This window comes from Saccharothrix obliqua (assembly GCF_019375475.1).
Classification (GTDB): Bacteria; Actinomycetota; Actinomycetes; order Mycobacteriales; family Pseudonocardiaceae; genus Actinosynnema; species Actinosynnema obliqua.
The window spans coordinates 284,310-397,499 of the sequence record NZ_JAHXGQ010000005.1 but is presented as its reverse complement, the minus strand read 5'-3'; the positions used below and the strand labels follow the sequence as shown (position 1 = coordinate 397,499).

The window sequence follows — 113,190 nt, the reverse complement described above, 5'->3', positions numbered from 1 at the left end:
CTGGGTCTTCGGGATCACGTTCTTCGTGGGCGCGGTCGGCGCGGTGGTGTTCGTGGAGCGGCGGTCGATGTTCGGCCCGGTCGTCCAGCCGCCGCTGGTGCTGGCCATCGTGGTGCCGCTGGTCCTGATCGTCACGGCGGGCGTGCCCGAGGGCGGCCTGCCCGCCATCGGGTTGAACCTGGGCAAACCGCTGATCGACGGCTTCCCGGCGATGGCGCTGACCACGGCGTGCACGGTGGTCATCGGCATCCTGCGGGTGTCGCTCCAGAAGGACCCGAACCGCCCGACCAAGGACGAGGCCCGCGAGGCCAAGCGCGTGCCCGCCGAGGACAACCCGGAGGACCGCCCGAAGCGCCCCCGCGAGCGCGCCCCGCGCACCCCGGCCGCCGACCGCACGCCCAAGGAGCGGTCCGACCGCGCGCCCAAGGAGCGGTCCCGCGACCCGGAAGACCGCCCCCGCCGCCGCCCGGCCCCGGCGGAGGACGAGCAGCGCCCGAAGCGCCCCCGCCCCCAGGGCGAACGCCGCCGCCCCCAGGACCCGAACCGCGGCGGTCGCCCGCCCCAGCGCCGCCCCCGCCCGCGCGACGACGACTGACGCCCGGCGGCGAGTCCCCGGTCTCACACCACCGGCGCACCGCGCGGGAAACACCGGGCCACACCGCTCCCGGCCCCGCGCCCGCCGAGCCTCGCTCGGCGAACCGCCCACCGGCGCGCCACCCCGCCACCTCCGGCACCGCGCCGACCACCAGCCCCGCGGACCGGGCCAGGCCGCACCGCCAAACCGCCCACCGGCGCACCGCCCCCGCCGCCTCCGGCACCACGCTGACCACCAGCCCCGCGCGCCGGGCCAGGCCGCACCGCCGAACCACCCACCGCACCACCGGCCCGAGCCACCAACTCAGCCCATCACCGGCCCCGGACACGCGTCGACCCCGCCCGGCCACACGGCCGGGCGGGGTCGGCGGAAGCACTCAGCGCACCAGGTCCTTGCGCAGCTCGCGCGGCAGGGCGAACGCGATCTTCTCGTTGGCCGTGGTGATCTCCTCGACCTCGCCGTACCCGTGCCCCGCGAGGAATTCCAGCAGCTCCATCACCAGCACGTCCGGCACGGAAGCGCCCGACGTCACGCCGACCGTCCCCACGCCCTCCAGCCACGCCGGGTCGACCTCGCGGGCGTAGTCCACGAGGTGCGCGGCCCGCGCGCCCGCCTGGAGCGCCACCTCGACCAGCCGCACCGAGTTGGACGAGTTCTTCGAACCCACCACCAGCACGAGGTCGCACTCGGGCGCCATGGTCTTCACCGCGGTCTGCCGGTTGGACGTGGCGTAGCAGATGTCGTCCGACGGCGGCTCCTGGAGATCCGGGAAGCGCTCCTGCAACTGCCGCACGCGCACCATGGTCTCGTCCACGGACAACGTCGTCTGGGACAACCAGACCACCTTGGACGGATCGCGCACCACGACCTTGTCCACGTCCTCCGCCGTGTCCACGAGCTGGATGTGGTCCGGGGCCTCACCCGCGGTGCCCTCGACCTCCTCGTGACCCTCGTGACCGATCAGCAGGATGTCGTAGTCCTCACGCGCGAACCGCTTGGCCTCGTTGTGGACCTTGGTCACCAGCGGGCAGGTGGCGTCGATGGTGCGCAACTGCCGCGCCGCCGCCTCCTGGTGCACGACCGGTGACACACCGTGCGCGGAAAACACCACGAGCGCGCCTTCCGGCACTTCGTCCGTCTCGTTCACGAAAATCGCGCCACGCTTGGACAGCGTCTCCACGACGTGCTTGTTGTGGACGATCTCCTTGCGCACGTAGACCGGAGCACCGTACTGCTCAAGGGCCTTCTCGACGGTGACGACCGCACGGTCCACACCGGCGCAGTAGCCGCGCGGCTTGGCCAGGAGCACTCGCTTGTCCATGTCACCAGGGTACGGGCGTGGCGAAGGTAGGCATCGGCCGCCCGACTGCGGCAGGCTAGAGCCCATGAAGCCACTGCCGCTGCCGGTCCGCCTCGCCGCGGGTCTGGCGGCCACCGCCGTCGAGCAGGCCAGGAGGCTGCCGCAACAACTCGCGGGGCTGCCGGTGACCGTGGTCAGCGAGGCGCTGCAACTGTCGATGCGGGTCCAGCAGCGAGTGACGGAACTCGCCATCAAGGGCGACGACGTCCTGGCCGGGATGCGCCCCGTGGAGGACGAGCCCGAGTGGGCGACGTTCGACGAGGACGAGCCCGCCGAGCCCGACGAGGGCCCGTGGGAGGCGGAGGAGCACGCGTTGTCCGCCGAACCACCCGCCGCGCTGCCGAACTACGACGACCTGACGCTGCCGCAGTTGCGCGCGCGGCTGCGCGCGCTGTCCGCCGAAGACCTCCACCAGCTGTTGGAGTACGAGCGCGCGCACGGCGACCGCCCGGAGTTCACCGGGATGCTGATCCGCCGCATCGCCAACCTCGACGTGCAGAGTGAGCCCTGACAGCCGGTGAGCGTGGAGAGGTCCAACACCGAGAAGTCCAACACCGAGAAGTCCAGTCCGGAGAACCCCTGGCCGGTGCGCACGGTCGCCCGGAAGATCTTCGACTGGATCAACCGCCTCGGCGACGTGTGGGTCGAGGGACAGGTCACCCAGCTCAGCGCGCGTCCCGGCACGGCGACCGCGTTCCTCACCCTGCGCGACCCGTCGGTGGACATGTCCATGACGCTGACCGCGCCGGTGAACCTGGTCCGCGACCTCCAGCTCACCGAGGGCAGCCGGGTCGTCGTGCACGGCAGGCCGAACTTCTTCCCCAACCGGGGCACGCTGAGCCTGCGCGTGGACGAGATCCGCGCGGTCGGCGTCGGCGAGCTGCTGGCCCGCATCGAGCGGCTGAAGAAGCTGCTCGCCGCGGAGGGCCTGTTCGACCCGCGCCGCAAGCGCACGCCGCCGTTCCTGCCGACCAAGGTGGGCTTGATCACGGGCCGGGCGTCGGCGGCCGAGCGGGACGTCCTGACCAACGCGCGCGCCCGCTGGCCGGCGGCCCGGTTCCGGGTGGTCAACGTGGCCGTGCAGGGCGCGTTGGCGGTGCCGCAGATCCTCACCGCCCTGACCACCCTGGACCGCGACCCCGAGGTGGACGTGATCGTGCTCGCCCGCGGCGGCGGCAGCGTGGAGGACCTGCTGCCGTTCTCCGACGAGGCGTTGTGCCGGGCGGTGTCGCAGGCGCGCACGCCGGTGCTGTCGGCCATCGGCCACGAGCCGGACACGCCGCTGGTGGACTACGTCGCGGACGTGCGCTGCTCGACCCCGACCGACGCGGGCAAGCGCGTCGTGCCGGACGTGGCCGAGGAGACGGCACGCGTCCGGCAGATGCGCGACCGCGGTCGTCGCGCGCTGCGCGGCTGGGTGGAGCGGGAGGACCGGCTGCTCGCGGCGTTGCGCAGCCGGCCCGCGCTGGCCGACCCGCACGGGCCGCTGGACCGGCGCGCGCAGGACGTGGACCAGTGGCGCGAGCGGTCCCGGCGGGCGATCCGCAACCGGCTCGACGCCGAGCACGCGGGCCTGGTCGCGACGACGGCGCGCTTGACGACCCTCGGACCGGCCGCCACGCTGGCGCGTGGGTACGCCGTGGTGCAACTCGTGACACCCGACGGGGTGGACGGTGTGGTCCGATCGGTCGCCGACGCACCGGTCGGCGCGCACCTCCGGGTCCGGGTCGCGGACGGCGCGGTGCACGCGGTCGTCCGGGAACCCGAGGAAGGGGGCGGCGATGCCGAACCCGGCAGGTGAGCCCACGTTCCTGCCGCTGACCATGGCCGCCGCCGAGGGCGCCGAGGGCGCGCACGCCGTGCGCGACCGGGCCCGCGCCGCCGACCGGGCCGCCGCCGACTGCTGGCTGTCGCTGGTCGCGGGTTGCGCGTCCGGCGGCCAGGCGCTGGTGGGCAGGCTGCACGACCTGTCCGAGGCGACGTCCGGGTACGCCGGCACGCGCTGGTGGCACGGCTCCGTGCACCGCAGGCGGGTCGTGGAGGCCGAGTCCCGCATCGACGACGCGGTGCGGGAGGGTGACGGCGCGGAGTTCGCGGAGGCGTTCGCGGGTTACGACCAGGCGGTGGCGACCGTCGTGGTGCACGTCCAGAACCGATTGGGGAAGTTGTCCAGGTGAGTGAGCCGGGCTACGAGGAGGCCAGGGACGAACTGGTGGAGGTGGTCCGCAAGTTGGAGGCGGGCGGCCTGTCGCTGGAGGAGTCGCTGAAGTTGTGGGAGCGCGGCGAGGCGCTGGCCAAGACCTGCGAGCGGCAGCTCGCGGGCGCGCGCGAGCGGATCGATCAAGCGCTCGCGGTGGCGGAGGAGGACGTCGCCGAGGCGTGAGCGCGTGCGAGGATTGGTCTACCGGCCGGTAATCGCAGGAGGAGCGCCATGGTGTCCAGCAACAGCCCGTCCGAGCGTCGTCGCGAAGCACCAGACCGGAACCTCGCGCTCGAACTCGTCCGGGTCACCGAGGCGGCGGCGATGGCCGCCGGGCGGTGGGTCGGTCGTGGTGACAAGAACGGCGGTGACGGCGCGGCCGTGGACGCCATGCGCAAGCTGATCGGCACGGTGTCGATGCGTGGCGTGGTGGTGATCGGCGAGGGCGAGAAGGACGAGGCGCCCATGCTGTTCAACGGCGAGGAGGTCGGCAACGGCGACGGTCCGGACTGCGACGTCGCCGTGGACCCGATCGACGGCACCACCCTGATGGCGAAGGGGATGCCCAACGCGCTGGCCGTGCTGGCCGTGGCGGAGCGGGGCGCGATGTTCGACCCGTCGGCGGTCTTCTACATGGAGAAGCTGGCGGTCGGCCCGGAGGCGGCCGACGTCATCGACATCACCGCGCCGATCGCGGAGAACATCCGCCGCGTGGCGAAGGCCAAGCACAGCGACGTGTCCGACGTGACGGTCTGCATCCTCGACCGCCCGCGGCACGAGTCGATCGTCACGCAGGTCCGCGACGCGGGCGCGCGCATCCACTTCATCTCCGACGGCGACGTGGCGGGCGCGATCTCGGCGGCCCGCCCGAACACCGGCATCGACCTGCTGGTCGGCATCGGCGGCACGCCGGAGGGGATCATCGCGGCGGCGGCGCTGAAGTGCATGGGCGGCGCGATCCAGGGCAGGCTGTGGCCGAAGGACGACGACGAGCGGCAGAAGGCCCTCGACGCGGGCCACGACCTCGACCGCGTGCTGTCCACCAACGACCTCGTGCGTGGCGACAACGTGTTCTTCTGCGCGACCGGTGTCACGGACGGTGACCTGGTGCGGGGCGTGCACTACCGCGCCGGCGGCTGCACGACGCAGTCGATCGTGATGCGCTCCAAGTCCGGCACGGTGCGGATGATCGACGGCTTCCACCGGTTGACCAAGCTCCGCGAATACTCGTCGGTGGACTTCGACCCGCGACCGACCGACGAGCCGGTGCTGCCGCCCCTCCCGTAACGCGCTGTTAACAGTCAACGCATTGTTACCGGCCGAACGGCTGTAGTCACGCACTGCTATACGTCCCTAGTTTCCGTTTCGTGCCCGGCCCCCTGCGCCGGGTGCGGAGAGGAAATGATGAAGGTTCGTACCCTGTTGGCCGCGTTCGCGGTCGGTATCGGGGCGGCGCTCGCCACCGCGGGCGGGGCGGCGGCGGCCCCGGCGGCGGACGGCGGCGTGACGCCGTACATCGTCGGCGGCGGCAACGCCACCCAGACGTACTCGTTCATGGTGTCGCTCCAGAGCACCTCGGGCAGCCACTTCTGCGGTGGTTCCCTGATCAAGGCGAACTGGGTCGTGACGGCCAAGCACTGCGTGCAGGGTCGTTCCGCGACGTCGGTCCGCGTCCGGGTCGGCTCGACCAACCGCTCCAGCGGTGGTTCGACGGCGTCCGGTGCGCAGATCGTCACGCACCCGAGCTACGACATCGCCCTGCTGCGCCTGTCCACGAACGTGAGCCAGACGCCGATCGCCGTGTCCGCCTCGTCCGGTGCCAACGGCACCGCCACCCGCATCATCGGCTGGGGGCAGACGTGCGCCCCGCGCGGTTGCGGTGGTGCGCCGACGACGCTCCAGGAGCTGAACACGTCCATCGTGGCGGACAGCAGCTGCCAGGGCATCAGCGGTGCGTACGAGATCTGCACGAACAACCCCGGTGGTCGCGCGGGTGCCTGCTACGGCGACTCGGGTGGCCCGCAGATCAAGTCCGTCAACGGCCAGTGGGAGCTGATCGGCGCCACCAGCCGCGCGGGCAACAGCAGCTCCACCTGCGCCACCGGCCCGTCCATCTACATGGACGTCCCGGCGTTCCGCTCGTGGATCAGCCAGAACGCGGGTTCCGTCTGAGCCGCGCGCTGAGTCCGGTGTCCTGACCGGGGGGCCGTCCCGTTCGCGGGGCGGCCCTCCGCCGTTCACGGGGCAAGCGGGAGCCACGCGCCGGGCGCCCTGACCGGAGGTCGCCCTGTCCGTCCGGCACCCCGACCAGGGCCGGCCGTTCGCGCCGCGGCACCGGTCGCGAGGCACGCGTGAGCCGCCCCGTTCGCGGAGCGGCGCTCGGCCGTTCGGGGGGCTCGGGGTCACGACCGGTTGCCGCACTCCCCCGGCGGGTACCCGGCCGCCGAGGGAGTGATTCGAGATGAGGAAGCTCGGCACCGCGATCGCCGCGCTGGCCTTGACCTTCGGCTTCGCGGCACCCGCTCAAGCAGCGACCGGCACGCCCTGCTCCATCCAGGAAGGCGCGTGCCTCCGGCTGTCCACCAACGAGGCATGGCTGATCTACCACGGCCAGGCGAGTTACGGGCCCGTGCCGGTGACCCACGGCCGACCCGGTTTCGAAACGCCCACCGGCACGTTTTCCGTGCTGCGCAAGGTGAAGGACGAGTGGAGCAAGCCCTACAACGCCCCGATGCCGTACTCGGTGTACTTCACCGACAACGGCATCGCGTTCCACGAGGGCAGCCTGACCGAGCAGTCGCACGGCTGCGTGCACCTGTCGCACGAGGCGGCGGTGACGTTCTTCGACAACCTGTTCCCGGGCGAGCAGGTCCAGGTCGTGCGGTGAATCAGGCGTTGCTGGAGTGCCCCGGGAACAGGTGGGCTTCGGGGTTGAGCGCCACGGCGATGTTGTTGACCGCCGTGGCGGCCTCGCCGAAACCGGTCGCGATCAGCTTGACCTTCCCGGGGTACTGGGCCACGTCGCCCGCCGCGTAGACCCGTTCGCGCGCGGTGCGCATGGTGGAGTCCACGACGATGGCCCGGTGGTCCAGTTCCAGGCCCCACGACTCGATCGGCCCGAGGTCAGCGGTGAACCCGAGCGCGGCCACCACGGTCTGCGCGGGCAGCACCCGGCGGTCACCGGACTTCAGGCCCAGCTCGACCTCCGCCACGTGGCCGTCACCGCGCACCGCCAGCACCTCCGCGTCGGTGATGACCGGCACGCCGAGGTCGCGGACCTGCCGCACGGTCGGCGGGTGCGCGCGGAAGGTGGCCCGGCGGTGCACGACGGTGACGCTGGCCGCGATCGGGTGCAGGGCCAGCGCCCAGTCGAACGCCGAGTCGCCGCCGCCGACCACGACGACGTCCTGTCCGGTGTGGACGTCGAGCGCGGGCACGAAGTGCACCACGCCCCGGTCCAGCCACCCCGCGCCGGCCGGCAGCGGGCGCGGCTTGAACTCGCCGATGCCGGCCGTGACCAGCACCGCGCCCGCGCGCACCGCGCCGCCGTCGGCGAGCCCGACCACCAGCTTGTCGTCCACTGTGGACAGCGTGCGCGCCTGGCGGCCGAGCAGGTACGCCGGGTTCCACTGGCCCGCCTGCTCCACCAGGGCGGTCACCAGCTCCCGGCCGCGCACGGCGGGGAACCCGGCCACGTCGAAGATCATCTTTTCGGGGTACATCGCGGTGATCTGGCCGCCCGCCTCGGGCAGCGAGTCGACCAGCGCCACGGACAAGTCCCGGAATCCCGCGTAGTAAGCGGCGAACAGCCCCGTCGGTCCGGCTCCGACGACGAGCAGGTCGACCTCTAGGTCCATGTCCACGACCATAGGTGTTCGAGGCCACTGTGCCCAGTAAGGCAAGCCGGTCCAAACTCGGTGGTATGGGTGAACAGGAGTTCCGCGTCGAGCACGACACCATGGGCGAGGTCCGGGTGCCCGCCGACGCCTTGTGGCGGGCGCAGACACAACGCGCCGTGGAGAACTTCCCGGTGTCCGGGCGGGGCCTGGAGAGGTCCCAGATCCGTGCGCTCGGCCTGCTCAAGGCCGCTGCCGCGCGGGTGAACCGGGACCTGGGCGTGCTGCCCGCGGACCTGGCGGACGCGATCGCCGCCGCCGCCGACGAGGTGGCCGCGGGCGAGCACGACGCGCACTTCCCCGTGGACGTGTTCCAGACCGGTTCCGGAACGTCGTCGAACATGAACGCCAACGAGGTCATCGCCACCCTGGCGTCCCGTGCGCTCGGTCGGGACGTGCACCCGAACGACCACGTCAACGCCTCGCAGTCGTCCAACGACACGTTCCCGACGACCTTGCGCGTGGCCGCCGCGGAAGCCGTGGCGACGGACGTGGTCCCGGCGCTGGAACACCTCGCCGGCGTGTTGGAAACCCGGGCGGCGGAGTGGTCGGACCTCGTCAAGTCCGGGCGCACGCACCTGATGGACGCGGTGCCCGTGACCCTCGGCCAGGAGGCCGGCGCGTGGGCCGCGCAGGTGCGGTACGGGGTCGAACGGCTGACCGCGAGCCTGCCCCGGCTGGCGGAGCTGCCGATCGGCGGCACGGCCGTGGGCAGCGGTCTCAACGCGCCGGAGGGCTTCGGCGCGGCCGTCGCGGCGGAGCTGGCGCGGGTCACCGGCCTGCCGCTGACCGAGGCGCGCGACCACTTCGAGGCGCAGGCCACCCAGGACGGCGTGGTGGAGGCGTCCGGTCAGCTGCGGGCGACCGCCGTCGGCCTGTTCAAGATCGCGAACGACCTGCGCTGGTTGGGTTCGGGACCGCGCACGGGTCTCGGCGAGCTGGCGCTGCCGGACCTCCAGCCGGGTTCCTCGATCATGCCGGGCAAGGTGAACCCGGTGATCCCGGAGGCCACGATGATGGTGGTGGCCCAGGTGATCGGCAACGACGCCGCGGTGGCGTTCGCGGGCACGCAGGGCAACTTCCAGCTCAACGTGATGCTGCCGGTGATCGCGCGCAACGTGCTGGAGTCGGCGCGCCTGCTGGCCGCCGTGGCGCGGTTGCTGGCGGACAAGGTGCTCACCGGCGTTGAGCCGCAGGCGGACCGGATGCGTGAGTACGCCGAGTCCTCCCCGTCGATCGTGACGCCGCTCAACCGGTACCTCGGGTACGAGGAGGCGGCGTCGATCGCGAAGCAGTCGTTGCGGGAGCGCAAGACCATCCGCCAGGTCGTGCTGGAACGCGGCCACGTGCCGGGCAAGCTGACCGAGGAGCAGTTGGACGAAGCCCTCGACGTGCTGCGGATGGCACGCGGCGGTCGCTGACGCGGGTCAGGCGGGCACCGGTTCCGGTGCCCGCCGACGCAACCCGATCACGCAGCCCACGCCCACGGCGACCACGCCCAGCACGGCCGCCGCGGTGGGCCGCTGGGCGCCGAGCACCACCGACGCCGCCAGCCCGGCGACCGGCATCAGGCCGATCAACACCCCCGCGCGGTCCGCGCCGAGCCGCGCGACGGCGAAGTACCACAGCCCGAACGCGACCGCCGTGACGGCGACGCCCAGCACCACCAGCGCGCCCGCCTCCCGCGTGGTCGGGAGCTGCCACCCGCCCGCGAACGTGCCGACGAGCCCACCCGCCGCCGCCGCGAGGAAGCAGCACCACGTGGCCACCGCGACCCCGCCGAGCCGACGCACCACGCCCACCGCGAACAACGTGAACGACGCCTCGCCGAGCATGGTCAGCACGGCCAGCACGAGACCGGGCCCCCGCCACGCGCCGCCACCGGACAGCACGACGATCCCGACCACCACGACGACCGCGCCCAGCACCGGTGCGACGGCGGGCCGCCGTCCCGCGACCAGTGGCGCGACCACCGCCAGCACCAGCGGGCTCGCGCCCAGGACGGCGGCCACGAAGCCGGGTTCGGCGTACCGCTGCGCGTAGAGCACGCACGCGTTGAAGCCGAGCATCCCGGTGATCACCAGTGCGCCCAACGCCCACCAGTCGCGTCGTGCGGGCACCACGAGCTTCCCGCCGCGAGACAACGTCCACGCGAGCAGGACGACGCCGCCCAGCGCGTAACGCATGGCCTGGCCGGTGAGGAACGGGTAGCCCTGGAGCATCCCCGTGACGGGGACGGAAGCGCCCACGAGCACCGAGGTCACGGCGCCGGACGCGATGGCGGATCTCATGTGGATCACCCTCGCCGACAGGTGGTCCAGGTTTAAGCTCCACTTCGATGGTCGCCAATTGGACCACTTATCGCGAGCTGCTGCTGCCCGGCCTCACCGGTCGCCGGGCCGTGGAGTCCGCGCTGCGGCACGCCGTCCGCGACGGCAGGCTCAAACCGGGCACGCGGCTGCCGTCCAGCCGGGACCTGGCCGGGCAGCTCGGGGTGGCGCGCGGCACCGTGACGGCGGCGTACGCGCAACTCGTCGGCGAGGGTTACCTCGTGGCCAAGCGCGGGTCGGGCACCACCGTCGCGGCCACGTGGCCCGGCACGCCCGACGAGGAGCCGGAGCGCGCGCGGCGCTGGCGGATCGACCTGCGGCCGGGGCTGCCCGCGCTCAACGCGTTCCCGCGCGAGGAGTGGCTCCAGGCCCAGAAGAGCGCGTTGCGCGACCTGCCGGTGGAGGAGCTGGGTTACCCCGACCCGGCGGGTTTCCGCGCGTTGCGCGAAGAACTCGCCGACTACCTGGGTCGGGTCCGGGCGGTCGCGGCGCGGCCGGCGGACGTGGTGGTGGTGAACGGGGCGGCGGAAGGCATGTCCCTGCTGGGCCGGGTGTTGCGGGAGCGGGGGCACCGCGGCATCGCCGTCGAGGACCCGAGCCACGCCGGGGTGGCCGACATGTTCGCCTCGCACGGTCTCGCCGTGCACCCGATCCCCGTGGACGACAAGGGTTTGCGCGTCGACGCGCTGGCCGCGGCGGACTGCCGCGCGGTGCTGGTGACGGCCGCGCACCAGTTCCCGCTGGGCGTCGTGCTGCACCCCGAGCGGCGGCGGGCGCTGCTGGCCTGGGCGCGTGCCCGCGACGGCGTCGTGATCGAGGACGACTACGACGCCGAGCACCGCTACGACCGCCCGGCGCTGGGCGCGATGCAGGCGCTCGCCCCGGCCCACGTGGTCTACCAGGGCAGCGCCAGCAAGGTCCTCGCACCCGCGTTGCGGCTCGGCTGGCTGGTCCTGCCGCCTGCCCTGCGCGACACCGTCGTGGAGCACAAGCGGTTGGACGACCTCGGCTGCGGCACGCTGCACCAGGCGGCGTTCGCGCGGTTGCTGCGCACCGGCGGCTACGACCGCCACCTGCGCCGCACCCGGCAGCTCTACCGGGCGCGGCGGGACGCGTTGCTGGACGAGCTGGCCCGCGTGCTGCCGGCGTGGACGCCGATCGGGGTCGCGGCCGGGTTGCACGTCGTGCTGCGGATGCCGGCCGGCGTGGACGACGTGGCGGTGCAGGCCCGGTTGGCCGCGCGGGGCGTGCACGCGCCCGCGCTGGCGAACTACACCCGCCGGCCGGCGTTCCCCGGCCTGGTCGTGGGTTACGCGGCACTAACCCCGGACCGCCTCCGCCAGGCCGTCCACGACCTCCACGCCGCCGCCCCGCCCGGTCCGCGCGGAGCACCCCGCTAGGGCGTGTCCGCAAAGCCGGAGCGCGGCCCGCCCCTCCGGCAAGACGAAGACAGCGATCGGGACAGGCCCCTAATTATCAGGCAGGCTCCCTGGAAGTTTCGCGCGAGGACAGGCCCTAGGGTGCCGAAGGTGTCATCACCGAACCTGCGCCGCACCGCTCGCGCGATCGTCCTGGACCAGGACGACCGCGTGCTGCTCGGCCGCCTGGCGCTCCCCGGCACGACGGTGGTCTGGGCGGCCCCCGGTGGCGGCGTCGAAGCCGGCGAGACGCCGCTCACCACCCTGCGCCGCGAGCTGCACGAGGAGATCGGCCTCGACGCCTTCGACGTCGACCCGCGGCCGGTGTGGCGTCAGCAGGCCGTCGGGCCGGCGTACGCGCCGGGCTACGACGGCGTGGTGAGCGACTACTTCCTCCTCCGCACCCCGGCGTTCACACCCCGCGGCGCGCTGACCGACGAGGAGCTGGCGGCCGAGCACATCAGCGGCTGGCGCTGGTGGTCCCTGCCGGAGGTCGTCGGTCATCGCGGTCCCGACCTGTTCTCGCCCCGCGACCTCGCCACGCCCCTGGCGGCGCTGCTCACGCACGGCGCGCCCGCCACCCCGGTCGCGCTCGGGCTCTAAGCGGTCAGGTGACGAGACGCGGCCAGCACCTCGTCGGCCAGCTCGGCCGGCGTGAGCCGGTCCGAGCGCAACACGACCGTGCCCTCCGGCTGGCGGGCGGCGGCAGTCGGGTCCAGCCGGCTCAGGGCCCAGTCGAGGGCGTCACCGGCCGACTGGCCGGCGGGCGCCGGGCGGGCGCTGATCCGCTGCTCCAGCACGTCGACGTCCGCGTCCAGGAAGACGTGCAGGACCTCCTCACCCGCGGCGGCCAGGCCGTCCAGGACCTCCGCCCGGTAGGCGTCGCGGACCAGTGACATCGGCACGATGAGCGTGTGCGCGTGGTGCCTGCGCAACGACAGCGCCGTCGCGACGACCAGCTCCCGCCAGCTCGGCAGGTCCTGGAAGTCCTCGTTCGGCGGCAGCCACCTCCACAGCATGACGCCGACGTCCTCGGGGTCGTACACGACCGCGTCCGGGAGCCGCCGGTGCAGCTCGGCCGCCAGCGTCGTCTTGCCCGCGCCGAACCCGCCGTTGAGCCAGATGATCACCCTCACAAGGTAGCCGGTGCCACCGCTCCCCCCGGTGCACGATGTACCCATGCTGCTCGCCGAACTCGTCGCCACGTCCGCCGCCGTGGCGGCGACGCGCTCCCGCCTGGCCAAGGTCGACGCCCTGGCGGAGTCGGTGCGCCGGATGAGCACGCCCGCCGTCGTGTCGTTCCTGGTCGGCCTGCCCAGCCAGGGCCGGATCGGCGCGGGCTACCGCACCGTCCACGGGATCACGCCGCCGCCGGCCGCCGAGCCGGAGCTGACCGTGGCCGAGGTGGACGAGGCGTTGGGCGCGTACGCGGCCATCAGCGGGAAGGGTTCGGCGCAGCGGCGGCTCGACCTGCTCACCGGCCTGTTCACCCGCGCCACCGCGCCCGAGCAGGACTTCCTGCGCCGCCTGCTGACCGGCGAGCTGCGGCAGGGCGCGTTGGAGGGCGTGATGCTCGACGCCATCGCGCGGGCGGCCGAGGTGCCGGGCGAGGTGGTGCGGCGGGCGTTCATGCTCTCCGGCAGCCTGCCGCAGACGGCGGTCGCGGCGCGGGCGGGCGAGGCCGCGCTGGCGGCGTTCCGGCTGGAGGTGGGCCGCCCGGTGCGGCCGATGCTCGCGTCGCCCGCCGAGTCGCTGCCCGCCGCGCTGGCCGAGCTGGGCGAGTGCGTGGTGGAGCACAAGCTGGACGGCGCGCGCATCCAGGTGCACCGCGCCGGTGACGAGGTTCGTGTCTTCACGCGGACGCTGCGTGAGATCACCGCGACCGTGCCCGAGCTGGTCGACCTCGTCCGCGGCCTGCCGTGCACGTCCGTGGTGCTCGACGGGGAGACGCTGGCGCTGACCGACGAGGGCAAGCCCCGGCCGTTCCAGGAGACGATGAGCCGGTTCGGCGCGTTGCTGGGTTCGGCCGACCCGCGGTCCCTGCTGCTCAGCCCGTTCTTCTTCGACTGCCTGCACCTGAACGGGGCGGACCTGCTGGACGAGCCGTTGCGCGACCGCCTCGCCGCCCTGCGGGAGGTGGCGGGCGACCACGTCATCGCCGGCGTGGCGAACCCCGACGAGCCGCGCGCGGCGCGGGAGCTGGCCGACGCGCTCGCCGCGGGCCACGAGGGCGTGGTGGTCAAGGCCCTCGACGCGCCGTACGCGGCCGGCCGCCGGGGTCGGGCGTGGCAGAAGGTGAAACCGGTGCACACGCTCGACCTGGTGGTGCTGGGCGTCGAATGGGGCAGCGGTCGGCGGCGTGGCCTGCTGTCCAACCTGTGGCTGGGCGCGCGCGACCCGGACGGCGGTCCGCCGATCATGGTCGGCAAGACCTTCAAGGGGCTGACCGACGAACTGCTGGCGTGGCAGACCCGGGAACTGCTGGCGATCGCCACGGAGCGGACCGACTGGCTGGTCACCGTCCGACCGGAACTGGTGATCGAGATCGAGCTGGACGGCGTCCAGACCAGCACCCGGTACCCCGGCGGCGTGGCCCTGCGCTTCGCCCGGGTCCTCCGCTACCGCCCGGACAAGACGCCCGACGAGGCCGACACCATCACGGCGGTCCGGGCGCTGCTCCCCTGACGCATCGCGTCGTTTGGAGGATCACACGAAACCGGGGCCCGTTCCGCGGGTCGTGGTAGGACCGCGCGGCCAAAGGCGGCAGCGGGTGGACGCGGGTAGTGTCAAAGTCTCGTGCGATTCATCGAAGGGCATCGGCCCAGCTACGACTTGACCTACGACGACGTGTTCCTGGTACCCGGCCGGTCGGCCGTGGAGTCCCGGTTCGGCGTCGACCTGTCGACCTCCGACGGCACGGGGGCGACCATCCCGGTCGTGGTCGCGAACATGACCGCGGTCGCCGGGCGGCGGATGGCGGAGACGGTGGCGCGGCGCGGTGGGCTGGTGGTGCTGCCCCAGGACGTCGCGCCGGACGCCGTCGCCGAGATCGTGTCCTGGGTGAAGGACCGCCACGCGGTCTGGGACACGCCGCTGACCCTGGCACCCGACGACTCCGTGGCCGACGCCCACAACCTGCTGCACAAGCGGGCGCACGGTGCGATCGTCGTCGTGGACGAGGACGGGCGGCCCACCGGCGTGGTGGACGAGGCCGCGTGCACCGGCGTCGACCGCTTCACCCGGCTGCGGGACGTCGCGGACGAGCGCGTCGTCACGCTGCCGATCGACACCCCGCCGCGCGAGGTGTTCACGCGCCTGCACGGCGGCACGCAGCGGATCGCGCTGGGCGTCGACGTCGACGGCCGACTGCGTGGCGTCATGACGGAGCTGGGCGCGTTGCGCGCCGAGGTGTACCAGCCCGCGGTGGACGTCGAGGGCAGGCTCCGCGTCGCGGCGGCCATCGGCGTCAACGGCGACGTGCGCGCCAAGGCGGCCGAGCTGCTGAAGGCCGGTGTGGACACCCTCGTCGTGGACACCGCGCACGGCCACCAGGAAAAGATGATCACCGCGTTGCGCGCGGTGCGCGCGGCGTCGCCGACCGTGCCCGTGGTCGCGGGCAACGTGGTCACCGCCGAGGGCGTGCGCGACCTGGTCGAGGCGGGCGCGGACGTGGTGAAGGTCGGTGTCGGGCCCGGTGCCATGTGCACCACCCGCATGATGACCGGCGTGGGCCGGCCGCAGTTCTCGGCGGTCGCGGAGTGCGCCGCGCAGGCCCGCGCGCTGGGCAAGCACGTGTGGGCGGACGGCGGTGTGCGTCACCCGAGGGACGTGGCCCTCGCGCTCGCGGCCGGCGCCAGCGCGGCCATGGTGGGCTCGTGGTTCGCGGGCACCTACGAGTCGCCCGGCGACCTGCACAGCGACGAGTCGGGCCGGCTCTACAAGGAGTCGTTCGGCATGGCGTCGAAGCGCGCCGTCAGCGCGCGCACCCAGGGCGACGACGCGTTCGAGCGCGCCCGCAAGGGCCTGTTCGAGGAGGGCATCTCGACGTCCCGGATGCGCCTGGACCCCACCCGCCCCGGCGTGGAGGACCTGCTGGACTCGATCACCGCGGGCGTCCGCTCGGCCTGCACCTACGCCGGCGCGGGCACCCTGGAGGAGTTCCACGAGCGGGCCGTCCTGGGCGTCCAGTCGGCGGCCGGCTTCGCGGAGGGACGCCCCCGCCCCGCGGGCTGGTGACCGCACTGGCCGGGGGGAGCGGCCCGCGCTCCCCCCGGGTCAGAAGTTCGACAGCACGTCGGCCATGACCGACTCGATGCGCGCGGCGTCGGTGGAGTCGTAGAAACCGCCCCGCGCGGCCGTGGAGATCGCTTCCAGGGCGCGGCGGTCGGCTTCGTCGCCGTACGCGATGGAGAACACCCGCACCACGCGGTCCTTGTCGGCGGCGCGCAACGCGTTCTCCAGGCCGGTCAGCCCGTCGGGCCGGGGAGGCTCGTTGCGACCGTCGGAGAGCACCACCACGGCGTTGATCCGGCTCGCGTCGAAGCGGCCGCGCACGTCGTCCACGGCGGCCCGCGTCGACTCGTACAGCTCGGTCGCCCCGGTCGGCTGGAGGCCGTCCACGGCGCGGCCGAACGCGTCCCGCACCACGCCCACCGCCCCGGCCCCGACCCGTTCCCGCCACGGCCGGGCATCGGTGCCCAAGGGGCTGCTGAACTCCCACAACGCCAGCGTGTCGTCCTCGGTGAGCTGCTCCGGCACCAGGCGCGCGGCGTCCCTGGCCAGGTCCAGCCTGGTCCGCGCGACCGGGTCGACCAGCTTCTCCATCGACTTCGACACGTCCACCAGCAGCAGCACGTTGGCCCGCCGCCGGTTGCGCTGCCACAGCTCCCGCACCCCGTCGGACACCTCCAACGCGGGCGTGCGCACCAGTCGGAACGCGGGGTTCGCGATCGTGCCGTTGGCCTCGACGTGCCGCTCGCCGGGCTTGCCCTCGCCGTCCCGGAAACCGTCCTCGGCGAACATCTCCTTCTGCTCCTGCGCGTAGGCCAGGAAGCCCTCGGCGGCACGCTTCTCCTCGTCCGTCACCCACTCGCCGTCGACCACGATCGCCGGGTTGTCGGACACGGCGGTGCCGTCGGTCGGGAACACCGCGGCCAACTTCACCTGCGGCGGGGTCCGCGCCCGCGAGTCGCCGACCAGGACGCCCCGGTTGTAGTCCAGGACGACCTTCTCCTCCAGCGGCACGGCGCTGACGTAGTCCAGCGCCCGCCCCTCCTGGTCCGCCGCGTACAGGTTGTGCACGAACACCGACGAGCGCTTGCCGTAGTGCACGGCGGTGTTCTCCAGCGCACGCAGGCCGGCCGCGACGGCCGGGTCCTCCAACGCGGGCAGGGTGAGCGCGTCGCTGGTGCCGGACAGGGCGCCGGCGGTGGCGATGGTGGCGAGCAGGCCGGCGGTGGAGTGCACGGGGTTCGTCTTGCCGATCTTGAACGCGCCCCACGGCTTGCCGCGCGAGCCCCAGCCGTCCGGCTGCCGCGCCAGCGCGATCATGTCCCGCCAGCCGATCGCGCCCTCGGGCCAGCCGAGTTCGCGGGCCATCGGCTCGGGCATGGCGATCACGATCGGCGACGAGGCCAGCGACACCGGGTTGTCCGGCACGGACCGCACCCGGCCGGGCCGGGTGGCGATGGCCGAGCGCAGGCTGTCCACCCAGTACCGGGACGACGGGCTCCACAGCTCGGGCCGCGCGTCCGGGTCGGCGGTCAACGCGACCACCGTTTCCTGCGACGAGCGGGCCGTCACCTCGACGTCGACGCACCGCCCGTCGACCCGGTGGTCGGATTCCTTGTAGCGCTTGGCGATCTCGATTAACAGCGGCGTCTTCTCGTCCGACGACCACATGCTCAGCGGCAGGCAGTCGTCGTCGGCGGGCGCGTCGCCCGGACCGCTCAGCGCGAGGATCCCGCCCACCAGGATGAACACGACGGCGAGCGCGCCGAGCACGATCGGCAGTCGTCGGCGTCGCTGCACTGCGGCTGCGTTCACTGCGCCTCCGTTGTGGTGGGTTCGCCGACCGGCTCACCGCCGAGCAGCCAGCGCCCGATGTCCGCGAGGAACGCCTCGCGGGTGGTGGTGTCGGTGATGTCGGCCGCCACGGCGAGCGCGGCACGTGCCCGCACGACGCGGTCGGCCTCGGACTGGGCGCGGTCGAGCATGGCGGACGTGCGTGCGCGCGTGGCCTTGGTCTCGACGAAGAACAGGGCGGCCATCATTTCGCAGACGACGCCGCTGATCACGCCCGCCAGGGCGACGTCCCGGTCCACCGCGAGCAGCCACACCACGGAGCCGATGACCACCAGGAACCCGACGGCCGCGGCGGTCATGCCGACGCGGAAGCTGGTGGCGCTCTGCCGCAGCGCGGCCTCGGAGTTGCGCAGGTACAGGTCGAGCTGAGTGCGTGCGGTCTCCGTCGCGTGCTGCTCCCACTTGGCGACCTGCGGCGGCGCGGTGGCGCCCTGCGGCGCGGCGAGCAGCTCCTTGGTCGCCTGCACGTCCTCGGCCACGAGCTGCTGGCGGTCCTTGGAGCCGGTGACCTGCGACCGGACGGCCAGCACGGCGGCGGCGACCGCGGCGATCATGCCGACGGCCAGCACGCTGTAACCCAGGTACTGCGCGGTGTCCATCGCGACCGGCATGGTCGTCACAGTACCGGGGTCGGCGTGCCCGGTCCGCCATATTCGTCATTAATGGAATCCGGTGAACAACGGGGAAATGGAGGCTTTCCAGCCGGGAAAGCCTCCATTTCGTCACACCCGCGTCAGGACGCGTAGTCCTCCAGCATCTCGGTCACCAGCGCCGCGATCGGCGACCGCTCGGACCGGCTCAGCGTCACGTGCGCGAACAGCGGGTGCCCCTTCAGCTTCTCGATCACCGCGGCCACGCCGTCGTGCCGGCCGACCCGCAGGTTGTCCCGCTGCGCCACGTCGTGGGTCAGCACCACCCGCGAGTTGGCGCCCAGCCGGGACAGCACGGTCAGCAGCACGTTGCGCTCCAGCGACTGCGCCTCGTCCACGATCACGAACGAGTCGTGCAGCGAGCGGCCCCGGATGTGGGTCAGCGGCAGGACCTCCAGCATCCCGCGGTCCATGATCTCCTCGACCACGTCCTGGCTGACCAGCGCGCCGAGCGTGTCGAAGACCGCCTGCGCCCACGGCTGCATCTTCTCGCTCTCGGAACCGGGCAGGTAGCCCAGCTCCTGCCCGCCCACCGCGTACAGCGGGCGGAACACGACGACCTTGCGGTGCTGGCGGCGCTCCATGACCGCCTCCAGGCCCGCGCACAACGCCAACGCCGACTTGCCGGTGCCCGCGCGCCCGCCCAGCGAGACGATGCCGACATCGGTGTCCAGCAGCAGGTCCAGGGCGACGCGCTGCTCGGCGGACCGGCCGTGCAGCCCGAACGCCTCCCGGTCGCCGCGCACCAGGCGGACCTGCTTGTCCGGCGTGACCCGGCCCAGGGCGCTCGACGTGCCCGCGAGCAGCCGCAGGCCGCTGTGGCACGGCAGCTCCGCCACGTGGGCGAGGTCGAACGCGGCCGGGTCGACCACACCCTCCTTGTAGAGCGCGTCCACCGCGGACTGGTCCACGTCCACGTCGGACATGCCCGTGTAGCCGGACAGCGTCACATCGTGGGCGCGGTACTCCTCGGCCGCCAGGCCCACCGCGCCCGCCTTGACGCGCAGCGGCATGTCCTTGGTGACCAGGGTGACGGAGTTGCCCTCGGCGGCGAGGTTGAGGGCGCAGGCCAGGATCCGGGCGTCGTTGGAGTCCGTGCGGAAACCCGCGGGCAACACCTCCGGGTCGGAGTGGTTCAGCTCGACGCGCACCGTCCCGCCCTGGTCGCCGATGGGGACCGGGTGGTCCAGGCGACCGTGCTGTAGCCGCAGGTCGTCGAGCAGGCGCAGCGCTTCCCGCGCGAACCAGCCCAGCTCGGGGTGGTGGCGCTTGCCCTCCAGCTCGCTGATCACCACGAGCGGCAGCACGACCTCGTGCTCCGCGAACCGCGTGGTGGCCAGGGGGTCGGAGAGCAGCACGGAGGTGTCCACCACGTACGTCTGGTTGGTCGGCGCGCTCTTGCGCCGGGAAGTGCTGCGCGATGAGCCTGAGGAACGGCTCGCGGGTCGTCGTGCGTTCACGGCAACTCCTTCACGAACGCGGCACCCGCGTCCGCTCCTCGCTGGGCCAGGCACCACCCCGATCGACCGGCACGCCGTCAGGCGCGTCGGCCACGAGGGCCGGGTGCCGGCCCCCTCGCGCTCGCCTCCACCGGCGGAACCGGCGTTCGGACCACAGCCACGATCAGGGCCTCCCTGCGCGGTCCGCAGTGGACGCGGTCCGCCAAGTCGGAAGTTACCTCCGGATGCACCCGGTTTGCAGGCAGCCAGGCAGGTGATTCCCCAATTCGTCACGTGACCGCACATCGGCGGTCACTTACCACCCGATGTAGCGACTGGGCGTGACCAATAGGACGCTCAACGTGGTCCGTGCAGCTCAGTAGCGGTACTCCGGACGGCCGGCGGCGTCACGGGTGGTGACATGACGGCCCGTCGAGGCCGTTCCGGAGGTCGTCCTGGAGGGTCGCGGGCACCAGCGGTTCGTCCAGAAGTCTCAGGTAACGCTCAGCCGCCGTCCCAGCAAGTGGACGCCGGTCCAGCCACGCGCGGACCAGGCGCGCGCCCTCCACGTAGGTCGTCGTGTACGCCCGCCACAGCGGGTCGGCGAGGAACCGGACCATGTGCCGCGCCCGCCGCTCGGGCACCAGCAGCCAGCGGCACAGGTGCGCCACCACGTCGTCCTCCGCCGCACGCCGGTCGTGCAGCAGCAGCGCCGCGTCCTGCCGGACGCCGGCCAGCCCGGCGACCGCCGCCTCCACCCGCTCCGCCTGGTCGCCCTCCATGCGCAGGCCGACCTCGCCGAGCACCAGCTCGGTCCACCGGCCCCAGCCGGGCCCGACCACCGCGTGCAGGCCCAGCTCGGCCGCGCCCTCGGCCATCAGGCACTGCGGCGTGTTGATCAGGAACAGCGACTGCTCGGCGTGGCCGCGCGCGTCGACCAGCCCGGCGTCCTTGCGGCAGTGCTCGGTGTGGTGGCCGGGGTAGGACTCGTGCGCCACCAGGTGCGGCAGGTTGGACATCCGGTGGCCCAGGTCGGCGTTGATCGCCACCCGCGACCGGAAGCCGCCGAGGTAGTGGTTGAAGCCGCTCCACGGCCGGTCGGCGACGACCTCGTACTCCACGGCCTCGCCCGCGGGCAGCCCGAACCGCCGCCCGACCAGGTCGCGCAGGGCGGCGGACAGGGCGTGCACGGCCCGGCCCAGCTTGCGCGGCGGCACCACGTCGTAGGCGCGGTGGTCGGCCAGGCGCTCGGCCAGCGGACCCGGGCCGGGCAGCACCTCGTGCAGCCGGGCGTGCGCGGCCCGGTACTCGTCCGGCTCGCCCATCGCCACGTCCACCTGGAAGTACGCGCGCACCTCCGCCACGTACGGCACGTCCACACCGGCCAGCCGGCGTGCCGCGCACTCCACCGCGGTCAGGTGGGCGTCCAGGAAGCGCTCGCGCACCGGTGCCAGGCCGGCGGCGGGCAGCTCGCGGCGCAGCGACGCCGCCTGCCGGGCCAGCGCCACCGGGTGCGGGCGGGGTTCGCGGGCGACGGCGCGCCGCAGCTCCGGGTCGCCGGTGTAGGAGTCGACCAGGCCGGGGCGCAGCCGGTCGAGGCGCAGGCCGAGCGCCAGGTACTCGCGCACCAGCGCGTTGCCGTCCATGAGCAGGGGAGCTTACGAGCCGTTCGGTCGTATTACCACGGGAACTCCCGGCGCGATGAACTCCGACCCGGAAGAACAACCGAAGAGGGGATGCTGATCACCTCGCGCGTCACACAATGGGGTAATGGGGCTCCCGGCGGCTTTGTCCTTCGGTAACTTCTCCACCGCGAGGACCCCGCGCGCCCCGGAGATTTCCCCCAGTCCCCGGAAAGCGCGGGGATATCCGACACCGAGGAGAGGCAAGTGCTGAAGGAGGTTGGCGCCGGGACCGTCCCCGCGGCGGCAGGCGTGCCGCCGCTCGGACCCCCGGCGCACGTGGCGGGCACCGGAACCGGGAGCCGCAGGTCAGCGCACCCGACGGCGACGACCTGAACACCGTCCCGGACCGGTGCGGCGGCCACGTGCCCGCCTCCCTCCCGCCGCTCTCGCCGAACCAGGCGGAGAACCGCGCCGTGGGCGTCGCCGACGGTGTCGCCTCCGACTGAGCGCGGGTTCCCCCGAATTTGCCGATTTCCGCACCACGACACGCCGACATTCACACTATGGGGTCGTGACGCGGTGCGCCCCCCGCGGGTCGACTAATTTCCCACCCAAAGAAAGAACTACGCAAGGAGGCATGACGTGCTGAAGAAGGCTGGCGCGGTCGCCGCTCTCGCGGCAGGCGTGATGATGGTCGGCTCCCCGGCGTTCGCCGGTGAGCCCGAGCACGACTGGCACGGGCACCACGACGGGCACCACGGCAACCACCACTTCAACCAGGGCCACATCGTCTCGTTGTTGAACGGCAACAACGTGAACGCCGTCGTCGGCCTCTGCAACAACGACATCCCGATCATCGGCCTCATCGTGCCGATCGCGTCGCCCGAGACCACGGGCAACTGCGCCGCGGGCGGCATCTCCGATGGTCACGACAACAACGTCGGAGGCTGAGCACGGCCGGACCGGAGGGGCGCCTCAGCGGGGCGCCCCTTTGGCGCGTCCGGTGTCAGGAGCCGAAGCGGCGGTGGCGTACCGCGTAGTCGCGCAGGGCGCGGAGGAAGTCGGTGCGGCGGAACTCCGGCCAGTACGCCTCGCAGAACCAGAACTCCGAGTGCGCCGACTGCCACAGCATGAACCCGGACAGCCGCTGCTCGCCGGACGTGCGGATGAGCAGGTCCGGGTCGGGCTGGCCGGACGTGTACAGGTGCTCGGCGATGTGGTCGACGTCCAGCACCTCCGCCAGCTCCTCGATCGTGCCGCCCGACTCGGCGTGCTTGGTGAGCAGCTTGCGCACGGCGTCGGCGATCTCCTGCCGCCCGCCGTAGCCGACGGCGACGTTCACCTCCAGGCCGGTGCGGTCCCTGGTGCGCAGCGACGCGGCGGACAGCCGGGCGGCGGTCTCCGTGGGCAGCAGGTCCAGCGCGCCGACGTGCCGCACGCGCCACGGGTTACCCGGCTCGGCGATCTCGTCGACGATGTCGGCGATGATGCCCAGCAGCGGGTCCAGCTCCTCCGGCGGCCGATTCAGGTTGTCCGTGGAGAGCATCCACAGCGTGACCACCTCGACCTCGGCCTCGCGGCACCAGGTGAGCAGCTCCAGGATCTTCCGCGCACCCGCCCGGTGGCCGTGCGCGACGTCCGCGAACCCGGCCTCCTTCGCCCACCGCCGGTTGCCGTCCAGCACCACGCCGACGTGCCTGGGCCGTTGCTTGCCGTCGAGCCATCGGTTGAGCCGGTACTCGTAACCCTTGAGGAGGACGCTCTTGACTCGTTCGCGAAGACCCACGCTGGAAGAGCGTACGCCGGGTGGCCGCAGTCACGCCGACGCGTGCTGACCCCGCTACCTACGCTCCCGTAACCTCGCTCGGGTGACCACGTCCACGCTCCCCCAGCCGCCGGCACCAGCGCTGCGCCCCCGGATGCGCGGGTGGCTGCACTTCTGGTCGTTCGTCGTGTCCGTGGTGACCGGGGCGGCGTTGATCGCCCTGGCCGCGGCGACCGTGTCCGCGAAGGCGGCTCTCGCGACGTCCGTGTACGGGGCGACCGTCGTCGGCCTGTTCGGCGTGAGCGCGCTGTACCACCGGGTGAACTGGCGCAGCGTCCGGGCGCGGACGTGGATGAAGCGCATGGACCACTCGATGATCTTCGTGTTCATCGCCGGCACGTACACCCCGTTCACCCTGCTGGCGATGCCACCGGCGACCGGCAAGGTGGTGCTGGCGGTGGTGTGGCTGGGCGCGTTGGGCGGCGTGACCCTGAAGCTGGCGTGGCCCCACGCGCCGCGGTGGCTCGGGGTGCCGATCTACATCGCGCTGGGCTGGGTGGCCGTCTTCGTGCTGCCGGACCTGCTGCACAGCGCGGGCTGGGCGGCGTTGATCCTGCTCGTCGCCGGCGGCCTCCTGTACACGGCCGGGGCGATCTTCTACGCGTCCCGCTGGCCGAACCCCTGGCCCCAGGTCTTCGGCTACCACGAGTTCTTCCACGCGGCCACCGTCCTGGCCGCCCTCTGCCACTACATCGCCATCTGGCTGGCGATGTACGCCTGACCGGGGCGTGGCCGCGACGGCTTCGCCGCCCTGCCGACGGCTGCGGCGCCGGGGGTCAGGACGGCGAAGGCCGGAGGTCGGGCCGTGCCGACCGGCGATGTGCGCCCTACTCGCTCAGGCACGCCTTCAACTCCGCCCACCCCGCGTTGGTGTGCGCATAACGGCTCAGGAACGTCGATAACCCCGATAACAGCGTCTCCCGCCCCATGGTGTCCTCCACGGCCCGCACGTGCGCCAAGTGCGGCACGTAAGGCCGATCCGGCCAAGGGGTGTTCTCCGGTATCGCCCACGGGTCGACACCGGGCACGAACTGCTCCGTCGCCAACCTGCTCAGGTACGTCGCCAACGCCTCCACCAGCCACGGCTCGGCGTTCACCAGGTTCCCCGACCACGCGTGCGCGACCTCGTGGCTGAGCACCGTGGCGGCGTACTTCGGTTCACGCGTGGCCAACGCGTCGAACACCGCGTCGTCGAACATGATCAAGCCCGGGGACGAGAAGGCGAGGTGCGGGAATTCCGGCACGAACACCGCGTCGCACTTCTCGTACGGGTACGGCACGCCCAGCACCGATTCGAAGAACGCGACCGAGTCCTCGATCAGCCGCGACACCACCCGACCCCGGTCGCGCTCGCCCGCACGCGACCGCATCACGTGCACGCCCTCCCCGACCTCCACCCACGGCCCGACCGCGGCGGTGATCGTGTAGGGCGGGATCGGGGCGGCGGTGCTGTTGGTGAGCACCACGCCCGGCGCGTCGACGGTCAGGTTCACGCGGCTGCGCGTGGTCTGGTCGACGCACGGGAACGTCCACCCCGCCGAATCCGGGTAGTGCAACGCGTACAGGTACGTCGCGCCGTCGACCTCGACCCGGCGGAAGCCGCGGTCGCGGTGGTAGGCGAAATCGGCGTCGACCTCCAGCACGCCGTCCACGTCGAGCGCCAGCCGCGCGCCGTCCCACGGCACGTGCCACCCGTTCAGCAACGCCTCGCGCAACGACACCGCCGACAGCTCGGCGTAGGCACGCGTTCCCTTGAAGCGCACGGACGTCCGACCGCGGAACGTCGGCGCCGCCGGGTCGAGATCCCACGTGATGTCGTACGAGATGGTCATGATCTCCCGGCCCTCGAACACTACCGACCCAGCGCCTCTACCAGTTCGGCGGTCGTGGTGACCGGGCGGTCGCACACGTAGCCCCGGCACACGTAGGCCGCCGGTTCGCCGCCGACCAGCGGCCGGTCGGCGAGCAGCGGCGCGGCGCCCGGCTCACCCGCCACGACCACGCCGCCGCCGTGCACGCCGCGCCACGCCGTCGACACCAGTTCCGGCGCCACGCCGACCACCGCCACCTGCACGGGCCCGAGCGCCAACGCCTCGGCGACGGCCAGCCACTGCCCGGCGAACCGCGGCTCGCGGGCGGCCAGCAGGCCGGCCCTGGACACGGCCGCCTCGGCCGCCGCCCGGTACTCCGCCTGCCGCGGCGCGCCCAGCACGGACGCCGTCAGCAACGCCGACGCCAACGCCGACGCGCCCGCCGGGGTGGCGTTGTCGGACGGGTCGGCCGGCCGCTGCACCAACGCCTCCGCGTCGTCCGCGGTGTCGTAGTAGGCACCCGGCTCCTCGCCCGCGAACCGCGCCAGCGCCGTGTCCAGCAACCCGCACGCGGCGTCCAGCCACCGCGGCTCGCCGGTCGCCTGGTGCAGCGCCAGCAGGCCGTCCGCGAAGCAGCCGTAGTCCTCCAGCACGCCCGCCGCGGTACCCGCCACGCCGTCCCGCGACGTGCGCAACAACCGCTCGCCGACCAGGTGCACGTCCAGCAGCAGCTCCGCCGCCCGCACGGCCGCCGCCACCCAGCGCGGCTCGCCGAACACCGAACCGGCCTCGGCCAGGGCCGCGACGGCGAGCCCGTTCCACGCGGTCACCACCTTGTCGTCCCGGCCCGGCTGGGGCCGCCGCTCGCGGGCCGCCAGCAACGCGGCCTCCACCTCCGGCTCGGGCTCGCCGAGCAACCGCAGCGTGGACGCGCCTTGCTCGAACGTGCCCTCCGGCGTCACGCCGTACCGCACGGCCGCCCGCGCGCCCTCCACCGGGCCCAGCACCTCGGCGAGCTGCGCCGGCGTCCACACGTACGTCGCGCCCTCCACGCCGTCCGTGTCGGCGTCCAGCGACGCGGCGAACCCGCCCTCCGCCGTGCCCAGCGAGCGCAGCAGGAACTCGGCGGTCCCGCGCACCACCCGCCGGTACCGCGCCGACTCGTCACGCCGGCTCAGGTGCGCGTACACCCGCAGCAGCAAAGCGTTGTCGTACAACATCTTCTCGAAGTGCGGCACGACCCAGCCGGCATCCACGCTGTACCGCGCGAAACCGCCACCGAGCTGGTCGTAGAGCCCGCCGGTCGCCATGGCGTCGCACGTCGCACGCGCCATCGACAACGCCTGCACGGAACCGGTGCGCTCGTGGTGGCGCAGCAGGAACTCCAGCACCATCGACGGCGGGAACTTCGGCGCACCACCGAATCCGCCGTTGGCCCGGTCGTAGTGGCCGAGCAACGACACCACCGCGCCGTCCAGCACGTCTTCGTCCACAGTGGACTGCGGCAGCGGTTTGACCGCGAGCTGCCGCACGATGTCCGCCGCCGACGCGCGCACCTCGGCGCCCTGCTCGCGCCACGCGTGCTCGATCGCCTCCAGCACCTGCCGGAACGACGGGATGCCCGGGTGCGGCTCGGGCGGGTAGTAGGTGCCCGCGTAGAACGGCTCACCGTCGGGCGTCAGGAAGCACGTCATCGGCCACCCGCCCTGACCGCTCAACGCCTGCGTCACCGCCATGTACACCGCGTCCACGTCGGGGCGCTCCTCGCGGTCGACCTTGACGTTGACGAAGTGCTCGTTCATGTACGCCGCGGTCTCCGGGTCCTCGAACGACTCGTGCGCCATCACGTGGCACCAGTGGCAGGCCGCGTACCCCACCGACAGCAGCACCGGGACACCCCGTTCCCGCGCCTCGGCGAACGCCTCCGGCGACCACGGGTGCCAGTGCACCGGGTTGTCGGCGTGCTGGAGCAGGTACGGGCTGGTCGCGGACGCGAGCCGGTTCGTCATGGCTCCACAGTAAATCGGGTCCGGCGGCACTACCGGTCGGCCAGACTGGTGGTGTGCACCCAGCCGAACGCCCGCCCCACGACCTGCGCCACGAGACCGGACCGTTCGACGTGGTCGGCGACGTGCACGGGTGCCACACCGAACTGGTCCACCTGCTGCGTGAACTGGGTTGGCACGTCGAGCCGGACGGCGCGCACCACCCGGACGGCCGAACGGCGGTGTTCCTCGGCGACCTGGTGGACCGGGGTCCGGGCACGCCCGCCGTGCTGCGCCTGGTGATGGGCATGGTGGCGGCGGGCACGGCGCGGGTGGTGCGCGGCAACCACGAGGACAAGCTGGTGCGGGCGCTGCGCGGGCGGGAGGTGACCGTCCGGCACGGCCTGGAGAAGTCGTTGGCCCAACTGGCGGGCGAGTCGGACGGGTTCCGGCGGGACGTGCTGGAGTTCTGCGACGCCCTGGTGCCGCACTACGTGCTGGACGGCGGCCGGCTGGTGGTCGCGCACGCGGGCCTGCCCGAGCGCTACCACGGCGTGGAGTCCGCCCGGATGCGTGGCCTGGCCGTGTGGGGGCGCACCACGGGCGAGGTGGACGCGCGTGGCTTCCCCGTCCGGCACCCGTGGGCGGAGGAGTACCGCGGGGCAGCGACCGTCCTCTATGGACACACGCCGGTCGAGGAGGCCCGATGGCTCAACGGGACCCTGTGCCTGGACACGGGGTGCGTGTTCGGCGGACGGCTCAGCGCGCTGCGCTACCCCGAGCGCGAGGTGGTGTCGGTACCCGCCCGGCGCGCCTGGTACCCGCGCCAGGGCGCGCCTTCGTCTCACGGAACTTCCCGGGAGCCTGCCTGACAGTCAGCGGCCCCACCCGACCGCGGCCTGCCCCGCGCTCGAAGGACAGGCCCTAGGCGCCCGTCTTCTTCTTGCCCTCCTCCGGCTGCTCCGCCTGGTCGAACGAGGCGGGCAGCTTGCGCAGGTGCTTGTTCATCGAGCGGACCAGGAAGAAGACCGCCACGAAGAACAGCACCAGCAGCAGCAGGCCCACCGGGGAGGACTTGCCGAAGTCCTCCTGCTGACCACCGGGGTCCTTGGTGGTCGAGGGCTGCACCAGCACCATCGCGGTCGTCTGGTCCCACGGGACCGGGTTCACGCCGTCACCTTCTCCCGAACGCCCGCGAACAGGTCGTCCTCGGGCAACGTGCTGTCGACCAGGGACCGCGCGAGTTCGTACTCCTCGGTCGGCCACACCTCCCGCTGCATCTCCAGCGGCACGGCGAACCAGCGGCTCGTCGGGTCGATCTGGGTAGCATGCGCCTTGAGGGCCTCATCGCGCACGGGGAAGTAGTCGGCGCACTCGACGCGCGTGGTGACGCGCTCGATCACGTCGGGCTGGTCGGCGTCCCAGTTCTTCAGCCACTCGTCGTAGGGCGACTCCAGGCCGGCCTCGGTCAGCGCCTCGTGGAACGCCAGCAGCTTCGCGCGGGAGAACCCGTGCGAGTAGTACAGCTTCAGCGGCTGCCACGGCTCGCCCTCGGCCGGGTACCGCTCCGGGTCGCCCGCCGCGTCGAACGCCGCGACCGACACCTCGTGGCACCGGATGTGGTCCGGGTGCGGGTAGCCGCCGTTCTCGTCGTAGGTGACGACCACGTGCGGGCGGAACTCGCGGATCGCGCGGACCAGCGGCGGGACGGACTCCTCCAGCGGCACCAGCGCGAAGCAGCCCTCCGGCAGCGGCGGCAGCGGGTCGCCCTCGGGCAGCCCCGAGTCGACGAAACCCAGCCAGCGGTGCTGGATGCCGAGGATCTCGGCGGCACGCGCCATCTCGCCGCGGCGGATCTCCGCCATGTTCTCCAGCACGTCGGGTCGGTCCATCGCGGGGTTCAGGATGCTGCCCGCCTCGCCCCCCGTGCAGGTCACGACCATCACCTCGTGACCCTCGGCGATGTAGCGCGCCATCGTGGCGGCGCCCTTGCTCGACTCGTCGTCGGGGTGCGCGTGCACCGCCATCAGGCGCAACTGCTCAACCATGACGGACGTGGTCCTCCTTGGCCCCTGCCGGACAGGACCACCGCGGCCCCTGCGACACTCAACGTGGTTATCGAGCGCCATTGTTCCCCACGGGTGAAGAGGTGTTGGCAAGTGGCACTGCCGGAGGGTCGTTACGGCAAGCCGCGCCGCGCCCTGCCCCGGTGGACCCGGTGGTCACTGCCCGTGGTCGCGGTGCTCGTGGGCGCCGTGGTGGCGTGGGTCGGTTACCGCAACCTCGGCGCGCAACCCGTCGAGGCGAAGCAGACGGCGTTCGAAATCCTCGGCCCCGACTCGGTGGAGATCACGTTCGAGGTGGTCCGCGAGACACCCGATCAGCCGGTGGTGTGCATCGTGCGCGCGCGCTCGGACGACGGTGACGAGGCGGGCAGGCGCGAGGTGCTGGTGGCGCCCGGCGGTGGCGCCGTGCACGCGACGACCGTGGTCCGGACGTCGAAACCACCGACCACCGGTGAGGTGTTCGGCTGCTCTTACCAGGTCCCGGCCTACCTGTCCACGAGGTAGCGGCCAAGCGGGTGATCTGCGCGTTCAGCGGCCGTCGGCGGAACAAAACGCGATAGCTCAGCGTTGTACGCGTGTTACTCTGGCCTTTCAGCACGGCCCCGACGCGGGCCGTGTTTTTCCGTTCCGGGCGCGTGCGCCCGGGAACTACCAGCCCGCGCGCGGGCCTGGAGCAAGACGAGGAGTTGGTGACCGTGAGCGACACTGAGGTGACCTGGCTGACCCAGGAGGCCTACGACCGGCTCAAGGCGGAGCTGGACGAGATGATCGAGAATCGCCCGGTCATCGCCGCGGAGATCAACGCTCGCCGCGAGGAGGGCGACCTCCGCGAGAACGGCGGTTACCACGCCGCGCGCGAGGAGCAGGGCAAGCAGGAGGCCCGCATCCGCCAGCTCCAGGAGCTGCTGAGGGTCGCCAAGGTCGGCGAGGCGCCCACCGTCGCAGGTGTGGCCGCCCCCGGCATGGTGCTCACGGTGCGTTACGAAGGTGACGACGAGACCGAGGAGTTCCTGCTCGCCACCCGCGAGGAGGGCGCGCACGGCTCGCTGGAGGTCTACTCCCCCTCGTCCCCGCTGGGCAAGGCCCTCAACGGCGCGAAGGACGGCGAGACCCGCGAGTACGAGCTGCCCAGCGGCAGCACCATGAAGGTGACGCTGATCAAGGCGGTGCCCTACGCGGGCTGATCCCACGGACACCGGAGGGGCGGCCACCGCGGGTGGCCGCCCCTCCCACGTGTTCAGGGGATGCGCTCCAGCAGCGGGCGCACGCGTGGCGGCACGGGCGTGGACAGGGCGATCGAGGTGGACAGCCGCTGCACGCCCGGCACGTCCACGATGGAGTCGATCACCCGTTGGAGGTCGGCGTTCGAGCGGGCCACCACGCGCACGAACAGGTCGCCCTGGCCCGTCGTCGCGTGCACCTCGCACACCTCGTTGATGGCGGCCAGGCCGTCGGAGACCTCCTGCCGCCTGCCCTGCGCGATCTCCAGCACGGCGAACGCGGTCAGCCCGTAGCCCATCGCGGCGAGGTCGAGGGCGGGCGGGAAACCGGTGAGCACGCCCCGCGCCGTCAGGCGGTCGAGGCGGGCCTGCACGGTGCCGCGCGCCACGCCGAGCCGCCGCGAGCACTCCAGCACGCCCAGCCGCGGTTCGTCCGTCAGCAGCAGGAGCAGGCGGGCGTCCAACCCGTCCACGACCTGGTCAGAGTGTTCAGCTTGTCCGTCGTTGACCACGATCCACTGTACAACTTGACCAGCAGAAAACGAGACTGTTGCTCACCCTGCATAACGCCGCACATGCTGTGACGCATGACGCAGCAGCTTGACGACGTGAGCTACGACCAGCTCCGCCAGCTCGTGGGTCTGGTCGACTACGACGGGACGCGGGACCCGTTCCCGGTCCGCTCCATGGACGCCGTGGTCTTCGTGGTCGGCAACGCGACCCAGACCGCGTGGTTCTACCAGGTCGCCTTCGGGATGCAGCTCGTCGCCTACGCCGGTCCGGAAACCGGGCAGCGGGACCACAAGTCCTTCGTCCTGAAGTCGGGTTCGGCGCGGTTCGTGATCAACGGCGGCGTCCAGCCGGACAGCCCGCTGCTCGACCACCACCGCAGGCACGGCGACGGCGTCGTGGACCTCGCGCTGGAGGTCGCCGACGTCGACAAGTGCATCGAGCACGCCCGCGCGCAGGGCGCCACCGTGCTCGAAGAGCCGCACGACGTCGAGGACGAGCACGGCGTGGTCCGCCGCGCCGCGATCAAGACCTACGGCGAGACCCGCCACACGCTGATCGACCGCTCCCGCTACACCGGCCCCTACCTGCCGGGTTACGTGGCCAGGGAGAGCACCGTCGTCCGGCCCGAGGGCGCGCCGAAGCGGCTGTTCCAGGCGGTGGACCACTGCGTGGGCAACGTCGAACTCGGCAAGATGGACTACTGGGTCGAGTGGTACAACCGCGTCATGGGCTTCGTGAACATGGCGGAGTTCATCGGCGACGACATCGCCACCGACTACTCGGCGCTGATGAGCAAGGTGGTGTCCAACGGCAACCACCGGGTGAAGTTCCCGCTCAACGAGCCCGCGGTGGCCAAGCGCAAGTCGCAGATCGACGAGTACCTGGAGTTCTACGAGGGCGCGGGCGTGCAGCACATCGCGCTCGCCACCAACGACATCGTCGCCACCCTGACGGCGATGCGCGCGGCCGGCGTCGAGTTCCTGGAGACCCCGGACTCGTACTACGACGACCCGGAGCTGCGGGCCCGCATCGGCGAGGTGCGCGTGCCGATCGAGGTCCTGAAGGAGCACCGCATCCTGGTCGACCGCGACGAGGACGGCTACCTGCTCCAGATCTTCACCAAGCCGATCGGCGACCGCCCGACCGTGTTCTACGAGCTGATCGAGCGGCACGGTTCGCTGGGCTTCGGCAAGGGCAACTTCAAGGCCCTCTTCGAGGCGATCGAGCGCGAGCAGGAGCGTCGGGGCAACCTCTGACGCCGTGCGGCGCGCAGGCCGGTCCGGGTGCCCCGGGCCGGCCTTTCGCGCGTCCGAGGGGTCACCGCGCCGCGTCGGACCGGTACGCTCGGTGGGGGCGACGTTTCACGCAGCATTCACCCGGGGAGGTGGCATGGCGCTCGCGCGACGGGTCACCGGGGTGGTCCCGCTCGTCGGGGCGGTGGCCACGGCCGTGGTGCTGACCGGTGCGGCCTTCTTCACCGTGGCCCACGCGGGGTGCGCCGACGCGGGCCGGTTCGTCGAGCGCGACGGCGTGGTGGAGTTCGTCGGCGGCTGCGTCGACGACGTGCACCTGCCGACCGTGCCGAAGCGGGTGGAGAACTCCCGGTACGACGTCCAGCCCTGACTTCGGCGATAGTGGTGCCATGTGCCGAAACATCCGGGTGCTCCACAACTTCGAGCCGCCCGCCACCGAGGACGAGGTCCGGGCCGCGGCGGTCCAGTACGTGCGCAAGGTCAGCGGGTCGACGCACCCGTCCGCCGCGAACCAGGAGGCGTTCGACGCCGCCGTCGAGGCGGTCGCCGAGGCGACCCGCGTGCTGCTGGAATCCCTCGTGACGAAGGCGCCGCCGCGGGACCGCGAGGTCGAGGCCGCGAAGGCCAGGGAACGCGCCGCCGTCCGCTACGGCCGCTGACGCACCTGGCCCCGCCGCGCGGTTCAGTCCAGGGCCGCCAGCAGGTCGGCCACCAGGTCGTCGCCGGACTCGATGCCGACGGAGATCCGGATCAGGTCGTCCGGCACCTGGAGCAGCGACCCGGCCGTGCTGGCGTGCGTCATCCGGCCGGGGTGCTCGATCAGCGACTCGACGCCGCCCAGCGATTCGGCCAGCGTGAACAGCCGCGTGCGCGAGCAGACCCGCAGCGCCGCCTCCTCGCCGCCCTCGACGGTGAACGAGATCATGCCGCCGAACCGGCGCATCTGCTTGGCCGCCACCTCGTGACCGGGGTGCTCGGGCAGGCCCGGGTAGAGCACCGAGGTGACCTTCGGGTGCCGCTGGAGCGCCGCCGCGACCAGCTCGGCGTTGTCCGAGTGCTTCTCCATGCGCACCTGGAGGGTCTTGATGCCGCGCAGGGTGAGCCACGCGTCGAACGGGCCGGGCACCGCGCCCGCGCCGTTCTGGAGGAAGCCGAACTCGGCGTCCAGCTCGTCGTCGGAGGTGACCAGCGCGCCGCCGACCACGTCGGAGTGGCCGCCGACGTACTTGGTGGTGGAGTGCAGCACCACGTCCGCGCCGAGCGCCAACGGGCTCTGGAGGTAGGGCGAGGCGAACGTGTTGTCCACCACGAGCCGCGCGCCCGCCGAGTGCGCGACCTGCGCGAGCAGGGCGATGTCGGCGATGTTGAGCAGCGGGTTGGTCGGCGTCTCGACCCAGACGACCTTGGTGTTGGGCCGGATCGCGGCGCGGACCGCGTCCACGTCGGACAGCGGCACGGGCGTGTGCTCGACGCCCCAGTGGGCGAACACCTTGTCGATGAGCCGGAACGTGCCGCCGTAGGCGTCGTTGGGGATGACCACGTGGTCACCGGGACGGCACATCGCCCGCAGGGCCGCGTCGGTGGCGCCCATGCCCGAGGCGAACGCACGCCCGTGCCGACCGCCTTCGAGGGCCGCCAGGCACTCCTCCAGCGCGGTGCGGGTGGGGTTGCCGGTGCGCGAGTATTCGAAGCCGCCACGCAGCCCGCCCACGCCGTCCTGGGCGTAGGTCGAGGTCGCGTGGATGGGCACGATCACCGATCCCGTGGTGGGGTCGGGTTCCTGCCCGGCGTGGATAGCCCTGGTCGCGAAACCGTAGTGGCCGGTGTCCGTCATGGCGCAAGCCTAGAGCGGGCCCCGGGAACGCGCCGAGGCCGCCCGGACGCCCGGACGGCCTCGGTGGTTCACGTGCTCACCACTGCTGCGGCGGCTGCTGACCGTAGGGGTTGGGCTGCTGCTGCGGCTGACCGTACGGGTTGGACTGCGGCGCGCCGTAACCCTGCTGCGGCTGCGGGGCGTACGGGTTGGCCTGCCTGGTCACGCCGGGGTAGCCGCCGCCCGGCAGGCCGGTGTCGGGCGCGTTGACGACGACCGTGCCCATGATCTTGTCGGCCCAGGTCTGCTTCTTGACGTCCCACAGCGGCGCGAACCAGCCGACCAGGCACACCAGCGAGTCGACGAAGTGGCACAGGTACCGGACGAACGCGTTGCCGAAGCCGATCGGCTGCCCGGTCTCCTCCTTGATCAGCTTGATCTTGGCGATCTTCTTGCCGTACGACTGGCCCGTGGTGCCCGCGAGGTACCACGAGTTGTAGATGAGCCAGCCGAGCTGCGCGACGTAGCCGATACCGCTGAGCACGAGGGCGATCGTCGGGTCACCGGTGGCCGAGCCGACGATCACGAGGATCGCCACCACGACACCGGGCGCGATGTAGTCGACCAGCGCGCCCAGGGCGCGGGTGCCCCACTCGGCGTAGCCGCCGGCCGGAGGAGGCGTGGCGGGTCGGCCGTAAGCGGGCTGCTGCGCGCCCCAGGGCTGCTGCTGGGCGTACGGGTTCGCCACGTAGGGCTGTTGCTGCTGCTGCGCGTACGGGTTGGCCCCGTACGCCGGCGGCTGCGGCGGCTGCCCGAACTGCTGCGCCGGCTGGCCGAACTGCTGGGGCGGCTGCCCGTACGCGGGCGGCTGCTGGGCCGGGAAACCGCCGGAGACGGCCGGCTGCGCGGGGAAACCGCCCGACGCGGACGGCTGCCCGAACTGGCTCGGCTGCTGCGTGGCCGACGGCGGCACGACCTGCGTCGCGTCCGGGTTCACCGCCGGTTGCGACCCCGAGGACGGCACGACCTGGGTCGCTTCCGGCGGCGGGAACACGGGGTTCTGCCCGCCGCCGGGCACGACCTGCGTCGCGTCGGCGCTGGGAGGCTGGGCGCCCTGCCCCTGCTCCTGCTGGTTTGGGCCGCCGAACTGCTGGTTCTCTGGCGGCTGCGGGGCGTTCATCGGAGTTTCCAACCCCCTTGGCGTGGGCCGTAGGCGTGTGCGTCGGGGGCCAACGCTAGCGGATCAGACCCCGCCCGCCTGCGGCAACCGGGGAATCCGCCGTCACCGGCGACCGGCGAGGAAACCCAGGATGTCCTGCCGGGTCACCACACCCGCCGGCTTGCCGTCGTCGAGCACCAGCGCGCCGTCCGCGGCGGCCAGCGCCTGCATGGCCGCGCTGATCGACTCGCCGGAGCCGATGGTCGGCAGCTTCAACGACATGTGCGAGTCGAGCCGGTCGGTGAGCTTCGCCTTGCCGGTGAACAGGGCGTCCAGCAGGTCCCGCTCGTTGACCGCGCCCGCCACCTCGGCCGCCATCACCGGGGGTTCGGCGTTGACCACGGGCATCTGGGACACGCCGTACTCACGCATGATCGCCACCGCTTCGGCGACCGTCTCGTTGGGGTGGCCGTGCACCAGGTCCGGCATGGTGCCGTCCTTGCGGCGCAACACGTCGCCGACGGACGCGCCGGACGTGTCGGGCGACAGGAAGCCGTACTGCGCCATCCACTTGTCGTTGAACACGCTCGACAGGTAACCCCGGCCGCCGTCGGGCAGCAGCACCACGATCACGTCGTCCGGGCCGCAGTCCTCGGCGACCCGCAGCGCCGCCGCGACCGCCATCCCGCACGACCCGCCGACCAGCAGGCCCTCCTCGCGGGCGAGGCGGCGGGTGAGGTCGAAGGAGTCCTTGTCCGACACGGCCACGACCCGGTCGCAGACCTGGCGGTCGTACGCGTCCGGCCAGAAGTCCTCGCCGACGCCCTCCACCAGGTAGGGCCGGCCGGAGCCGCCGGAGTAGACGGAGCCCTCCGGGTCCGCGCCGACGATCTGCACGCGGCCCCCGGACACCTCCTTGAGGTAGCGGCCGGTGCCGGAGATCGTGCCGCCGGTGCCGACGCCCGCGACGAAGTGCGTGACGCGGCCCTCGGTCTGCCGCCACACCTCGGGGCCGGTGCCGTGGTAGTGGCTCGCCGGGTTCTCCTGGTTGGCGTACTGGTTGGGCTTCCACGCGCCGGGGATCTCGGCGACCAGCCGGTCCGACACGTTGTAGTAGGAGTCCGGGTGCTCCGGCGCCACCGCGGTCGGGCACACCACGACCTCGGCGCCGTACGCCTTGAGCACGTTGCGCTTGTCCACGCTGACCTTGTCCGGGCAGACGAAGACGCACTTGTAGCCCTTCAGCTGGGCCACCAGCGCGAGGCCGACGCCCGTGTTGCCGGACGTGGGCTCCACGATCGTCCCGCCGGGACGCAACTCGCCCGACCGCTCCGCCGCCTCCACCATGCGCAGCGCGATGCGGTCCTTCACGCTGCCGCCGGGGTTCAGGTACTCGACCTTGGCCAGGATGAGCGGCCGGAGCCCTTCGGCAACCTTGTTCAGCTTCACGAGCGGCGTGTTGCCGACCAGGTCCACGACGCTCTCGACGTACTCCACCGACGAGTTCCTTCCCACTGCGCGAGATGACTTGCAAAGCGTACTTGTTGCGGTCCCACGCGCGTATGGACGTAATCAACGCGTCCCACCGGACGATTGACCTCAGGGGAGGTGCACATGGGGAAGTGGAGTCCGGCAGTGCTCGCCGCGGCGGCCCTCGGTGGGCTGACCGGCGTGGCATACGGCCTGTTCACGACGCAGTCGAAACGCGCGCGGGTGGTGATCGGCGTGCCGGTGGCCCCGCCGCCGAACGGGGACGGCGTGCACGGCGGGGGCGACGGCCGACCGGTGCGGTTCGCCGTAGTGGGTGATTCCGTAGCGGCGGGTCTGGGCGTCGACGACCCCGCCGACCTGCCGGGCGTGCTGCTGGCCAGGGGGCTGGCGGAGGAGACCGGCCGCCCGGTCCGCCTGACGACCTGCGCCATCAGCGGTTCCACGACCCGCGACCTGGCGCCCCAGGTGTCCCGGGCGCTGCTGGACCCGCCGGACGTCGCCCTGATCGTCATCGGGGCGAACGACGTGACCACCCGAACACCGGTCCGCGTCGCCGCGGCCTTGCTGGGAGTAGAGGTGCAGCGGCTGCGCCGAGCGGGCGTGGGCGTCGTCGTCGGCACGTGCCCGGACCTCGGCTCGGTGCGCCCCATCGCCCAGCCGCTGCGCGCGGTAGCCCGTGCCTGGAGCCTGCGCCTGGCACGGGCACAACGGATCGCCGTGCGGAAGGCGGGTGGCACCCCCGTGGCCCTGGGCGACTTGCTGGGCGCCGAGTTCACCGCCCGCAACGAGGACTTCTTCAGCGGCGACCGCTTCCACCCCAGCGCGGCCGGCTACGAGGCGGCGACATCCATCCTCCTGGCCCCGCTACACGCGGCCCTGGAAGACACCCACAGCAACCGCTAGCCAGACACTCACAGCAACCACCCTCAACAACCGCACACAGCAAGCACCGCTCACCCGCTGAACAGGCGTTAACTAGGCTCAAGGCAACGTTGCGGCGATACAAAGGAGTTCCGTAATGCCTGAGGCCGTGATCGTCTCCGCTGCCAGGTCGCCGATCGGCCGGGCGGGCAAGGGCTCGCTCAAGGGCGTCCGCCCGGACGACCTGACCGTGCAGGTGCTCCGGGCGGCCCTGGCGAAGGTGCCGCAGCTCGACCCGAACGACATCGACGACCTCATGCTGGGCTGCGGTCTGCCCGGCGGCGAGCAGGGCTTCAACATGGCACGCGTAGTGGCGGTGCTCGCCGGCCACGACCGCCTGCCGGGCACCACCGTGACGCGGTACTGCGCGTCCAGCGTGCAGACGACCCGCATGGCCCTGCACGCGATCAAGGCCGGCGAGGGCGACGTCTTCATCAGCGCCGGCGTGGAAACCGTGTCCCGCTTCGGCCGCGGCAGTTCCGACAGCTGGCCGGACACCCACAACCCCCTGTTCGCGGAGGCGGAGGAGCGCACCCGGACCACGGCGGAGCAGGGCGCGGACACGTGGACCGACCCGCGTGACGCGGGCGTGCTGCCCGACATCTACATCGCCATGGGCCAGACCGCGGAGAACCTGGCCCTGGCCAAGGGCGTGTCCCGCGAGGAGATGGACCACTTCGGCGTCCGTTCGCAGAACCTGGCGGAGAAGGCCATCGCGAACGGCTTCTGGGCGCGCGAGATCACCCCGGTGACGTTGCCGGACGGCACCGTCGTGCAGGCCGATGACGGCCCCCGCCCCGGCGTGACCTACGAGGGCGTAGCCGGCCTCAAGCCCGTGTTCCGCCCCGACGGCCGCGTCACCGCGGGCAACTGCTGCCCGCTCAACGACGGCGCCGCGGCCCTGGTGATCATGAGCGACACGAAGGCGGAGGAACTCGGCATCACGCCGCTGGCGCGCATCGTCAGCACCGGCGTCTCGGCCCTGTCCCCGGAAATCATGGGGCTCGGCCCGGTGGAGGCGTCGAAGCAGGCCCTGTCCCGCGCCGGCATGACCATCGGGGACATCGACCTGGTCGAGATCAACGAGGCGTTCGCCGCCCAGGTCATCCCGTCCTACCAGGAGCTGGGCATCGACCTGGACAGGCTGAACGTCAACGGCGGTGCCATCGCCGTCGGCCACCCCTTCGGCATGACGGGCGCGCGCATCACCACCACGCTGATCAACTCCCTCCAGTTCCACGACAAGCAGTTCGGCCTGGAGACCATGTGCGTGGGCGGCGGTCAGGGCATGGCGATGGTGATCGAGCGGTTGAGCTGACCGACCCGCAGGAGGCAGGGAACGCACAACGGCCCAGTGGCCTCCCGTAACAGCAGGTCCGGCGGCACGTACCGCATACAGGCAGCCTCGTAGCGGTCCACCACGACCTGCTGGGTCGAAAAGGCGTGGCACAGCGAGTCGCACTCGCTGTGCCACCACACGTACGGCATCGGAAACGACCTCCCTACTCCACAAGTAAGGGACGTCCCACTCCCCCGAACTGTGACGCGCCGCCCCACTCACAGCACGCGCCGCCCCACTCACAGCACGCGCCAGCACACACCCGGCCCCGCTGCGTGTCATCCCCGTATGGCCTGCGCGCCAGCGAACCGCGCTCGTTCCCAGGGCGCAAACACGCACTTCGTTTGCGCCCTGGGAACGAGGGTGGTTGTCTTGACCAGGCCATACGGGGATGACACGCAGCCCGCCCTTGATCGTCATCCTTGGCGGTCTGCCAGTCCGGCGAGGACGCTTTTACCCCTTCGGGTACTCCCCCGGGAACCACCCCACCGCGCCCCCACCCCACCACTCTCCGCAACCAACACGCCGAAACAAAAACGGACGCCCGACCCAAAGGCCGGACGCCCGTCCGTGAACTCCCCCGCGTCAGTCCCGCTGCAAGTACGACAGCAGCCGCAGGATCTCCAGGTACAGCCACACCAGCGTCGTCATGAGGCCGAACGCGGCCCACCACGCCCACTTGGCCGGGACGCCGGAGCGGATCATCTCGTTGGCGGCCTCGAAGTCCAGCAGGAAGTTGAACGCCGCGATGCCGATCACGACCAGGCTGAACACGATGGCGAGCGTGCCGCCGTCACGCAGGCCCATGTTGACGCCGAACAACCCGAGCAGCAGGTTGCCGAGCATCAGCACGGCCACGCCGACCGTGGCGCCGATGATCCACTTGGTCAGGCGCGGCGTGACGCGGATCGCGCCCGTCTTGTACACCACGAGCATGGCGAGGAACACGCCGAACGTGCCCAGGATCGCCTGCCAGGCGATGCCCTTGAACGCTCCCTCGAACACGCCGGTGATCGCGCCGAGGAACACGCCCTCCGCGACCGCGTAGGTCATCACGAGCGGCGCGCTCGGGGTGCGCTTGAAGATGATGACCAACGACACGATCAGGCCGACGATGAGGCCCGGGATCATCAACGCGAACGGCTTGACCTGGCCGGACAGCACCAGCCACGCCGAGATGACACCGACGCCCAGGGTGGTGGCCAGGGTGATCGCGGTCTTGGTGACCACGTCGTCGATGGTGATGGGGCGCTCGCCGGTGGTCGGCGGCGCGGTCTGGTAGCCGCCGTACTGCTGCGCCTCGTACTGCTGGCCGAAGCCCGCGTAACTACCGTAACCGCCGCCGGTCGGCAGGTTGCGGAACGCGGGGTTGCTGGTGGTACGCACCTCGTCCTCCTGTGGCGTTTCGACGCCGTCACGGGGTTCAACGACCACACGAGTCGATCGGTTCCCGTCGGGTAAAACAGACTTTACTCGGGCCGTCGATCGCAAACCCACGGCCCCAGCTGCGGAGCGTAGTCGCAACTCCCACTCCGTCGGTGTCTTGCCCGTCGGCGTGCCGAACCGTAAGGCTCTCCCCCGGCAGCTCGTCCGGACGTGCCCGAGGGGTAATAAAACATGGGTTGGAGACGACTCGCCGGCGCGTTGCTCGCGACCGGTGCAGCTCTGCTCGCCGTTCCCGCGACATCCAGCGCCCAGGTCGAGGAAGGTATCGGCTACACCACAGAAGCCCAGGGCTACCTGGGCAAACGCACCAACACCGACTGGCTCGGGTCGTACAAGTGGCAGGGCAGGCACGTCTGGTGCGTCGAATACTCGCTGCTCGCGCCCGACAGCACCGAGGAATACCGGGACCGCGACGAGCTGAGGACCAAGGCGGGTGAGGCGCTGTCGCCCGAGGTCGCCGCGAACATCTCGTACCTCCTGCTGCGCTACACGACCAACCCGACGCGGGACGAGGCCGCCGCGCTGGCGCACCTCCTGCACTCGTGGACGGCGTACCCGCACGGCAGCGGCGCGTCGGCGATCTCGCTGGACCCGAGCAGCGACTTCCGCCACATCGCCTACAACGAGGAGTTCCACTACCAGCGGCTGGAGCAGTCGACCAAGGACGCCGTCGAGCGGCTGCGCAAGGACGCCGAGGCCAACCGCGGTCCGTGGACGGCGAAGGTCACCGCTCCGGAGAAGGAGCAGCTCATCGGCACGCCGGAAGCCTGGACGGTGGACGTCGCCAAGGTCGACGGCAAGCTGGTCGGCGACGTGCCGGTGACCGTCGAGCTGGAGCAGGCCACGCTGGAGGACGGCAAGACCACGGCCGAGCTGCGCACGCCCGCGGACGGCAGGGCGTTGTCGCTGAAGGTCGTGCCGACCGGTGCCAAGCCGACGTTCCGGGTGCGCCTGGACAGCCCGGCGGACCGGCCGGTGGTGCACGTGCCGGGCAACGCCGACATGCAGCGGATCGTCACCACCGGTGGTGAGAAGCGGCTCACGGCCGAGGCGTCGGCGGTGGCCCGGACCCAGCCGGGTGTGGTGAAGGTCGCGAAGACCGACACCGACACCGCCAAGGGGATCGCGGGCGTGGCGCTCCGGGTCACCGCGGCGGACGGCGCGGCACCGGCGTTGAAGCAGGACGACGCGCCGCTCACCGGCCCGGACGGCAAGCCGATCGTGCTCCAGACCGGTGACGACGGCACGGTCGTCGTGCCCGACCTGCGCACACCGCAGGAGATCTGCATCGTGGAAGTCGCCGCGGCACGCGGCTACGAGGAGAACTTCGACCCGAACACGCCGACCAAGGCGTGCGGGAAGGTCGAACCCGGGCAGACGCTCGCGCTGGCCCTGACCAACAAACCCAACAAGGTCATCGTGCCGATCACGGTGCCGGCGGGTGCCGAGGGCTCGGGCGTGGTGGCCCGCGCGTCGTTCGACACGAAGGTCGCGCCGGGCGCGTTGATCGGGTTCGGCGGCGTGGCGCTGCTGGGCGCGGCGCTGGTCGGCTTCGTGGCCCGGCGGCGGGCGGCAGCCCGCGCGTGACGGCCAGGGCGCTCGTGACGGGTGTGGCGGTGGCGGCGGTGCTCGCCGCCGCCACGCTCGCTTTCACCCCTTCTCCCGAGGTGGTCCCCGGCGCGCCGCGGCCCGGTGCGGCGGTGGTGCCGTTCCCGCTCGGCGACAGCATGTCGTCGGGTCGGGGCGTGGACCTGGCGGGCCTGCCTGCCGGGTCGAACCCGCCGGCCTCGCCCAGCTCTGAACCACCACCTCCTCCTCCCCCTCCTCCTCCCACCCAGGCCCCCGGCACGGTGAAGCTCCCCGAGGGCGGTCTGGCGACGCTCGTGCGTGCCGAGGTGACCGCGGACGGCGTGCTGCCCGTGCCGGACGGCGTCGGCGAGGCGACGTGGTGGGGTGTCGACCTGGCGGCGGCCGAGGGCGCGACCGTGCTCGCCGGGCACGTGAACTGGCGGGGCGTCACCGGGCCGTTCGACGAGTTGTGGCGCAGCGCGGCCGACCAGGAGGTGACGGTCGTGGACACCACCGGCAAGACGTTCCGGTTCCGGGTCGCTCAGGTCCTCACCATCCGCAAGGACGAGCTGCCGCAACGCGCCGTCGAGCTTTTCGGGCCGCGCGGGGGGCACCGGTTGGTTCTCGTGACCTGCGGCGGTCGGTGGGTCGGGGGTGCGACCGGGTACGAGGAGAACCGGGTCGTAGTGGCCACACCGCTCCAGTAACTCCCTCCTCGGCCACTCCAGCACCCGCGGCCCTCCAGCACCCACACCACTCCAACACCCACACCACTCCAACACCCACACCACTCCAACACCCACACCGCTCCAGCACCCGCGGCCTTCCAGTGTCCGCGGCCACTCCGGTCACTGAAACGCAACCCTTGAACACTCCGCGTCGTCTTGTAGGCGTGAAGCGCAGGGGTTGGGCCTCGACGGGCGTCGCGTTGGCTCTGGTGCTCGTGGTGTTGGCGGTGATGGGTGCGCAGGAGCCGGCGCCGGACAACACGCTGGGTGAACTGGCCTCACCGCTACCCATCGCGCCGCAGGTCTCGGCGAGCCCGAGCGGGCCCGCGCCGACCGTGCCCGCGCCCGCGTCGCCGCCGCGGTGGATGCGCAAGATGCAGCCCGGCGAGAAGCCGCCGCAGTTCGTCCTGTTCTCGTTCGACGGCGCGGCGTCCAAGGCGCACTGGGACCGCGTCCTGCCGCTGTCCAAGCAGGTCAACGCCCACGTCACCGGCCTGCTGTCGGGCGTGTACCTGCTGGCCGACAGCCAGGGCGGGCGGTACACCGGTCCCGGGCACACGCCCGGCTACTCGTCCATCGGGTTCGGCGGCACGACGCAGGACATCGCGTCCCGCATCAACTACCTGAACGACGTCCTCGACGCCGGGCACGAGATCGGCACCCACTACAACGGCCACTACTGCCAGGGCGACGAGCCCAGCGTCGGCCGGTGGAGCACCGCCGAGTGGGACCGGGAGCTGGACCAGTTCTTCGCCCTCGTGGACCGCGCCCGCGAGCAGGGCCTGCGACTGGACCCGGCGACCGTGCGCGGTGGTCGCACGCCCTGCCTGGAGGGCGACTGGGGCCAGGCGTTCCCGTCCATGCGGTCCCACAACCTGGTCTACGACACCAGCCACGTCACCCTCGGCGTCACGTGGCCGTACGTCCAGGACGGCTTGTGGGAGTTCCCCATGCCGGAGGTCCGGGTGCCCGCCCTGGGGCGCAACGTGGTGATGATGGACTTCAACCTCTGGTACGCCCTGAACGGGGCCAAGGAGGACCCCGGCCCTCCCGGCGAGTACACGCAGATCGTGCTCGACACCTACCGGTCGGTGTACCAGGCGGCGTTCAACGGCAACCGCGCGCCGATGGTCATCGGCAACCACTTCAACGAGTGGGCCGGTGGCGCGTTCAGCGCGGCCGTCGAGGCGTTCATGGGCGAGGTGTGCGTCCGCACGGACACCGTGTGCGCCACCTACACCGAGGTCATCCAGTGGATGCAGTTGCAGGACCCCGCCGTGCTCGACCAGCTCCGGCGGATGCCGTCGGCGATGAACTGACCGCGGGTGCCCGCCGGGCACCCGCGGTCACCGCGTCAGCCGTCCGTGCTGAGGATGCGGTCGTCCGTGGCCGCCGGTGTGCCGCGGCCGTCCTGGTTGGACGTGCCCAGCCACAGGGTGCCGTCGGGCGCCGCGCCGACCGAGCGGACCCGGCCGTAGCCGGTGAACAACGCCTGCGGCGTGCCGAGGTCGGTCCCGGTCACCGGGACCTTCCACACCCGCCGGCCGGTGACCGCCCCGATGTACAGCGCGCTCTTGTAGAACGCGATGCCGGTCGGGCCGGCTTCCCGGTTCGGCCACGACTTCACCGGGTTCACGAAGCGGGTGTCGTTGCACGGGCCTTCACACGTGGGCCAGCCGTAGTTCTTGCCGGACTCGATCGCGTTCAGCTCGTCGGTTCGGTTGTTGCCGAACTCGGTGGCGTAGGCGCGACCGTTGGCCCACGTGAGGCCCTGCGGGTTGCGGTGGCCGTACGAGTACACCCGGTTGTTGAACGGGTTGCCGGGTGCGGGTTCACCGGTCGTGGTGAACCGGAGCACCTTGCCGGCCAACGAGTTGGTGTTCTGCGCGTTGGCGGAGGTGCCCGCGTCGCCCGTGGTGGCCCAGAGGTGGCCGTCCGGGCCGAATTCGAGGCCGCCACCGTTGTGGAACCGGTTCTTGGGTATGCCGGTGACGATCGGCTCGACCGCGCCGTTGCCCAGGCGCACCCGGGAGACCCGGTTGTCGGAAGCGGCCGTGTAGTAGACGTAGACGGTGTTGTCCTGGGCGAAGGTCGGTGACACGGCTATGCCGAGCAGGCCGCCCTCGCCGCCCGGCACGGCATCGTTCACGGTGGCCACCGTGGTCACCGCGGTGCCGGTGATCTTCTTGATCTTCTTGGTGTCGCGTTCGGTGTAGATCCCGCTGCCGTCCGGCAGGAAGCCGAAGTCCCACGGGACGTCCTGGCCGGTCGCCAGGGTTCGCACCGCGAACGGCGCGGGGTCGGCCTGGGCCGGTGCGACCAGGGTCGCGCCGAGCGCGGTCAGGGCCAGGACCGCGCCAAGACGAGCACGCATGTGGTGCCTCCATCGTCCGCACTGTCACACGGCGGCGGAACGGCGGTCCTCTCAAGGCAACCACAACCACCCATAGCGGGCAACAGCCGACGGCGGCATCCCGTCCGCTTGATCTGGCGGGTCTCGGCTGGACGCTCTACGGTGGGGTTTCCGCCGCCGACCCACGGACCGACACGACGCATCCGAGGAGTCGCGCCATGACTGTCGACAAGCCCAAGCGCACCTGGGTGAAGCCGGACTTCCGGGACATCGACACCCCGATGGAAGTCACCGCGTACGCCGCTCGCGGCTGAACGCATGTGCGCTGTCGTGGCCCCGGCGACGGGGCCACGACACGAACCTTGGAGGCGCGTGCATGTCCACTCCGCCGCACCAGCACCAAGCGGAGTTCGCCGGGGCGAAACACCAGTCGAGCGCCCGAAAACACCAAGCACTTCTCCCTGAACACCAAGCACCCCCGCGCGAACACCAGGCACCCCCGCGCGAACACCAAGCGCCTCAGCAAGAACACCAACCACTCCAGCCGGATCACCAACCACTCCAGCCGGATCACCAACCGCTCCAGCCGGAACACCAAGCCACCCAAGAACACCAAGCCGCCCAAGAACACCAAGCCGACCCGGAGACCCTCCAGGAACACCCGGCCGCACCGCGAAATCACCCGCGTGCCGCCGACCCGCTGTCCCCGGAGGAGTTCACCGGCCGCCTCCGCGCCCTGTCCACGCGCTACTGGGACCGCCACCCGTTCCACCTGAGGCTGCACGCGGGCGAGCTGTCCAAGGACGAACTCCAGCTGTGGGCGGCGAACCGCTGGTACTACCAGCGGTGCATACCGCGCAAGGACGCGGCGATCCTGGCCAACTGCCCCGACCCGGACGTGCGGCGGCAGTGGCGTGAGCGGATCATCTGGCACGACGGTGAACGGGCCGGTGAGGGCGGCGCGGAGAACTGGCTGCGGATGGCCGAAGCACTCGGCCTGAGCCGCGAGGAGGTGCTCGACGAGCGGCACGTGCTGCCGGGCACCAGGTTCGCCGTCGACGCCTACGTGAACTTCGCGCGCAACCGGCCGTGGGTGGAGGGCGTGGCGTCCGGGCTGACCGAGATGTTCTCGCGCGGTCTGATGACGCGGCGCCTGGCGGACATGCGTGCCCGGTACCCGTGGATCGCGGAGGAGGGCTTCGCCTACTTCACGTCGCGGCTCAAGGTGGTCGAGGGCGAGGGGAAGTCTACTTTGGACGTGGTGGTGCGCAACTGCGCGACCAGGGAGCAGCAGGACGCCGCGGTGGCGGCGCTCGCGTTCAAGTGCGACGTGCTGCGGGCGATCCTCGACGCGGTCGACTACCACGCGCTGGGCAGGACCGACGACCGGACAGCGGGACGACGATGACCACACCCGGGACGAACCTGGATGCCGTGCCACGCCTGGGCAAGGGCGTGAAGACCTCCTACGACCGGACGAGGGACAGCCACGTCGTGCTGTTCCCGGAAGGCGTGCTGGTGTTGAACGAGACCGCCGCGGCGGTCGTGGAGCTGTGCGACGGGCACCGGTCCGTCACCGGTATCGCGGCGAAGCTCGCCGAGGACTTCGACGGGGTGCGGCCGGAGGACGTGGCCGACCTCGTCACGCGCCTGGCCGAGCGCAAGGTGGTGGAAACCGATGGCTGAAGCGCCGTTCGGGCTGCTCGCCGAACTCACCCACCGGTGCCCGTTGCGGTGCGGGTACTGCTCCAACCCGGTCGAGCTGGTGCGCCGGTCCGCCGAGCTGGACACCGCCGAGTGGTGCGCGGTGTTCGACCAGGCGCGCGAGCTGGGCGTGCTCCAGTACCACCTGTCCGGCGGGGAACCGCTGGCGCGCAAGGACTTGCCGGAACTGGTGAGCCACGCCGCCGGGCTGGGCGGTTACGTGAACCTGGTGACCAGCGGGCTCGGGCTGACCGCCGAGCGCTTGGCGGACCTGCACGGCCGCGGGGTGGACCACGTGCAGCTGTCCGTGCAGGACGCCGACCCGGCGACCGCCAACCGGATCGCGGGCGTGCGCGCGTTCACGCACAAGGAGGAAGCCGCCCGCCTGATCCGCCAAGCGGGGCTGCCGTTGACCGTGAACGTGGTGCTGCACCGGGTGAACCTGGACCACGTGGCCGACATCATCGCGCTGGCCGAGCGGATGGGCGCGGACCGGCTGGAGCTGGCCAACACCCAGTATTACGGCTGGGCGCTGCGCAACCGCGCCGCGCTGCTGCCCACGCGGGAGCAGTTGCGGCGGGCGGACGAGGCGGTCGCGCGGGCGCGGGAGACCACGCGGATGGAGATCGTCTACGTGATCGCGGACTACCACGAGGCGCACCCGAAACCGTGTATGCACGGTTGGGGCGCGCGGCAGCTCACCGTCGCGCCCAACGGCGACGTGCTGCCGTGCCCCGCGGCCGGGGTGATCGAGGGGTTGGGCGTGGAGAACGTGCGCGACCGGTCGCTGGCCGGTATCTGGCACGACTCGGGCGCGTTCAACGCGTTCCGCGGCTTCGACTGGATGCGCGAGCCGTGCCGGTCGTGCGTGCGGCGGGAGATCGACTTCGGCGGCTGCCGGTGCCAGGCGTTCCAGTTGACCGGCGACGCCGCGAACACCGACCCGGTGTGCTCGCTGTCGCCGCACCACGGCGAAGTGGATCTCATCCTGTCCCGGGAGGCGCGCCCCGAGCCGGTGGCGCTCACCATGCGTCAGGTGACCACCGGGGGACCTCGGAACACGAGCCGGGTGACGCGATGAAGGTCGTCCTGCTCGGCACGGCCGCCGGTGGTGGCGTGCCGCAGTGGAACTGCGCGTGCGAGGTGTGCGTGGGCGTGCGTGCGGGCAGGCTGCCCGCACGCACCCAGGACTGCCTGGCCGTGAGCGGGAACGGCGCGGACTGGTGGTTGCTCAACGCGTCACCGGACATCGGGACCCAGCTCGCCGCGACCGCGTGCCTGGACCCCGGCCCGGGGCCCCGGGACACCCCGCTGCGCGGCGTGCTGCTCACCGACGCCGAGCTGGACCACTCGCTGGGCCTGATGACGCTGCGCGGCGCACCCGGGCTGCGGGTGCACGCGCCCGCGACCGTGCTGCACGCGTTGGCCGACACGCGGGCCGTGCTGGACCGGTACGCCGAGTGGACGTGGCGGCAGGTGGAGCCGGAGCAGTCGGTCGTGCTGGCGGGCGGTCTGGAGGTGACCGCGTTCCCGGTGAGCGGGAAGCGGCCCAAGTACGCGGGCGAGTCTCCGGTGGCCGGGCACTGGGTGGTGGCGTACCGGCTGTTCGACCCGGCGACCGGCGGCATCGTGCTGTACGCACCGTGCCTCGCGGCGTGGCCGCCCGGTTTCGACGACCTGGTGGCGGAGGCGGACGTCGTGCTGCTGGACGGCACGTTCTACGCGCCCTCGGAGATGGGCACGGCCACCGGCCGGGCGGGCGGGCAGTCGGCCATGGGGCACCTGCCGATCACGCACACCCTGCCGGAGCTGCGGCGGCACCCCCGCGTGCGGCGGGTCTACACGCACCTCAACAACACCAACCCGGTGCTCGACCCGACCTCGGCGGAGCACGCGAAGCTGTGCGAGGCGGGCGTGGAGGTGTTGCCGGACGGGTCGGTGCTGGAGGTGTGAGATCGGGGGGTTAAGCCCACCGCTTTCCGGGGGGCGAGCCGGAAGAATCACCGGTCATGACGGACCACGACCTCCTGCGCGGCTTGCGGGGCCGCCTGACGACCGCGGCGCTGGGGCTGGCGCGGGTGCCGCTGGGTGTGCTCGGCCTGCTGCTGATCCCGGTGCAGCTCGTCGCCTACCCGCTGATCCTGGTGACGGTCGGGGTGCCGCTGCTGCTGCTGTTCACCGCGCTCACCCGCAAGTACCTGGGCGTCCACCGCCGCTGGGCGGGCGCGGTGCTGGGCGTGGAGGTCCCGGAGCCGTACCGCGTGCCCGCGAACCGGGGGCCGATGACGCGGGTGCGGACGATCGCCACCGACCCGGCGACGTGGAAGGAGCTGGCGTTCCTGCCGTTGAACGCCGTCATCGGCGTCCTGACCGGGGTGCTGCCGCTCGCGTTCTGGATCAACGGCGCGTACGGCCTGGTGGTGCCGGTGCTGTGGGCGCTCGGCGCGGACCACCTCGAGTACAGCGGTGTCGACGCGAGCACGCCGGGCAGCGCCGTGCTCGCGCCGCTGCTGGCCGTCGTGTACCTGGTCGCGGCGTGGTGGGGCACGCCGCGGTTGCGGCGGTGGCACGCGCGGTTCACCCGGTGGTTCCTGGCGCCGAGCGCGACCGAGGCGTTGACGCACCGGGTGCGCGAGCTGGCCGATTCGCGGGCGGACACGGTGGACGCCCAGGCGGCCGAGCTGCGCCGGATCGAGCGCGACCTGCACGACGGCGCGCAGGCGCGGCTGGTGGCGCTGGGCATGAGCCTGGGCATGGCGGAGGAGTTGCTGGCGCGGGACCCGGAGGCGGCGCGGGACCTGCTGTCGGAGGCGCGGCAGTCGTCGTCGCAGGCGTTGTCCGAGCTGCGCGACCTGGTGCGCGGCATCCACCCGCCGGTGCTGGCCGACCGGGGCCTGGACGGCGCGTTGCGCGCGTTGGCGCTGGCGAACCCGCTGCCGGTCGAGGTGGACGTGGTGTTGACCGGTCGGCCCGAGGCGCCGGTGGAGTCGGCGGCGTACTTCGCGGTCGCCGAGACGCTGACGAACGCCGCCAAGCACAGCGGCGCGAGCAGTGCGTGGATCCGGGTGCGTCACGAGAACGGCCGGTTGGCGATGATGATCGGCGACAACGGCCGCGGTGGTGCGCGGGCGACCGACGGCGGCGGGCTGCGGGGCATCGAGCGCAGGCTGGCCGCGTTCGACGGCACGCTCGGCATCGCCAGCCCGGTGGGCGGGCCGACGATCGTGACCATGGAGCTGCCGTGCGAGTTGTCCTCGGTGAAGACCTCGTCCTCCTCCGGGACGGCCTGATCAGGCTGCTGCGGGCGTACGACTTCGACGTCGTGGAGGCGGTCGACTCCGGTCCCGCCCTGCTGGAGGCGCTGCTCGCGCACCGCCCGGACGTGGCGGTGGTCGACGTGCGCCTGCCGCCGACGTTCACCGACGAGGGGTTGCGCGCGGCGACCGAGGCGCGCAAGCGCGTGCCGGGGCTGCCGGTGCTGGTGCTGTCGCAGTACGTGGAGCAGCTGTACGCGCGGGAGCTGCTGTCCGACCGCGGCGGTGGTGTCGGCTACCTGCTGAAGGACCGGGTGGCGGACGTGGCGCAGTTCGTGGACGCGGTGCGCCGGGTCGCGGCGGGCGGCACCGCCATGGACCCCGAGGTGATCACCCAGCTGCTCGCCCGCGGCAACCGCGACCAGCCGCTGGCGACCCTCACGCCGCGTGAGCGGGAGGTGCTGGCGCTGATGGCGGAGGGCCGGTCGAACGGCGCGATCGCCGCGCGGCTGTTCGTGACGGAGAAGGCGGTCGGCAAACACACCGCGAACATCTTCGGCAAGCTGGGGTTGGAGCTGTCGGAGGACGACAACCGGCGGGTGCTGGCGGTGCTCGCGTACCTGGACCGGGTCTGAGGGATCGGCCCCGCTCGGCCACCGCGTCCGGCGAGCCGACTCCACCCGGCCCGCAAAGCCCCGCCCGCCACAGAGCCCCGGCCCACCCGCACCCGGCAAAGCACCGTCCGCCGACGCCACCCGCCCCGGCAAAGCCCCGACCCCCACAGAGCCTCGGCGCACCCGCACCCGGCAAAGCACCACCCACCGACTCCACCCGCCCCGCAAAGCCCCGCCCCCCGCAGAGCCCCGGCCGGCAAAGCGCCGACCGCCGGGGACTCCACCCGGCCCGCATTGGCCGCTCACCTCTCAACCGGACAAAGCGCCGACCCACCCCACAAAGCCCTGATCCACTCCCCCTCGCATTGGGCCGCCGCCACCCCGCAATCCCCGCCCCACGACGTCCCGCCATTGCCCCACCCCCCGCCGCCCACAAATCGTTATTTAGGCTAAGCACCGTTCCCGCTTTCCACGACGCACGCACCGGGGGTTCCCATGGATACGACAGCGGCGATCGCCGAAGAACTGCTCGACCTGATGTCGAGGCTGTCCCCGCTCGGCGCGACCGTGTTCGGCCTGCCCGGCTACGACCACCTGCTCACCGACCACAGCCCGGAAGCGGAGGAATCGGCGAGAGCCGCCGCGGTCTCGATCGCCGAGCGGGCGCGGGCGCTGCCCGCCGACGACGACCCGGTGACCCGGGCGGTGATCGTCCAGCAGGCCGAGTCCGTGATCGACCAGATCGACTCGCACGCCGTCGAGTACACGATCACCGACTCCTTCTTCGCACCCGCCGGCGAGCTGCTGAACGTGCTGCCGATGACGGTCACCGCCACCGAGCGCCAGCAGCAGGACTACCTCGCGCGGCTGCGCGCGGTGCCCGCGTTCCTCGACGCGGTGGCCGCGCGGCACGTCGCCGGGTCCGCCGCCGGCCGCACGCCCGTGCAGCACCTCCTCGACGCCGCCATCGCCCACCTGGACCGCTACCTCGCCGCGACCGAGGACCCGCTCGCGCGCCCGTCCGGCGACGACGCGTTCAACGCCGAGCGCGACCGGCTGATCGCCACCGAGGTGCGGCCCGCGTTCGCCGCCTACCGGGAGGCGTTGACCGGCCTGACCGGACGGCCCGCGGACCAGGCCGGCCTGTGCCGGCTGCCCGACGGCGACCGGGTCTACGCGGGGCTGGCCCGCGTGCACACCTCCACCGACCGCACGCCGGAGGAGCTGCACCGCACCGGCCTGGAGGTGATGGCCGCGCTCGCCGAGGAGTACGCCGTGATCGGCGAGCGGGTGTTCGGCACCCGCGACACCGCCGAGGTGTTCGAGCGGATGCGCAACGACCCCGCGCTGCGCTGGAAGTCCGAGGACGAGCTGATCACCGCCGCGCGCGAGGCCGTGGTGCGCGCGGAGGAGGTCGCGCCGCGGTGGTTCGGCCGCCTGCCCGCGAAGCGCTGCGAGGTGGAGCCGGTGCCCGCCGTGGACGCGCCGGGCGCACCGACCGCCTTCTACGCGCCGCCCGCCATGGACGGCTCCCGGCCGGGCACCTACTACGCCAACACGCACCGCGTGGAGGAGCGCTTCCGGTACCAGGCGGAGGCGATCGCGTTCCACGAGGCGGTGCCGGGCCACCACTTCCAGATCACGCTGGCGCAGGAGGCGGACCTGCCGATGCTGCGCCGCGTCGCCTCGGTCACCGGCTACCTGGAGGGCTGGGGCCTGTACTGCGAGCGGCTGGCCGACGAGATGGGCCTGTACTCCGACGACGTCGCGCGCCTGGGGATGCTGGCGCTGGACTCGATGCGGGCCGGGCGGCTGGTCGTGGACACCGGGCTGCACCTGCACGGCTGGAGCCGCGAGCAGGCGGTGGCCTACCTGGTCGAGCACACGCCGCTGGCGCTGGTGGAGATCGAGTCCGAGGTGGACCGCTACCTGGCCGCGCCCGGCCAGGCGTTGGCGTACATGGTGGGCAGGCTGGAGATCCAGCGCGTGCGTGCCGAGGCGGAGGCGGCGCTGGGCGACCGGTTCGACATCCGCGAGTTCCACGACCTGGTGCTGGGCGGCGGACCGCTGCCGCTGGCCGTGCTGGCGGAGGTCGTGCGCGACTGGGTGACCTCTCACGCGTGACCCGACCGGCGGGGCGTCCGGACCCCCGGCGCCCCGCTGTTCGCGCCTCCACGGCGTTCTCAGCGCCTTTTTCCCGTGCCTTCCGCCGACCTGCGCCACCCCCGGAATCGCCCGGGTCGGCGAACAACACTTCGGAATACCGCAGTTGTCCGGACAAAGACCGCCCCTTCGGGCGGCCGGACGGGCGGGTCGCGCCGCCCTTTAGGACCTTTGCCCACGTGACGTGGAATGTGACAACGCTTCACGAGTAGGCGGTGAACTCCACCTTCGTGCTCACTCGTCGGTCGAGTGACTACCGAGGTCGCAAGTGCACGTGCCCCCGACGGGATTCGAACCCGTACTGTGACTCTTTTAAGGAGCCTGCCTCTACCGATTGGGCTACGGGGGCAGCGAGGAGCCTAAGCCGTTACCGAGCGTTCGTGGGGCCGGTTCGACACAAGTCCCCCGCACGGCTCAATGCGATCCGCTATTGCGCTCATTGAGGTAATGGACCTACGGCGCTCATCCCGAGTACCACTTCGTGATAAGCATCACAGCCGAGGGCCTCTTCAACGAGTTCGTCCCGCAATGCTGCGGTGAAGCCGATACCAAAACCCATTGCGGTCGCAACCAGATAAGCGGTTTGCGACAGATGCCCCACGTCCATTTGCACAACCCGATAAGCCCGTGACGTGTCGTAACGCCACCTGGTGCGTTCGAGCACGGCCGTGTACGCGAGGACGAGCGGGGCCTGCCCCACCCACTCCTGGTCACCGGCCGCCGCCACCAGCTCCGCCGGCGACCACACCACGCCCAGCGGCTCCAGCGCGTGCGCGAGCCCGTCGTAGTGGTGCCACCCGTCGGCCAAGCCGTCGACACCGCGCGTGTGCGCGTACAGCTCCACGGGGTGCCGCCCGCCGCCCGACGGGCTGGTCTTGAACACCGTGCCGGTCCGCCCGATCCGCGACCGCACCGGCGACGGCCCGCCCAGCACGGCCAGCAGCTCCCCCACCCGGCCCACGTCCACCGCGCCCGGCCCGAACTCGCGGGTCGTGCGCCGCGCCAGCAGCACGTCCAGCAGGCCGTTCGACGCCCAGTCCGGGTGCTCCGGCAACGCAGGCAACCGCACCGCCCGCCCGCCGAACGCGCGGAACGGCGCGGGCGGCGGCTCCCGGGTCAGCTTCGCGTCCAGCAACGCGTCGTGCTCGTCCGGTCCCTGGTACGGCGCGTCGGCCAGGGTGCGGCTGGCGAAGTGGAAGTGCCGCGCGGACGCGCCCCACGCGCCCCAGCCCGCGAGCATCCGGCGCTCGGCGTCGTGCTGCGGCGAGCCCTCGACCAGCAGCACGCCCGCGGTCACCAGCTCGTCCAGCACCTTGCGCAGCGCCGCCCGGTCCTCGTCGCCGAGCGGCGCGAGGAGCTGGTCCACGTCGGTGAACTCGGTGAACTTCCGGCACAGCAGCTCGGCGGTCTCGCTGATCGCGAACTGGCGGTGGTGCAGGTAGTCGTCCCACACCACCGCGCCGCCCTGGTAGAACAGCGCCGCGTGCTCAGCGACCTTTACCCGCACCCAGCAGCTCCTCGAAGCGCGCCGCGACCCACTCGTGCACGGCGTCGGACACCCGTTCGTCCTCCGCGCGGTGCTCGAACCAACGCCAGTCGCAATCGACGTTGACCTCCAGGAACACGTGGTCTCCGCCCGCGACCAGCAGGTCGAACGCCGCGACCTGCAAGCGCCAGTGCCGGGCTAAGGCGAGGAGCCGGTCGGACAGCCCGGCCGGCGTCTCCACCGGGGTCACCCGAACCGCTTCAGGATCCACCCACAACTGCGCGGGGTCCAGCTTGTCCACCTGGAACGCGAGGGTCCGCTCACCCACCACGAACACCCGCAGCTCGGTCTCGGCGGGCACGTACTCCTGCACGATGACCGGCGCGGACTCGGGCACGTCGCCCGAGCGGGAGGTCTCCAGCGGGCGCGGGAACAGGCCGTGCTGCATACCGGGGCGTGGTTCCAGCAGGTGCCTGCCGGAGGTCTTCACGATGCACCGCGCGCCGCCGGGCCGGGTGCGGCCGGGTCGGGTGGTGACGGTGGTGCGCGGCACCTTCAGCCCGAACGCCGCGGCGTCCGAGAGCTGCGTGAGCCGGTCCAGGTGGGCGGCGGAGCGGGCGGTGTTGACGTGCGCCCAGTCGCCGCGCGTGGACAGCCAGCCGGCGACCGCGCCCCACTGGTCCACGGCGTACGCGCCGGCCAGCGTGCCCGGTTCGACCGGGAGCGCGGCGAGTTCGAAGTGCCTGCGCCACACCAGCAGCGGGCGCAGCAGCCAGCGGTCGAGTTCCAGCAGGGGCGCGTCGGTGTAGACGGTGAGCGGGAGGTCCGCGCAGCGGTCGGCGTCGATGCGGGCCATCCGGATGCCGCGCTCGGCCAGGGCGATGGAGAGGGCGTTCATCTCCATGTCGGCGGCGCGGGCCAGGACCAGCACGCAGGGCACCGGGCCGCCGTCACCCTCGTCGACCATCCCGAGGCGGTGCACCCGGTCCTGGAAGTCGAGGTTCTTGGCGGGCGAGCGGAAGAGGTAGTCCTGGCCTTGCAGCAGCAGCGGGGTGGGGCGGACCGGGCGGGCGGCGGCCTCGGGTGGGGGAACCGGGTCGTCCCCCCACCCGGGAGCGGGCATCCTCAGTCGTCTTTCTTGCTGCGAAAAACCTTTCCGGCGGTGGCGTACTCGGCGGCGTACTCCGCCAGGGCACGGTCCTCGATCTCACCGCGGCGAAGCTGTGCGGCCAGCTCCTCAAGCGACATCGCGGTCACCTCTCTCCCCACTGGCGCGTCACACTTTTGGTGGCGCGCCAGTCGTAGTCTCGGGTTCACGTTACGCAATGTCAAGGTGACTCGCTGCCCATTACTCTGAACGGGGGCTCAAGTTACGGCCCTAAGCCAGACGGGTGCGTGCCCACCGCCACCGAACGGGGCAGCGGGCACGCCGCCGGTCAGCTCTTGGTCGCGCGGTCGAACTCCGCCTTCGGCTCGTGGATCTGGCCGAGCGCGACCACCTCGCGACCCGAGAACAGGGCCTGCGTCCAGTCCACGAACACCCGGAACTTCCGGTTCACCGTGGGCATGAACATCACGTGGTAGCTGCGGTGCATGAACCACGCGATCACACCGCGGAAACGCATCCCGTAGACGTCGGCGACGCCCTTGTAGAGGCCGAGACCGGCCACCGACCCGACGTACTTGTGGTAGTAGTCCTTGGTCTGCTTGCCGCGCAGCGACGCGATGATGTTCTTGGTGAGCAGCTTCGACTGGCGGATGGCGTGCTGCGCGTTCGGCACGCAGGTCGCGTTCGGGTCCTCCTCGGTGCGCGACAGGTCGGGCACGGCCGAGCAGTCGCCCGCCGCCCACACGCCCTCCAGGCCGACGACCTGCATCGAGGCCGTGCAGCGGACCCGGCCGCGCTCGTCGAGCGGCAGGTCGGTGTCGCGCAGCATCGGGTTGGCCTTCATGCCCGCCGTCCAGATGATGGTGTCCGAGTCGAACTCGGTGCCGTCGTCCAGCACGACGTGGCCGCCCTCCAGCGACTTCACGCGGGTGTCCAGGTAGCAGGTGATGCCGCGCTTCTCCAGCTGCTCGACGGTGTAGACGCCGAGCGTCGCGCTCACCTCGGGCATGATCCGGCCGGCCGCCTCGACCAGCACCCAGTTCATGTCCTCCTGCTTGAGGCCCTCGTAGTAGCGCAGGGCGTAGCGGGACATGTCCTCCAGCTCGGCGAGCGTCTCGATGCCCGCGAAGCCGCCGCCGATGACCACGAAGCTGAGCAGCCGCTTGCGCGTCTCCGGGTCGTTCGTACTGGCCGCCTGGTCGAGCCGCGACAACACGTGGTTGCGCAGGTAGATGGCCTCGCCGATGGTCTTCATGCCGATGCCGACCTCGGGCAGGCCGGGGATCGGCAGGGTCCGCGAGATCGCGCCCAGCGCCGAGACCAGGACGTCGTACTCGATCTCCTCGACGTGGCCGTCGGCGAGTTCGACCGTCACCGCCTTGCGGGCGTGCTCGATCCGGGTGGCGCGGCCGGTGACCACGTGGCAGCGCTTGAGGACCCGCCGCAGCGGCACGACGACGTGGCGGGGCTCGATGGAGCCGGCCGCCGCCTCGGGCAGGAACGGCTGGTAGGTCATGTGGGGCTGTGGGTCGATGACCGTGACCGACGCCTCACCGGAACGCAGCTTCTTCTGCAATCCCAGCGCGGTGTACATGCCGACGTACCCACCGCCGACAATCACGATCCGTGTGGGTTGCGACTTCACAGCAGCCATACGTCTATGGTCGCACCGCGCCCCCGATTCCGAAGGATCCGCGAGGCCCGTTGTGACCACAGTCGCCGGGTGATGCGGGACACGGAGCGCACTGACCTGCGGCGAAGTGGCCGGCGCCGGTGAACGTGCTGAGAGGAACGATCCAGACGCTCAGCTCGCGCTGAGTCCGCGGCCCCCGATCCTCAGCTCCGCCGGCCCATCAGCGCCACCGCGCCCGCCACCAGCCCCACCGCGCACGCGACGCCGATCAACTCCACCACCTCGTCCGTTCGGCCGCCCGGCAGGAGGACCACCAGCGCCGCCAAAGCGAGCACACCGGCTTGCACCGCGAGGAACCGCAACGCGGCGGGGCGTAGTGCTTTCGGGTGAATCCGGGACCGGACCGGCAGCAACGCCGCGTAAGCGGACAGCACGTGCAGCAGGTGCCCGAGCGCGACCAGCGCGAGCACCGCCGGCCGCACCGGCTCCCCGCCGACCACGACCAGCGCGACCGCCGGATAAGCCACCAGCAACGCCACCGCGGCGGACGCGGGGATACCGGCGGCCACGCCGACCAGCCCCAGGTAGAGCACCAACGGGACGAGCGACACGCCCTCGGCGTGGAGGATGGCGGCGACGACGAGCCCGACGACGCCGATGGCCGCACGCAGGACCCAACCCGGCAGCCCCGTCGCGAGCGGTTCCGGCCGCGTGCCCGGCCCGCTCACCGCCGCCTCCCCGGTCGGGCCGCCACGCGCAACGCGCCGGAGATGGCGGCGGCCCGCGCGTCCCACGTCACCACGGCCACGCCGTGCCTGCGCATGGCCTCCAGCCGCACCTCGTGCTCCAGTTCCAGCACCCGCAACGCCGCCGCGCCCCACGGGGTGTCGCGGTCCGGCCGCAGCCCCTCCGGCAGCACGTCCACCGCGAGCACCAGGTTCCCGCGCCGCGCGGCGTGCGCCGCCAGCTCGGCCACCTCCGCGTCCAGGAACGGCGACAGCACCACGACCAGCGCGCCGTGCGGCACCTGCTCGGGCCGCAGCACGGGCCGCTGCGCCCACCCGGCCGACCGCGCGCACACCACGAGCTGGTTGCGCAGCCGCAGGAGCTGCCGCCGCCCGGTGCCGGGCCGCGCGCCGAGCTGCGGCCGACCGAGGTCCACCAGGCCCACCCGGTCGCCCTGCCGCAGGTAGCCGGCGGCCAGCGACGCCGCCGCGCGCACCGCGAGGTCCAGGCTGCCGCCGGGCCGGGTGGTCGTGGCGTCCCGCGACACCGACCACTCGCCGAGGTCGCGCTCCACGTCGAACCGGGTGTCCAGGGCGAGCACGACGTCCGCGTCGGCTTCCGCGTGGTGCTCGCGGACGTGCAGGTTCCCGGTCCGCAACGACACCCGCCAGTCGATCCGCCGCAACCGGTCGCCCGGCTGGAACGCGCGGATGTCGCGCAGCTCCACCGAATCGCCCGGCCGGGCGGCCCGGTGCGCGCCGACCAGGCCGCGTGCCCGCGCGGGCAGCAGGCCCGCGGGCAGGTGCTCCACCGGCGGCAGCAGCACGCGGCCCCGCTCGGCCGCGGTCACCGGGCCGTGCACGACCAGCCCGTCCGGTCCCGCGACCAGGTGGTCGGGTCGCAGGTCCACGCCCTCGCCCCACGCGTCGCGGCGCAGCACCACCTCCACCGCGCGCACGCCACCGGGCAGCAGGTGCACCGGCCCGACGTCGCGGCCGTCGCCGGGCAGCCGGATGGCCACCACCTCCGCGCCCGTGCCGGGGTCGACGTCCACCACGGACCTGGCCGCACCCACCTCGCCCGTGCGCGGCAGCCCGCGCACGTCCACCACCGGCCGCCCGCCGACCGGTGCGACCAGCGCCACCAGCGTGGACAACAGCAGCGGCGCGCCGAAGAGCACCAGCTCGACGCGGTGGAACAGCCCGCCGAACACCACCAGGCCCACGCCCACCGCCAGGCCGCGCACCAGCGCGTCCGTGGGGTGCCAGCGCGCACCGCGCCCGCCGGTCAGCGCTTCCCGGAGGCGCTGCCCGCGGTTCACGACCGGCTGCCGGCCGGGCCGGGCACGCGGCCCAGCAGCTCGGTGACCACCTCCACGCCGGTGGTGCCCGACGTCCACGTCTCCGGGCGCAGCGTCAGCCGGTGCGCGAGCGCGGGCACCGCGCACTCCTTCACGTCCTCGGGCAGCACGAAGTCACGCCCGTCCAGCACCGCCAGCGCCCGGCCCACCAGCACCAGGGCCTGCGCGCCGCGCGGCGACGCGCCGACCTCCACCGCCGGGTGGTCGCGGGTCGCGGCGGCGAGGTCGACGCAGTACCGCAGCACGTCGTCGTCCACCGCCACCCGCTCGACGCCCTGCTGGAGCGCGAGCAGCCGGTCGGTGTCCAGCACCGGCTCGACGGTCGCCTCCTCCTGCCGGCGGGCGAGCCTGCGGCGCAGCACCTCGACCTCCTCCTCGGCGGGCGGGTAGCCGACGTCGACCCGCAGCAGGAACCGGTCGAGCTGCGCCTCCGGCAGCGGGTAGGTGCCCTCGTACTCCACCGGGTTCGCGGTGGCCAGCACGTGGAACGGGCGCGGCAGCGGGAACGTGCGCCCCTCCACGGTCACCTGCCGCTCCTGCATGGCCTCCAGGAGGGCGGACTGCGTCTTGGGCGGCGTGCGGTTGATCTCGTCGGCCAGCAGCAGGCCGGTGAACACCGGACCGGCGCGGAACGTGAAGTCGCGGTCGCCCGGGTCGTAGGTGAAGGAGCCGGTGACGTCCGCGGGCAGCAGGTCGGGCGTGCACTGGAGGCGCTTGAAGTCCAGCCGCAACGCCTGCGCGAGCGACCGCGCCATCAGCGTCTTGCCCAGGCCGGGCACGTCCTCCAGCAGCACGTGCCCGCCCGCGAGGATCGCGGCGAGGGCGAGGCGCAGCGACCGGCGGCGCCCGACGACGACGGCGCCGACCGCGTCCAGGACTGCGTTTCCCTCGGTGCCGATGTGGTTCGCGGTCGTCACAGGTTCTCCAGCAGTTCGGTGAGCGTGCGCGGGTCGGGTAGCGGTGCGGACGGGTCGGTGAGCAGGCGGTGCAGCCCGGGGCCCAGCAGCCCGGCGGCGCGGGGGTCGGCGAGGTCCGGCACGCCGTGCCGCTGCCGCAGGCGGGCCTCGGCGAGCCGGCGCAGCCGGGGTTGGACGCGGACGGCGAACCGGTCCTGGTCGATCGCGGCCTCGGCGAGGCGGCCGGCCAGGCTGCTCGCCTGCGGGGACGCGGCGGTGGACAGGTGGCTGACGGGCGGCGACCACACGACGTCCGTGGCTCGCGGCAGCCGGGCCACGAGGACCGCGAGCGCCAGCACGGGCACCGCCACCACGGCGGCCCAGTGCGGTGGCGCACCCGCCCGCCACACGCCGAAGGCCGTGCCGACGCCGGCCACGACACCGACCGCGACAGCGCCGCCCATGCCCAGCAGCGGCGTGATCCCACCGCGCTCGGGCTCGGTCACCGCACACCACCTCCCCGCCCGCGGGCGACGTCACCCGTCACCGCGCACCGCACCCAGATCACGCACCACCTGCTCCAACGCGTCCCCCGCCACGCGGGCATCCTCGTCCGTCACGTCCGCCGTGCCGAACCGCGCCCGCTGGTAGGTGGTCCGCAGCACGCCCGCCGCCGCCTCGTCCACCCGGTACCGCGCCAGCAGCGCCCCGGTGAACTCGGTCGGCGTCTCGTGCGGCTGCCGCGCCGCGCCGCTGTCCGCCGCCGCCCGCTCCAACCGCAGCCACGCCGCCACGACGGCGTCCCGCGGCGGCCCGCCGGTCCGCGCCCGGAACTCGCGCAACGCGTCGTGCGCGCCACGCACCAACGCGTCCGGCGCGTCCGGACCGCCCTCGTCCCCGGTCACCGCGACCGGACCCCGACCACGCCGCCGACGACGCGGCAGGCGCACGGTGAGCAGCAACCCGATCACCACCACCAGCGCGGCGCCGGCCAGCACCACCAGCACGGCCACCAGGGAACCGGCGGCGGCGGACGGGGGGACGTCGAGGTCGGCGGTCTTGCTCGTGGACTGGGTCATGGTCGGCACGGCCGCGGTGGGTGGTTCGCGGTCGCGGTAGGGCACCGGCGACGTCCCGTTCGCCGCGATCGCGATGACGACCACCGCCGCGCCGACGAGGAGCGCGAGCGCGAGCCGTGGTCTCATGCGCGCAAGGATGCCTGGTGACCGGGCCGGGGCGCGTGGAATTTCCCCGATCGGCATCAGGGTTCCGGCAAAGGGCGCAACCCGGCGGCGGTCGCGGCGCGGCGCAGGACGTCGCGCAGCATCTCCGGTGTCAGGCGGCGGGTGTAGGTGTTGTGCGGGCTCACGTGGTAGCAGCCGAACAGCTCCAGCGGCGGCCCGTCGTCGAGGGCGGGCAGGGAGCACGTCGTGCCGTGGCCGAACTTGGGCGCGGGCTTCGGCACCCGCCACCCGGCGGCCAGCACGGGCAGCAGCGCCTGCCAGCCGAACCCGCCGAGCACGACCACCGCGCGCAACGTCGGCCGCAGCAGCGCCAGCTCCTCCACCAGCCACGGCCGGCAGTTGTCCCGCTCGGCCGCGGTCGGCTTGTTCTCCGGCGGCGCGCACTTGACCGGCGCGGTGATCCGCGTGCCGATCAGCTCCAGGCCGTCGCCGCGGCGCACCGACGTCGGTTGGGAGGCCAGGCCGACCGCGTGCATCGCCGCGTACAGGAAGTCGCCGGACGGGTCGCCGGTGAACATCCGGCCGGTGCGGTTGCCGCCGTGCGCGGCGGGCGCCAGGCCGACCAGGGCGAGCCGCGCGTCCGGCGGGCCGAACCCCGGCACCGGGCGCGCCCAGTACGTCTCGTCGGCGTACGCGGCCCGCTTGACCCGCGCCGCCTCCTCCCGCCACGCCACCAGCCGCGGGCACCGCCGGCAACCCGCGACTTCTTCGTCCAGCTCGGATATCGAGCGCACGCTCCGCCGCTCCAACCGTAGAGTTCGACCATGACCGACAAGGACAACGGGACCGACAAAGCCCCCGAGGACAAGGCCGGCGACGTCGGCGCGACACCGACCGACGACCTCGTCAACACCCAGCACAGCATCACCGTAAAGCGGCGCAAGTTGAACTACACCGCGACCACCGGTCGGGTGGTGCTGCGCAAGGAGGTGCTGACCGACGGCAAGTTCGACGGCCACGTGGCCAAGGCCGAGGTCTTCCTCACGTCCTACACCCTCGACGGCGCCGACCCGACCAAGCGGCCCGTGACGTTCGCGTTCAACGGCGGACCCGGTTCGTCCAGCGTGTGGCTGCACCTGGGCCTGCTCGGGCCGCGCCGCGTGGTGTCCGGCGACGTGGGCGAACTCGCGCCGCCGCCGTACGACCTGGTGGACAACCCGGAAACCCTGCTCGCGCACAGCGACCTGGTGTTCATCGACCCCGTGTCGACCGGTTTCTCCCGTGCGGTGAAGGGCGAGAAGCCCGGTGACTTCCACGGTTTCCAGGGCGACCTGGAGTCCGTGGGCGAGGTGATCCGGCTGTGGACGTCGCGCAACGACCGGTGGCTGTCGCCGAAGTTCCTCGCCGGCGAGTCGTACGGCACCACCCGCGCCGCGGCCCTCGCCGAACACCTCCAGGTCCGGTACGGCATGTACCTCAACGGCCTGATGCTGATCTCGTCGGTGCTGGACTTCGGCACGCTGGACTTCAGCGAGGGCAACGACCTGCCGTACTCGCTGTTCCTGCCGACCTACGCGGCGATCGCGCACTACCACGGCCTGCACGGCGACCGGCCGCTGGCGGACGTGCTCGCCGAGGCCGAGGAGTTCGCGTCGCGCGACTACCCGTGGGCGCTGGCGCGCGGCCACCGGTTGACGGCGGAGGAGCGGGCCGACGCGGTGTCCCGGCTGGCGGCGCTCACCGGCCTCTCCGAGGACTACGTGGACCGGGTCAACCTGCGCGTCGAGCACGTGCGGTTCTTCACCGAGGTGCTCCGCGCGCAACGCAAGGTCGTCGGCCGGCTGGACTCCCGGTTCACCGGTGCGGACGCCGACTACGGCCGCGAGCTGTTCAGCGAGGACCCGTCGTACTCGGCGATCATGGGCCCCTACACGGCCGCGCTGAACCACTACCTGCGCGTGGACTTGGAGTACCGCAACGATCTGCCGTACGAGATCCTGACGCGCTCCGTGCACCCGTGGTCGTACAAGGAGTTCGAAGGCACGCACGTAACGGTGGCGAACAAGCTGGCGTCCGCGATGCGCGCCAACCCGGACCTCAAGGTGCACATCGCGTACGGCCACTACGACGGCGCCACGCCGTACTTCGCGGCGGAGCACGTGGTGGCGCACCTCCAGGTGCCGACCGAGTTGCTGGACAACATCGAGGCGGCCTACTACCCGGCCGGACACATGATGTATGTGCACGAACCGAGCCGCGTGCAGCAGTCGAAAGACCTTGCGGCGTTTGTGGATTCGGCAAAATAACGGCGTTTCGACAACCAGCCTTGTGGGGCAGATATGGGGCACGGCGAGCGCTCAAGCGCCGGCGGTCGAAGGCGTTCGCACAGCCCTCGGCGAACCGCTGGCAGCCCGGGGCAGGGGTGACCCGCGCTCGGGCGGCTGCCGACCCCGGACCGCTGTGCTGATGCCGCCGGGGCAGGGGTCGCGGCCCCTGCCCCGGCAAGCTCACCCCGTGAGGTGGTCGAGCGCCGCGAGGTTGCCGGCCGCGTGCGCGTCACCGCGCTCCGCGGCCATCCGGTACCAGCGCTTCGCCTCGTCCAAGTACCCGAGGAAGTCGTGCACGTCGCCGAGCAACGCCATCGCGTCCACCTCACCTGCCTCAGCGGCCCGCTGGAGCCACGGCAGGGCGGCCTCCTCGTCCTTCTCCACGTGCCACAGGAACGAGCCGTACTCGGCCGTCCCGCGCACGTGACCGGCCGCCGCCGCGCGGCCGAGCCAGCGGCCGACCTCCGACCGCAGCCCCTCCTCGCCCTCGTCCCCGGTCAGCCCCTCACCCAGCAGCAGGCCGAGCGACACCATCGCGTCGGCGTCACCGGCGGTCGCCGCGGCGAGCAGAGCCGCGAGACCGGTCTCACGGCACAACGGACCGCTCCTCCGCGAAGTGGCACGCGCTGAGGTGACCGCCGCGGTCCACCAACGCCGGCTCCTCTTCCGCGCACACGTCCCGCGCCTTCCAGCACCGCGTGCGGAACCGGCAACCCGACGGCGGGTCGATCGGCGACGGCACGTCACCGGTGAGCCGGATCACGTCGCGCTGCCCGCGCAGCGCGGGGTCGGCGACCGGCACGGCGGACAGCAACGCCTGCGTGTACGGGTGGGTCGGGTGCTGGTAGATCTCCTCCTCGGTGCCGATCTCCACGATCTTGCCCAGGTACATCACCGCGACCCGGTCGGACAGGTGGCGCACCACGGACAGGTCGTGCGCGATGAACACGTACGCCAGGCCGAACTCGCTCTGCAAGTCCCGCAACAGGTTCATCACCTGCGCCTGGATCGACACGTCCAGCGCCGACACCGGTTCGTCGCACACGATCACCTTGGGGCGCAACGCGAGCGCCCGCGCGATGCCGATGCGTTGCCGCTGCCCGCCGGAGAACTGGTGCGGGTAGCGGTTGATGTGCTCCGGGTTCAGGCCCACCACGTCGAGCAGTTCGCGGACCCGCGTGGTGCGGGAGCCCTTCGGCGCGGCCTCCGGGTGGATCTCGAACGGCTCGCCCACGATGTCGCCGACCGTCATGCGCGGGTTGAGCGACGTGTACGGGTCCTGGAGCACGATCTGCATGTTCCGCCGCAACGCTCGCAACGCGCTGCCGCGCATGGCGAACATCGGCTCGCCCTCGAACCGCGCCGAACCCGACGTGGGTGGTTCGAGCAGCATCAGCACCTGCGCCAGGGTCGACTTGCCGCACCCCGACTCGCCCACCACGCCCAGCGTTTCGCCCGCCGACAGGGTGAACGACACCCCGTCCACGGCACGCACCTGACCGATGGCGCGCTTGAACAACACACCCCGGGTCACCGGGAAGTGCTTCACCAGGTCCTGGACTTCCAGCAGCTCAGCCATTGAGCACCTCCGCGGCGAAGTGGCACGCGCTGGTCCGCCCGAGCCCGAGCCGGGCCGGTGCGGGGACCTCCGCCGAGCACACGTCCTCCGCGCGCGGGCAGCGCGGGTGGAACGGGCAGCCCGGCGGTATGCGCAGCAGGCTCGGCGGCAGGCCCTTGATGGTGTCCAGCGCCGCGCCCTTGTCGTCCAAGCGCGGCAACGACTTCATCAGCGCCGCCGTGTACGGGTGGCCGGGCGAGCGGAACAACGACAGCGCGTCGGACTGCTCCACGATCCGACCCGCGTACATGACGACGATCCGGTCCGCGACCTCCGCCACCACGCCGAGGTCGTGCGTGATGAGGACCAGCCCCATGTGCCGCTCGCGCTGGATCTCCGCCAGCAGGTCCATGATCTGCGCCTGCACGGTCACGTCCAGCGCCGTGGTCGGCTCGTCCGCGATCAGCACCTCGGGGTCCAGCGCCAACGACATCGCGATCATCGCGCGCTGCCGCATACCACCGGAGAACTGGTGCGGGTACTCACGGACCCGTTGCCGCGCATGGGGTATCCGCACCAGGTCGAGCAGTTCGACGGCACGTGCCCGCGCCTCGGACCGGCTCATGCCGCGCCGCAGCCGGAGCTGCTCCTCGATCTGGAACCCCACGGTGAACACGGGGTTCAGCGCGGACAGCGCGTCCTGGAAGATCATGGCGATGCCCTCGGCACGCACCTCCCGCCGCCGCTCCGGTTTCGCCGTCAGCAGGTCCTCGCCGCGGAAGCGCACCGAGCCCTTCGTCACGTGCGCGGGCGGCGTGTCCAGGATGCCCATCACGGTCTGCGCCGTCACGCTCTTGCCGGAGCCGGACTCGCCGAGCACGGCCAGGGTCTCCCCCGCGTCGACGTGGTAGCTCACGCCGTTGAGCACGCGCGCGACGCCGTCCCGCGTGCGGAACTCGACGTGCAGGTCCTCGACCTCCAACAGGGCCGTCACACTTGCCTCCTACCGGAGTTTCGGGTCGAGGGCTTCGCGCACCGCGTCACCCAGCATCACGAACGCGAGCACCGTGGCGGTCAGGAACCCGGCCGGGAACAGCAGGGCGTGCGGCGCGACCCGGAGGTAGTCCTTGGCGCTGTTGATCATCACGCCCCACGACACCACCGGCTGGCGCAGCCCGATGCCCAGGTACGACAGCGTGGCCTCCACGCCGATGAACGCGCCGAGCGCGATCGTCGAGTACACCAGCACGGGCGCGACGCAGTTGGGCAGCATGTGCTTGAAGATGATCCGCCGCGGCGACGCGCCCAGCGCCCGCGCCGCCTTCACGTAGTCCTGCTGCTTGGCCGCGATCGCCGTGGACCGCATGATGCGCATCGACACCGGCCACGACAGCACGACCAGCGACAACACCACCTGCGCCACGATCCGCACCGGCCCCGCGCCGCCGCTCGCGTTCAACGTCGTCAGGATCACGATCGCGCCCAGCACGAACGGCACGCCGACGAAGATGTCGGCGATGCGGGACACCACCGCGTCCAGCCACCGGCCGTAGAACCCGGCCAGGATGCCGATCGTGGAACCCAGCACCACCACGCCCGCGGTGGCGAGCACGCCCACCACGATGGACGCCCGCGCGCCGTGGATGACCCGCGCGTAGATGTCGTAACCCTGGTTGTCGAAGCCGAACCACGCGTCGGACGACGGTGGCTGCCGGCTGCGTGAGAGCTGCGCCAGGCCGGGGTCGGCGGCGGTGAACAACGACGGGAACACCGCCATCAGCACCACCAGCAGGATCAACGAGGTCGACACCCAGAACAGCGGGCGCGAGCGCAACGCGTGCCACGCGTCGCCGAACAGGCCGCGGGGTTTGTCCGGCGCCAGCACCGCGATTTGGTCAGTCATAGCGGATCCTCGGGTCGAGCACGGCGTAGAGCATGTCCACCAGCAGCGTCATCAGCAGGTAGACCAGGACCAGGACGGTGACCACGCCGGTCACCATCGCGCCGTCCTTGGTCAGGATCGAGCGGTACACCAGGCCGCCGACACCGGGCACGTTGAAGATGCCCTCGGTGACGATCGCGCCGCCCAGGAAGGCGCCGAGGTCGGTGCCCAGGAAGGTGATCACCGGGATCAGCGAGTTGCGCAGCATGTGCACGCCCACCACCCGCTTCTGCGGCAGGCCCTTGGCCAGCGCGGTGCGCACGTAGTCCGCGCGCCGGTTCTCCGCGATGCTGGCGCGGGAAAGCCGCGCCACGTAAGCCATCGACAGCGACGCCAGCACGAAGCCGGGCACTATGAGGTTGCCCCACGTCGGACTCGTCACGGTCGGCGAGATCAGCCCCAGCTGGAGGCCGAACACGAGCTGCACGACGTAGCCGGTGACGAACACCGGGATGGAGATCAGGAACAGCGTCGAGACCAGCACCAGGCTGTCCAGGAACCCGCGGTTCCGCAGCCCGCTCACCACACCGGCGGTGATGCCGATGACGGCCTCGATCAGCAGCGCGACCAGCGCGAGCCGCAGCGTCACCGGGAACGCGGTGGCGATCCGCTCGCCCACCGCGAGACCCGCCGAGGTCTCGCCGAAATCGCCCCGGGCCAGGTTGCCCAGGTACTTGCCGTACTGGACCAGCAACGGGTCGTCGAGGTTGAACTTGTCCCGCATGGCGGAGACGTACGCGGCCGGGCAGTCGCGCTCACCGCACTTGCCCTCGAACGGGTCGCCCGGCACCGCCCACACCAGCGCGTAGATCAGGAACGTGGTCCCGAGGAACACCGGGACCATCTGCAACAGCCTGCGCAGTACGTAGAAGCCCATGACACGCTCTCCCAGCGGCGGAAGGCCGGCCCGCGGCACGCGGGCCGGCCTGGGGTGAACCGCTTGCTAAGCCACTTCCACCGAGTCGAGGTCGAGCTTGCGGAACGGGTGCAGGTTCGCGACCTTCAGCCGGTTCGACTTGCCCGCGATGGTGGTCTGCGACCACAGCGGGATCGCCGGCATGTCCTCGGCCAGCATCTTCTCCGCCTCCAGGTAGAGCCGGATCGCCTGCTCCTCGCTGGGCGCCTTGTCCGCCTCGGCGAGCTTGGCGTCGAACTTCGGGTTCGAGTACAGCCCGTCGTTGGACGACGCGCCCGTGCGGTACAGCGGCGTCAGCCAGTTCTCGATGGACGGGTAGTCCGCGATCCAGCCCGCGCGGTACATGCCGTTCATCTCGTGCGCGTTCACCTTCTGGCGGAACTCGCCGAAGCTGGTGGACGGCACGAACTTCGCGTCGACGCCGAGCGCGTTCTTGATGCTGTTCGCGACCGCCTCGGCCCACTCCTGGTGCCCGCCGTCGGTGTTCGACAGCAGCAGGATCTCGCCGGTGTAGCCGGACTTCGCCAGCTCCTCCTTGGCCTTCTGCGGGTCGTACTTGCAGTAGACGCCGCACTGACCCGCCTGGTAGCCCTTCATGAGCGGGTGCACCCAGCTCTCGGCGGGCTTGCGGGTGCCCTCGAAGATCCGCTGCGTGATCTCTTCGCGGTTGATCGCCATGGAGATCGCGCGGCGCAGGGCCGCGTTGTCGTACGGCTTGGCGTACAACGGGAACGCGATGGTCTGGAGGTTCAGCGTCTCGCGCTGCACCACCCGGTCGCCGAGGTCGGTCTCGTACTTCTGGCCGGCCAGCGCGTTCGGCGGCAGCTCCTCCATGAAGTCGAGGTTGTTGGCCACCAGGTCGGCGTAGGCCGATTCACGGCTCTGGTAGACCTTCAGCGTCAGGTCCTTGAACTTCGGCTTGTCGTCGCCCTGGTAGTCGTCGTTGCGGGTCAGCTTGATGTCGGTGCCGACCGTGCGGGAGACGAACTTGAACGGGCCGTTGCCGATCGGGTTGGCCTCGAACGCCTTCTGGTCCTTGAAGAACGCCTCGGGCAGCGGTGCGAACACCTCGTAGCCGATGGTCACCGGGAAGACCGCGAACGGCTCGGACAGCGTGATGGTGAACGTGGTCTCGTCCACCACCTTCAGGCCCGACAGCTTCTCGGCCTTGGGCGCGGGCGCCTTCTCCGGTCCGTCGGGGCCGTCCGGGTCCTTGGGGTTGACGTCGGCGAAGCCCTCGATCTGGGAGAAGAAGCTGGCGCCCTGGGTGCCGTTGGGCCCGTAGGCAGTCCAGTTCCAGGCGTCCACGAAGCTCTTCGCCGACACCGGGCTGCCGTCGTGGAACTTCCAGCCCTTCTTGATCTTGACGGTGAACAGCTTCGAGTCCTTGGTCTCGATCGACTCGGCCATCGCGTTCACCGGTTGGGCGTCTTCGTTCCGGTACTCCACGAGACCGGTGAACAGCGCGTCGAGCACGCGGCTACCGCCCACCTCGGTGGTGTTGCCCGGCACGAGCGGGTTCTCCGGCTCGGTGTTGAAGATCGTGATCCCGGCGTCCGAGTTGGACCCGGCCGGCGTCTCCGGCGTCCCGCACCCCGTCGCGATCAAGGCCACCGCGACAGCCGCAGGAACTAAACGTGCACGTGACATGCGTCCTCCCACCTGTTCGGGGGTAACCGAGCAGATTTAGCCGCTCTCGCAGCGTGTCAGAGGACGCTACTTCGGCGCGTGCTGCGCGCCACATGGGTGAAGCGGTCACAAAACGATCACAGCGATCCCAGTTGACACTCACACCAGGTAGGAAGATCAATTCGCGTTCAGCCCAGTGCGAAGGCGATCCCGTCCAGGATGTCGTGCTCGCTCGCCACCAGCTCGGTGATCCCGTGCGTTGTCAGGTGGTCGGCCAGCGCCCGGACAACGATCGCTCCGCCGCTGATCACGTCCACGCGACCGGGGTGCATGGGCCCGAGCGCCGCCCGTTCGGCGTGCCCCATCCCGAGCAGCCGCTCGGTCACCTCGCGGATGCGGTCCACGGACAGCCGCGCGAGGTGGATGCGCTCCGAGTCGTACTCCGGCAGGCCCTCGGCGAGCGCCACCATCGTGGTGACGGTGCCGGCCACGCCGATCCACGTGCTCGCCTTCGCGGCGGGCACCGCGGCGAACGCCTCGGCGAGCACGTCGGTGGCCACCGCGACCGCCTCCGCCACCTGGGCCGGGCTGGGCGGGTCGTCGTGCAGGCACCGCTCGGTCAGCCGCACGCACCCGATGTCGACCGACCGCGCCGCCTCCACGTCCGCCCGCACGCCGTCCCACGAGCCCAGCACCAGCTCGGTGGACCCGCCGCCGACGTCCGACACCAGGAACGGCCCCTCCTCGGGCCCCAGGTCGGCGACCGCGCCGGTGAACGACAGGCGCGCCTCCTCCTCGCCGGAGATCACCTCGGCCTCGACGCCCAGCACGGCACGCGTCATGTCGAAGAACTCGTCCCGGTTGCGGGCGTCACGCGTGGCCGAGGTCGCCACCATCCGCACGCGCTCGGTCCCCTTGCGCCGCATGATGTTCGTGTAGTCGGCCAACGCCTGCCGCGTGCGCTCCAGCGCTTCCGCGCTCAGCACGCCCGTGGCGTCGACCCCGGCCCCGAGCCGCACGACCCGCATCTCCCGGTGCACGTCCCGCAACCACCGCGAGCCGTCTTCACCTACGGTCACGTCCGCCACCAGCAGGCGGATCGAGTTGGTGCCGCAGTCGACGGCCGCCACGCGCCCCATTGCCGTTCCTCCCATCACGGGCGACACCCTGCCGCCGCGACAGAAGCTACGCCGCCCGAGACCCCGAAACCTCGCGAGGGGTCTACAGGGGCTTCATGGACGACGTCGGCCGCAGGACCTCGACCAACGCGTTCCCCGACTTCGCCTCGCCACCGCCAGGAGGCGTAGGCGCGACACACGTGGAAGGCGGCGCCGTAGTGGTCGTCGTGGTCGTCGTCTCGGCCGACGAACTGGACACCGGCGGCGTGGTCGTAGTGGTCGTCGTCGTCGTGGTGGTGGTGGTCGTAGTAGTCGAAGTAGTCGTCGTGGTCGAGGTCGAACACGTCGGCGTGGACGGCTTCGTCGGGATCACCGTGATCGTCGTGGGCGACGAGGTCACCGGGTTGGAGGTCGTCGTAGACGGGTTCCCCGGATTGCTGCCCGGGTTACCGGGGTTCCCGGTGCCCGGATCAGGGGTCCCCTGGTCCCCGTTCCCGGGATCGGCACCAACCGGCGGCTCGGGGTCGGGGTCAATTGGGAGGAAATCATCGTCCGAGCCGGTGAGGCCGGGCAGGGGGGTCACTCCGTCGGCGTACGCGTCGGCCCAGAACAGGACCGTCTTCACGTACTCCTCGGACTGGTTGTAGCGGAACACCGCCTTGGCGCGCTGCTTCGGGTCGCTCAGGTCCGCGTTGTAGGCGCACAAGTAGTTCCCCGCGCCCACGGTCGCGTCGTAGACGTTGTTCGGGTTGGCTTCGCCGTCGTTGTTGCCGTCCGCCGCGTAGCCCGCCCACGTCGAGGGGATGAACTGCATCGGGCCGACCGCGCGGTCCCACGTCTTGTCCTGGTCGAACCGGCCGCCGTCGGTGTCGCGGATCGCCGCGATGCCGGGGCCTCCGTTGAGCACCGGGCCGAGGATCGGGTGCACCGTGTTGCCGCGGGTGTCGACCCGGCCGCCACGTGCGTGTCCAGACTCGATCCGCCCGATGCCGGCGAGCAGCGACCAGTGCAGGTTGCAGCCTGGTGTGGTGGTGGCGAGGCGGTCGGCGGCCTTCATGTACGCGTCCAGCATCACGCCGGGGATGCCGAGCTGACCGGCCACCACGTCACCGTCGAACGGCAGGTCGTCGCCGAAACCGGACGGGTCGTCCGCGTCGGCCAGCAGGCCCGCGCTCAGCTCGTCGGTCTCGGGCAGGCGGCCGTTGACGCCGAGGGCGCCGGAGTCCTGGAGCCGCAGGGAGCCGAGCACGTCGCCCGCTCCGGGCGGCAGCGCCTCGATGGTGGAGTGGCCGGCGACGTTGACCCAGTCGATGCCCGCCGCGGTGTGCAGGAGGGTGGGCGCCAGCATGGCGCAGGTGGCGGTGGCGGCCAGACCCCACTGGCGCGGCGTCAGAGTCGGCCTGCGTGTCGCTTTCCGCTTGCGTCCCCGTCGCTTCGGCACAGCCACGAACTCCACTCCTCGGCGAGATCCCGCTTCGGCTCCCGGACCAGCCTGCCTGATCCGGACGACCGTGTCACGGTGGTGCGTCGTTTCTCTGTCCGAAGAACTGCCCTTAAGGTCAGTTCTTCACCTTTGACGCGCACTCGCCGCCGGGCCACTGGTTCGCCAGCAGCGCCAGGGCCTCGTCACCGAAGGGGTTCACGCCCGGCCCCTTGGCCAGCGCGTGCGCCACGTGGACGTGCAGGCACTTGACCCGGCCTGGCATACCGCCCGCCGTGACCCGCGTGCCCAGCGGTTCGATCGCGTCCCGTTCAGCCAAGTACGACTCGTGGGCCCGGCGGTAGCTCTCCGCCAACTGTTCATCCGCCGCCAGCCGATCCGTCATCTCCTTCATCAGCCCGGCGCCCTCCAGCCGGCTGACCGCGGCGTTCAGCCGGGGGCACGTCAGGTAGTACAGGGTCGGGAACGGCGTGCCGTCCTCCAGGCGGGGGTTGGTCTGCACGACGGCCGGGTGCCCGCTCGGGCACCGCGCCGCCACGGCCCGCATCCCGCGCGGGGTCCTGCCCAACTGCTCCGCGACGACCGCCCGGTCCTCTTCGCTCACACCGGTCATCGCGCCGCCACCGAATCCCACAACTGCTCGTACCACGCCTTGTCCGCCGCGGGAGCCGCCGCCGGCCGCTCCTCGTCCAGTTCCCGATCCGCGTCACCCGGCAGCTCCACGGCGTACGGGGTCTCGCCGGGCCGCACGTAGTGCAGCCGACGACGTGCCTCCGCCTCCAGGTGCGCGGGGTCCGCGAGTTCCTTCTTGCGCCGCTCCAACTGCTGGACCGCGGCACGCAGCGACTCCTGCGAGGCGTTGGCCTCGCGCAGTTCCTCGCGCTGCGCCAGGTAGGTCCGCAACGGGACGGCGATGCTCAGCGCCAGGGCGCACACCACCATCGCCAGCAACGCGGCCCGGCGCGTGCCGGTCATGCCGAACGCGCCGCCCGTGCCCTCGCGGGACCGCGCCCGCGACTGGGGCCGGGCGGCCCGCGCGGCGCGTGCCGCGCGGGTCTGCTCGGCCAGCCGCCGCGCCCGCTCGGAGCGGGACTCGCCCGACCGGCCGAACCTCTTGCCGCCCGCGGCGCGGGACCGCGACGCGGCCTTGCCGCCCCGCCGCGCGCCCCGCTCCCGGTCCGCCATCAGCCCTCCGGCGTGTACCGCGGGAAGGCCAGGTCGCCCGCGTACCGCGCCGCGTCGCCCAGCGCCTCTTCGATGCGCAGGAGCTGGTTGTACTTCGCGGTGCGCTCGCCGCGGGCGGGCGCGCCGGTCTTGATCTGCCCAGCGCCGGTCGCCACCGCCAGGTCGGCGATGGTGGTGTCCTCGGTCTCGCCGGACCGGTGGGACATCATCGACTTGTAGCCGTAGGAGGTGGCCAGGGCGACCGCGTCCAGGGTCTCGGACAGCGTGCCGATCTGGTTGACCTTCACCAGCAGCGCGTTCGCGGCCCGGCGGGAGATGCCCTCCTCCAGGCGCTCCGGGTTGGTGACGAACAGGTCGTCACCGACGATCTGGACCTTCTCGCCCAGCTCCGCGGTCAGCCGCACCCAGCCGTCCCAGTCGTCCTCGGCCAGCGGGTCCTCGATGGACACCAGCGGGTAGGCGTCGACCAGCTCGGCGTAGTAGCCGGTGAGCTGCTCCGCGCTGCGCTTCTGCTTCTCGAACGTGTAAGCGCCGTCCGAGTAGAACTCGGTGGCGGCCACGTCGAGGGCCAGCGCGATGTCGCGGCCCGGCGCGTAGCCCGCCTTCTCGATGGCCTGGAGGATCAGGTCGAGGGCGTCGCGGTTGCTCGACAGGGCGGGCGCGAAGCCGCCCTCGTCGCCGAGACCCGTGCCCAGGCCCTTGCTCTTCAGCACGGACTTGAGGGCGTGGTAGACCTCCGCGCCCCAGCGCAGCGCCTCGCGGAAGGACTCCGCGCCGATCGGCGCGATCATGAACTCCTGGATGTCCACCTCGGTGTCGGCGTGCGCGCCACCGTTGAGGATGTTCAGCATCGGCACCGGCAGCACGTGCGCGTTGGGGCCGCCGACGTACCGGAACAGCTCCAGCCCGCTGGAGGCCGCCGCCGCCTTCGCCACGGCCAGCGACACGCCGAGGATGGCGTTCGCGCCCAGGCGGGACTTGTCCGGCGTGCCGTCGAGGTCGACCAGCTTCTGGTCCACCACCCGCTGCTCGACGGCTTCGATGCCGACCAGCTCGGGGCCGATCTCGTCGAGCACCGCGGTGACCGCGCGCTCGACACCCTTGCCCAGGTAACGCTTGGCGTCGCCGTCGCGGAGTTCCACGGCCTCGTGCTCACCCGTCGACGCGCCCGAGGGCACCGCGGCGCGCTCCAGCGTGCCGTCGTCCAGCGCCACCTCTACCTCGACGGTGGGGTTGCCTCGCGAGTCCAGGATCTCGCGGGCGCCGACCTGCTCGATGACCGCCACGTGCGCTCCCTAGTCAGACCATCTCTGTATCGGTGACGAGCCTAGTTGGTGACGCGCCGCCAGGCTCCCGCCCCCGCCGGCAAGTCCCACGCACGCCACCCGCCCCCGCAACCCGTCCCGTCATCCGGTCGGCCGCTGAGGAACGCCGGGAGCGGAGGTAGCGTTGATCGGACCATGACCGACAGCACCTTCGAGGCGTTCCGCCGAGCCGAGGCGCTGCTCGCGGACCGCCGCCCGCTGGAGGCGCTGCGCGAGCTGCGAGTCGTGCTCGAAGCCGCGCCGGACGAGCCCAGCGTCCAACTGCTGGCAGGCCGCGCTTACCTGGGTTCGGCACAGCTCAAGCGGGCGGAGGACGCCTTCCGGAAGGTCTTGGAGCTGGACCCGAGCGATTACTACGCGCGGTTCGCGCTGGGCCGGACCCTGCAACGGCAGAGCAGGCTGCCGGAGGCGCTGGCACAACTGCGCATGGCGGCGGCGATGAACCCGACCCCCGAGTACCAGGAAGCGCTGGGCGAGGTAAGCGCCCGCTTGGCAGTGGAGCGCGACCGCTGATCCCCCCAACTCAGGGGTGACGGCTAACCGGGTTGGCTGGCGCGAGCGTAGGCGTCAGCTCCGCTGTAGACGTTCTGGCCGTACTCCACCGAGTTGTTGTACGTCATGACCGCGGCCCACCAGCCTTCTCCGGTGGCCAGGTCACGGCTGCCGGAGCACAGGTAACGGGCGGCGGCGAGGGCCGCGTCGTCGATGTTCTGCGGGTCGGGCGGATTGCCGTCACCGCTCGCGCGCACCGCATACCGCGCCCACGTGGTGGGGATGAACTGCATGGGGCCGACCGCCCGGTCCCACGTGCGATCACCGTCCAGCACGCCGCCGTCGGTGTCCGGGATGGCCCGCACCCCCGGCCCGCCGTCGAGCGGGATGCCGATGATCGGCTTGGACGGCCGACCGTCCTCCCCGAGCCGCGCACCGCCGATGGTGCCGTGGTGCGACTCGACGCGACCGATACCCGCCAACGTGGCCCACGAGATGCGGCAAGCAGGCGCTTGGTCCCGCATGGACAGATCCGCCGCCGCGTAGGCCCGCAGTGCCCGCGCGGGAATGTCCGTCTTCGCCGACACCCCCGCCGCCCACGCCGCAAGGGGGTCCGGCGCGTCCACAGCCGCCGGATCGGCCTGCGGCGCAGGCACCTCACCCGCCGCACCCGGCACCGCGGACCCCGGCTGCACCTGTTGGAAGGGCACCGGGAACGGCGGGTCGGACGCCGTCACACCCCGGCGGTTGACGACGCTGAGCACCCACGCCCCACCGGCGACGACACCGAGCAGGACCACGACCAGCACGAGCCGGCCGACGAAGTAGCCGACGCGACCGCGACCCGGCACGGGCGGCGTCGTTCTGGGAGGCGGCGGGACGACCACGCACCCAGGCTACGTGGCGGACCGTGATCAACGACCGGATCGGGCGAACCACCGCACCGACACACGCGCCCAAGACCCAAAACACGCAGGTCACCCCCGGTCACCCCACCAATATCGACTATCTCACCCACCACCACGGGCAACCTGCCACACCCGTCCCCGTCCGCGTGTCATCCCCGTATGGCCTGCCCGCAGGGCGACCACGTTTGTCCGGGGAGTGCAAGCACGCTTTTCGCTTGCACTCCCCGGACAAACGTGGTGGTCTTTGACAGGCCATACGGGGATGGCACGCGGACTTTCTTTTCGTGTCATCCTTGGCGGTCTGCCGCGCGGCGAGCGCTCTTTTCTCTTCGCCGACCTTCTTCGCCGACCTTCTTCCTCAGCCCACCACACACCGTCACCCCGACAAACCTCCCACCACCGCCAAGCGTGAAGCGACCACCCACACCGGTGACTGCTCTTGCCCGCCTTCACACCGACGACGGGTAATCGTCGTCATGAACCACAAACCCTTCAAGGTCATCTACGCGCTGATCGCCACTGCCATCACGCTGCTGCTCGGCTCGGGCGCGGCAGCCGCCGACCCGGTGAACGTGACGGACCTGACCTGTGACGGCGACACCTACAAGTGCACCGGCCGCCTGGACTTCGGTGACGGCCGCTGGCACGCGCAGTGGGACGTCGGCGTCTACCACCGGCGCATCGACCTCCAGGCGCCCGTACCCGTCACACGCCTGCGATGTGATGGCGACACGTACAAATGCACCGCCAACCTGCAATTCGGCGACGGCCGCTGGGTCGCGCAATGGGATGCCAGCATCTTCCACAACCGCATCGACCTCCAGGACCCGGTGCCCGTGGAACGCATCGAATGCGACGGCGACACCAACAAGTGCATCGCCAACCTCGAATTCGGGGACGGCGGTTGGGTGGCGCAGTGGGATGTCCGAGTGTTCCACGCTTGATCGGAACACGCACCGCACAGTAAACGCACAGGAACCACGCACAAAACCCAAAACAGGAACCAAGGGAACAGGGCACCTCCACAACGGAGGTGCCCTGCCCATCAACCCCTATTCCAGCGGCGGCAACTCCGGCGGCACCGCGGCCGGCCGCTCAGCGAGCGCCGCCAACGCCATCCGCACCGCCGTGTCCAACTGCGGGTCCCGCCCGGCGACCCGGTCCTGCGGCGTCACCACGACCTCCACGTCGGGATCGACACCGTGGTTCTCCACCCCCCACCCGTGCTGGGCGAACCACGACGCGTACCGCGGCTGGGTGACCACCGTCCCGTCCACGAGGTCGAACTCCATGTCGATCCCGATGACGCCGCCCCACGTGCGCATCCCCACGACCGGGCCGATCCCCAACTCCTTGATGGCGACGTTGACGATGTCCCCGTCCGAGCCGGCGAACTCGTCGGCGATGGCCACCACCGGCCCGCGGGGCGCGTCCGCCGGGTAGCTCTCGGACGTGGTGTACCCGCGGGCGAGGGACCACCCGATGACCTTGCGCGCCAGCTTCTCCACGACGAGCTGCGAGATGTGCCCGCCGCTGTTCTCCCGGACGTCGAGCACCACGGCTTCCCGCGTCAGCTCGACCCGCAGGTCGCGGTGCAACTGGGCCCACCCGGCGCCCATCATGTCCGGCACGTGCAGGTACCCGACACGCCCGTCGGACAACGCGTGCGTCCGCGCACGTCGATCGGCGACCCACGCGTGGTAGCGCAACGGCGCGTCGTCATCCAACGGCACCACCACGACCCGGCGGGGCTCGCCGCCGCCACCCGGCCGCACCGTCAGCTCCACGGGTTTGCCCGCAGTGCCGACCAGCAGCGGGGCCGGGCCCGTCAACGCGTCCACCTGGCGGCCGTCCACGGCCAGCACCGCGTCACCGACCCGGACCGCGACACCCGGCGCGGCCAGCGGGGAGCGCGCCGCCGGGTCCGAGGTCTCGCCGGGGATGATGCGGGTGATCCGCCACGCGCCTTCGGCATCCCGCTCCAGGTCGGCCCCGAGCAACCCCACGGACCGCCCGCGCGAACCGCCGCGCGGCATCACGTAGGCGTGCGAGGTGCCCAGTTCACCCTGCACCTCCCACAGCAGGTCGACCAGGTCCGAGTAGCTGCCCAGCCGGTCCACCAGCGGGCGGTAGCGCGCCAGCGCACCCGCCCAGTCGAAGCCGCCCATGTCGGTGCGCCAGAACATGTCCCGCATCAGGCGGCCGGCTTCGGCGTACGCCTGCCGCCACTCGGCGGACCGGTCCACGACCACGCGCACCCGGGACAGGTCGACCTCGACCGAGTCCGCGTCGTCCGCGTCGACCTTGCGGTCCGCGGGCACGACGCGCAGGTCACCGCGGTCGAGCACCACGACTCGCGAGCCGTCGCCGGTCACGGCGTACGAGCTGAGCCCGTCCACCAGCAGGTCCGTCCGGCTCTTCGCCAGGTCGAACCGCTCCAGCACCGCACGCGGCGGCGAGGACGACGGCGTGGCCAGGTTGTCCCCGAGCACACCGCTCAGCGGGCTGCGCAGCCACAGCAACCCGCCCTTGGCCGCGGTGAGACCCGCGTACCCCGCGGCGGCCACCGGCACCGGCACCACCCGGTCGGCGAGACCTTCCAGGTCCACCACGGTGATCGGGTTGTCGTCGTCCTTGTCCTTGTCCTTCTCCTTGTCGTCGTCGCCCACGGGGCGGCCCATCCGCAGCGGGTCGAACGGCGACGGCGTGGTGGCCGCGAGCGGCAGCAGGAACGGGCGGCAGCCGGTCGGGAAGGACAGGTCGAACACGTGCGCGTCGTACACCGGGTCGAACGTGCGGACCGACAGGAAGGCCAGGTACCGGCCGTCCAGGGTGAACGCCGGCGAGTAGTCGGCGAACCGCAGCGGCGTCACGTCCACCACGGACAGGTCGGTCGTGTTGGTCATCCGGATGTGCCGCAGCGGACTCGGGCCGGGGTGCGACCACGCCAGCCAGTTCGAGTCGGGCGAGAACGCCAGGTCGGACACGTGCGGGTTCGCGCCGCGCAGGACCTCCCGCACCTCCCCGGACTCCACCTCGACCAGCAGCAGGCGGCCGTCGTGGGTGGCAACGGCGAGCCTCCTGCCGTCCGGCGACACCTCCAGCTCCAGCACGCGCCCGACCTTGCCGACCGCGACCCGGCGCGGGGCGTTGCCGGGCTCGCTGCCGCTCGCGGGTGCGAACTCCAGGCCCTCCTCGCCCTCCGCGTCGGTCACCCAGACGACGTTGTCGCCGACCACGCGGGGCAGGCGGGCGCGGACGCCGGGCTGCTCGGCGAGGGCACGCGCCGGGCCGTCCCGGTGCGTCACCCAGTGCACGGTGCCCCGCACCTCGACCACGCTCGCGCGGCCGGTCTTGTCCGGGTGGAAGTCGTCGGGCCGCGACGGCACCGGGCGCGGGCGGGTGGCCGTGCGCGGGCCGCCGAGCGCGATGTCCAGCTTGCGGGGGCGGGCGTCCAGCGAGTCGAGCACCCACAGGTCCCCCGCGAGCTGGTAGACGACGCGCTCGCCGTCGGTGGTCGCGGCGCGCGCGTAGAACTCCTGCTCGGTGTGGCGGCGCAGGTCGGTGCCGTCCGGCAGCACCGAGTAGACGCTGCCGACACCGTCGTGGTCGGACAGGAACGCGATGCGGTCGCCGACCCACATCGGCGCGTGCAGCGACGACGTCAGCTCGGGCAGGATGCGGGTGAACTCGCCGGTACCGGCCACGTCGACCCACAGCCGCCCGGCGGAGCCGCCGCGGTACCTCTTCCAGTACGCGGGGTCCTTGCCGTACATGGAGGTCACGACGACTTGGCCGGCGGGTCCGTGCGCGACGTCGCCGACCCACCCGTACGGCAGCCGCCGCGGCGGGCCGCCGTCGACCGGGACCGCGTGGGCCCAGCGACGCGCGCGGGTCGCCTCGCCGGCGGCGGTCACGGCCACGACGTCGCCGTCCGGTGTCCAGCCGCGGACGCCGGTGGTCTCGGCGCCCCAGTAGGTCAGCCGGGTGGCCTCGCCGCCGGCGACCGGGGCGAGGTGGACCTCGGGCGCGCCGTCGCGGCGGCTGGTCCAGGCGAGCGCGGTGCCGGACGGGTCGAACCGCGGGGTGGCCACCGGGGCCTGGTCGGCGGTGACCCGCCAGGCCCGGCCACCGGCGAGCGGAGCCAGCCACACGTCGTCCTCGGCCACGAACGTGACCAGGTCTCCGTGCAGGTGGGGAAAACGAAGGTAGGCGGGAACGGTCACCAGCACGACGTTAGCGCCAAACCCAACACCACGATCAAGGTTTTGCTTTCTCTCTGCTCGTCAAGCCCAGTACGCCCTCCGGTCCTCCTCTCACCGATCCCAGTACGCCCTCCAGTCCTCCGCGGTCAACACGGACACCCCGGCCTCCCGAGCGGACCGCTCCGCCCGGCGGACCCTCTCCGCGAACCCCCGCGCCACCGAGCGCAACTCCCCCTCCGGGTCCTCCCCGGCCAACTTCGCCAACGCGGTCACGGCGAACAACGTGCTCCCGGTGTCGTCGCCCTCCGGGAGCAGGTCGACGGGCAGACCCGCCCGCGCGGCCCGCTGCGCGAGCTTCCCGGCCAGCGCGATCGCGGGCTGCCCGGCCGCGACGCCGTCCAGGCTGGACTCGCGCCGCTTCTCCTCCTGCTTCAGCTCCTCCCACCGGTGCTGCTGGGTGGCCGCGTCACGCACCGCCGGGTCGTTCCCCTCGAACACGTGCGGGTGCCGTCCGACGAGCTTGCGGACCAGGTCCCCCGCGACCTCGTCGATCCCGAACGGCTCGTCGTGCTCCGCCGCGATCCGCGCGTGGAACAGGACCTGCAACAACACGTCGCCGAGTTCTTCACGCATCGCGGCCCGATCACCGTCCTCGATGGCTTCCAGCAACTCGTAGGTCTCTTCGACGAGGTACTGGCGCAACGAGTCGTGGTCCTGCTCCGCGTCCCACGGGCAGCCGCCGGGCGACCGCAGGCGGTCCATCACACCCGCCGCGTTCACCAACGCCGTCCCCGCCGGGTTCCGGATCACGTCGGCGCCACGCTCCACCAGCGAAACCGCGTGGGCGTCCAGTTCCGCCGTCAGGTAGACATCCGACTCCCCCGACACCCCCTCCGGCGGAACCGGCTCCGCCGCCAACGCGGCCCAGAACTCCCCCACGAGATCCGGGGAAACAAAAACCGCCGCCGCGCTCCGGAGTGCGGGGAGCGCGGCGGCGGGGAGCACCTGGTCGTGGCGGGAGGTCAGCAGGACAACGGTGTTCGTCACACCGCAATCATCTCCGCTCGCCTTCCTCCCGCCACGCCGGCCGTCGCTGCCCTCCCGCCACGCCGGCCGTCACTGCTCTCCCGCCACGCCAGCCGTCACTGCCCTCCCGCCACGCCGGCCGTCACTGCTTCACGGACGACCGGGCAACCGCCTGGTACCCCGACAACTCCTTCTCGCTGGGCGAGAGGGCGATCGCGGTCGAGTCCCACACGCCGTACCGCGGGTTGACCCGGATCTCCGGGTCACCGGCGAGCCGCTGCACGAGGCGCAGCCCGATCTGCTCCAGGAGCTGCGGCGTGAGCTGCTCGGTGGACGAGTCGCCCCGGCGGGAGGCGCGGTCGTTCCGGTCCGTCACGTGCGCGACGAGCCACTGCGCGCTGCCGGGGTCGGGCGCGAACGCCACCACCGTCCCCGGTTCGACGCCGAACAACGGCGAACCGGCGGCCTGCGGCGACTCGGCCGAGCGGACCTTCTGGCCGACCTTGGCGAGCTGCTGGCCCTCCGCGCCCTGCGGGCCGGAGCGGACGTACTCGGCCATCTTCGCCGGGTCGGCCGCGACCTGCTTGGCCTTCTCGACCGCGTCCTTGCCGTCCTTGGTGAAGAAGTAGTCGAACGTGACTTCCATCCGGTCGACGTACTTGCGGGCCAGCTCGACCAGGAGCAACTGGTCCTTGGCCCGCTCGCGGAACGTCGTCGCGTCGTAGACCGTGTTCTGCGAGGCGACTTCCGCGCCGCCCGCGTTCTGCACGGACTCCGTCACGGCGTCCTCGGACACCGTGATGCCCTCGCGACGCGCCGCGCGCTCGATCAGCTCGTGCTGCACGCTCAGGGTCACCAGCTGCCGGGACACCTGGTCGAGCTTGCGCTGCTCGTGCAGCTGCTGAGCTTCGGGCTCCTTCTTCAGCACGGTGTCCAGCCGCTGCTGGACCTGCTCCAGCGGGATCGCGGTGTCGCCGATGATGGCGGCCGACCCCACCTGGCTCGGGCCGGTACCGCAGCCCGCCACCAGCAGTGCGACGGCCGCGCCGACCAGGGTGAAGCGCCTCTGCACAGTCCTCACGCGGTTACCCTCTCACGGACCCGTGACCGGGCTCACGGGTGTACCCGCCAAGGAGACCAGGAACTGGGCGCACCAGTCGAGCAGCGCCTGGTCCCTGAGCTGCGGTGCGCCCATCCGGCCGCCGGCCGCTCCCTCGGTCGGCCTAGGCACGCTGACCGTGCGCGCGGCCTGCTTGTAGATCGCCTTCGGGTGCAGCCGCCGCAGCCGCACGAGCTGGGAGTCCTTCAGCTCCAGCGGCGCGAAGCGGATGGTCTGGCCCTGGGTGGCGACCTCGGTGACGCCGTGCTCCCGGCACGTCTGGCGGAACCGCGCCACCGCGAGCAGCCGCTCGACGGGCAGCGGCGGCGTGCCGTAGCGGTCCTTCAGCTCGTCCCACACGGCTTGCAGCGCCGCCGCGTCGGCCGCCGCCGCGATCTTCCGGTACGCCTCCAGCCGCAGCCGCTCGCCGGGCACGTAGTCGTGCGGGATGTGCGCGTCCACGGGCAGGTCGACGCGGACCTCCGCCAGCTCCTCCTCGGTCTCGCCCTCCGCGCCGGCGTGCCGCCGGAACGCCTCGACGGCTTCGCCGACGAGGCGCACGTACAGGTCGAAGCCGACGCCCGCGATGTGGCCGGACTGCTCCGCGCCGAGGATGTTGCCCGCGCCGCGGATCTCCAGGTCCTTCATGGCGACGGCCATGCCCGCGCCGAGTTCGGTGTTCTGCGCGATGGTGGCCAGCCGGTCGTGCGCGGTCTCGCTGAGCGGCGCCTCCGGCGGGTACAGGAAGTAGGCGTAACCGCGTTCCCGGCCGCGGCCGACGCGACCGCGGAGCTGGTGCAGCTGGGACAGGCCGAGCATGTCGCCGCGCTCCACGATGAGCGTGTTGGCGTTGGAGATGTCCAGGCCGGTCTCCACGATCGTCGTGCACACCAGCACGTCGTACTCGCGCTCCCAGAACCCCTGGATGATCTTCTCCAGCTTGTCCTCGTTCATCTGGCCGTGCGCGGTGACGACCCGCGCCTCGGGCACCAGGTCGCGGATGCGGCGAGCCGCCTTCTCGATCGAGGAGACCCGGTTGTGCACGTAGAACACCTGGCCGTCACGCAGCAGCTCGCGGCGGATGGCCGCGCCGACCTGCTTGTCGTCGTACGCGCCGACGTAGGTCAGGATCGGGTGCCGCTCCTCGGGCGGGGTGAGGATGGTCGACATCTCGCGGATGCCGGCGAGCGACATCTCCAGGGTGCGCGGGATCGGGGTCGCGGACATGGTGAGCACGTCGACGTGCGTGCGCAGCGCCTTGATGTGCTCCTTGTGCTCGACGCCGAACCGCTGCTCCTCGTCCACGATGACCAGGCCGAGGTCCTTGTACCGCAAGCCCTTCTGGAGCAGCCGGTGCGTGCCGATGACGACGTCCACGTCGCCGTCGGCGAGACCCGCGATGGTCTGCTCCGCCTCCTGCGGGTCGGTGAACCGGGACAACCCCTTGACCTGCACCGGGAAGGCACGCATCCGCTCGGTGAAGGTGTTCAGGTGCTGCTGGGCGAGCAGCGTGGTCGGCACCAGCACCACGACCTGCTTGCCGTCCTGCACCGCCTTGAACGCGGCGCGCACCGCGATCTCGGTCTTGCCGTAGCCGACGTCGCCGCAGATCACCCGGTCCATCGGGACGGAGCGCTCCATGTCGGCCTTGACCTCGTCGATCGCGGCCATCTGGTCGACGGTCTCGGTGAACGGGAAGGCGTCCTCCAGCTCGCGCTGCCACGGGGTGTCGGTCGCGAACGCGTGGCCGGGCGCGGCCTGGCGCGCGGCGTAGAGCTGCACCAGCTCGGCCGCGATCTGCTTGACCGCCTTGCGCGCCTTGGCCTTGGTGTTCTTCCAGTCGCTGCCGCCGAGCTTGTTCAGCGTGGGCAGCTCGCCGCCGACGTACCGGGACACCTCGTCCAACTGGTCCGTCGGCACGAACAGCCGGTCGCCGGGCTGGCCGCGCTTGGACGACGCGTACTCCAGCACCAGGTACTCGCGGGTCGCGCCGGCGACCGTGCGCTGCACCATCTCCACGTACTTGCCGATGCCGTGCTGCTCGTGGACGACGTAGTCGCCCGGCTTCAGCGCGAGCGGGTCGACGGCGTTGCGCCGGCGGGACGGCATCCGCCGCATGTCCTTGGTGGACGTGCCGCCGCGACCGCCGGTCAGGTCGGTCTCGGTGAGCACGACCAGCGCCAGGTCCGGCAGCGCGAAACCGTCCTCCAGCGCGCCGCGCACCACGGTGACCGAACCCGCGGCGGGTGCTTCCCGCAGTCCCTCCACGAGCACGGCGGGCACTTCGGCGTCACGCAGCTGCTCCACCGCGCGCTGCGCCGTGCCCGCGCCCGGCACGACCAGCACGGCCGTGCCGCCGGACGCGGTGTGCGCGCGGAGGTCGGCGAACGCGCGGTCGATGTCGCCCTGGTACGCCTCGACGTGCTTGAACTCCAGCCGCACCACGTCGGTGGCCTCGGTGGTGAGCTGGCTGAAAGTCCACCACGGCCGGCCCTTGGCCTTGGCGGACTCGGCGACCTCCGCGAGGCTGCGGTAGGCGGACGCGCCCAGGTCGATCGGCGCCTTGCCGCCGCCCGCCGCGGCCATCCACGACGCCTCCAGGAACTCCTGGCCGGTGCGGACCAGGTCGTGGGCGCGGGCGCGGATCTTCTCCGGGTCGTTGACCAGGACGTGCGTGCCGTCCGGCACCACGTCGGTGAGCAGTTGCAGTTCGCCCTCGCACAGCGCGGGGATCAGGGCTTCCATGCCCTCGGACGGGATGCCGTTGGCGAGCTTGTCCAGCATCTCGGCCAGCTGGGCGTCCGCCTGGTGCTCGGCGGCCAGCGCGGCGGCCCGTTCCCGGACCCGGTCGGTGAGCAGCAGCTCCCGGCACGGCGGCGCGGTGAAGCGCTCCACCTGCTGCGGCAGTGAGCGCTGGTCGGCGACCGAGAACGGGCGGATCTCGCTGACCTCGTCACCCCAGAACTCGACCCGCAGCGGGTGCTCCGCGGTGGGCGGGAACACGTCCAGGATGCCGCCGCGGACGGCGAACTCGCCACGCTTCTCCACCATGTCGACCCGCGTGTAGGCGAGTTCGGCGAGGTTCGCGAGCAGCGCTTCGAAGTCGTGCTCCGCGCCGACGGCCAGGTCCACCGGCGCGAGGTCGCCGAGGCCGGGCGCCATCGGCTGGATGACGCTGCGGATGGTGGCGACCACCACGCGCAGCGGGTTGTCGCCGGGGTGGCGCAGGCGGCGCAGCACCTGGAGGCGCGCGCCCACCGTGTCGGCACGCGGCGACAGGCGCTCGTGCGGCAGGGTCTCCCAGCTGGGGAAGATCGCGACGGCGTCGGGGCCGAGCAGGTCGCGCAGGACGTTGGTCAGCTCGTCGGCCTCGCGGCCGGTGGCGGTGACGGCGAGCACCGGCGCCTTGCTGGTCAGCGCGGCGGCGACCAGCGGCCGGGCGGCGGGCGCACCCTCCAGTTCCAGGGTGGGCGCGCCGGCGGAGTCGAGGAGGGCGCTGAGCGCCTTGTCGGACAGGACAGCGGTCAGCAGGCCGGACAACGGGCCGGGCTGGGGCATTTGCGTGGCTCCCGGGGAAACGAGGACAGACCCCTGCCCGGGACCTGTGCCCACCGGAAGGGGTGCTCCCGACCAGCGTACGTCCATCTCTTCGGAACGCGACCCTCTCCCTCCCTCCCACAACACGACCCCTCCCTCCCACAACACGACTTCTCCTCCGGCACCGCGACTTCACCCGGTCCCTGGGATGCTGGTCACCATGCGCAGATCCGCGGAGGTCGCGACCTCCGCAGTCCTGGCCATCGCCCTCACCGGCTGCTCACCCGCGCCGGGGAGCACCACGCCGACCACCACCGTCCCGGACCTGCGGGTCGAGGTGGTGGGCAGCGGTTTCACGCACCCGTGGGAGGTGGGCTTCCTGCCCGACGGCCGGCTGCTGGTCACCGAGCGCCCCGGCACCCTGGCGCTGCTCGACCGGGGCACGCGGACCGAGGTGGCCGCGGACCTGCGCGACGTGGTGGCCAGGGGCGAGGGCGGCCTGATGGGCCTGGTGGTGCACCCCGACTTCGCCTCCTCCCACCGCTTCACCACCTGCTTCACCACGGAGGAGGACATCCGGCTGGTGACGTTCGAACTGGTCGGCGCGGAGGCGAAGCGGGTGCGGGACCCGCTGCGCGCCGGGTTGCCCGTGAGTCCCGGCGGGCGGCACTCGGGCTGCCGGCTGGCGCTGGACGGCGACCGGCTGCTGGTCGGCACCGGTGACACCGCCCGGCCAGGGGTCGCGCAGGACCGGGGCAGCCTCGGCGGCAAGGTGCTCCGGCTGGACCTCGCGACCGGCGAGGGCGGCGTGCTGACCTACGGCCACCGGAACGTGCAGGGCATCGCGGTCCGCGCGGACGGAGCGGTCTTCGCCGCCGAGCACGGCCCGGACGTGGACGACGAGGTGAACCTCCTCCGGGAGGGCGCGAACTACGGCTGGGACCCGTCCCGGGGCGGCGAGTCGGACGAGTACGACGAGAGCGTGCCGATGACCGACCTGACGCGGTTCCCGGACGCGGTGCCCGCGGTGTGGTCGTCGGGCGGCTCGACGGAGGCGGTGTGCGACATCGTGTTCCTCCGGGGCGACCGGTGGGGTGACCTGGCGGGCACGCTGGTGGCAACCGCGCTCAAGGGCACGAAGGCGTTGTTCTTCACGCTGTCGCCCGAGGGCGCGGTGCGGTCGTTGGCCACGCCCGAGGAGCTGACCGGCGCGTTCGGCCGGTTGCGCGGCGCGGCGCTCGGCCCGGACGACGCGCTCTACCTCACCACGTCGAACGGCTCCGACGACAAGGTGCTCCGGGTGACCAGGAACTGACCCCGGCCACGCACCCGGTCCTCAGCCCCGGGTCCGCAGCCGCGGCTTGTGGTCCATGTGCGACAGGCCCTTCCAGGCCAGGTTCACCAGGTGCGCGGCGACCTCGTCCTTCTTGGGCTTGCGCACCTCCAGCCACCACTGCCCGGTGAGCGCGACCATGCCGACCAGCGCCTGGCTGTAGAGGGCGGCGAGCTTGCGGTCGTAGCCCTGCCGGGAGAAGTGCAGCCCGAGGATCGACTCGACCTGCGAGGCGATGTCGTTGAGCAGCGACGAGAACGTCCCGGTGGACGAGGCGACGGGCGAGTCGCGGACGAGGATGCGGAACCCGTCGGTCGAGCCCTCGATGTAGTCGAGCAGGGCGCACGCGGCCTGCTCCAGCAGTTCCCGCGGGTGCCCGCCGGAGAGCGCGTTGACGATGTGGTCCATCAGGTACTGCATCTCGCGGTCGACGACGACGGCGTAGATGCCTTCCTTGCCGCCGAAGTGCTCGTAGACCACGGGCTTGGACACGCCCGCGCGGTGGGCGATCTCCTCGATCGAGGTGACCTCGTAGCCCTTCTCCGCGAACAACGCCCGCGCGACGTCGAGCAGTTGCTCGCGCCGCTCCTTGCCGGTCATCCGCACGCGCGGGACCGGGGTCTCGTCACCTCGCCGTCGTCCCGCCACTCGGCTCACCCTAAACACCCGCCCCCCGCCACGGGGGCGAGGGGCGGGAAGTGGGTCACTTCTTGGCGCTGATCCGCGCCAGCCGCTGGTCGTTCGGCCAGCGCACGTCACGGGCCCAGCCGAACTTCTCGAACAGCCAGATGAGCCGCGCCGAGGTGTCGATCTGGCCGCGCTTGACGCCGTGCCGCGCGGACGTCGGGTCGGCGTGGTGCAGGTTGTGCCACGACTCGCCGAACGACAGGATCGCCAGCGCCCAGACGTTGGCGGAGCGGTCGCGGGCCGCGAACGGGCGGTCGCCGACCATGTGGCAGATCGAGTTGACCGACCACGTGACGTGGTGCAGGAAGGCGACGCGCACCAGGCCCGCCCAGAAGAACGCGGACAACGCGCCCGCCCACGACATGGTGATCAGGCCGCCCAGGACACCGGGCGCGAGCAGGCTGATGGTGGTCCACAGCCAGAAGAGCTTGTCGATCCGGACCAGGTCCTCGTCGGCGAGCAGGTCGGGCGCGAAGCGCTGCGCGTTGGTCTTGTCGCGCTCGAACAGCCAGCCCATGTGGGCGTGCCAGAAGCCCTTGGCCAGGGCGACGGGGCCGGAGCCGAACAGCCACGGCGAGTGCGGGTCGCCCTCGCGGTCGGAGAACGCGTGGTGCCGGCGGTGGTCGGCGACCCACACCAGCACGGGGCCCTGGAGCGCCATGCTGCCCGCGATGGCCAGCGCGATCTTCAGCGGCCGGCTGGCCTTGAAGGAGCCGTGGGTGAAGTACCGGTGGTACCCGATCGTCACACCCAGCCCGGACAGGTAGTAGAAGCCGACGAACAACGCGACGTCGAGCCAGCCCAGCCCCCATCCCCAGGCCATCGGCACGGCCGCGATCAGCGCCAGGAACGGCACGAGCACGAACACGTAGACGCCGAGCTGCTCCACGTGCCCGCGCCGGCCGTCGGTCAACGGCTTCGGGCCCCGATCGGGACCGGGCGGTGTGGGCCTGTTCTCCAGGGTGCTGGTCATACGCCTACCTCTTGGCTATCCGGGGTCTACCTACGGGACCGTAACTTACGGAAGCGTAAGTTAGGTCGTCCTGGTCCCGCCAGAGTCGCTCGGGAACTCACGGCGTGTTCTCAGGAAGCCGGGCGTGTCGAACGGCGGCGGCGCACCACCCCGGCGCACCTGCCGCGCACCACCCACCCGCACCGGCTCCCGCACTGCTCAGCGGGGGTGCCCCGGGACCGCCCCGGACGAACGCGCCGACCGCCGACCACGGCCCGAACCACCCGGACGTCGAGCCCGATCGGGTGAAAATGCGTGATCTCCACCGAGACCGGGATCACGCCGGGGGACGGCGTGCCCGCCCGGCGCACCGGCGCCCACGTCGGCAGGCCCGCAGCCGCACCGCCGCCGGCCACCCGGACGTGAACGATCCGACCTGCGGAAACACGAAGAGTCATGATCGTATTACGATCGGATTGCCGCCAGTTGAGTGGTGCTGGTGACCTTCCCGGACCAGTCGTGACAACATGTCCTCGCGCGGCGGAGGGCTGCTTCCGCCGTTCCGCCATGGTGTAAAGGCAGCACCTCGGATTTTGGTTCCGATGGTCCAGGTTCGAATCCTGGTGGCGGAGCGAGCACGACCGGACCGCGCCGGTCCGGGTCGCCCTGCGATCTGGCATGGGGGGTGTGGGTCGCTGCACGAGGACGCGGTCGGCGGGCAGGACAACGTGACGCCCGCGCTGCACGAGATGACCGACGCGTGGCTGGTGGGCCGCGCGAGCGAACTCGTGGCCGTGGCCCAGAGCAGTCACCTCTCCGAGCAGCTCGACGCGTGCCACGAGGTCGACGAACTGCTCGCCGAGGCGCAGAACCGGGGCGAACCGCGGATCGTGGCGCAGCTGCTGCGCGCGGCGGGCGTGGTCCGGCTGGTGACACCCGGCCTGGTGGACCTGTCCGACTCCATGCTGGACGAGCTGCTCGCGCACACCCGCCGGCACGGCCTCGTGGTGCTGGAGGCGGAGGCGCACGCGTTGCGCGGGCGGCGGTACCTGCTCGGCGGTTTCGAGGACAAGGCGCTGACCGAGGTGGCGTCCGGGCTCGCCATGCTGGAGGAGAACCTGGCGCCGGACCCGATGCTGGACAAGCGCACCTGGGACCGGCTGCTGGCCACCGCGCTCCAGTCCACCGGCCTCGTGCTCACGCAGCTCGGCGTGTACGAGATGGCGGACGCGGTGCTCGCGCGGGCGCACAACGCGATCCGGGACAGCGCCGGACCGCACCTGATCTACATCCACCTGATGAACCGCGCCCGGATGCTGATCGGCTGGGGCCTGCGGCTGGAGCGGGTCGACAACCTGGGTGAGGCGTCGGCGAAGTTCGCCGTCGCGTCCGCCATCGCAGAGGCCGTCGAGGGTCCGTTCCGGGAGTCCCTGCACCCCGGTCGCCGGGACCGCGCGGCGGCCGAGCAGGTGCCGATCATCGGCGCGGCGCACGCCCTGGCCAAGCCGGGGCCGGAGCACATCGCGCCGCTGTGGCGGCTGCGCGAGCTGGCCATGTACGCGCGCGAGCTGATCATCGTGTCCATCGCCCTGGCCCGGTGCCTGGAGCTGGAGGAGCTGCCGCAGCAGGCGCTCCAGGTGCTCTCCGACGCGCGCACCCGGCTGGAGCACGACACGTCCGAGCCGACGCTCATGCTGTGCCTGGTGCGCGAGTACGCGCGGTTGTCCGGGCCGCACGGCGAGCGCACCATCTCCGCGCTCCAGTTCTACGCGAACGCGCTGGAGGTGGAGCTGTGGCAGATGCAGGAGGCGCGCACCGCGACGCTCGTCACGCGGCGTGATCACGAACGGCTGACCCGCGCGCACGGCGCGATCGCGCAGCAGGCGCTCCAGGACCCGCTGACCGGACTCCCGAACCGGCGCGCGCTGGACGACCGGTTGAGCGCGCTGGTCAACGCGCAGACCGATCCCATGGCGATCGCGCTGGTCGACCTGGACGGGTTCAAGGTGGTCAACGACCGGCACTCGCACGCGGAGGGTGACGACGTGCTGCGCGTGATTGCCAGCACACTCCGGCAGGCGTTGCGGGGCGACGACCTGGTGGCCCGCTACGGCGGTGACGAGTTCGTCGTGCTGCTGCCCGGTGCTCCCCTCCAGGCCGCCGAGGCGGCCCTGGGACGTGCGGTGGATGCCGTGGCGGGCTTGCCATCCGACCTGTCCAGGGGCGTGACGCTGTCCGTCGGCGTGATCTCGGTGCGGCCCCGCGAATCGGCCAACCAGGCGCTCGCGCGAGCCGACTCGGCGATGTACTTGGCGAAGCGCAGAGGTGGCTGCCAGGTTGCGGCCGTGGCGGGCGAGGCGTCCTCGGAGGCTTAGTATCAGCACCTGGCGGGAGCCAGGCTTTCCCGCTGGCAGGCACGCACTCAGCTAGGGAGAGCGCTGATGCTCGAGGGTGTCCCCACCCCAGTCAGCACGATCGTCCTCGCAGCGGGTGAAGGCACCCGTATGCGCTCAGCCACCCCCAAGGTGTTGCACCGGATCGCGGGCCGCTCACTCGTGGAGCACGCCGTCCGCGCCGCCGCGGGGACCGAACCCGACCACCTCGCCGTCGTCGTCGGGCACGGCCGTGCCGCGGTGACCGAACACCTCGGCAGCCTGTCCACCGCGCTGGACCGCAAGGTCACCGTCGCCGTGCAGGAGGAGCAGCACGGCACCGGCCACGCGGTCGGCTGCGGTCTCGCCGAACTGCCCGCCGACCTCGGCGGCACCGTCGTCGTCACCTACGGTGACACCCCCCTGCTGGACTCCGCGACCCTGAAGGACCTGCTCGTCGCCCACGGCGCGGCGGGCAACGCGGTGAGCGTGCTCACCGCCGTGGTGGCCGACCCCACCGGCTACGGGCGGATCATCCGCTCGGCCGCCGGCGAGGTCGAGGCCATCGTCGAGCAGAAGGACGCCACGCCCGAGCAGCTGGCCGTCACCGAGATCAACTCCGGCGTGTACGCGTTCGACGCGGCCGTGCTCCGGGACGCCCTGGCCCGCATCTCCACCGACAACGCGCAGGGCGAGCTGTACCTGACCGACGTCCTCGCGGTGGCGCGTGCCGACGGCAGGCGGGTCGGCGCGGTCGTGGCCGCGGACCCGTGGCTGGTCGAGGGCGTGAACGACCGCGTGCAGCTGGCGCGCCTGGGCGCCGAGCTGAACCGGCGCATCGTCGAGGGCTGGATGCGGGCCGGTGTGACCGTCGTCGACCCGGCCACCACCTGGGTCGACGCGGACGTGCGGCTCGGGCGGGACGTCGTGGTCGAGCCCAACGTGCAGCTGCGCGCGGGCACCGTCGTCGGCGCGGGCGCGGTGGTCGGGCCGGACACCACGCTGGCCGGCTGCTCGATCGGCGCGGGCGCGTCGGTGGTGCGCACGCACGGGTCGGGCGCGGAGATCGGCGCGGGCGCGTCCGTCGGGCCGTTCGCCTACCTCCGGCCGGGCACCCGGCTCGGCGCGGACGGCAAGATCGGCACGTTCGTCGAGGTCAAGAACTCGGAGATCGGTGCGGGCACGAAGGTGCCCCACCTGAGCTACATCGGTGACGCCACCATCGGTGAGCACTCGAACATCGGGGCGGCCAGCGTCACGGTCAACTACGACGGCGTGGAGAAGCACCGCACCGTCATCGGGTCGTACGCCAAGACCGGCTCCGACAACATGTTCGTCGCACCCGTCACCGTGGGTGACGGCGCCTACACCGGCGCCGGGACCGTGGTGCGCCGGGACGTTCCACCGGGTGCCCTGGCCGTCTCCGGAGGGCCGCAGCGGAACCTGGAGGGCTGGGTCGTGCGACGCAGGCCCGGCACCCCGGCCGCCCGTGCGGCGGAACAGGCACAGGCGTCGCAGGACGCCGACACAACCGAGGAAGGGCGTCGACCGTGAACCCCATCATGCCCGGAACACCGAAGAAGAACCTCATGCTCTTCGGTGGGCGTGCCTACCCGGAGCTGACCGAGCAGGTCGCCAAGCACCTCAACGTGTCGGTGACCCCGCAATCCGCCTACGACTTCGCCAACGGCGAGATCTTCGTGCGGTTCGAGGAGTCGGTGCGCGGCTGCGACGCGTTCGTCATCCAGTCGCACTGCGCGCCGATCAACCAGTGGCTGATGGAGCAGCTGATCATGGTGGACGCCCTGAAGCGGGCCTCCGCCAAGCGGATCACCGTGATCATGCCGTTCTACCCGTACGCCCGGCAGGACAAGAAGCACCGGGGTCGTGAGCCGATCTCCGCGCGCCTGGTGGCCGACCTGTTCAAGACCGCGGGCGCCGACCGGCTGGTCGCCGTCGACCTGCACACGGCCCAGATCCAGGGCTTCTTCGACGGCCCCGTGGACCACCTGTGGGCCATGCCGCTGCTCGCCGAGCACATCCGCGACAAGTACGCGGGGCAGGACATGACCATCGTGTCGCCGGACGCCGGCCGGACCAAGCTGGCCGAGAAGTGGGCGGACACGCTGGGCGGCGCGCCGATCGCGTTCATCCACAAGACCCGCGACCCCCTGCGGCCCAACGAGGTCGTGGCCAACCGGGTTGTCGGCCAGGTCCGCGACCGGCTGTGCGTGGTGATCGACGACATGATCGACACCGGTGGCACCATCACCAAGGCGGTCGAGCAGCTGCTCGCCGAGGGTGCGTCGGACGTGGTGATCGCGGCGACCCACCCGGTGCTGTCGGGGCCGGCCGTGGAGCGGTTGCAGAACTGCGGTGCGCGGGAGGTCGTGTTCACGGACACCCTGCCGATCCCGGTGGAGAAGCGCTTCGACGCGATGACCGTGCTGCCCATCGCCCCCCTGCTGGCCCGCGTCATCCAGGAGGTCTTCGAGGACGGTTCGGTGACGAGCCTCTTCGACGGCAACGCCTGACCCGCTCGCACCCGACGGCCGGCTCCCCTCCGGGGGATGCCGGCCGTTGGCTTCAGGGGGCGCAAGCGCTTGCGCGCCGGGGAACGACCGGCGGCGCGAGCGGGGCCGGCGGGCGGCACCACGAAGACCGCGGCCACCGGAGCAGTGGGGGCGGGCGCTCCTCCGACCGCGCCCCGGCGGCGCTCCGCTCCCCCTGAGGCAATGCCCCAGGCAACGCCACGGGCGATGCCCCAGGCGATGCCCCGGGCAATGCCCTCAGCCAATGCCACGACCCCGATTAGGCGGTGCTCCGACGTCGGCCTACACTGGTCGGGTTGCCTCGGCGAGGGCGAGCATCACGCTCGGCGTGATCGACGCGGCGGTTCGTGAGATGCCGCGCGTGTCCACTTCCGCGCCGCCCGCCGCCGCAGGCCAGCACCCCGCTCAGCCAGCCCCGCCCGACGTACTGCCCGACGTACTTAGGCGCCAGACCGTTAGGAGAGCCCCACCGTGTCCGAGGTCCGTCTCGCCGCAGAGGAGCGCACCGAGTTCGGCAAGGGCGCCGCCCGCCGCACCCGTCGCGCCGGAAAGATCCCCGCGGTGCTCTACGGCCACGGCTCCGACCCGAAGCACCTGGCCCTGCCGGCGCTCGAGTTCGCCCGTGTCGTCCGCGAGCACGGTCAGAACGCGGTTCTGACCCTGGACATCGACTCCACCAGCGAACTCGCGCTGACCAAGACCGTCACCACGCACCCGATCAAGAACTACATCGAGCACGTGGACCTGCTGCTGGTGCAGCGGGGCGAGAAGGTCACCGTCGAGATCCCCGTGGTGGTTGTCGGTGAGCCCGGTCCGGGCGTGCTGGTCACGCAGGACCTGACCTCGATCCAGGTCGAGGCCGAGGCGCTGCACATCCCCGAGCAGGTCGAGGTGTCGCTGTCCGGCCTGGCCGCCGGCGCGCAGGTCCACGCCTCCGACATCGCGCTGCCCACCGGCGCTTCGCTGGTCACCGACGCCGAGGCGCTGGTGCTCGCGGTGAACGCCGCGCCGACCGCCGCCGAGCTGGACGGCGGCGAGGGCGAGGCCGCGGACGCCGAGGCCACCGAAGAGAGCTGAGCCCTATCACGTCGGGCTGGTCGAACGGCACGCCTCCCCCGCCTCCGGGCTGGGGTGGCGTGCCGTTCCCGTCCCTCAGCCCGGCGCAGGTGCGCGCCACCTCCTTCCCCCGCCGGCGCGGCGGGAAGGGCTACGACCCGGCTCAGGTGGACGCGTTCCTGCTGAAGATCGCGGACGCCCTGGCGGGCCGTTCCCGAATGCACCCGGACGAGGTGCGCCAAGTGGTCTTCCACGAGCTGCCGGGCGGTTACGACCAGCGGCTGGTGGACGAGTTCCTGTCCCGGATGGAGTGGCAGCTCCGAGCGGGCCTGGTGCCGCCCACCGGGTTGCGCACCGGGGAGGACCTGCTGGCGGTGAAGCTGCCGCGGGCCTCGAACGGCTACGATCGCGGCGAGGTCGAAGCCTTCCTGGCGCGAGCCGCCGCGGCCCTCGACGGGCGTGGTCGGATGACCGCGGCCGAGGTGCGCCACACGCGGTTCAGCACCACGTCCGGCCTGCGGCGCGGTTACCAGACGCGGGCGGTGGACGCCCTGTTGGACGAAGTGGAGCAGGAGTTGCGGTTCCGTGGCCGATGACGTGGCCCTGGTCGTGGGACTGGGCAACCCCGGGCCGAAGTACGAGGGCAACCGGCACAACGTGGGCTTCCTGGTGCTGGACGTGCTCGCCGACCGGGTCGGCGGCCGGTTCAAGGCGCACAAGGCGGGCGCGGAGGTCCTGGAGGGCCGCCTGGCGAACCGCCGCGTGGTGCTGGCGAAGCCCCGCGGCTACATGAACACCTCGGGTGGCCCGGTCGCGGGCACCGCGAAGTTCTTCAAGGTGGCGCCCGCCGACATCATCGTCGTGCACGACGAGCTGGACCTGCCGTTCGCGACCGTGCGGTTGAAGCTGGGCGGCGGCGAGAACGGCCACAACGGCCTGCGGTCCATCACGAAGTCGTTGGGCACCAAGGACTACCACCGGGTGCGCTTCGGCGTGGACCGCCCGCCGGGCCGGATGGACCCGGCGGACTACGTCCTCAAGGACTTCTCCACCGTCGAGCGCAAGCAGTTGGCGTTCGAACTGGACCACACCGCCGACGTCGTGGAGGCACTGCTGGAACTGGGCCTGGAAGCGGCCCAGAACCGGTTCCACTAGGGCACGAGCCCGGCCGCCGCCGATCGGCGCAGCTTGCCCGACGGCGTCTTGGGCAGGCTGCCGGGCTTGAGCACGACCACCGCGTAGGGCCGGAGCCCCACGGCGTCCACGACGCGCGCGCTGATCTGCTTGGTCAGCTCCCGCTCCGCGTCGCCGTCACCGGCGAGCCGTGACTCGACCACCACGGCGAACCGCTCGCGCCGCGTGCCCGCGTCGAGCCGCACGGCGACCGCGTTGCCGGCACGCACACCTTCCACCGAGGTGGCGGCACGCTCGATGTCGGTCGGGTAGATGTTCCGCCCGCCCATGATGATGACGTCCTTGCGGCGACCGCAGACCACGACCTGACCGCCCACCAGGTAGCCCTCGTCCCCGGTGTCCAGCCAGCCCTCGGCGTCCTGCGTGGCCACCGGGCCGTCGACGGTCAGGTACTCGGGCGTCACGGCTTCACCACGCACCCGGAGCTGCCCCACCTCGCGTTCGCCGCGAACGGTCCCCGACTCGTCCACGACCTGCACCTCCAGCCCCGGCAGCGGCGGGCCGAGCAGGGGGAACGCACGCGCCCCCGGCGCGCTCGACGCGACCGCGCGCCGCCCGGCTTCCAGCTCGTCCGCGTCCACCACGTCCACCGCGAGCCCGGTGAAGGCCGGTGCGAACGCGACGCCCAACGTCGTTTCCGCCATCCCGTAGGCGCACAGGACGCATTCCGCCGGCATCCCGAACCGCGCCCCGGCGTTGGTGAACGACCGCACCGCCTCCGGGTCGATGGGTTCCGCGCCGTTGAGCGCGATGCGCAACGTGGAGAGGTCCCACGTCCCGTCCTCGACGCCTTCCATCCGGCGCGCGGCGATGGCGTAGGCGAAGTTCGGCGCGGCCGTGATGGTGCCCCGGTAGCGGCTGATCAGGTCGGGCCACAGGGTGGGGCGGGCGAGGAAGTCGACCGGCGTCACCTTCACCAGGTCGATGCCGAACAGCATCGGCACGGTCAGGAAGCCGACCATCCCCATGTCGTGGAACAGCGGCAGCCACGACACCATCCGGTCGTGCTCGGGGTCGAGCCGGGCCGCGGTTTCCATGGCCTTGGCGTTGGACCACAGGTTCCCGTGCGTGATGCGAACCGCCTTGGGCTCCGCCGTGGAGCCGCTGGTGAGCTGCAACAGGGCGGTGGCCGACTCGTCCACCGGCACCGGCGACGCCAGCGGCGAACCGGCCAACTCGGCGATCTTCCGGTACGCCACGCCGTTCGAGTCGAGCACGTCGGCCAACGCGTCGAACGGCGTGCCCAGCAACACCACCCGCGCGTCGATCATCTCCAGCACCCGCAACGTGTCCCGCGCCCACTCGGCCAGGTCGGTCCGCGCGGTCGGCTGGTGCAGCATGGTGATGCTGCCGCCGGCCAGCCAGACACCTTGCACGGTGGGCGCGATGGACGCGGGTTCCCCGGCCAGGACCGCCACGGACGAGCCCGGCGCCAGCCCGTCCGCGACCAGCGCACCCGCCACCCGCCGCGCCACCTCGTGCACCTCGGCCCAGGTGCGCCGGGTGGGAGCGGCCGGCTCCCCCGTCGTCATGCCACGCTCATCGGCGCTCGCGGCGGTTGCCACCATCGTGTCCACGAACCGGCTCATGGCCGTCAGGGTAGAACGATCTCCGGCTTGTTGAGCCAATAGGACGAAACAAGTTCCCCACCACCCGGCGATACTCCCCGGTACCACGAGCGAAGGAGGCATCGGCGTGTCCGGGTTCGAAACGCGTCAGCACATGCCCGCCCATCCGGCGCCGTTGTTGAGCGCACGCGATTTGCGCCAGGTCGCGTTCCACCGCCCGCCGCCCGGCCAACCCGGTTACGACGAACGCCAGGTGGACGACTTCCTGGACCGCATCGAGAACACCCTGCTGGGCCGCGACGACGTCACCGAGCAGGAAGTCCGCCACGCCCGCTTCCACCCCGCGCGGCCCGGTTACCACGCGGCCGAGGTCGACGTGTTCATGGACCTGGTGGCGGAAACCCTGGCGTCGACTCCGCAACGCAGGCAGGCGACCGCCCCCGCGCAGGGCGCGCACGCCACGTCCACCGGGATGCGCCCGGCGCCGAGGCTGACCCCGCAGGACGTCCGGGGCGTCCGCTTCCACAAGCCGCGCCCCGGCAACAAGGGCTACCACGAGGGCGAGATCGACGCCTACCTGATCCGCATCGAGGACACGTTGCGCGGCGAGGACGACCTCACCGCGCTGGAGGTGCAGGAGAAGGAGTTCTCCGCCGCGCCACCCCACCAGGCCGGTTACGACGAGGACGACGTCGACACCTTCCTGGACCTGGTGGTGGTGACCCTGGAGCGCGCGCCGACACCCACACCACGCCCCCGCCCCACCCCCACCACCAGACCGCTGACGGCAAGGGACGTGCGGACGGCGTCGTTCGGCAAACCCCCACGAGGCAGACGCGGCTACCAGGAGTCCCAGGTGGACAAGTTCCTGGACCGGATCGAGAACACGTTGCTGGGACAGGACGACCTGACCCCGGCGGACATCAGGGAGGCACGCTTCAGCCGCCCGAAAATCGGCCGCCGCGGTTACGACGAGACCGAGGTGGACGCCTTCCTGGCCAGGGTGGAAAAGCAGTTGGCCCACCGGAAACACCCGACAGAGCCGCCGGCCCCGACCGCGATTCCCCCCATCACGTCCTGGAAACAGCTCCGCAACCTGGACATCCCCACGGCGGCCCCCACCCAGCGGGGCTACCGCACGTCCCAGGTGGACCGGGTGCTGGAGGAAATCGGCATCGCCTTGGACGGCATGATCGGCGCAACGTCGGCCGAGGTGGAAAAAACCCGCTTCACCCCGTCGATCACCAACGGCCAGGGCTACGACCGCGCCTACATCGACGCCCTCATACCCCAACTGGCCAAAGAACTCCGCAAGCGGGGCCGGTAGGTCCGGCCGGCGACGCGAACGGGGCAGGGACTGCGGTCGAGCCGGGGCCGAGGCCGCAGTCGCGGCAGGACCGGGGCCGGGACCGGGACTGGGACTGGGACGGGGCCGGGTGCCAGGGGCCGAGGCCGGAGCCGGAACCGGAGGTGGTGCCGGGGTCGGGGCCGGGGCCAGAGGCCGGAACCGGTGCCGGTGCCGGGGTAGGAACCAGGCTTGTCGGGGTCGTCGGATCGCCGGATCGCCGCCGGGCCTCGGATTGTGGACCGGTGGGTCGGTGGGTCGGTGGGTCGGTCATGCAACAAATGGGGTCACTTCCACATTAGGGGTGGGGAATCGAGGTCGAGCTAGTTAGTCGATGATCGGGAGTGGCGGCCGATGGAGTTTGCCGAGTACGTGGCAAGGCAGCGTCCCGCGCTGATGCGGTTCGCCACGGTCCTGACCTGCCGGACGTGGCTGGCCGAGGACCTCGTGAGCGACGTGTTGGGCCGGGCGTTCGAGCGCTGGGACCGGATCTCGGGGATGGCCGAGCCGCACGCCTACGTGCGGCGGATGGTCGTCAACGAGTACCTGTCCTGGCGCAAGCGGCTGACGCGCACGTCCCCGCGCGCCGAGATCGAGCCGAGAGCGGTCTCCGACGGCGCGGACGAACGGGCCGAACGGGACGCGATGATCCGCCGCCTCGCCGCCCTGCCCAGGAAGCAACGCGCGGCCGTGGTGCTGCGTTACTACGCGGGCCTGTCCGACCAGGAGATCGCCACGCAACTGGGGTGCCGGGAACCGACCGTGCGCAGCCAGATCCACCGGGCGCTCAAAACCCTGCGCGTCGACCTCACCGCCGGCGTCCCCCACTTCCAGGAGACCTCATGAGTGACCTTCGCACCCTCCACGACGCCTTCGCCGAACTGGAGCGGCGCGCGGACGCCACTGCCGTGCGCGCGGTCACGCGGCCACGCCGGACGGCCATGCGGCCGGTAGCCGTCGCGGCCGCCGTCTTCGCGGTGGCGGGCGTGGTCGCCGGTGCGGTGTGGCTGGTGCCGAGCACGCAGACCGCCGACCCGGCAACCGCCTCGACCACGACCACAACCACGACCCGCAACCCGATCCCCACTTCGGCGGACGACCTGATCGCCCGCTTCAAGACGGTGCTCGGCGACACCGCGACGTTCGAGGTGACCCAGAGAACCACCATCCCGGTAGGTGCCGACCCGTCCAAGAACCCGCGGTCGGATAACCCGCGGTCGGGACAACCGGGAACAAAACCGGAAGAGGTCTCGGTAACACGACTGGATGATCCAGACGCCCCCGCGCTCATCTCCGGGACCCTGACCTCCGCGGGCTTCACCGGTGGCTTCGCCCTGGCCATCGGCCCCGGTGAAACCGATCCCGGCGATTGGTGCCGCATCAGCCGCGTGGGCGACTGCGCGGTCAACACGCTGCCCGACGGCTCCGTACTGGCGACCGGCACCGGCCGACCGGATGCCGGCGCGATGACCTACATGGCGTGCGTCAAGCGACCCGACGGCACGCTGATCGTCTTGCAGAACAGCAACCAGGAAGACCCCGCAGGCGCCGTGATCAACTCGCCGGGCGGCAAGATCTACTCACCACAACCACCACTGAACCTCGACCAACTAAAGGCAATCGTCACCTCTGACAAGTGGTGACCCCGCTGCGTGTCATCCCCGTATGGCCTGCGCGCCAGCGAACCGCGCTCGTTCCCAGGGCGCAAGCACGCTTTTCGCTTGCGCCCTGGGAACGAGGGTGGTTGTCTTGACCAGGCCATACGGGGATGACACGCAGCCCGCCCTTGATGTCATCCTTGGCGGTCTGCCAAGCGGCGAGCGTCGCTTTTACCCTTCAGCCGCCTCAGCAGCCACCATCCACTGCGCTTCAACGTCCGAAGCCTCTTCCAACACCGCCCGCAACGAGGCGTCGAGCTTCAACAGCCGATCCGGATCAGTAGCCGCCTCGGCCAGCGCGGCGTGCAGCTCGGCCTCCTTCTTCTGGAGCACTTCGAGCCGCCGCTCCAACCGGGCCACCTCCTTCCGCGCGGCCCGCTGCTCAGCAGCCCCGGCAACCTTCTTCACCGGCGAAGAAACAGCCTCCGCCTCACCCCGCTGAGCGTCCCTCCGACGGAGGTACTCCTCAATCCCACCAGGGAGATCCGTCAACCCACCATCGCCGAACAACGCGACGACCTGATCACACACCCGCTCCACCAGGTACCGGTCGTGGGAGATCACGACCAGCGTCCCGGGCCACGAGTCGAGCAGGTCCTCCAACTGCTGCAACGTGTCGATGTCCAGGTCGTTGGTGGGCTCGTCGAGCAGCAGCACGTTCGGCTCGGCCATCAGCAGCCGGCACATCTGCAACCGCCGCCGCTCCCCGCCGGACAGGTCCGACACCGGCGTCCACTGCTTCTGCGACGAGAACCCGAACTTCTCCGCGAGCTGCGACGCGGACAACTCCTGCTTGCCGAGGACGACCCGCCGCGCCACCTCCTCCACGGCCTCCAGGACGCGCATCGACCCGTCCAGGTCGTGCAGTTCCTGGCTCAGGTGCGCCAGTTTCACCGTCTGCCCCTGGATCCGCTTGCCGGCGGCCATCTCCCGCTCGCCGGCCAGCGCGCGCAGCAGCGTCGTCTTCCCGGACCCGTTGACGCCGACGATGCCGACCCGGTCACCGGGTCCGATCCGCCAGGTCAGGTCGCGCACCAGGACCCGGTCCCGGCCCACGGTGAGCGTCGCGTCCTCCAGCTCCAGCACCGTCCGACCCAGCCGCCGCTTGGCGAACGCCATCAGCTCGACCTTGTCGCGCGGCTCCGGGACGTCCGAGATCAACGCTTCCGCGGCTTCGATCCGGTACCTCGGCTTGGACGTCCGCGCCGGCGCGCCGCGACGCAGCCAGGCCAGCTCCTTCCGCGCCAGGTTCCGCCGCTTCTCCTCCGCCGTGTCGGCGAGGCGGGCGCGTTCTGCGCGGGCGAAGACCCAGTCGGCGTACCCGCCCTCGTACTGCTCGACGCGTCCGCCCACGACCTCCCACGTCCGCGTGCACACCGTGTCCAGGAACCACCGGTCGTGGGTGACGACCACCAGCGCGGTCCGGCGTGCCAGCAGGTGTTCCGCGAGCCAGCGCACGCCTTCGACGTCCAGGTGGTTGGTGGGCTCGTCGAGCACCACCAGGTCCAGTTCGCGGACCAGCGCGGCGGCCAACGCCACCCGCCGCCGCTCGCCGCCGGACATGGTGCCGACCGCGGAATCCAGGCCCAGCGCGGTGATCCCGAGTCCGTCGAGGATGGACCGCACCCGCGCGTCCGCCGCCCACTGGTGCTCGGCGTCGAAACCGAGCGGGTCGATCACGGCGTTGCGGACGGTCGAGTCCGGCGGCAGTTCGGTGCGCTGCGTGACCACGGCCATCCGCAGCCCGCGGTTCTGGCTCACCCGGCCGTCGTCCGGCTCGGCGATCCCCGCCAGCACCTCCAGCAGCGTCGTCTTGCCACCGCCGTTGAGGCCGACGACACCGATCCGGTCGCCTTCGCCGACTCCGAGGGACACGCCGTCCAAGAGCGGACGCACGCCGAACGACTTGGAAACGTTTTCCAAGTTGACCAGGTTGGCCATCAACACACCTTCTACTTATGGGGACTACGCGTGCACTTCGGGCGGCGTCGGCCGGGTCGTCTCGTCCGTCCCGACCACCCGCGCGCCCGGCACCGGGCCCTGGGCCACCCGCACCGTGCGGCACACGCCCGCGCCGGCCAGCTCGGCGGCGACGCGCACCGCCGAATCACCGTCCGTGCAGAGGAACGCGCAGGTCGGCCCGGAACCGGACACCATGCCGGCGAGCGCGCCCGCGTTGACACCCGCGCGCAGGGTGCGGCGCAGGTTGGGCCGCAGCGACACCGCGGCGGCCTGGAGGTCGTTGCCCAGCAGCAGCGCGAGCTGCCGGGGGTCGCCCGACGAGAGCCCTTCGAGCACCGCTTCGGCCGGTCCGACGCGGGGCGGGTCGCCGTCCGCGCGCAGCCGGTCCAGCTCGTCGAACACCTCGGGCGTGGACAGGCCGCGCCGGTCGAACGCGAGGACCCAGTGGAACGTGTGGCGGGCGAGCACGGGCACGATCTGGTCGCCCCGGTCGGTGCCCAGCGCCGTGCCGCCGTAGAGGGCGAACGGGACGTCCGCGCCGATCTTCCCGGCCAGCGCGGCGAGTTCGTCGCGCCCGACCTCCAGCCGCCACAACGCGGTCAGCGCGACGAGGGTCGCGGCGGCGTCCGCGCTGCCCCCCGCCATGCCGCCCGCGACGGGGATGTTCTTGCGGATGACGACGCGCACCTTCGGGTCGTCCGGGTCGCGTCCCACGTGCTCGGCGAGGACCCGCACCGCGCGCCAGGCGAGGTTCGACGGGCCGGTGGGCACCGAGTCCGCGCCCTCGCCGTGCACCTCGACCCCCGGGTCGTCGGCGACGGCCACCGTCACCTCGTCGGTCAGGGACAGCGCCTGGAAGATGGTGACCAGGTCGTGGTAGCCGTCCGCGCGCGGGTCACCGACCGACAGGTGCAGGTTGACCTTGGCCGGGACGCGGACGGTGACCGGTGGTGGGACTACGGCGAGCACGTTATGCAGCCTACGGGCGCGAGCGGGGTGCCCGCTGCTCTGTGGGCCAGGTCGCTCTCTCAAGGGGGCACCCAGCTTCAAGCGACACAGCAACGCCAAGAAGCCCAAGCCGCGTCCCACCACCCGCATCCGTGGTGATCCTGTGCAGATCCCGTGCCCGGCACCACCCCCACCTCCCAGGGATGGTCGAATGCGGTCATGCCGTTCACCGTCTCGCACATCGCCGCGGCGCTGCCCCTGGCTCGTCGCCCGCTGGTGGCATCGGCGCTGGTAGCGGGCTCGATGGCGCCGGACATCCCGTACTTCGTGCTGCTCTACCCGGGCGGCGGGGAGTACACGCACACGTGGTGGGGCGTCTTCCTCGTGGACACGCCGATCGCCCTGGTCGCGCTCGCCTTCTACCGGTTCTTCCTGCACGAACCGCTGCTCGCGCTGGCTCCCGCGACCACCAGGGCCAAGCTGGCGTGGCAACCGGCACCCCGCTTCACGGCGGCCACCGCCGTCTCCGCGGCGATCGGCTGCGTCACGCACTTCGTCTGGGACGCCTTCACGCACCCCGGCGACTGGGGCGTCCGCCTGGTCCCGCTCCTGAACGCCGAGATCGGCCCCATGCCGGGCTTCGCCTGGGCCCAGTGGGTCAGCACCGCCTTCGGCGCCCTCTTCGCCCTCCTGTGGGGCCTGCGCAGGCTCTCCACGCTGCCGACCCACCCCGTACCGGCCCGCTTCGCACCGCCACGAAACCACACCCTCACCGTGCTGGCGCTGCTCGCGTTCACCGTCGCCTTCGCGTTGGTCACCACCACGGGCGACACCGGCACCGACCTCCTGGTCAGCGCGTCCATCACGGTCGTGTCCGGCGCGGTCGCCGCGCTCGCGCTCTACCAGGCCACCCGCTACCTCTCACGCAGCAAAACGGGGGCCGGGAGCAAGCTCCCGACCCCCTCCGAATAGACCGTCACACCGCCAGCACAGCTCCGGAGAACGTGTCCTTGATGTAGTCCTTGACCTGCTGCGACGTCAGCAGCTCCTGGAGGTCCTTGATCCGCTTGTCGTCCTTCAGCTCCGCCCGGGTCACCAGGCCGTTGGCGTTGGGGTTGCCCTCGGCCTTCTCCAGGACCAGGGCGTCCTGGGCGGGCTTCAGGCCGGCGTCGATCGCGTAGTTGCCGTTGACCACCGAAGCGGCGGTGTCGTCCAGCGAGCGCGGGAGCTGCGCGGCCTCCAGGACCACGATCTCCAGCTTCTTCGGGTTCTCGACCACGTCACCGACGGTCGCGGTCTTCTCCGCGCCTTCCTTGATCTTGATCAGGCCGTTCGCCTGGAGCAGGCGCAGGCCGCGGGCCTCGTTGGCCGGGTCGTTGGCGACCGCGACCTTCGCGCCCTCGGGCAGCTCCGAGAGCTTCTTGTGCTTCTTGGAGTAGATGCCCAGCGGTTCGAGGTGGACCGGGCCGACCCACTCCAGCTGCGCGCCGCTCTCCGCCTTGAACGCGTCCAGGAACGGGATGGTCTGGAAGTAGTTGGCGTCCAGCGACTTGTCGACCAGCGCCGTGTTGGGCTGGACGTAGTCGGTGAACTCGACGACCTCGATCTTGAGGCCCTTGTCCTTGGCGAGGTTGTCCGCCACGTACCGCAGCACCTGGGCGTGCGGGACGGGGCTGACGCCCACCTTGAGCGCCGCGTCGGGGTTGGCGGCGGTGTCGTTCTGGCCGCTACCGCAGCCCACTGCGGTCAGCAGCACGGCGGCGATGGCGGCGGCGGCACGGAGGCGCATGGCGATTCCTTACTTGCTACGGAGAAACGAAAGAAGACTCAGACCAACCGGCAAAGGCGTACCGACCGACACACCGAACGGCACACCGAACGGCACACCGATCGTCACACCGATGCGTGCCGACGGCGATCCACGCCACGCGCCACCCGGTTGGCCGCGAACTGGATCAACGTCGCGATGATCGCGAGCGCCACGACCGTGGCCCACAGGTACCGGTCGTTGAACCGCTGGTACCCCATGCGGACGGCCAGGTCGCCGAGGCCGCCACCGCCGACCACACCCGCCATGGCGGAGTAGCCGAGCAACGCGATCGCGGTCACGCCGATGGCGTTGACCAGCGCGGGGAGGGATTCCCGGAGCAGCACGCTGCGCACGATCCGCAGCGTGGAGGCGCCGGTGGTCACCGCCGCTTCCACCACGGACACGTGCACCTCGGACAGGACGTTCTGCACCAGTCGCCCGACGAACGGGATCGCGCCGATCGCGAGCGGCACGATGGCCGCGGTGGGTCCGATGGTGCTGCCGAGCAGGAGCCTGGTCAGGGACATGAGCATGACCAGCAGGACCAGGAAGGGCATGGACCGACCGAGGTCGACCACGAAGCCGAGCAGCTTGTTCACCACGGGCCTGGGCCGCAGCCCACCGGGAGCGGTGAGCTGCAACCAGACGCCGAGCGGGATGCCGAGCAGAACCGCGATCAGGGTGGAGACGCCCACCATGTACAACGTCTCGCCGGTGGCGAGCAGCACGTCGTTGAACACGGTGGACCAGGGTGTTGCAAACCTCACGCAGCTACTCCTTGGGGACCGGCGAGTGTTCGGCGCACCGCGCCGCCCGCTTCCCCGATCCACTCCAGCGCCGAGTCGGCGCGCTCGCCGTTGAGACCGACGCGGAACCGCGCCACGGGCGTCTCGCCGAGCCGGGTGAGACCGCCACCGAGCAGGTTCAGCTCGACGCCGAACCGGCTGGTGGCTTCGGGGAGGAGCGCGCCGACGGCGGCGAAGCCGACCAGCACCACGTCGGCGACGCGGTCGTAGGCGCTCTCGGAGCCGGGGTTCTGGTCCACGGCGGGCAGCAGCGAGGCCGCGGTGCGGGACCCGGCGTCGGACACCAGGTCGAGCACCTTCCCGTGCTCCACCACGCGCCCGCCGTCGAGCACGGCGACGTCGTCGCAGATCTTCCGGACCACGTTCATGTCGTGGGTGACCACGAGGACGGTGACGCCGAGTTCGGCACGTGCCCGGTCCAGGACGGTGAGCACGGAGCCCGTGGTGTCGGGGTCGAGCGCGGAGGTGGGCTCGTCGGCCAGCAGCACGGAGGGGCTGGCGGCGAGGGCGCGGGCCACCGCGATGCGCTGGCGCTGGCCGCCGGAGAGCTGGTCGGGATAGGTGCCGGCCTTGTCGGTGAGGCCCACGAGGTCGAGCAGCTCCGCGACGCGGGTGCGGCGCTGCGGTCCGGGCACGCCCGCGGACTCCAGCGGCAGCGCCACGTTGCCCGCGGCGGTGCGCTGGCGGAGCAGCGAGTCGCCCTGCGGGACGACGCCGATCTGCCTGCGCGCGGCACGCAGGGCGGGTCCGCCGAGCGACACCAGGTCGGTGCCGTCGACGCGGATCGCGCCGCTGTCGGGGCGCTCCAGCAGCGCCACGCACCGGGCCAGCGTGGACTTGCCCGCCCCGCTGGGGCCGACGACGCCGAGGACGGTGCCCGCGGCGACGTCCAGGTTCACGCCGTCCAGTGCGCGAACCTGACCGGTACTCCCGGGGAAGGTCTTGGTGAGGTTCTCAACAGTGATCACGTTTCGCTCCACGACTGCACGCGGCAACGCACGCCCTGGGCGTGCGCGTCCGAAAGCCGGCTCAGAAAGGGTTCGTCCGCAGAGAGGACGGCGAGGATTCGAAAAAGCGCCTAGGCGGAGTAGCTGCGACAGCCCGAGGCCGTGCGTCGGCCGTGGTCGACGACTCGCCGGCGCGTGAGCATTCGCGTCCTGGGCACGTGATCCTCCATCGATCCTGGCTGAAGCACCTGCCTCCGTGGGGAGGTGGTTGCTGCGGCGTCGTAGAGCCAGGTCTCTCGGCCGCTCGGGATGGCAGCACGAGTACACCCGACACACCGGCATGAACGCAAGCCTGTGCGAGGATCGTTCGTCAAATCACACTTTCGGCCGAAAGATCACCGGCCATTACTCCGAGGAAACCTCGGCTATCCGGATGAAGTCTCCGACGCCCAATTGCTCTCCCCGGGCGCCCGGGTCGACGCCCGCCCGGGTCAGCAGCCGCTCGGCCGCCGCGGGCGAGCCCGCCCACCCGGCCAACGCGCTGCGCAGGGTCTTGCGCCGCTGCGCGAAAGCCGCGTCCACCACGGAGAACAGCACCCGGACGTCCACATCGGACGGTGCGGGACGGCGGTCGAAGGCTACCAGGGCCGAATCGACGTTCGGCACCGGCCAGAACACGGAGCGCGACACCGGGCCGGCGCGGCGGGCGTCGGCGTACCAGGCGAGCTTCACGCTGGGCACCCCGTAGACCTTGCTGCCCGGACCGGCGGCCATCCGGTCGGCGACCTCGGCCTGCACCATCACCAGGCCGGTGCGCAGCGACGGCAGCTCCGCCAGCAGGTGCAGCACCACGGGCACGGCCACGTTGTACGGGAGGTTGGCCACCAGGGCGGTCGGCTCGACCGGGAACCGGTCGGCCGTGACGCGCATGGCGTCGGCTTCCACGACCGTCAGCCGGTCGGCGAGGCCGGGCGCGCGCTCGGCCACCGTGCCCGGCAGCCTCCCGGCCAGAACCGGGTCGATCTCCACGGCGACCACCGCCCGGCACGCGGGCAGCAGGGCGAGCGTCAGCGAACCCAGGCCCGGCCCGACCTCCAGCACCACGTCGTCGGCACGCAGGTCCGCCGCCGACACGATCTTGCGCACGGTGTTGGGGTCGTGCACGAAGTTCTGGCCGAGCTTCTTGGTGGGGCGCACGTCCAGCTCGGCGGCCAGCCGGCGGACGTCGGCAGGGCCGAGGAGCGAACTCCCCGGCCCTGCCGTCGACGAAGCTTCGGTCACCGGCGAGAACTTACGGCAGGCCCAGCTTGGACTGGCAGTGGGGCCACGCCGAGTAGCCACCGCGCGCGTCGCGCAGCTTGGTGGCCACGGCGATCTGCTGCTCGCGGGTCGCCTGGTGCGGGTACTCGGCGTACTGGCCGCCCCCGTAGGCGTCCCAGGTGCCCTTGTTGAACTGGAGGCCGCCGTAGTAGCCGTTGCCGGTGTTGATGGCCCAGTTGCCGGTGGCCTCGCAGTTGGCCAGCCGGTCCCACACCGCGCCGTCCGGCGGGACCTTCGTACCGACCTTGACCTTGCGGGCCTTCGGCTCCTTGGTGACCTTCGCGCCCAGCTTCTCGCGCGCGGTCTCCTTGCCGTTCTTGATCGTCACGCGGTAGGTGACGATCTGCTCCCCGGCGGCGCCCTCGTCGACGACCTCCTTGGAGCCCTTCATCAGCGTGTCGTCCTTGATCTCCTCGACCGGCGGCTCGACGGCCTCGGTCGCGTTGATCACGGAGACGCCGGTGCGGCTGATGTGGACTTCCGCGCCGTTGGTGACGCGCAGGTCGCCCGCCGTTTCGAGCTTGTCCTCCGGCCCGAGCGCGATGTTCTCGGTCTTCAGCAGCTCGTCCACCGTCACGGCGGTGGTCCGGATCTGGCGGGGCTCGTTGCCGCCGTCGAACACGGTGATCGTCTTGAGGCTCTTGACCTCAAGGGACAGGCCACCCAGCGGGACGGCCATGTTCCGGTCGTGGGAGACCCACGCGCCCTCGTCGGGCACCTGGAGCTGGTCGAGGGCTTCGTCCACGGTCACCGACCGGACCCAGCCCTCGCGCTGCTCGCCGTCGACCGTGAGCTTCACCAGCCGGCCGCGGTCAAGGGTGATCTTGCCGCCGTCGCCGACCTTCGCCTGCGGGGTGGGGCTGAGCGCGTCGTGCTCGCCGATCGCGATGCCCTCGTCGGCGAGGATGTCGCCGACCGTGGACTCGTAGGTGCGGACGGTCTTGGCTTCACCGTCGACGTCGACCGTGACGGACTTGTCCATCGCGATGGCGGTGGCCCCACCGCCGGAGATGGTCACCAGCACGGTGGCGACCGCGGCCTTGAGGAAGCGGCGCTTCCACTTCCCGGCGGCTTCGACCAGGGCGGCGGGCGGTGCGTCCGGCTGCTCGGCGGCCAGGCCGCCCGCGACGCGGTCCTGGGAGACCTCGTCCGGGATGATGATCGGGGGGAGGAGCGTGGTCTCGGCGTTGATGAGCTTGATCAGCTCGTCGACGTCGACGTTGGCGTTCGCCAGCAGGTCGTCCGCGTCCGGTCCGAGGACTTCCAGGACGTCGTCCGGCGTGATGCTGAAAACCGTGGTGTCCCAGTCGGACCAACCGGGCTCCGGTCTGTCCAGGACGTCCACCGACGTCGCCGGAGTGGGTTGCACGGGCGTAAACCAGTCGGTGTCCTCGTTGAACGAGTTCACGGGGTTCCATACCTCCTGAAGGCGCGAAGCTCGCGCACACGTTCGGTGTCGGCGGTCAGCAGGTGATCTCCGGCAACTCCTGTGCGTTGACGTCTTCTCGCTTCTGGTGCGCAAACCCGCCCCGACTGCGGGCTGTGCCCCCGGACTGATCTCGGGGCACGGTCACGGGACCGTAACGGGTGCACGGGGGTTGCGCAAACACCCCTAGGGGTTGTGTGACTCCGCTCACCCGGTAGGTGGATCAAGGTCGTGGGCCGCCCGACGCCCCCGACCTCTGCGAACGCGGCACGTCACGAAGCCGGAAGACCCGTTCGGCGGTTCGGGTGACAGTTGACGCGAGTTCCGCCGATTCCACGCCACGCAGCTCCGCGATGTCACGCAGCGTGTAGTTGGCGCAGTACGGCTCGTTCGGCCGACCCCGGAAGGGGTGGGGCGTCAGGAACGGCGCGTCGGTCTCCACGAGGATGTGCTCGACCGGCGCCCACGCCGCCGCCTCCCGCAACGCGTGCGCGTTCCGGAAGGTGACCGTGCCCGCGAACGACAGCACGAACCCGCGTTCCACGCACGCCCGCGCGAACGCCAGGTCGCCGGAGAAGCAGTGGAAGACCACTGTGGACGGTGCGCCCTCCTCGTCCAGGATCTTCAGCACGTCGTCGTGCGCGTCCCGGTCGTGGATCATCAGCGGCTTGTCGACGCGCTTGGAAAGCTCGATGTGCCAACGGAACGCGTCGTGCTGGGCGGCCGGCGGCGCGTAGTCCCAGTAGTAGTCCAAACCGGTCTCACCGACCGCGACGACCTCCGGCCGCGCCGCCAGCGCCGTCAACTCGGCGCGGTCCGCGTCGGTGAAGGTGGACGTTCGCGTCGGGTGCAGCGCGACCGCCGCGAACACCCGCTCGTCCCACGTCGCGGCCTCCGCCGCCCACCGCGCGGACGCCAGGTCGTCGGCGACCGTCACCACGCGGTCGACGCCCGCGGCGTTCGCCCGGTCGAGGATCTCGCGCACCTGCTCGGGCGTCTCCGCCCCGCAGGCGTCCAGGTGGGTGTGGGCGTCGACCACCGGTTCCGGCAACGCGTCCGGAACCGGTGGCCGCTCGCCGCGGCGCTCGCCCACCTCAGTCGACGATCGGCGCCCAGTCGGGGCCGACTTCCGCGAGCTTCGGGTCCAGCTTGGCGAACAGCGGCGCGGGCTTGGCCAGCGGGCGGCCCACCTCGACCGGCGTGGACTCCCACTTCGCCTGCTCGGCGGCGTAGTCACCGGTCAGCACCGGGTACTCGCGGTCGGGCACGTCGAGGTCCTCGACCTGGGTCAGCTCGGGCTGCGCCGACCACACGCCCGTGCCGCCCAGCGCCTGGTGCACCTGCTGCGCCGAGTGCGGCAGGAACGGCGTCAGCAGCGTGTTCGCGTCCTGCACGACCTGGAGCGCGGTGTGCAGGACGGTGTCCCGGCGCTCCGGGTCGTCCTTGAGCTTCCACGGCTCCTGGTCGGACAGGTAGCGGTTGGCCGCGCCGACGACCTTCATCGCCTCGCCCACCGCCTGCTTGAACCGCGACCGGCGCAGGTTGCCGCCGACCAGGTCGAACGCCTGCCTGCTCAGGGCGAGCAGGTCGTGGTCGGCCTGGGTCGGCGCGGTCGGCCGGGGCACCGCGCCCACGTTCTTGTGCGCCATCGAGACCGACCGGTTGACCAGGTTGCCCCACTCGTTGGCCAGCTCGAAGTTGGTGCGGCGGACGAACTCGTCCCAGGTGAAGTCGGTGTCCTGGTTCTCCGGGCCGGCCACCGAGATGAAGTAGCGCAACGCGTCCGGGCCGAACTCGCGCAGGAAGTCCGTCACGTAGATGACGGTGCCGCGCGACGTGGAGAACTTGGAACCGCTCATGGTGAGGAACTCGCTGGAAACGACCTCCGTGGGCAGGTTCAGCGTGCCGAACCGGCCCGGCTCGCCGCCCTTCGTGCCCTGCCCGTTCTGGCCGAGCAGCAACGCGGGCCAGATCAGCGAGTGGAAGACGATGTTGTCCTTGCCCATGAAGTAGTAGCCCTGGGCGTCGCCCGTCCAGAACTCCTGCCAGGCGTCGGCGTCCCCGGTGCGGCGGGCCCACTCGACCGACGCGCTCAAGTACCCGATGACCGCGTCGAACCACACGTAGAACCGCTTCATCGGCTGGTCGCGCCACCCGTCGAGCGGGATCGGCACGCCCCAGTCGAGGTCGCGGGTGATGGCGCGCGGGCGCAGGTCCTTGATCAGGTTGGCGCTGAACTTGAGCACGTTCGGCCGCCACTCGGTGCGGGTCTGGAGCCAGCCGCCGAGCGCGTCGATGAACTGCGGCAGGTCCAGGAACAGGTGCTCGGTCTCGACGAACTTCGGCACCTCGCCGTTGATCCGCGAGCGCGGGTTCTTCAGGTCGACCGGGTCGAGCTGGTTGCCGCAGTTGTCGCACTGGTCGCCACGCGCGCCGTCGTACCCGCAGATCGGGCAGGTGCCCTCGATGTAGCGGTCGGGCAGGGTGCGGCCGGTGGACGGGCTGATCGCGCCCAGCTCGGTCTTGGGGATCACGTAGCCGTTGCGCCACAGCGCCAGGAACAGGTCCTGCACCACCTGGTAGTGGTTGCCCGTGGTGGTCCGGGTGAACAGGTCGTAGGACAGCCCCAGGCCCTGGAGGTCCTCGGCGATGACGCGGTTGTACTTGTCCGCGACCTGGCGCTCCGTCAGACCTTCCTTCTCGGCCTGCACCGAGATGGGCGTGCCGTGCTCGTCCGTGCCGGACACCATCAGCACCCGGTTCCCCGCCATCCGCATGTACCGCGAGAAGACGTCGGAGGGGACACCGAACCCTGATACGTGACCGATGTGGCGGGGCCCGTTCGCATACGGCCACGCCACCGCGGTCAACACGGAGGCACTCATGCGCCAAGCCTACGGCTCGGCGCGGGGGTGGTCAGCGGAGGCTGGCGGTCAACGCCTGCCAGGCACGGGGGCTGAACTCCAGGCGTCCCCCGTCGGGGTTCTTGGAGTCACGAGCGAGGACTGCTTCGGCCCCCACAGCCACCTCGACGCAGTTGCCGTTGTTGGTGCTGTGGCTGCTCTTGATGAAGCCGACCTCGACGCAGGCACCGTTGTTGGTGCTGTAGCTGCTCTTGGTGAACGCCACCTCGACGCAAGCTCCGTTGTTGGCGCTGTAGCTGCTCTTGAACCACTGGAGTTCGGACATGGGAGCCTCCTGCTAGCCGTCGATCAACGACTGGACGTAGGAGATGGACTGCTGCGCGGATAGCGCAACCGCCCGCAGGTTCTCCACCGCCATCTTATAAGTCCGCACGTCATCCTGGTCCTGCACGTAGACCGCTCCAT

At 71.8% G+C, this 113,190-nt stretch carries 107 protein-coding genes, 2 tRNA genes, 1 pseudogene and 1 riboswitch (2 of these 111 running past the window's edge); of the genes and pseudogenes, 49 read left to right on the top strand and 61 right to left on the bottom strand.

Going from position 1 to position 113,190, the window contains the following annotated elements; all coding sequences use genetic code 11:
- Positions 1-595, top strand: partial view of a DUF6542 domain-containing protein gene (locus tag KZQ38_RS18690; protein ID WP_219443382.1) — the 3' portion only. It extends 176 nt beyond the left edge of the window; only the last 595 of its 771 coding nucleotides appear in the window; its start codon lies beyond the left edge, outside the window; its stop codon occupies positions 593-595.
- A 376-nt stretch (positions 596-971) separates the two neighbouring features.
- On the opposite strand, the gene KZQ38_RS18685 is transcribed toward KZQ38_RS18690, so the two are convergent.
- Positions 972-1,916, bottom strand: coding sequence for a 4-hydroxy-3-methylbut-2-enyl diphosphate reductase (locus KZQ38_RS18685; protein ID WP_219443381.1), 945 nt, complete (start codon positions 1,914-1,916; stop codon positions 972-974).
- Positions 1,917-1,980: 64 nt separating this feature from the next.
- On the opposite strand from KZQ38_RS18685, the gene KZQ38_RS18680 reads away from it, so the two are divergent.
- The 7 genes from KZQ38_RS18680 to KZQ38_RS18650 all read left to right on the top strand — a co-directional run bounded on the left by KZQ38_RS18680 (position 1,981) and on the right by KZQ38_RS18650 (position 7,042).
- Positions 1,981-2,466 (top strand): lipid droplet-associated protein, encoded by a 486-nt coding sequence (locus KZQ38_RS18680; RefSeq protein ID WP_219443380.1) that lies wholly within the window; start codon positions 1,981-1,983, stop codon positions 2,464-2,466.
- 6 nt (positions 2,467-2,472) lie between these two features.
- Positions 2,473-3,756, top strand: coding sequence for an exodeoxyribonuclease VII large subunit (gene xseA / locus KZQ38_RS18675; protein ID WP_308258462.1), 1,284 nt, complete (start codon positions 2,473-2,475; stop codon positions 3,754-3,756).
- Positions 3,737-4,132, top strand: a complete 396-nt coding sequence (locus KZQ38_RS18670) for a sugar ABC transporter substrate-binding protein (RefSeq protein ID WP_219443379.1) — start codon at positions 3,737-3,739, stop codon at positions 4,130-4,132. Before xseA ends, KZQ38_RS18670 begins: the two co-directional genes overlap by 20 nt.
- Positions 4,129-4,338 (top strand): exodeoxyribonuclease VII small subunit, encoded by a 210-nt coding sequence (locus KZQ38_RS18665; protein ID WP_219443378.1) that lies wholly within the window; start codon positions 4,129-4,131, stop codon positions 4,336-4,338. Before KZQ38_RS18670 ends, KZQ38_RS18665 begins: the two co-directional genes overlap by 4 nt.
- Before the next feature lie 48 nt (positions 4,339-4,386).
- Positions 4,387-5,442, top strand: coding sequence for a class II fructose-bisphosphatase (gene glpX / locus KZQ38_RS18660; protein ID WP_219443377.1), 1,056 nt, complete (start codon positions 4,387-4,389; stop codon positions 5,440-5,442).
- A gap of 117 nt (positions 5,443-5,559) precedes the next feature.
- Positions 5,560-6,327 (top strand): S1 family peptidase, encoded by a 768-nt coding sequence (locus tag KZQ38_RS18655; protein ID WP_219443553.1) that lies wholly within the window; start codon positions 5,560-5,562, stop codon positions 6,325-6,327.
- A gap of 289 nt (positions 6,328-6,616) precedes the next feature.
- Positions 6,617-7,042 carry a L,D-transpeptidase gene (locus KZQ38_RS18650; RefSeq protein WP_219443376.1) on the top strand — a complete coding sequence of 142 codons (426 nt, stop codon included), beginning with the start codon at positions 6,617-6,619 and terminating at the stop codon, positions 7,040-7,042.
- A gap of 1 nt (position 7,043) precedes the next feature.
- Here the strand turns inward: KZQ38_RS18650 and KZQ38_RS18645 are convergent, their stop codons facing one another.
- Entirely contained in the window at positions 7,044-8,012 is a 969-nt protein-coding gene (locus KZQ38_RS18645) for an NAD(P)/FAD-dependent oxidoreductase (protein WP_219443375.1), read from the bottom strand.
- 65 nt (positions 8,013-8,077) lie between these two features.
- Here KZQ38_RS18645 and KZQ38_RS18640 point away from each other — a divergent pair, with 65 nt between their 5' ends.
- Complete coding sequence (locus KZQ38_RS18640) at positions 8,078-9,472, top strand: class II fumarate hydratase (RefSeq protein WP_219443374.1); 1,395 nt, start codon at positions 8,078-8,080, stop codon at positions 9,470-9,472.
- Between the two features lie 6 nt (positions 9,473-9,478).
- Here KZQ38_RS18640 and KZQ38_RS18635 read toward each other — a convergent pair whose 3' ends face one another.
- Complete coding sequence (locus KZQ38_RS18635) at positions 9,479-10,342, bottom strand: DMT family transporter (RefSeq protein ID WP_219443373.1); 864 nt, start codon at positions 10,340-10,342, stop codon at positions 9,479-9,481.
- 47 nt (positions 10,343-10,389) lie between these two features.
- On the opposite strand from KZQ38_RS18635, the gene pdxR reads away from it, so the two are divergent.
- Complete coding sequence (gene pdxR, locus KZQ38_RS18630; protein WP_219443372.1) at positions 10,390-11,781, top strand: MocR-like pyridoxine biosynthesis transcription factor PdxR; 1,392 nt, start codon at positions 10,390-10,392, stop codon at positions 11,779-11,781.
- A gap of 129 nt (positions 11,782-11,910) precedes the next feature.
- Positions 11,911-12,402 carry an NUDIX domain-containing protein gene (locus KZQ38_RS18625; protein ID WP_308258461.1) on the top strand — a complete coding sequence of 164 codons (492 nt, stop codon included), beginning with the start codon at positions 11,911-11,913 and terminating at the stop codon, positions 12,400-12,402.
- Here the strand turns inward: KZQ38_RS18625 and KZQ38_RS18620 are convergent.
- Positions 12,399-12,929, bottom strand: a complete 531-nt coding sequence (locus tag KZQ38_RS18620; RefSeq protein ID WP_219443371.1) for a P-loop nucleotide/nucleoside kinase family protein — start codon at positions 12,927-12,929, stop codon at positions 12,399-12,401. The genes KZQ38_RS18625 and KZQ38_RS18620 overlap by 4 nt on opposite strands.
- Positions 12,930-12,978: 49 nt before the next feature.
- On the opposite strand from KZQ38_RS18620, the gene KZQ38_RS18615 reads away from it, so the two are divergent.
- Complete coding sequence (locus tag KZQ38_RS18615; RefSeq protein WP_219443370.1) at positions 12,979-14,484, top strand: ATP-dependent DNA ligase; 1,506 nt, start codon at positions 12,979-12,981, stop codon at positions 14,482-14,484.
- A gap of 111 nt (positions 14,485-14,595) precedes the next feature.
- Complete coding sequence (locus tag KZQ38_RS18610) at positions 14,596-16,035, top strand: GuaB1 family IMP dehydrogenase-related protein (RefSeq protein ID WP_219443369.1); 1,440 nt, start codon at positions 14,596-14,598, stop codon at positions 16,033-16,035.
- A 39-nt stretch (positions 16,036-16,074) separates the two neighbouring features.
- Here the strand turns inward: KZQ38_RS18610 and KZQ38_RS18605 are convergent, their stop codons facing one another.
- From KZQ38_RS18605 to KZQ38_RS18590, 4 genes are all read right to left on the bottom strand, one after another.
- Positions 16,075-17,844 carry a substrate-binding domain-containing protein gene (locus KZQ38_RS18605; protein ID WP_219443368.1) on the bottom strand — a complete coding sequence of 590 codons (1,770 nt, stop codon included), beginning with the start codon at positions 17,842-17,844 and terminating at the stop codon, positions 16,075-16,077.
- Positions 17,841-18,494 (bottom strand): TRADD-N-associated membrane domain-containing protein, encoded by a 654-nt coding sequence (locus KZQ38_RS18600; RefSeq protein ID WP_219443367.1) that lies wholly within the window; start codon positions 18,492-18,494, stop codon positions 17,841-17,843. The genes KZQ38_RS18605 and KZQ38_RS18600 overlap by 4 nt, the downstream gene beginning before the upstream one ends.
- Before the next feature lie 122 nt (positions 18,495-18,616).
- The gene (gene phoH2, locus KZQ38_RS18595; protein ID WP_219443551.1) at positions 18,617-19,906 is read right to left on the bottom strand and encodes an RNA 5'-3' helicase PhoH2; all 1,290 of its coding nucleotides are present in this window, start codon (positions 19,904-19,906) and stop codon (positions 18,617-18,619) included.
- A gap of 473 nt (positions 19,907-20,379) precedes the next feature.
- Positions 20,380-21,618, bottom strand: a complete 1,239-nt coding sequence (locus tag KZQ38_RS18590; RefSeq protein WP_219443366.1) for a DUF885 domain-containing protein — start codon at positions 21,616-21,618, stop codon at positions 20,380-20,382.
- 621 nt (positions 21,619-22,239) lie between these two features.
- On the opposite strand from KZQ38_RS18590, the gene KZQ38_RS18585 reads away from it, so the two are divergent.
- Complete coding sequence (locus KZQ38_RS18585; RefSeq protein WP_219443365.1) at positions 22,240-22,548, top strand: hypothetical protein; 309 nt, start codon at positions 22,240-22,242, stop codon at positions 22,546-22,548.
- Positions 22,549-22,603: 55 nt separating this feature from the next.
- Here KZQ38_RS18585 and KZQ38_RS18580 read toward each other — a convergent pair whose 3' ends face one another.
- A complete protein-coding gene (locus KZQ38_RS18580) occupies positions 22,604-23,383 on the bottom strand; it encodes an isoprenyl transferase (RefSeq protein WP_219443364.1) in 780 nt (259 codons plus the stop codon).
- Between the two features lie 133 nt (positions 23,384-23,516).
- Here KZQ38_RS18580 and trhA point away from each other — a divergent pair, with 133 nt between their 5' ends.
- Entirely contained in the window at positions 23,517-24,143 is a 627-nt protein-coding gene (gene trhA, locus KZQ38_RS18575; RefSeq protein WP_219443550.1) for a PAQR family membrane homeostasis protein TrhA, read from the top strand.
- A 106-nt stretch (positions 24,144-24,249) separates the two neighbouring features.
- On the opposite strand, the gene KZQ38_RS18570 is transcribed toward trhA, so the two are convergent.
- Both KZQ38_RS18570 and KZQ38_RS18565 read right to left on the bottom strand, forming a co-directional pair.
- Entirely contained in the window at positions 24,250-25,254 is a 1,005-nt protein-coding gene (locus KZQ38_RS18570; RefSeq protein WP_219443363.1) for a M1 family aminopeptidase, read from the bottom strand.
- Between the two features lie 20 nt (positions 25,255-25,274).
- On the bottom strand, positions 25,275-27,242 hold the full coding sequence (locus tag KZQ38_RS18565; protein WP_219443362.1) for a thioredoxin domain-containing protein: 1,968 nt from the start codon (positions 27,240-27,242) through the stop codon (positions 25,275-25,277).
- 77 nt (positions 27,243-27,319) lie between these two features.
- On the opposite strand from KZQ38_RS18565, the pseudogene KZQ38_RS18560 reads away from it, so the two are divergent.
- Positions 27,320-28,087: pseudogene (locus KZQ38_RS18560) on the top strand (metallophosphoesterase); the annotation flags it as partial.
- 55 nt (positions 28,088-28,142) lie between these two features.
- Here KZQ38_RS18560 and KZQ38_RS18555 read toward each other — a convergent pair.
- On the bottom strand, positions 28,143-28,355 hold the full coding sequence (locus tag KZQ38_RS18555) for a hypothetical protein (RefSeq protein ID WP_219443549.1): 213 nt from the start codon (positions 28,353-28,355) through the stop codon (positions 28,143-28,145).
- 29 nt (positions 28,356-28,384) lie between these two features.
- Positions 28,385-29,266, bottom strand: a complete 882-nt coding sequence (gene mca / locus KZQ38_RS18550; RefSeq protein WP_219443360.1) for a mycothiol conjugate amidase Mca — start codon at positions 29,264-29,266, stop codon at positions 28,385-28,387.
- Between the two features lie 111 nt (positions 29,267-29,377).
- Between mca and KZQ38_RS18545 the strand changes: the two genes are divergently transcribed.
- Both KZQ38_RS18545 and greA read left to right on the top strand, forming a co-directional pair.
- Entirely contained in the window at positions 29,378-29,788 is a 411-nt protein-coding gene (locus KZQ38_RS18545; protein WP_219443359.1) for a DUF4307 domain-containing protein, read from the top strand.
- 182 nt (positions 29,789-29,970) lie between these two features.
- Positions 29,971-30,468, top strand: coding sequence for a transcription elongation factor GreA (gene greA / locus KZQ38_RS18540; protein WP_219443548.1), 498 nt, complete (start codon positions 29,971-29,973; stop codon positions 30,466-30,468).
- 53 nt (positions 30,469-30,521) lie between these two features.
- On the opposite strand, the gene KZQ38_RS18535 is transcribed toward greA, so the two are convergent.
- The gene (locus tag KZQ38_RS18535; RefSeq protein ID WP_219443358.1) at positions 30,522-31,016 is read right to left on the bottom strand and encodes an Lrp/AsnC family transcriptional regulator; all 495 of its coding nucleotides are present in this window, start codon (positions 31,014-31,016) and stop codon (positions 30,522-30,524) included.
- A 75-nt stretch (positions 31,017-31,091) separates the two neighbouring features.
- Between KZQ38_RS18535 and hppD the strand changes: the two genes are divergently transcribed.
- The 3 genes from hppD (at position 31,092) to KZQ38_RS18520 (ending at position 32,929) form a co-directional block, all read left to right on the top strand.
- Positions 31,092-32,273 carry a 4-hydroxyphenylpyruvate dioxygenase gene (hppD, locus tag KZQ38_RS18530; RefSeq protein WP_219443357.1) on the top strand — a complete coding sequence of 394 codons (1,182 nt, stop codon included), beginning with the start codon at positions 31,092-31,094 and terminating at the stop codon, positions 32,271-32,273.
- 133 nt (positions 32,274-32,406) lie between these two features.
- A complete protein-coding gene (locus KZQ38_RS18525; protein ID WP_219443356.1) occupies positions 32,407-32,640 on the top strand; it encodes a hypothetical protein in 234 nt (77 codons plus the stop codon).
- Positions 32,641-32,659: 19 nt separating this feature from the next.
- A complete protein-coding gene (locus KZQ38_RS18520) occupies positions 32,660-32,929 on the top strand; it encodes a DUF2277 domain-containing protein (RefSeq protein WP_219443355.1) in 270 nt (89 codons plus the stop codon).
- A 23-nt stretch (positions 32,930-32,952) separates the two neighbouring features.
- On the opposite strand, the gene KZQ38_RS18515 is transcribed toward KZQ38_RS18520, so the two are convergent.
- The 3 genes from KZQ38_RS18515 to KZQ38_RS18505 form a co-directional block, all read right to left on the bottom strand.
- Entirely contained in the window at positions 32,953-34,104 is a 1,152-nt protein-coding gene (locus tag KZQ38_RS18515) for a cystathionine gamma-synthase (protein WP_219443354.1), read from the bottom strand.
- Positions 34,105-34,180: 76 nt separating this feature from the next.
- Entirely contained in the window at positions 34,181-35,263 is a 1,083-nt protein-coding gene (locus KZQ38_RS37160; protein WP_219443353.1) for an RDD family protein, read from the bottom strand.
- A 102-nt stretch (positions 35,264-35,365) separates the two neighbouring features.
- Positions 35,366-36,739 (bottom strand): cystathionine beta-synthase, encoded by a 1,374-nt coding sequence (locus KZQ38_RS18505; RefSeq protein WP_219443352.1) that lies wholly within the window; start codon positions 36,737-36,739, stop codon positions 35,366-35,368.
- A 117-nt stretch (positions 36,740-36,856) separates the two neighbouring features.
- Here KZQ38_RS18505 and KZQ38_RS18500 point away from each other — a divergent pair, with 117 nt between their 5' ends.
- Positions 36,857-37,636: an SGNH/GDSL hydrolase family protein gene (locus tag KZQ38_RS18500; protein WP_219443351.1), complete on the top strand. Its 780-nt coding sequence runs from the start codon at positions 36,857-36,859 to the stop codon at positions 37,634-37,636.
- Between the two features lie 115 nt (positions 37,637-37,751).
- Entirely contained in the window at positions 37,752-38,972 is a 1,221-nt protein-coding gene (locus KZQ38_RS18495) for an acetyl-CoA C-acetyltransferase (RefSeq protein WP_219443350.1), read from the top strand.
- Here the strand turns inward: KZQ38_RS18495 and KZQ38_RS18490 are convergent.
- Together KZQ38_RS18490 and KZQ38_RS18485 are read right to left on the bottom strand one after the other, a co-directional pair.
- The gene (locus KZQ38_RS18490; protein ID WP_219443349.1) at positions 38,936-39,142 is read right to left on the bottom strand and encodes a hypothetical protein; all 207 of its coding nucleotides are present in this window, start codon (positions 39,140-39,142) and stop codon (positions 38,936-38,938) included. The genes KZQ38_RS18495 and KZQ38_RS18490 overlap by 37 nt on opposite strands.
- Before the next feature lie 436 nt (positions 39,143-39,578).
- Positions 39,579-40,379: a Bax inhibitor-1/YccA family protein gene (locus KZQ38_RS18485; RefSeq protein ID WP_219443348.1), complete on the bottom strand. Its 801-nt coding sequence runs from the start codon at positions 40,377-40,379 to the stop codon at positions 39,579-39,581.
- A gap of 231 nt (positions 40,380-40,610) precedes the next feature.
- Between KZQ38_RS18485 and KZQ38_RS18480 the strand changes: the two genes are divergently transcribed.
- From KZQ38_RS18480 to KZQ38_RS18470, 3 genes are all read left to right on the top strand, one after another.
- Entirely contained in the window at positions 40,611-42,026 is a 1,416-nt protein-coding gene (locus tag KZQ38_RS18480) for an MSCRAMM family protein (RefSeq protein WP_219443347.1), read from the top strand.
- Positions 42,023-42,715, top strand: a complete 693-nt coding sequence (locus KZQ38_RS37155) for a class F sortase (protein WP_308258459.1) — start codon at positions 42,023-42,025, stop codon at positions 42,713-42,715. The genes KZQ38_RS18480 and KZQ38_RS37155 overlap by 4 nt, the downstream gene beginning before the upstream one ends.
- A gap of 185 nt (positions 42,716-42,900) precedes the next feature.
- On the top strand, positions 42,901-44,055 hold the full coding sequence (locus tag KZQ38_RS18470; protein ID WP_219443346.1) for a polysaccharide deacetylase family protein: 1,155 nt from the start codon (positions 42,901-42,903) through the stop codon (positions 44,053-44,055).
- Between the two features lie 35 nt (positions 44,056-44,090).
- Here KZQ38_RS18470 and KZQ38_RS18465 read toward each other — a convergent pair whose 3' ends face one another.
- Entirely contained in the window at positions 44,091-45,110 is a 1,020-nt protein-coding gene (locus tag KZQ38_RS18465; protein WP_219443345.1) for a PQQ-dependent sugar dehydrogenase, read from the bottom strand.
- A gap of 197 nt (positions 45,111-45,307) precedes the next feature.
- On the opposite strand from KZQ38_RS18465, the gene pqqA reads away from it, so the two are divergent.
- From pqqA to KZQ38_RS18425, 8 genes are all read left to right on the top strand, one after another.
- Positions 45,308-45,403 (top strand): pyrroloquinoline quinone precursor peptide PqqA, encoded by a 96-nt coding sequence (pqqA, locus tag KZQ38_RS18460; protein ID WP_219443344.1) that lies wholly within the window; start codon positions 45,308-45,310, stop codon positions 45,401-45,403.
- 386 nt (positions 45,404-45,789) lie between these two features.
- Positions 45,790-46,497, top strand: a complete 708-nt coding sequence (gene pqqC, locus KZQ38_RS18455) for a pyrroloquinoline-quinone synthase PqqC (RefSeq protein WP_219443546.1) — start codon at positions 45,790-45,792, stop codon at positions 46,495-46,497.
- Positions 46,494-46,775 carry a pyrroloquinoline quinone biosynthesis peptide chaperone PqqD gene (pqqD, locus tag KZQ38_RS18450; RefSeq protein WP_219443343.1) on the top strand — a complete coding sequence of 94 codons (282 nt, stop codon included), beginning with the start codon at positions 46,494-46,496 and terminating at the stop codon, positions 46,773-46,775. Before pqqC ends, pqqD begins: the two co-directional genes overlap by 4 nt.
- Positions 46,768-47,874, top strand: coding sequence for a pyrroloquinoline quinone biosynthesis protein PqqE (pqqE, locus tag KZQ38_RS18445; protein ID WP_219443342.1), 1,107 nt, complete (start codon positions 46,768-46,770; stop codon positions 47,872-47,874). Before pqqD ends, pqqE begins: the two co-directional genes overlap by 8 nt.
- On the top strand, positions 47,871-48,746 hold the full coding sequence (gene pqqB, locus KZQ38_RS18440; protein ID WP_219443341.1) for a pyrroloquinoline quinone biosynthesis protein PqqB: 876 nt from the start codon (positions 47,871-47,873) through the stop codon (positions 48,744-48,746). Before pqqE ends, pqqB begins: the two co-directional genes overlap by 4 nt.
- Positions 48,747-48,802: 56 nt before the next feature.
- Positions 48,803-50,083 (top strand): sensor histidine kinase, encoded by a 1,281-nt coding sequence (locus tag KZQ38_RS18435; RefSeq protein ID WP_219443340.1) that lies wholly within the window; start codon positions 48,803-48,805, stop codon positions 50,081-50,083.
- A complete protein-coding gene (locus KZQ38_RS18430; RefSeq protein ID WP_219443339.1) occupies positions 50,035-50,682 on the top strand; it encodes a LuxR C-terminal-related transcriptional regulator in 648 nt (215 codons plus the stop codon). The genes KZQ38_RS18435 and KZQ38_RS18430 overlap by 49 nt, the downstream gene beginning before the upstream one ends.
- Positions 50,683-51,156: 474 nt before the next feature.
- Positions 51,157-52,785 (top strand): DUF885 domain-containing protein, encoded by a 1,629-nt coding sequence (locus tag KZQ38_RS18425; RefSeq protein WP_219443338.1) that lies wholly within the window; start codon positions 51,157-51,159, stop codon positions 52,783-52,785.
- Positions 52,786-53,099: 314 nt separating this feature from the next.
- On the opposite strand, the gene KZQ38_RS18420 is transcribed toward KZQ38_RS18425, so the two are convergent.
- From KZQ38_RS18420 to KZQ38_RS18375, 11 genes are all read right to left on the bottom strand, one after another.
- Positions 53,100-53,173: transfer RNA gene (locus tag KZQ38_RS18420), tRNA-Leu, on the bottom strand.
- 87 nt (positions 53,174-53,260) lie between these two features.
- On the bottom strand, positions 53,261-54,331 hold the full coding sequence (locus KZQ38_RS18415; RefSeq protein ID WP_219443337.1) for a SagB family peptide dehydrogenase: 1,071 nt from the start codon (positions 54,329-54,331) through the stop codon (positions 53,261-53,263).
- On the bottom strand, positions 54,312-55,433 hold the full coding sequence (locus KZQ38_RS18410) for an ATP-grasp domain-containing protein (protein WP_219443336.1): 1,122 nt from the start codon (positions 55,431-55,433) through the stop codon (positions 54,312-54,314). Before KZQ38_RS18410 ends, KZQ38_RS18415 begins: the two co-directional genes overlap by 20 nt.
- Before the next feature lie 2 nt (positions 55,434-55,435).
- Positions 55,436-55,558, bottom strand: coding sequence for a hypothetical protein (locus KZQ38_RS36295; protein ID WP_015098199.1), 123 nt, complete (start codon positions 55,556-55,558; stop codon positions 55,436-55,438).
- Positions 55,559-55,746: 188 nt separating this feature from the next.
- Positions 55,747-57,072, bottom strand: a complete 1,326-nt coding sequence (locus KZQ38_RS18405; RefSeq protein ID WP_219443335.1) for an NAD(P)/FAD-dependent oxidoreductase — start codon at positions 57,070-57,072, stop codon at positions 55,747-55,749.
- Between the two features lie 182 nt (positions 57,073-57,254).
- Positions 57,255-57,779, bottom strand: a complete 525-nt coding sequence (locus tag KZQ38_RS18400) for a hypothetical protein (protein ID WP_219443334.1) — start codon at positions 57,777-57,779, stop codon at positions 57,255-57,257.
- A complete protein-coding gene (locus KZQ38_RS18395; RefSeq protein ID WP_219443333.1) occupies positions 57,776-59,098 on the bottom strand; it encodes a DUF58 domain-containing protein in 1,323 nt (440 codons plus the stop codon). The genes KZQ38_RS18400 and KZQ38_RS18395 overlap by 4 nt, the downstream gene beginning before the upstream one ends.
- Positions 59,095-60,054 (bottom strand): AAA family ATPase, encoded by a 960-nt coding sequence (locus tag KZQ38_RS18390; RefSeq protein ID WP_219443332.1) that lies wholly within the window; start codon positions 60,052-60,054, stop codon positions 59,095-59,097. The genes KZQ38_RS18395 and KZQ38_RS18390 overlap by 4 nt, the downstream gene beginning before the upstream one ends.
- On the bottom strand, positions 60,051-60,539 hold the full coding sequence (locus KZQ38_RS18385; protein WP_308258458.1) for a hypothetical protein: 489 nt from the start codon (positions 60,537-60,539) through the stop codon (positions 60,051-60,053). The genes KZQ38_RS18390 and KZQ38_RS18385 overlap by 4 nt, the downstream gene beginning before the upstream one ends.
- 30 nt (positions 60,540-60,569) lie before the next feature.
- The gene (locus KZQ38_RS18380) at positions 60,570-61,238 is read right to left on the bottom strand and encodes a DUF4129 domain-containing protein (RefSeq protein WP_219443331.1); all 669 of its coding nucleotides are present in this window, start codon (positions 61,236-61,238) and stop codon (positions 60,570-60,572) included.
- A 56-nt stretch (positions 61,239-61,294) separates the two neighbouring features.
- The gene (locus KZQ38_RS18375) at positions 61,295-62,011 is read right to left on the bottom strand and encodes a uracil-DNA glycosylase (RefSeq protein WP_219443330.1); all 717 of its coding nucleotides are present in this window, start codon (positions 62,009-62,011) and stop codon (positions 61,295-61,297) included.
- Positions 62,012-62,041: 30 nt separating this feature from the next.
- Here KZQ38_RS18375 and KZQ38_RS18370 point away from each other — a divergent pair, with 30 nt between their 5' ends.
- Complete coding sequence (locus tag KZQ38_RS18370) at positions 62,042-63,523, top strand: S10 family peptidase (protein ID WP_219443329.1); 1,482 nt, start codon at positions 62,042-62,044, stop codon at positions 63,521-63,523.
- Between the two features lie 201 nt (positions 63,524-63,724).
- Here KZQ38_RS18370 and KZQ38_RS18365 read toward each other — a convergent pair whose 3' ends face one another.
- From KZQ38_RS18365 to eno, 11 genes are all read right to left on the bottom strand, one after another.
- Positions 63,725-64,141 (bottom strand): tetratricopeptide repeat protein, encoded by a 417-nt coding sequence (locus tag KZQ38_RS18365; protein ID WP_219443328.1) that lies wholly within the window; start codon positions 64,139-64,141, stop codon positions 63,725-63,727.
- A complete protein-coding gene (locus tag KZQ38_RS18360) occupies positions 64,131-65,123 on the bottom strand; it encodes an ABC transporter ATP-binding protein (RefSeq protein WP_219443327.1) in 993 nt (330 codons plus the stop codon). Before KZQ38_RS18360 ends, KZQ38_RS18365 begins: the two co-directional genes overlap by 11 nt.
- Positions 65,116-66,096: an ABC transporter ATP-binding protein gene (locus tag KZQ38_RS18355; RefSeq protein WP_219443326.1), complete on the bottom strand. Its 981-nt coding sequence runs from the start codon at positions 66,094-66,096 to the stop codon at positions 65,116-65,118. The genes KZQ38_RS18360 and KZQ38_RS18355 overlap by 8 nt, the downstream gene beginning before the upstream one ends.
- A 9-nt stretch (positions 66,097-66,105) precedes the next feature.
- On the bottom strand, positions 66,106-67,005 hold the full coding sequence (locus KZQ38_RS18350) for an ABC transporter permease (RefSeq protein WP_219443325.1): 900 nt from the start codon (positions 67,003-67,005) through the stop codon (positions 66,106-66,108).
- Positions 66,998-67,921, bottom strand: a complete 924-nt coding sequence (locus tag KZQ38_RS18345; RefSeq protein ID WP_219443324.1) for an ABC transporter permease — start codon at positions 67,919-67,921, stop codon at positions 66,998-67,000. The genes KZQ38_RS18350 and KZQ38_RS18345 overlap by 8 nt, the downstream gene beginning before the upstream one ends.
- 66 nt (positions 67,922-67,987) lie before the next feature.
- Positions 67,988-69,610: a peptide ABC transporter substrate-binding protein gene (locus tag KZQ38_RS18340; protein WP_219443323.1), complete on the bottom strand. Its 1,623-nt coding sequence runs from the start codon at positions 69,608-69,610 to the stop codon at positions 67,988-67,990.
- A gap of 167 nt (positions 69,611-69,777) precedes the next feature.
- Entirely contained in the window at positions 69,778-70,728 is a 951-nt protein-coding gene (locus KZQ38_RS18335) for a Ppx/GppA phosphatase family protein (protein ID WP_219443322.1), read from the bottom strand.
- Between the two features lie 82 nt (positions 70,729-70,810).
- The gene (locus KZQ38_RS18330; RefSeq protein ID WP_257901649.1) at positions 70,811-72,055 is read right to left on the bottom strand and encodes a lytic transglycosylase domain-containing protein; all 1,245 of its coding nucleotides are present in this window, start codon (positions 72,053-72,055) and stop codon (positions 70,811-70,813) included.
- Positions 72,056-72,266: 211 nt separating this feature from the next.
- The gene (locus tag KZQ38_RS18325) at positions 72,267-72,761 is read right to left on the bottom strand and encodes a DUF501 domain-containing protein (protein ID WP_219443321.1); all 495 of its coding nucleotides are present in this window, start codon (positions 72,759-72,761) and stop codon (positions 72,267-72,269) included.
- On the bottom strand, positions 72,758-73,333 hold the full coding sequence (locus KZQ38_RS36290; RefSeq protein ID WP_257901648.1) for an FtsB family cell division protein: 576 nt from the start codon (positions 73,331-73,333) through the stop codon (positions 72,758-72,760). The genes KZQ38_RS18325 and KZQ38_RS36290 overlap by 4 nt, the downstream gene beginning before the upstream one ends.
- Positions 73,333-74,619, bottom strand: coding sequence for a phosphopyruvate hydratase (eno, locus tag KZQ38_RS18315; RefSeq protein ID WP_219443320.1), 1,287 nt, complete (start codon positions 74,617-74,619; stop codon positions 73,333-73,335). Before eno ends, KZQ38_RS36290 begins: the two co-directional genes overlap by 1 nt.
- 174 nt (positions 74,620-74,793) lie before the next feature.
- Here eno and KZQ38_RS18310 point away from each other — a divergent pair, with 174 nt between their 5' ends.
- Positions 74,794-75,171, top strand: a complete 378-nt coding sequence (locus KZQ38_RS18310) for a tetratricopeptide repeat protein (RefSeq protein WP_219443319.1) — start codon at positions 74,794-74,796, stop codon at positions 75,169-75,171.
- Between the two features lie 23 nt (positions 75,172-75,194).
- Here KZQ38_RS18310 and KZQ38_RS18305 read toward each other — a convergent pair whose 3' ends face one another.
- On the bottom strand, positions 75,195-76,001 hold the full coding sequence (locus KZQ38_RS18305; RefSeq protein WP_219443318.1) for a lytic transglycosylase domain-containing protein: 807 nt from the start codon (positions 75,999-76,001) through the stop codon (positions 75,195-75,197).
- A gap of 533 nt (positions 76,002-76,534) precedes the next feature.
- Between KZQ38_RS18305 and KZQ38_RS18300 the strand changes: the two genes are divergently transcribed.
- Entirely contained in the window at positions 76,535-77,002 is a 468-nt protein-coding gene (locus tag KZQ38_RS18300) for a hypothetical protein (RefSeq protein ID WP_219443317.1), read from the top strand.
- Between the two features lie 108 nt (positions 77,003-77,110).
- Here the strand turns inward: KZQ38_RS18300 and KZQ38_RS18295 are convergent, their stop codons facing one another.
- From KZQ38_RS18295 to mfd, 4 genes are all read right to left on the bottom strand, one after another.
- Complete coding sequence (locus tag KZQ38_RS18295; RefSeq protein ID WP_219443316.1) at positions 77,111-80,284, bottom strand: S41 family peptidase; 3,174 nt, start codon at positions 80,282-80,284, stop codon at positions 77,111-77,113.
- Positions 80,285-80,374: 90 nt separating this feature from the next.
- Positions 80,375-81,310, bottom strand: a complete 936-nt coding sequence (locus KZQ38_RS18290; RefSeq protein WP_219443315.1) for a nucleoside triphosphate pyrophosphohydrolase — start codon at positions 81,308-81,310, stop codon at positions 80,375-80,377.
- A 121-nt stretch (positions 81,311-81,431) separates the two neighbouring features.
- The gene (locus KZQ38_RS18285) at positions 81,432-82,370 is read right to left on the bottom strand and encodes a SurA N-terminal domain-containing protein (protein ID WP_219443314.1); all 939 of its coding nucleotides are present in this window, start codon (positions 82,368-82,370) and stop codon (positions 81,432-81,434) included.
- A 12-nt stretch (positions 82,371-82,382) separates the two neighbouring features.
- The gene (mfd, locus tag KZQ38_RS18280; RefSeq protein ID WP_219443313.1) at positions 82,383-85,946 is read right to left on the bottom strand and encodes a transcription-repair coupling factor; all 3,564 of its coding nucleotides are present in this window, start codon (positions 85,944-85,946) and stop codon (positions 82,383-82,385) included.
- A gap of 199 nt (positions 85,947-86,145) precedes the next feature.
- On the opposite strand from mfd, the gene KZQ38_RS18275 reads away from it, so the two are divergent.
- Positions 86,146-87,240, top strand: coding sequence for a PQQ-dependent sugar dehydrogenase (locus KZQ38_RS18275; protein ID WP_219443312.1), 1,095 nt, complete (start codon positions 86,146-86,148; stop codon positions 87,238-87,240).
- A 21-nt stretch (positions 87,241-87,261) separates the two neighbouring features.
- On the opposite strand, the gene KZQ38_RS18270 is transcribed toward KZQ38_RS18275, so the two are convergent.
- Positions 87,262-87,858 (bottom strand): TetR/AcrR family transcriptional regulator, encoded by a 597-nt coding sequence (locus tag KZQ38_RS18270; protein ID WP_219443542.1) that lies wholly within the window; start codon positions 87,856-87,858, stop codon positions 87,262-87,264.
- 103 nt (positions 87,859-87,961) lie between these two features.
- The gene (locus KZQ38_RS18265) at positions 87,962-88,918 is read right to left on the bottom strand and encodes an acyl-CoA desaturase (RefSeq protein WP_219443311.1); all 957 of its coding nucleotides are present in this window, start codon (positions 88,916-88,918) and stop codon (positions 87,962-87,964) included.
- Between the two features lie 540 nt (positions 88,919-89,458).
- Here KZQ38_RS18265 and KZQ38_RS18260 point away from each other — a divergent pair.
- The 7 genes from KZQ38_RS18260 (at position 89,459) to pth (ending at position 96,032) form a co-directional block, all read left to right on the top strand.
- Positions 89,459-89,529: transfer RNA gene (locus KZQ38_RS18260), tRNA-Gln, on the top strand.
- Positions 89,500-91,272, top strand: coding sequence for a GGDEF domain-containing protein (locus KZQ38_RS18255; RefSeq protein WP_257901647.1), 1,773 nt, complete (start codon positions 89,500-89,502; stop codon positions 91,270-91,272). The genes KZQ38_RS18260 and KZQ38_RS18255 overlap by 30 nt, the downstream gene beginning before the upstream one ends.
- Positions 91,273-91,338: 66 nt before the next feature.
- A complete protein-coding gene (gene glmU, locus KZQ38_RS18250; RefSeq protein WP_219443310.1) occupies positions 91,339-92,823 on the top strand; it encodes a bifunctional UDP-N-acetylglucosamine diphosphorylase/glucosamine-1-phosphate N-acetyltransferase GlmU in 1,485 nt (494 codons plus the stop codon).
- 8 nt (positions 92,824-92,831) lie between these two features.
- Complete coding sequence (locus KZQ38_RS18245) at positions 92,832-93,803, top strand: ribose-phosphate diphosphokinase (protein WP_219443309.1); 972 nt, start codon at positions 92,832-92,834, stop codon at positions 93,801-93,803.
- A gap of 489 nt (positions 93,804-94,292) precedes the next feature.
- Positions 94,293-94,898 (top strand): 50S ribosomal protein L25/general stress protein Ctc, encoded by a 606-nt coding sequence (locus tag KZQ38_RS18240; protein ID WP_219443308.1) that lies wholly within the window; start codon positions 94,293-94,295, stop codon positions 94,896-94,898.
- Between the two features lie 59 nt (positions 94,899-94,957).
- Positions 94,958-95,473, top strand: a complete 516-nt coding sequence (locus tag KZQ38_RS18235; RefSeq protein ID WP_219443307.1) for a DivIVA domain-containing protein — start codon at positions 94,958-94,960, stop codon at positions 95,471-95,473.
- Positions 95,463-96,032 (top strand): aminoacyl-tRNA hydrolase, encoded by a 570-nt coding sequence (gene pth, locus KZQ38_RS18230; RefSeq protein WP_219443306.1) that lies wholly within the window; start codon positions 95,463-95,465, stop codon positions 96,030-96,032. Before KZQ38_RS18235 ends, pth begins: the two co-directional genes overlap by 11 nt.
- On the opposite strand, the gene KZQ38_RS18225 is transcribed toward pth, so the two are convergent.
- Positions 96,029-97,660: a fatty acyl-AMP ligase gene (locus KZQ38_RS18225; protein ID WP_219443305.1), complete on the bottom strand. Its 1,632-nt coding sequence runs from the start codon at positions 97,658-97,660 to the stop codon at positions 96,029-96,031. The genes pth and KZQ38_RS18225 overlap by 4 nt on opposite strands.
- Positions 97,661-97,766: 106 nt before the next feature.
- Here KZQ38_RS18225 and KZQ38_RS37150 point away from each other — a divergent pair, with 106 nt between their 5' ends.
- The 3 genes from KZQ38_RS37150 to KZQ38_RS18210 all read left to right on the top strand — a co-directional run bounded on the left by KZQ38_RS37150 (position 97,767) and on the right by KZQ38_RS18210 (position 100,627).
- Positions 97,767-98,966: a DivIVA domain-containing protein gene (locus KZQ38_RS37150; RefSeq protein WP_219443304.1), complete on the top strand. Its 1,200-nt coding sequence runs from the start codon at positions 97,767-97,769 to the stop codon at positions 98,964-98,966.
- A 372-nt stretch (positions 98,967-99,338) separates the two neighbouring features.
- Positions 99,339-99,830 (top strand): SigE family RNA polymerase sigma factor, encoded by a 492-nt coding sequence (locus KZQ38_RS18215; RefSeq protein WP_219443303.1) that lies wholly within the window; start codon positions 99,339-99,341, stop codon positions 99,828-99,830.
- Positions 99,831-99,892: 62 nt separating this feature from the next.
- On the top strand, positions 99,893-100,627 hold the full coding sequence (locus KZQ38_RS18210; RefSeq protein ID WP_219443302.1) for a hypothetical protein: 735 nt from the start codon (positions 99,893-99,895) through the stop codon (positions 100,625-100,627).
- Positions 100,628-100,813: 186 nt separating this feature from the next.
- Here KZQ38_RS18210 and KZQ38_RS18205 read toward each other — a convergent pair whose 3' ends face one another.
- Positions 100,814-102,583, bottom strand: a complete 1,770-nt coding sequence (locus KZQ38_RS18205) for an ABC-F family ATP-binding cassette domain-containing protein (protein WP_219443301.1) — start codon at positions 102,581-102,583, stop codon at positions 100,814-100,816.
- 24 nt (positions 102,584-102,607) lie between these two features.
- Positions 102,608-103,573, bottom strand: a complete 966-nt coding sequence (locus KZQ38_RS18200) for a 4-(cytidine 5'-diphospho)-2-C-methyl-D-erythritol kinase (protein ID WP_308258456.1) — start codon at positions 103,571-103,573, stop codon at positions 102,608-102,610.
- 198 nt (positions 103,574-103,771) lie between these two features.
- Between KZQ38_RS18200 and KZQ38_RS18195 the strand changes: the two genes are divergently transcribed.
- Positions 103,772-104,524: a DUF4184 family protein gene (locus tag KZQ38_RS18195; protein ID WP_219443299.1), complete on the top strand. Its 753-nt coding sequence runs from the start codon at positions 103,772-103,774 to the stop codon at positions 104,522-104,524.
- 4 nt (positions 104,525-104,528) lie between these two features.
- On the opposite strand, the gene KZQ38_RS18190 is transcribed toward KZQ38_RS18195, so the two are convergent.
- The 9 genes from KZQ38_RS18190 to KZQ38_RS18150 all read right to left on the bottom strand — a co-directional run.
- Positions 104,529-105,341 (bottom strand): MetQ/NlpA family ABC transporter substrate-binding protein, encoded by an 813-nt coding sequence (locus KZQ38_RS18190; RefSeq protein WP_219443298.1) that lies wholly within the window; start codon positions 105,339-105,341, stop codon positions 104,529-104,531.
- A 104-nt stretch (positions 105,342-105,445) separates the two neighbouring features.
- Positions 105,446-106,129, bottom strand: a complete 684-nt coding sequence (locus KZQ38_RS18185; protein ID WP_219443297.1) for a methionine ABC transporter permease — start codon at positions 106,127-106,129, stop codon at positions 105,446-105,448.
- Positions 106,126-107,136: a methionine ABC transporter ATP-binding protein gene (locus KZQ38_RS18180; protein ID WP_219443296.1), complete on the bottom strand. Its 1,011-nt coding sequence runs from the start codon at positions 107,134-107,136 to the stop codon at positions 106,126-106,128. Before KZQ38_RS18180 ends, KZQ38_RS18185 begins: the two co-directional genes overlap by 4 nt.
- Positions 107,137-107,338: 202 nt before the next feature.
- Positions 107,339-107,431, bottom strand: a riboswitch (SAM riboswitch).
- A gap of 89 nt (positions 107,432-107,520) precedes the next feature.
- On the bottom strand, positions 107,521-108,396 hold the full coding sequence (gene rsmA / locus KZQ38_RS18175; RefSeq protein WP_219443295.1) for a 16S rRNA (adenine(1518)-N(6)/adenine(1519)-N(6))-dimethyltransferase RsmA: 876 nt from the start codon (positions 108,394-108,396) through the stop codon (positions 107,521-107,523).
- 10 nt (positions 108,397-108,406) lie between these two features.
- Positions 108,407-109,843, bottom strand: a complete 1,437-nt coding sequence (locus KZQ38_RS18170; protein WP_219443294.1) for a resuscitation-promoting factor — start codon at positions 109,841-109,843, stop codon at positions 108,407-108,409.
- A gap of 241 nt (positions 109,844-110,084) precedes the next feature.
- Positions 110,085-110,954: a TatD family hydrolase gene (locus KZQ38_RS18165; protein ID WP_219443293.1), complete on the bottom strand. Its 870-nt coding sequence runs from the start codon at positions 110,952-110,954 to the stop codon at positions 110,085-110,087.
- A gap of 1 nt (position 110,955) precedes the next feature.
- Positions 110,956-112,746, bottom strand: a complete 1,791-nt coding sequence (gene metG / locus KZQ38_RS18160; protein ID WP_219443292.1) for a methionine--tRNA ligase — start codon at positions 112,744-112,746, stop codon at positions 110,956-110,958.
- Positions 112,747-112,777: 31 nt separating this feature from the next.
- Positions 112,778-113,050: a DUF397 domain-containing protein gene (locus KZQ38_RS18155; RefSeq protein ID WP_219443291.1), complete on the bottom strand. Its 273-nt coding sequence runs from the start codon at positions 113,048-113,050 to the stop codon at positions 112,778-112,780.
- Between the two features lie 12 nt (positions 113,051-113,062).
- Positions 113,063-113,190, bottom strand: partial view of a helix-turn-helix domain-containing protein gene (locus tag KZQ38_RS18150; protein WP_219443290.1) — the end only. Its footprint extends 715 nt past the window's final position; the window shows 128 of its 843 coding nt (coding positions 716-843); its start codon lies off the right edge, out of view; the stop codon is at positions 113,063-113,065.

Excerpts from the sequence above, each read along its gene's own strand:
- KZQ38_RS36295 (WP_015098199.1), bottom strand. The coding sequence starts at position 55,558 with ATGTCGCTTGAGGAGCTGGCCGCACAGCTTCGCCGCGGTGAGATCGAG.
- KZQ38_RS18465 (WP_219443345.1), bottom strand. The coding sequence starts at position 45,110 with ATGCGTGCTCGTCTTGGCGCGGTCCTGGCCCTGACCGCGCTCGGCGCG.
- KZQ38_RS36290 (WP_257901648.1), bottom strand. The coding sequence starts at position 73,333 with ATGGCGGACCGGGAGCGGGGCGCGCGGCGGGGCGGCAAGGCCGCGTCG.
- KZQ38_RS18275 (WP_219443312.1), top strand. The coding sequence starts at position 86,146 with ATGCGCAGATCCGCGGAGGTCGCGACCTCCGCAGTCCTGGCCATCGCC.
- KZQ38_RS18350 (WP_219443325.1), bottom strand. The coding sequence starts at position 67,005 with ATGACTGACCAAATCGCGGTGCTGGCGCCGGACAAACCCCGCGGCCTG.
- KZQ38_RS18330 (WP_257901649.1), bottom strand. The coding sequence starts at position 72,055 with ATGCTGGCGCCCACCCTCCTGCACACCGCGGCGGGCATCGACTGGGTC.
- KZQ38_RS18225 (WP_219443305.1), bottom strand. The coding sequence starts at position 97,660 with ATGAGCCGGTTCGTGGACACGATGGTGGCAACCGCCGCGAGCGCCGAT.
- KZQ38_RS18515 (WP_219443354.1), bottom strand. The coding sequence starts at position 34,104 with ATGACGGACACCGGCCACTACGGTTTCGCGACCAGGGCTATCCACGCC.
- pqqE (WP_219443342.1), top strand. The coding sequence starts at position 46,768 with ATGGCTGAAGCGCCGTTCGGGCTGCTCGCCGAACTCACCCACCGGTGC.
- KZQ38_RS18500 (WP_219443351.1), top strand. The coding sequence starts at position 36,857 with ATGGGGAAGTGGAGTCCGGCAGTGCTCGCCGCGGCGGCCCTCGGTGGG.
- KZQ38_RS18650 (WP_219443376.1), top strand. The coding sequence starts at position 6,617 with ATGAGGAAGCTCGGCACCGCGATCGCCGCGCTGGCCTTGACCTTCGGC.
- KZQ38_RS18190 (WP_219443298.1), bottom strand. The coding sequence starts at position 105,341 with ATGCGCCTCCGTGCCGCCGCCGCCATCGCCGCCGTGCTGCTGACCGCA.
- KZQ38_RS18635 (WP_219443373.1), bottom strand. The coding sequence starts at position 10,342 with ATGAGATCCGCCATCGCGTCCGGCGCCGTGACCTCGGTGCTCGTGGGC.
- KZQ38_RS18645 (WP_219443375.1), bottom strand. The coding sequence starts at position 8,012 with ATGGACCTAGAGGTCGACCTGCTCGTCGTCGGAGCCGGACCGACGGGG.
- glpX (WP_219443377.1), top strand. The coding sequence starts at position 4,387 with ATGGTGTCCAGCAACAGCCCGTCCGAGCGTCGTCGCGAAGCACCAGAC.
- pqqA (WP_219443344.1), top strand. The coding sequence starts at position 45,308 with ATGACTGTCGACAAGCCCAAGCGCACCTGGGTGAAGCCGGACTTCCGG.
- KZQ38_RS18570 (WP_219443363.1), bottom strand. The coding sequence starts at position 25,254 with ATGACCATCTCGTACGACATCACGTGGGATCTCGACCCGGCGGCGCCG.
- KZQ38_RS18345 (WP_219443324.1), bottom strand. The coding sequence starts at position 67,921 with ATGGGCTTCTACGTACTGCGCAGGCTGTTGCAGATGGTCCCGGTGTTC.
- glmU (WP_219443310.1), top strand. The coding sequence starts at position 91,339 with ATGCTCGAGGGTGTCCCCACCCCAGTCAGCACGATCGTCCTCGCAGCG.
- KZQ38_RS18255 (WP_257901647.1), top strand. The coding sequence starts at position 89,500 with ATGGTCCAGGTTCGAATCCTGGTGGCGGAGCGAGCACGACCGGACCGC.
- trhA (WP_219443550.1), top strand. The coding sequence starts at position 23,517 with ATGCGCGGGTGGCTGCACTTCTGGTCGTTCGTCGTGTCCGTGGTGACC.
- KZQ38_RS18425 (WP_219443338.1), top strand. The coding sequence starts at position 51,157 with ATGGATACGACAGCGGCGATCGCCGAAGAACTGCTCGACCTGATGTCG.
- KZQ38_RS18310 (WP_219443319.1), top strand. The coding sequence starts at position 74,794 with ATGACCGACAGCACCTTCGAGGCGTTCCGCCGAGCCGAGGCGCTGCTC.
- KZQ38_RS18670 (WP_219443379.1), top strand. The coding sequence starts at position 3,737 with ATGCCGAACCCGGCAGGTGAGCCCACGTTCCTGCCGCTGACCATGGCC.
- KZQ38_RS18640 (WP_219443374.1), top strand. The coding sequence starts at position 8,078 with ATGGGTGAACAGGAGTTCCGCGTCGAGCACGACACCATGGGCGAGGTC.
- KZQ38_RS18435 (WP_219443340.1), top strand. The coding sequence starts at position 48,803 with ATGACGGACCACGACCTCCTGCGCGGCTTGCGGGGCCGCCTGACGACC.
- pqqD (WP_219443343.1), top strand. The coding sequence starts at position 46,494 with ATGACCACACCCGGGACGAACCTGGATGCCGTGCCACGCCTGGGCAAG.
- KZQ38_RS18565 (WP_219443362.1), bottom strand. The coding sequence starts at position 27,242 with ATGACGAACCGGCTCGCGTCCGCGACCAGCCCGTACCTGCTCCAGCAC.
- KZQ38_RS18520 (WP_219443355.1), top strand. The coding sequence starts at position 32,660 with ATGTGCCGAAACATCCGGGTGCTCCACAACTTCGAGCCGCCCGCCACC.
- KZQ38_RS18360 (WP_219443327.1), bottom strand. The coding sequence starts at position 65,123 with ATGGCTGAGCTGCTGGAAGTCCAGGACCTGGTGAAGCACTTCCCGGTG.
- KZQ38_RS18600 (WP_219443367.1), bottom strand. The coding sequence starts at position 18,494 with ATGCCGGTCGCGATGGACACCGCGCAGTACCTGGGTTACAGCGTGCTG.
- KZQ38_RS18270 (WP_219443542.1), bottom strand. The coding sequence starts at position 87,858 with ATGACCGGCAAGGAGCGGCGCGAGCAACTGCTCGACGTCGCGCGGGCG.
- KZQ38_RS18370 (WP_219443329.1), top strand. The coding sequence starts at position 62,042 with ATGACCGACAAGGACAACGGGACCGACAAAGCCCCCGAGGACAAGGCC.
- KZQ38_RS18380 (WP_219443331.1), bottom strand. The coding sequence starts at position 61,238 with ATGAGACCACGGCTCGCGCTCGCGCTCCTCGTCGGCGCGGCGGTGGTC.
- KZQ38_RS18245 (WP_219443309.1), top strand. The coding sequence starts at position 92,832 with ATGCCCGGAACACCGAAGAAGAACCTCATGCTCTTCGGTGGGCGTGCC.
- KZQ38_RS18525 (WP_219443356.1), top strand. The coding sequence starts at position 32,407 with ATGGCGCTCGCGCGACGGGTCACCGGGGTGGTCCCGCTCGTCGGGGCG.
- KZQ38_RS18325 (WP_219443321.1), bottom strand. The coding sequence starts at position 72,761 with ATGACCGGTGTGAGCGAAGAGGACCGGGCGGTCGTCGCGGAGCAGTTG.
- KZQ38_RS18405 (WP_219443335.1), bottom strand. The coding sequence starts at position 57,072 with ATGGCTGCTGTGAAGTCGCAACCCACACGGATCGTGATTGTCGGCGGT.
- metG (WP_219443292.1), bottom strand. The coding sequence starts at position 112,746 with ATGAGTGCCTCCGTGTTGACCGCGGTGGCGTGGCCGTATGCGAACGGG.
- KZQ38_RS18555 (WP_219443549.1), bottom strand. The coding sequence starts at position 28,355 with ATGGTGCTGGTGCAGCCCTCGACCACCAAGGACCCCGGTGGTCAGCAG.
- KZQ38_RS18495 (WP_219443350.1), top strand. The coding sequence starts at position 37,752 with ATGCCTGAGGCCGTGATCGTCTCCGCTGCCAGGTCGCCGATCGGCCGG.
- hppD (WP_219443357.1), top strand. The coding sequence starts at position 31,092 with ATGACGCAGCAGCTTGACGACGTGAGCTACGACCAGCTCCGCCAGCTC.
- KZQ38_RS37160 (WP_219443353.1), bottom strand. The coding sequence starts at position 35,263 with ATGAACGCCCCGCAGCCGCCAGAGAACCAGCAGTTCGGCGGCCCAAAC.
- KZQ38_RS18655 (WP_219443553.1), top strand. The coding sequence starts at position 5,560 with ATGAAGGTTCGTACCCTGTTGGCCGCGTTCGCGGTCGGTATCGGGGCG.
- KZQ38_RS18685 (WP_219443381.1), bottom strand. The coding sequence starts at position 1,916 with ATGGACAAGCGAGTGCTCCTGGCCAAGCCGCGCGGCTACTGCGCCGGT.
- mca (WP_219443360.1), bottom strand. The coding sequence starts at position 29,266 with ATGGTTGAGCAGTTGCGCCTGATGGCGGTGCACGCGCACCCCGACGAC.
- KZQ38_RS18490 (WP_219443349.1), bottom strand. The coding sequence starts at position 39,142 with ATGCCGTACGTGTGGTGGCACAGCGAGTGCGACTCGCTGTGCCACGCC.
- KZQ38_RS18340 (WP_219443323.1), bottom strand. The coding sequence starts at position 69,610 with ATGTCACGTGCACGTTTAGTTCCTGCGGCTGTCGCGGTGGCCTTGATC.
- KZQ38_RS18155 (WP_219443291.1), bottom strand. The coding sequence starts at position 113,050 with ATGTCCGAACTCCAGTGGTTCAAGAGCAGCTACAGCGCCAACAACGGA.
- pdxR (WP_219443372.1), top strand. The coding sequence starts at position 10,390 with ATGGTCGCCAATTGGACCACTTATCGCGAGCTGCTGCTGCCCGGCCTC.
- KZQ38_RS18615 (WP_219443370.1), top strand. The coding sequence starts at position 12,979 with ATGCTGCTCGCCGAACTCGTCGCCACGTCCGCCGCCGTGGCGGCGACG.
- KZQ38_RS18680 (WP_219443380.1), top strand. The coding sequence starts at position 1,981 with ATGAAGCCACTGCCGCTGCCGGTCCGCCTCGCCGCGGGTCTGGCGGCC.
- KZQ38_RS18205 (WP_219443301.1), bottom strand. The coding sequence starts at position 102,583 with ATGGCCAACCTGGTCAACTTGGAAAACGTTTCCAAGTCGTTCGGCGTG.
- KZQ38_RS18215 (WP_219443303.1), top strand. The coding sequence starts at position 99,339 with ATGGAGTTTGCCGAGTACGTGGCAAGGCAGCGTCCCGCGCTGATGCGG.
- KZQ38_RS18410 (WP_219443336.1), bottom strand. The coding sequence starts at position 55,433 with ATGCCCGCTCCCGGGTGGGGGGACGACCCGGTTCCCCCACCCGAGGCC.
- KZQ38_RS18195 (WP_219443299.1), top strand. The coding sequence starts at position 103,772 with ATGCCGTTCACCGTCTCGCACATCGCCGCGGCGCTGCCCCTGGCTCGT.
- KZQ38_RS18265 (WP_219443311.1), bottom strand. The coding sequence starts at position 88,918 with ATGACCAGCACCCTGGAGAACAGGCCCACACCGCCCGGTCCCGATCGG.
- mfd (WP_219443313.1), bottom strand. The coding sequence starts at position 85,946 with ATGCCCCAGCCCGGCCCGTTGTCCGGCCTGCTGACCGCTGTCCTGTCC.
- KZQ38_RS18335 (WP_219443322.1), bottom strand. The coding sequence starts at position 70,728 with ATGGGGCGCGTGGCGGCCGTCGACTGCGGCACCAACTCGATCCGCCTG.
- pqqB (WP_219443341.1), top strand. The coding sequence starts at position 47,871 with ATGAAGGTCGTCCTGCTCGGCACGGCCGCCGGTGGTGGCGTGCCGCAG.
- KZQ38_RS18480 (WP_219443347.1), top strand. The coding sequence starts at position 40,611 with ATGGGTTGGAGACGACTCGCCGGCGCGTTGCTCGCGACCGGTGCAGCT.
- KZQ38_RS18590 (WP_219443366.1), bottom strand. The coding sequence starts at position 21,618 with ATGGACGGCAACGCGCTGGTGCGCGAGTACCTGGCGCTCGGCCTGCGC.
- KZQ38_RS18300 (WP_219443317.1), top strand. The coding sequence starts at position 76,535 with ATGAACCACAAACCCTTCAAGGTCATCTACGCGCTGATCGCCACTGCC.